Genomic DNA, 115343 nt, shown 5'->3' on the forward strand with positions numbered 1-115343 from the left:
GCCAACGACAGATCGGCGACCTTGAAATCGATGCCGTTTCGAACCTCGGGGGTCAGTACGTTTTCGGTCGTCGTCATCGAATGTTTGCAACTTCCTGTCGGCATTAGGGATCAACCCTTCATCGGACTTACGCTTCTCAAACCGTCCGAATTTGCGGGATTTCGTGTTCTCCGGTTTGCAGGTGCCGCAGGCGCTCGCAGAACCGGTGGCGCTCAGTGAAGGACCTAATGACTCGCGTCAACCTCCCACCAACGCCTCACTCTATGCAAGGCGCGCAGAGGGTTTAGCCCGCCAAACACGATGCGGCAGAGCTAAATCCGATAGACTGCGTACAGTCACGGCTAGCTCTGCGATCTGCTGTCTGACCAAATCGCCGAGGGACGCATCGTTGAGTAGCCCCGGCATTAAACATAGACTGTTGCAACTGTTGTATGCAGCAATAAAACCTGCCAAAGCGCTGTGAGGCCGGTGGGCGGACGAGGCAGCCAGCGGTGCGGCGTTGACGCCGCGCCAGTGGGCTGGTGCGGCGACCCGCTTCGGTTGGCAGCGCTGACGTCGCTGTGGGGGCCAATCTCGCTATGGGGGAAGGGAATTGAAGCCGGATCTTAGCTCGCGCCGGTGGCGGCGCCACCAACGTTATCGTGGCGGCTGGCGGGGACGAGGACGTTGATCCGGTCCCCGGTCGGACGAGGGTCGGCCTCGACGAGCTGGCGGTCGTGGAGGATCGACACGGAAGGTAATCGGCTGGCAGTCGGATTTCAGCGAGGGTGCGGCCGACAGCAGCCGAGTCGGCTCCGAGTGTGAGGGAAGGCGCTTGTCGCTCCACAAATCCGGGACGCTCGCAGCGGTGTTTTACCAGGCCGAACGATGAGCTACATCCGATTCGTGAGAATTCCTGGACAGCGAGTTCAGCCCAGGCTGTAGATGCGCGCGGCGTTCTCGTGGGCGATGAGATCGACCACCCGGATGGCGTCTGCCTCGCTCCAGTCGCCGCGGTCCACGAACTGGCGCAGCACGCGATCCATGCCCCTGCGCCACAGGACCGTGCCGAGGAAGTGCAGCTCTGCCGGGCCGAATCCGTCGGACGAATAGAGGATCTTGGAAAAGGGCGCCATCTCCAGCAATCGAGCAAGGAAGGCCGGTGACCGCGCCCCCAAGTGGTTGACGCTCAAGCCGCCGTCCAGATAGACGTTGTTGAACGCCTGGGCCAGATAGCCGGCCTCGCGCTCGTAGGGATAGCAGTGCAGCAGGACGATCGGGACGTCCGCCGTGTCGCGCAGAAAGTCAACCAGCAGCAGCGGATTGGCCTTGTGTAGGTCGCAATCACGGTCGCCGAACCCGACGTGGAACTGCAGGGGCTTGCCCAGTCGCAGCGCCTGGTGCAACCCGAACCGCAGCAGGACCCTGTCCTGCAATCGGGTAACGCCGCAATCGCGCCAGCGACCGGCGGCTTCGGCGACCTCCGACATCGACGGCGCGCTCAGGTCGCCGTCAAACCCACCGCGGTAGGCCAGAATCGATTTGGTGCCGACCGCGCCCGTGGCGCGCCGGTGCAGGATCTCCTCGAACGCCGCCGCATAGTCACCCAGCGCCTGCGCGGCCTGCTCGGCCACTTCCTCGAGACGGACGACCTCACGCGCACGATCGCCGGACAGCCGGGCCATATCCGCAACCCCTGCGAAACCACTGCTTCCGATCCCGGTGTCCACCAGCCAGTCACTCACGCCGGCAGCCGCCAGGAACAGCCGCGCCAGCTCCTCCTCCTCGAATCGGCCGCGCCGCTCCCAGTAAGCCTGCGGATCAGCGTGTTTGGTCAGCCCCAAGACGGGGGCGCAATGCGCGCGCACCGCGAATCCGAGTTGTGAGTCGAAGCCCGAATAAGTGATGGGTTCGCTGTTCGCCTCGTTGAGTGCGTTCTCGAATCGCTGCCGGTCTCCGGGCGTCAGCCAGCAACCGTGGACATGCTGATCGACCAGCGTCACTTCGCCGATGTACTGGGCGAGGGCGCGGGTTTCGGAGACCATAGGAGCCGTCACAGGCTCCAGGCCATGCGGAATTTGTCCGCCAGCTGCTCGGGTGCGAGGTCGCCGTAGCGCTCCTGTTCCAGGCGGCGAACCGCGACCACCATGTCGACCGCCGGATCGCCCAGGATACGGCGCATTGCCTCTGAACCATCAAGTGCCGCAATCGATTCAGCCTGCGAATCGGTCAGGCGCACGATGCCGTCGCGCGCACGGTCTGAATGGGACAGGACGGCCGGGTCGACCGTGACCTCCGGTGGCAGCGCCGCCTGGCACTTGATGCCGTCCAGGGCGAGCCCGAGGATGGCCGCCGAGGCGAGGTACGGGTTCGCCGACGGGTCGACGATCTTCACCTCGACATTGCCGCCGCGCGGATTTCCCGGGCCGCCGGCGATCAATCGCACTGCGGCCTCGCGGTTTTCGGTGCCCCAGCACGCGTAGGCGCCGGCCCAGTTGCCGGGGCGCATCCGCAAGCCGGAAACGATAGACCCGCACAGTACGCCCTGGGCCTCCGGCAGGCCGCGGACCACGCCCGCTATCGCGCTTTCCCCCGCCTCCGTCATGCCGTGGCTTTCGGGGCCGTCGGAGAACAGCCGGCCTTCCGACGTCGTCAGCGAAAAGTGTTGGTGTGCACCGGATCCGACGCCATCAGCGAACGGCGCGGGCGACAGGCTGATGCGCAGCCCATGGCGGCGAGCCGCGCGGCCGACGATGAGCCGCATCAGGATCAGCTGATCGGCGGCGGCCACGGGGCTCTGCGGTGACAGCGAGATCTCGAACTGGTTGGCGCCGTACTCGGGGTGAAACTGTTCGATCGCGATGCCGGCACCCGTCGCCGAGCCGATCACGTCGCGCACGAACGCTTCGTGCTCCAGCACGCCGGCCAGGCCGTATTGCGCCCATAACGTCGACGGCAGCCGGCCGCCGTCCGCGCCGACCAGGAGGAATTCGATCTCGTGCCCGATCGCGGCCTCGATCCCGGCTTCGGTGAGTGCGGCCTCGAGACGTCGCAACGCTCCCCGACTGCAGGTGGGAACCGGTGCGCCGTCCTGAGAGAAAAACGCGGCGGGCGCCCACGCCAGACCGTCACCGACGATGCGCAATGCGGACAAGTCGATACGAAGACGTTGGTCCCCCACCACGCCCACATCGGCGGTGAAGGCGATGCCGGTCTGATCGATGGCGAACGCGTGCCAGGACGGGCTGGCCCCCAGCCCGGGATCCGCGAAGATGTTGGTTCGCCGGATCGGCACAGTTTTGGCCAGGGTGAGCCCGGCGGGATTCACCACGGTGCCGATGACCGTGTCGACGCCCTCGGCCTCCAGCTGGGTAATGGCCCCGGCGGCAAGCGGTGTGCCGGTCATAGCAGTCATTCTCCCAACCTCGGATCTCGCCGTACGGTAAACGGCGTACCCGCACGCTCAGTTCTGTCGGGCGACCAATTCGGTGATGAACCGATCGAGGAAGTCATCTACCGGCGCCTTGCCCACCGGCCGGATGACGAATTTCGTCAATCCCGCCTCGATGTAGGCGTCGAGTTTTCGGTGCAGCTGATCCCACCCGGCGGCGATCAGCTCGCCGGGGTCGCGGTCCGGGCGGCGCCGGCGTACCGCCGCGGCCAGCTCCGCGGGCAATTCCCCGTCGGCGACGGCCAACGAGATGCCGAAGTGGTCGGGTTCGATGCTGCGGCCGGCGTCCGCGGCGGCCCGCTCGATCGCCGCGCGCCCGGCTCGTGCCTCCGCCGGGGTGAGGAAGCTGCCCAGCCAGCCGTCGCCCAGCGCGCCGATGCGCCGAAACGCCGCCGGCGCCGAACCGCCCACCCAGATGTCCAGCGGCGGTGTCGGTCTCGGGGCGACGGCCATGTCGGTGACGCTGAAATAGCGACCGCTGAACGTCGCCGACTCCTCGACCAGCGCCGCGCGCAGCAGCCGCAGCGACTCGTCGAACACCGCCGCGCGCTCGCCGTCGGGGACCACGAACACCTCGCGTTCGGCCGGTATCGCCGAGCGCAGACCGAAAACGGGTAGCACCCGCTTGGGCGCGACGGCCGCCAGGGACGCCAACTGCTTTGCCACCAGCACCGGATGCCGCCCCGGTAGCACGGCGACCGACGTGCCCACCTTCAGCCGGGTCGTCCGCGCCAGCGCATACGCCATGCCGACCACCGGATCGACCGCCGGCGAATACACCAGTTCGGAAAACCACAGCGAGTCCACCCCGCCGGCCTCGAGCTGATCGACGGTCGCGTCCAGCTGGTCCGGTGCGGTGTCGGCACCCAGTCCGACGCCGAAGCGAATCTTCACCGGCGCCTCCCTCTGAGTTCTCTCACCCACACCGCAACATCAACGCGCCACCATTTGTGCCCGGGGCGTGCGTCATCGCCGGTTGCCCGGGCTCAGAAGGCGGAAACTAGCCGCGGCTGGGGATGGTGAGCTTGCAGGCCTGGCCGATATCGAGGGTCCGCAGCACTCGACCCATGCCGACCCACAGCGCGCAGGACAGCGCCAGGTCGGCCAGCAGCTCGTCGGAGAAGTGGTCCGCGCAACGGCTCCAGAAGTCTTCGTCATCGCGCAGGGCGGTGTGGTCGGTGGCGAATCGGTCCGCGAACTCGGCGGCCAGCCGCTCCTGGTCGCTGTAGCCGGGCCAGGTGCGCCATTCGTGGACGTGGTCATACAACTGCTCGTCGACGCCGGCGGCGGGTCCATCTTCGTCGCGGGTGTTGACGCAGACGACGCATTCGTTGCGGTGGGCGATCACGGCGCGGGCCAGTTCGCGGGTGCGCAAAGGCAACCGGTTCTTGGTGTAGACCGCCTGGCTGAAGCCGCCCAGCGCGCCGCCGATGTCCGGAGACTTCACAAACCAGCCGGCCAGGTCGTCGTCAGCAAATGTTCCGATTCGGCTCATGGCGTGATGGTACGCCCGGCTCGGGACCCCGGTCGGGGATGTCGGCGAATGTCGATGGGTGCCCGCTAGCGAGCGGCCGACGGAATCGCCACGGTTGGCTGCTCGTCGTGCCAATCACGTTGGGCCAGAACGCGATGCGCGACACGTTCCAGTGCGGCCTCCACCGCGCGACGGTCCGGGCGCCCCTCGAAACCCGGTGACCGGGCGAGCTTGTCGACCAGCCACGCCAGCATTAGCGACTGCACGTAGGCGACTTGCTGCCGCCCGGCCGGGGTGAGCCACAACTGCTCGCCGTCGCGCTGCGCGTAGCCGCCGGACACCAGGCGGGCGAAGGTGGGCTCGAGAATCTCGAACGGTACCCGTAGATAGTCGGCCATGTCGGTGAGCCGGGCGGTCCCGTATATCTGCGTGTACCGATTGATCCGCAGGACTCCCCACAGCCCGGCGACGTCGAGCCGGCAATCGGGTCGCATCGCGATGCTACGCAGCCGCATGCCGGTTTCACCGCGCATCATCCGTGCGATCGCGTTCTCCAGCATCTGGTCCGGTGTCTCGCTGGTCGGCATCCCGAACGCGTCGCCGAGATCGACTGTGCTGTCGTGGAATTCCTGCAGCGGGACCTCGCGCAGGAACAACGCCAGCACGAACCCCACCAGCGCGACCGGAACCGCCCAGAGGAAAACCTGGGTGAGCGACTCGGCGTAGGCGGCGACGATCGGGGCGGCCGCCTGGCGGGGCAGCCGGTGCAACGCCTCCGGCGACGCGGCGGCCGCGGCCGGCGCGCGGCTGGCCAGCATCGCCGGGCCGATCCGGCTGTGCAGAAAGTTTGTGAACAGCGAACCGAAGATGGCGGCTCCGAACGAGCTGCCGATCGTGCGGAAAAAGGTGACGCCGGACGTCGCGACGCCGAGGTCGTCGAAGCTCGAAGTGTTCTGCACGATCAGGACCAGGGTCTGCATGCACATCCCGATCCCGGCGCCGAGGATGACGAGGAACAACGATTGGACGACAGCGGATGTCGACGGGTCCATCCGCGACATCAGAAAGAACGCCACCGCCATGACGGCGGTGCCGGCGATGGGGAAGACTTTGTATCTGCCTGTGCGGCCGACGATGACACCACTACCCATCGAGGTGGTCAGCATCCCGATCACCATCGGCAACGTGCGCAGGCCCGACGTGGTGGCTGAGACACCGTCGACGAATTGCATGTACGTCGGCAGGAACGTCAGGGCCCCCAGCATCGCGAACCCGACCACGAAGGACAGCACACAGCAGACGGTGAACACCGAACTCCGAAACAGCCGGATCGGCAGGATCGGCTCGGCGGCACGGCTCTCCACCCAAGCGAAGATGCATAACGCGCTCACCGAGCCGACGAACAGGCCGATGATCATGGGCGATCCCCAGGGGTAGGTGGTCCCGCCCCAACTGGTGGCCAGTGTCAGGCCGGCGGCGCCCAGGCCGACGAACAGGATCCCGGTGTAGTCGATGACCGGTTTGGTGCGTTCGGTCAGCGCCGGGATGGCGGCGGCCGCCACGAAGAAGACCACGACCGAGATCGGCACGTTGATCCAGAAGGCCCACCGCCAGGTGAAGTGGTCGGTGAAGTAGCCGCCGAGCAAGGGACCGATCACGGTGGTGACACCGAACACCGCTCCCATCGCCCCTTGGTAGCGGCCGCGGTCCCGCAGCGGGATCACCTCGCCGATCAGGGCCATGGCGGTCACCATGAGCCCGCCGCCGCCGATGCCCTGCAGTGCGCGCGACGCGACCAGCATGCTCATCGAACTCGAGAGCCCGCACAGCACGGATCCGGCGACGAAGAACACAACGGCCGCCTGGAACAGCCGCTTGCGGCCGAACAGGTCACCGAACTTGCCGACGAGGGCGGTGATGATCGTCGACGCGAGCAGGTAGCTGGTGACGACCCACGATTGATGGCCTGCGCCACCGAGATTGGCGACGATTGTCGGCAACGCGGTCGCCACGATCGTCTGGTCCAGTGCGGCCATCAGCATGCCGAGCAGGATGGCCACGAAGATGAAATTGCGCCGCTGCGAGTCGACCGCGACATTGCCGGGTTGCGAATTCGAAGCGTGGCCGGCCGGAGCCGCTGCCGGTGTCGCCCTCGTCATGCCTGCCTTCCCTCGGCGTTCGATGGTAATGAGTGCCCACGGTCAACCGGTGGCAACCAAAACCTCCCGCTTAAGGCGGCGCCCGAGAGTCAGCTGGGTGGCCGCGACACGCACTGTGCCGAGTACAGCTCCACGCCCAGCTTGTCCATCAACTCGAGCTGGGTCTCGAGGTAGTCGATGTGCTTTTCCTCGTCGGCCACGATCTCCTCGAAGAGGTTCGCGGTGGTGGAGTCCTGCTTGTCCCGGCACAGGATGATCGCCGGCTTGAGCCGATCCATCACCTCGTATTCGATCGCCAGGTCGGCCTCGAACTGCTCGCGCAGCGTCTGGCCGATGCGCAGCGAGAACAGGCGCTGGTAGTTCGGCAACCCGTCGAGCAACAGGATGCGGTCGGTGATCGACTCCGCGTGTCGCATCTCGTCGAAGGACTCGGCCCGGGTGTGCTCAGCTAACTCGGTGAAACCCCAGTTGTCCTGCATCTTGGAGTGCAGGAAGTATTGGTTGATCGCGGTGAGCTCGCTGGTCAACTGCTCGTTGAGCAGACGCAAAACTTCCGGATCCCCTTGCATTGTCACTCCTATGGTGTGAGCGGCTGTCGTGTGGGCCGCGGCGGGCGCGCTGGGCTGGAGCGCACAAACCTGGGCTGTAGCAGCACTTTGCCACGGCCGCTTGGAATGTTCCAGCAAGGTTTGGCTGCACTCAGTGACGTCCAGAGTGAAGTAAGTCGCCCCTTGGTTAGGTTAGACTGAGCTAACGAACTTAGGTTAGACTCTGCTAATAAGCGGCATGCGCATTCGGCCTCATCGCCATGGTGTCCGATGACTCGGAACACCGGGGTCCGGGACGAATCGCAGACGCTGGACCGAGCTCTCGACGAAGGGGATTCCGACGTGCAGGAGGTGCGCTGATGTACGTGTGCCTCTGTGTTGGGGCGACCAACCAGACCGTGTGCGACGTCGTCGCGCAGGGCGCATCGACCTCCAAAGAGATCGCCGCCGCGTGTGGCGCCGGCGGTGACTGCGGCCGCTGCCGGCGCACGTTGCGCGCGATCCTCGCCGCGCAGGCGAAGCTGGAAACGGCTCAGTCGAGCTAGCGCGTCAGCGTTTGTTGAAGTCCGCCAGGGCAGCCGCGTTGGCTTGTGCGCCCATCAGCTCGGCGAAGTGCGCGTTTTCCCGGGCGGTCGCCGCCGCGATCTCCGGGCGGACCGGTTCCGTCATGGTGTGCTTGACGGCCATCAGGCTCGAAATCGGCCGGGAGGCAAGGATTTCGGCGTGCTGACGGGCCTGTAACAACAGCTCGTCCGGTTCGCAGACCCGCCAGACCAGGCCCATCCGTAACGCCTCGTCGGCGCCGACCCATTCCGACGACATCAACAGCCAGGCCGCGTTCTGCCGGCCCACCAGCTGGGGCAGTAGATATGACGACGCCGCTTCCGGCGCCACACCCAGGCTGGTGAACGGGCACTTCAGCCGGGCGGTGGACGACATGAACGCCAGATCGGCATAGCCGAGGATGGTGGCGCCGATTCCGACGCCCACGCCGTTCACCGCGCAGATCAAGGGTTTCGGAAACGCGCTGAGTGCATTGATCAGCCCGATGAAGCCGTGCTTGCCCGGGGTGAAGTCGGGATCGGTGATGCGGGCCTGCATCTCGGCCAGGTCGGTGCCGGCGCTGAAGCCGCGACCCGCGCCGGTCAGCAGCACGACCGCCACCTCGGGATCCTCGGCCGCAGCCAGCAGCGCCTCGGCTGTGGCGTCGTAGAGGGCTTCGTTGAATGCGTTGAGCGCCTCGGGCCGGTTCAGCGTGAGGGTGCGTACCCGGTTCTCGTCATCGATCTGCAGCGTCACGCGAGCAGCCTAACGAGGCTAGCCGTTGCTGTAGACGCGGGTCGGGGCGATGAGCACCACCGCGCGGCCCTCGGCGGCCATCACCCGGTCGTACTCGTCCCAGTTGTCGTGAGTGCCGCCCGCGGCGGTGAACACGTCGCGCAGCAGAAGTCGCAACTGATCGGCGTCCGTCAGCCACGGCCGGGTGTCGTCGGGGCCGGCCAGCTCCGCGCGGCCCTCGACGGTCGCCCACTGCCACCCGTTGCGGAAGGTCACGGCCAGCTGCGGCCGGGCACGCAGGTTGGCCAGCTTGACCCGGCCGTAGGTGGTAAAGCCCAGGACGGGTTGACCATTCGCCGGGTGCGCCAACAGGCCCACGTTGACCAGCGAGGCCTGCACGGTTCCGTCGGCACGAACCGTCGAGATCACCGCCAGACCGCTTTCTGCCTTGGCCAACGCCACAGCCTCGTCGAGTGTTGTCATGGGCGGTCCTCACTCCCGGAACGGTGTCTCGAACACATAGCGGCTCGTCGGCACCGTGTCGATGTTCTCATTGGCGCCGAATGCGGTTGTGCTGGCGACCATCCGGCCCAGCCGGTCCTGTAGGTCCTTGTCATCGGCGGCTCCGAAGAACGCGTGCAGGTCGGTGATGGCCTCGATTGGGAACAACTCCTCGACGATGCCCGCAATTCCCGGCGCATCCGGGGTAAGCGCCCGCACCACCCAATTCTGGGTGTAACCGAACGTCGACTGCGTTTCGATGGCCACCGAGGTGTGGTTACGTTGCCAACGGTTCAGCCAGGTCGCCTGGTCCATGTCGGCGGGCTGGCGTAGCAGTGCGATGTTGGCCAAACCCGGTGTGCGAGAACCGGGTTCGACGGCGGGCGCACTCAACGGGACCGACTCGGTCACCAGGTAAGCGGCCAGCTGGTCACATTCCTGGGCGAGGAATTTGAATGCCGTCGTCATCTGGTCGCCGTAGCACTGCTGGGTCCACATGCTCACCACCGCGGCCACCGGCGGGTCCAAGGTTGTCAATGTCATGAGCGAGTGACGCACGGTGCTGTCACGAACGTTCATCTGCAGCCCCACGACGCCCAGTTGCAGCAGCGCGTCGGCGATGTGACCCCGTTGCCGGGCGCACCAGGCGTCATCCGGCTCGGCACGCCTCAGCACGGCGATGACCTTCTCCATACGCAGAACTTACAGTCGCCGGCCGGTTATTTGACCAGCCGTACCTGGTGCTGGCTGCTGATCAACGTGCCGATGAGTCCGGCCAGACGGCGATAGGACTCGTCGCGCCCGCTCGACGAGCGGAAAACCAAACCGATTCGCCGGCCCGGGCGCGGCGCGGCGAACTGCGCGAGGCCCAGGCGGCTTCGGGACGCCTCGACCGGCACCGCGCTCTGGGGAATGAGCGTGACGCCCAGTCCGCCGGTCACGCATTGCACGGCGGTCGCCAGTGACGCGGCCCGGGTGTTGGCCAGCTCCGCCCGCACGCCCGCCTTGTGGCAGACGTCGAGTGCCTGATCGCGCAGGCAATGCCCCTCGTCGAGCAGCAGCAGGGGCAGGTCGGCCAGTGCGGTTGCCGGAACCCGGCGCTTGCCCGCCAGCGGATGACCCGGAGGGAGGGCGAGCACGAAATCCTCGTCATAGATCGGGATCGCGGTGACGCCGGCGCCCTCGGCGGGCAGGGCGATCAGTGCCGCATCCAACGCGCCCTCCCGCAGCACCGCCAACAGCCGCTCGGTCTGGTCTTCGGTCACCCGCAGCGTGAGCCCCGGCAGCTCCTCGGCGACGCCGGCCAGCACGGTCGGCAGCACATAGGGCGCCACCGTGGGTATCAACCCCAGCCGGATGCCGGCCCGCAGCGGGTCCGACGAGCCCGCAGCCGCGGCGCTGAATGCGTCCGCCGCCTCGACGACCGCCTGGGCGCGCGGCAGCAGCTGGGCGCCCTCCGTTGTCAAGAAGACACGCCGGGTTGAGCGCTCAACCAGCTGGGTGCCCAGGCCGGCTTCGAGCGCCGCCAGCGCTTGCGACAACGTCGATTGGCTCACGCCGAGAGACGTTGCGGCGCTACTGAATTGGCGCTTCTCAGCGACGGCGACAAATGCGCGCAGGCCGGCGATCGTGGGCTGATAACTCTTATCGGGCATACCTATAAGTCTAGTGGGAAATATCACCTTTACTTCAACTAGGGTACGCGGCAACATGGTGGAGGAAAGCTAATCTTGAGTAAATCCAGACAAGGAGCGACATGCCTCTGCTGACCATCGGCGACCAGTTCCCCGCCTACGAGCTCACTGCGTTGATCGCGGGCGATCTGTCCAAGGTCGACGCCAAGCAGCCTGGGGACTACTTCACCACCATCACCAACGAGGACCACGCCGGCAAGTGGCGCGTGGTGTTCTTCTGGCCGAAGGACTTCACCTTCGTGTGCCCGACCGAGATCGCCGCGTTCGGCAAGCTCAACGACGAATTCGAAGACCGCGACGCGCAGGTGCTGGGTGTCTCGATCGACAGCGAGTTCGTGCACTTCAATTGGCGTGCGCAGCACGACGACCTGAAGAAGCTGCCCTTCCCGATGCTCTCGGACATCAAGCGGGAGCTCAGCCTGGGCACCGGTGTGCTCAACGCCGACGGCGTGGCCGACCGGGCGACGTTCCTCGTCGACCCGAACAACGAGATCCAGTTCGTTTCGGTCACCGCGGGTTCCGTGGGCCGCAACGTCGAAGAGGTGCTGCGCGTCCTCGACGCCCTGCAGTCCGACGAGCTGTGCGCGTGCAACTGGCGCAAGGGTGACCCGACGCTGGACGCCACCGAGCTGCTCAAGCAGTCGGCCTGATGCTCACCTGATCGCATAAGGTCGGATTAGGAGGCGAGATGAGCGTAGAAAACCTCAAAGAAGCGCTACCGGAGTACGCCAAGGACCTCAAGCTCAACCTGGGCTCGATCACCCGCACCACCGAGCTCAACGAGGAGCAGCTGTGGGGCACGCTGCTGGCCAGCGCCGCAGCGACGCGGAACACGCAGGTGCTCACCGAGATTGGGGCCGAGGCGGCCGACATCCTGTCCGCCGAGGCATACAACGCGGCGCTGGGAGCCGCCTCGATCATGGGCATGAACAACGTGTTCTACCGTGGCCGCGGCTTCCTGGACGGCAAGTACGACGACCTGCGCGCGGGATTGCGGATGAACATCATCGCCAATCCCGGCGTGGAGAAGGTCAACTTCGAACTGTGGTCGTTCGCAGTGTCGTCGATCAACGGATGCCCGGACTGCGTGGCCGCCCACGAGCACACGCTGCGCGAAGCGGGTGTCAGCCGGGAAACCATCCAGGAGGCGTTGAAGGCCGCGGCGATCGTTTCCGGCGTGGCGCAAGCGATCATCGCCTCCCAGACGCTGGCAACCGTCGGCTGATCGCGCCGCCGTGACCAGTGCCGTGACCGGACCCGCGTGGGTTCAGCACGCGATCTGGTGGCAGGTCTATCCCCTGGGGTTCGTGGGAGCGTTTCCCGCGCCGCAGTCAAACGAGCCGCCGCAACCGGAGGAACACCGGTTGCGGCGGCTCGTCGACTGGTTGGACCACGCCATCGAGCTCGGCGCATCCGGCATCGCGCTCGGGCCCATCTTCGCCTCGCGCACACACGGTTACGACACCACCGACCACTATCGCGTCGATCCCCGGCTGGGTGATGACGCCGACTTCGACCACCTGGTAGCCGAGGCCCATCGCCGCGGCCTGCGCGTGCTTCTCGACGGCGTGTTCAATCACGTCGGTGAGGATTTCGCGCGCTATCGCGCGGCGGCCGACGACGACGCGGCCGCACGCTGGTTTCGCGGGCGCCCCGGCCGCTTCCACACCTTCGAAGGTCACTCCGGGCTGATCACCCTCAACCACGACAACCCCGAAGTCGCCGACTACACCGTCGACGTGATGGCGCACTGGTTGGGGCGCGGCGCCGACGGATGGCGACTCGATGCGGCTTACGCCGTGCCCCAACACTTCTGGGCCTCGACGCTGCCGAGGGTGCGCGAGCGCTACCCGGATGCCTGGTTCGTCGGCGAACTCATCCACGGCGACTACGCCGCGGTCGTGCGGGCCGCCACCTTCGATTCGGCCACGCAATACGAGCTGTGGAAGGCGATCTGGAGCAGCCTCAACGACGGCAACTTCTTCGAACTCGATTGGGCGCTGCAGCGCCACAACGACTTTCTGACCGACTTCTCCCCGCTGACGTTCATCGGCAACCACGACGTCACCCGCATCGTCAGCCAGCTGGACACCCCCGAGCACGTGGCCCACGCGCTGGTGCTGCTGCTGACCATCGGTGGGGTGCCCAGCGTGTACGCCGGCGACGAGCTCGGTTTCCGTGGTGTCAAGGAAGAACGGTATGGCGGCGACGACGCGGTACGACCCGAGTTCGGTTCTCCCCCACTGCAACTGGATGGCTTCGGCGTCGACACCTGGCGGTTGCACCAGTATCTGGTCGGCTTGCGCCGCCGCTACCCCTGGCTGCACGCGGCGTGCACCACCGCACGGCTGCTGGAAAACCGGCACTACGTATACGAAACCCGCAACGGCGACGATGCGCTGCTGGTTGTGCTCAACATCGACGACGAGCCGCTGCGCGTGTCGCTGCCGAAGCTGGGCACGGCCCGCGCACAGGTGATCGGCGGATCGGCGGCACCGCCGCCCGACGTCGTCGACACCGTCGTCGTCGAGGCCAGGGGCTGGCGGATCCTGAGCCCGGCCTAGGGCCCGGTTCAAGGCGCCGTCTATGGCGCGGACAGGCGCTCTAGGGTCAGCCGGTCCTGGCGGCTGTCGTAATACTTGTCCAGCACTGCGAGAAAGTCCTGGTTGTCGTCGGTGGCGCGGGCGAACAGCGTCATGGACGAGCACAGTTTGAGGTCGTCCGGTGAGCCGAAAATCTGGCCGATCGAGCGCCCCTGTACCGCGGTGACCAGCCGGGAGCACTCGCGCAACCGTGGCCCCAACAGCTCATGGCGCAGGTATGCGCCGGCTTCCTCGAGTGAGGCGATGCCGAACCGGGCCGCCATGGCGCTGCCGCCCAGCCCACGCAGTTGTGGGAAGACGAACCACATCCAGTGACTGCGTTTTCGGCCGGCCCGCAGCTCGTCGACGACGTCGCCGTACACCGGCTGCTGCGCGTCCACAAAACGTTTGAGATCGAAGGGGTCGCCTGCCGATTCCATATGACTACGGTTGCACACATGGCAGTCCAACGACGAGTGCCCAAAGTGCGTGACCTGGCGCCCCTGCTGCAATTCAAGCGGCCCCGCTTCAACGCGACCAGGCGCCGCCTCGACGCCGCCTACACCATCGAGGACCTGCGGGCCATCGCCAAACGCCGTACCCCCAGAGCGGCGTTCGACTACGCCGACGGCGCCGCCGAGGACGAGCTGTCCCTCCAGCGTGCGCGACAAGCGTTCCGCGACATCGAATTTCATCCGACAATCCTGCGCGACGTCTCCCGAGTCACCGCCGGCTGGAACGTGCTGGGCGAACCGGTCGTGTCGCCCTTCGCGATCGCGCCCACCGGGTTCACCCGATTGATGCACACCGAGGGCGAGGTCGCCGGCGCGCAAGCGGCGGCCCGGGCGGGGATCCCGTTTTCCCTGTCCACGTTGGGCACCTGCGCGATCGAAGATCTGGTCACCGCCGTCCCCCAGGGCCGAAAGTGGTTCCAGCTCTACATGTGGCGCGATCGCGAGCGCTCGATGGCGCTGGTGAAGCGCGCCGCCGCCGCGGGCTTCGACACGCTGCTGGCCACCGTCGACGTGCCCGTCTCCGGTGCCCGGCTGCGCGATAACCGCAACGGCATGACGATCCCGCCGACGCTGACGCTGCGCACCGTGCTTGACGCCGTGCCGCACCCGAAATGGTGGTTCGATCTGCTGACCACCGAGCCGCTGGCGTTCGCCTCGCTGGATCGCTGGCCGGGCACGGTCGCCGAATACCTCAGCACGATGTTCGATCCCAGCCTCACCTTCGACGACCTGGATTGGATCCAGGCGCAGTGGCCCGGCAAGCTCGTCGTGAAAGGGATTCAGACACTCGAGGATGCGCGCGCCGCCGTCGACCGCGGCGTCGATGGCATCGTGCTGTCGAATCATGGTGGGCGCCAACTGGACCGGGCCCCGGTCCCCTTTCACCTGCTGCCCACCGTCGCGCGCGAACTCGGCAAAGACACCGAGATCCTGATCGACACGGGCATCATGTCCGGCGCCGACATCGTGGCCGCGATCGCGCTGGGGGCCCGCTGCACGCTGGTCGGGCGCGCCTACCTGTACGGCCTGATGGCCGGCGGCGAGGCGGGGGTGAGCCGCGCGATCGACATCCTTGCGAGCGGGATTCTGCGGACCATGGCATTGCTGGGCGTCACGTGCCTGGAAGAGCTGACGCCCCAGCACGTCACACAGCTGCAGCGGCTGGGCCCCCTTCCACCGGTGTGAGGCCGGTCGCACAGTCGTGACGGCCCGATCTGTTCGGGAACAAACCGCCGCGCCGCCGGGTTAAGCGCATCAGGCTCAACTTTTGGAGGATTTGATGGCTGAAGCCAAGTCGGTGCCGGTGCTGTTTGTCACTGACACCATCGTGTTGCCCGGAATGGTGGTGCCGATCGCGCTGGACGACGCCGCCCGCGCGGCGATCGACGCCGCTCAGGCGAGCGAATCGGGACAGCTGCTGATCGCCCCCCGGCTTGAGGACCGCTATCCCTCGCACGGCGTGATCGCCAAGATCCTGCAGGTCGGACGCATCGCCGGCGGCGGCACCGCCGCGGTGGTGCGCGGCGAGCGCAGGGCCCAGATCGGCGCGGGCGCGTCCGGACCCGGTGCGGCGCTGTGGGTCGAGGTGACCGAGGTCCCCGAGGCCGAGACGACCGACGAAATCAAGGCGCTGACGGCGGAGTATAAGAAGCTGTTGCTGGCCATGCTGCAACGCCGCGAGGCCTGGGAGATCATCGATTACGTCAACAGGCTGACCGATCCGTCGGCGCTGGCGGACACCTCCGGGTACGCCTCCTACCTGACCAACGCCCAGAAGCGGCAACTGCTGGAGACCGTCGAGGTCGCCGAGCGGCTGCGCGTGCTGATCGATTGGACCAGCGAGCACCTCGCCGAAGTCGAGGTGAGTGACAAGATCGCCGAGGACGTCCGCGAGGGCATGGAGAAGACGCAGAAGGAGTTCCTGCTGCGCCAACAGCTGGCCGCCATCCGCAAGGAGCTGGGCGAGGGCGAACCCGACGGCTCGGACGACTACCGCGCCCGCGTGGAGGCCGCAGAGCTGCCCGAGAAGGTGCGCGAGGCCGCGCTGCGTGAGGTCGGCAAGCTGGAACGCTCCAGCGACCAGAGCCCGGAAAGCGGCTGGATCCGCACCTGGCTGGACACCGTGCTCGACCTGCCCTGGAACGTCAAGACCGAGGACTCGACGGATCTGAAGGCCGCACGCGCGATCCTGGACGCCGACCACCACGGGCTGGACGACGTCAAGGACCGCATCGTCGAATACCTGGCCGTCCGGGCGCGCCGTGCGCAGCGCGGGCTGCAGGTGGTCGGCGGCCGCGGCTCGGGCGCCGTCATGGCGCTGGCCGGCCCTCCCGGGGTCGGCAAGACGTCGCTGGGCGAGAGCGTGGCCCGCGCGCTGGGCCGCAAGTTCGTCCGCGTCGCCCTGGGCGGTGTGCGCGACGAGGCCGAGATCCGCGGGCACCGGCGCACCTACGTCGGCGCGCTGCCGGGTCGCATCGTGCGTGCGATCGGCGAGGCGGGATCGATGAATCCCGTTGTGCTGCTGGACGAAATCGACAAGGTCGGCTCCGACTACCGCGGCGACCCGAGTGCGGCGCTGCTCGAGGTGCTGGACCCGGCGCAGAACCACACCTTCCGCGACCACTACCTGGATCTGGACCTGGACCTGTCCGACGTGGTGTTCCTGGCCACCGCCAACGTGATCGAGAACATCCCGTCGGCGTTGCTGGACCGCATGGAGCTGGTGGCTATCGACGGCTACACCGAGGACGACAAGGTCGCCATCGCGCGCGACTACCTGCTGCCCCGGCAGCGGGACCGCGCGGCGCTGACCGAGGACGAGGTGGCGGTGACCGATGAGGCGCTGCGCAAGATCGCCGCCGACTACACCCGCGAGCCGGGGGTGCGGCAGTTCGAACGGCTACTGGCCAAGGCGCTGCGCAAGGCGACCACCAAGCTGGCCACCGACCCGGCGCCGCTGTCCATCGACGAGCCGGATCTCGTTGACTACCTGGGCCGTCCGCGGTTCATGCCGGAATCGGCCGAGCGCACGGCGGTGCCGGGCGTGGCCACCGGCCTGGCCGTGACGGGCCTGGGCGGTGACGTGCTCTACATCGAGGCGGGGTCCACCGACGGTGAGCCGGGTCTGCAGCTGACCGGTCAGTTGGGCGACGTGATGAAGGAGTCGGCGCAGATCGCCCTGTCCTATGTGCGCTCACACGCTCACCTGCTGGGCGTCGACCCCAAGGCGCTGGACCGGCGCATCCACGTGCACGTGCCCGCGGGTGCGGTGCCCAAGGATGGCCCGTCGGCCGGTGTCACGATGGTGACCGCGCTGGTGTCGATGGCGACCGGACGTCAGGTTCGCTCCGACGTCGGGATGACCGGTGAGGTCACGCTGAACGGCCGGGTGTTGCCGATCGGCGGCGTCAAGCAGAAGCTGCTGGCGGCCCAACGTGCCGGGCTGTCAACGGTTTTCATCCCGGCGCGCAACGAGCCGGACCTGGACGATGTTCCGGGCGAGGTGCTCGCGGCGCTGGACGTGCGGCCCATGACCGACGTCGCCGAGATCGTGGCGCAGGCACTGGACCCGGCGGCACAGGCCGCCACGGTGGCCGCCTGACAACACCGCTGAACGGATGTTCAGCCGTTACTGACCCGACCCCCGGGGAAGGCCGAGAGGTTTCGGCCTCCCCCGGGGCCGGGTATTTGTTGGCGCAGAGGGAAGACCGGCCGAGGGGGGATGACCTCTAACCCGACGTCAGCAAGGACGCGGGTGACGAACAACAAATCACGCCGTAAATCCGCCGATGGCGGGTAAAGCGGCTGGGTAAGGAGTTCACCATGAGGTTGAATAGAATTGCTGCCAGCGCCGCGATCGCGGCTGCTCTGACGTCCGGTGCGCTCGGAGTCGGCGCGGGATTTGCGCAGGCCGACCCGCACGGGCCGAATCCGCCGGTGCCGGGTTGCGTCGGTGGACCGGGCGCGAACTGCAACGGTCCGGGCACCCCGCTTCCGCCTGGGCAGCGCGGATTCCCGCCGCCGGGCCACTTCAACGACCCCGTGGGTTACGGGTATCCGGCACGCTGGATGCCGCCGGGCCAACCGGGCGATTACCCGGTGGTATTCAATCCGGACGTAAACCAGTGGGGCGTTTTCCTGCCCGGTGGCCAATTCGTCGCCTACGCGACGTAAAAACCGCACAACGAGACGGCCGCCGTTCATGCGGCGGCCGTTCTCGTTGCGGCAGAATCGCAACGTATGAGTGACTTCGCGAATCTGAAACGGCAAGTCGTCCATCGCGTTCAGCGGCTGGTGGTCAACCCGGTTGGTCGTCAGTTGCCCATGACCATGCTGGAAACCACCGGCCGCAAGAGCGGACAGCCGCGGCGCACCGCGGTGGGCGGGCGCGTCGTGGACAACCAGTTCTGGATGGTCTCCGAGCACGGCGAGCACTCGGACTACGTCCGCAACATCAAAGCCGATCCCGCCGTCCGCGTGCGGGTCGGCGGCCGGTGGCGCAACGGCACCGCGCACCTGCTGCCCGACGATGACGCCGTGCAGCGGCTGGGCAAACTGCCGCGACTGAACAGCGCGGTGGTGCGGATGATGGGCAGCGACCTGCTGACAATCCGCGTCGATCTGGACTGACGCGGTTACGCGTGTCGGCCCGCAGGATTAGGGTCGCCACATGGCCTACGACGAAGACCTGGCCAACCGGATCCGCGAACTACTCGGCACCGAATCGGGCGTCGAGGAAAAGCGCATGTTCGGCGGTCTGGCGTTTCTGATCAACGGCAACATGTCGGTGGCCGTCAGCGGGCAGGGCGGGTTGCTGGTGCGGGTGCCACGCGAGGACACCGACAAGCTCGTCGGGCGTGCGCACGTCAGCCCGATGGTGATGGCCGGGCGGGAAGCACGTGGCTGGTTGCACGTCGAGTCCGCCGGTGTGCAAACCAAACGCCAGCTTGACAGTTGGGTCACCCGCGGAGTCGGTTACGCGCGCAGCCTGCCGCCCAAATAGCAGGCCCCGTTTGCTCGCGCAGGCCGCGGGTACGCGGGTGCGTATGGACAAGCGGGTGCGACGACTGCTCGACGTTGCCGGCACGACCTATGCCGCGCAGGCGCGTATCACGATGAGTGACAAGCCGATGCCGCTGTTTCAGCTCCTGGTCCTGTGCATGCTGGCCAGCAAGCCGATAGATGCGGGCATCGCCATGGCCGCCGCACGCGAACTGTTCAAAGCGGGTCTGCGGACACCGAAAGCCGTGCAGCAGGCGGACCGACAGACGATGATCGACGCGTTCGGACGCGCGCACTACGTGCGTTACGACGAAAGCTCGGCGACCCGGCTCGCCGACATGGCCGACCGCGTTCGTGACGACTACTCCGGTGATCTGCGCCGGCTGGCCGAGCGCAGCCACCACGACCCGGCCGCAGCCAAACGAATGCTCAAGCAATTCAAGGGAATCGGTGACACGGGTGCCGACATCTTCCTGCGTGAAGTTCAGGACGTGTGGACGTGGGTGCGGCCGTACTTCGACGACCGCACCACCGGCACCGCCAAGCAACTCGGCTTGCCCGCCGAGCCGAAGAAACTGGGATCGCTTGCACCGCAGGAAAATGCGCGCCTGGCCGCCGCATTGGTCAGGGCGTCGCTGGACGACGATGTGCGTCAGCGGGTGACCGGCTGAGCGACCCGTGACCATACGCATCGGTACCTCGGGGTGGTCGTACAACCACTGGGTGAATGTGCTGTACCCGACCGGAACGCCCTCGGGACGCCGGCTCGCGCGCTACATCGAGGTGTTCGATACCGTCGAGCTGAACGCGAGTTTCTACCGGTGGCCCCAGGATTCGACGTTCACCGGCTGGCGCCAGCAGCTCCCGGAGGGCTTCACCATGTCGGTCAAGGCGCACCGCGGCTTGACGCACTACCGCCGGCTGGCCTCACCCGAGCCGTGGATCGAGCGGTTCGAGCGTTGTTGGGATCTGCTGGGTGATCGGCACGGGGTGCTGCTCGTGCAGTTGCACCCCGAACAGCAGCGCGACGACGCGCGCCTGGATTCGTTCCTGGCCCTTGTGCCCGAATCGATCCGCGTCGCCGTCGAATTGCGTCACCCGTCGTGGAATGACCCCGCCGTGTTCGAGTTACTGGAACGCCGACGCGCCGCCTATGTGGTGATGAGCGGCCTCGGGCTGGACTGCATCCCCCGCGCGACGACCGACCTGGTGTACATCCGGATGCACGGCCCGGATCCGGACGCCAACTATGCCGGCTCCTATTCCGACGACGACCTCCGGCGCTGGGCCGATCGCATCGCCCAGTGGGACGGCGACGGCAGGGACGTGTGGATGTATTTCAACAATGACCTGGGCGGGCATGCGGTCCGCAACGCGCTGGCGTTGCGCGACCTTTTGGGTTGAGAGCTCGCGAGTAGGCTGGAATCCTTCGAAAGAACGGAGCGCCCACCATGGCCAGCTCGACCAGCTTCGTGATCGTCGGCGGTGGACTCGCGGCGGCTAAAGCCGTAGAAGCATTGCGCGACAACAACTTCGATGGTCACATCGTGGTGTTCGCGGACGAGGAGCATTTGCCCTATGAGCGGCCCCCGCTGTCGAAGGAGTATCTGGCCGGCAAGAAGTCGTTGACCGATTTCACCGTGCAGAACTCCGACTGGTACCGGGACAACAACGTCGACTTGCGGCTTAGCACCCGGGTGTCGGAGCTGGACGCCGCCGGCCACACCGTGGGTCTTGCCGACGGCACCACCGTGGGTTACGACAAGCTGCTGCTGGCGACCGGCTCGGCGTCGCGGCGTCCGCCGATACCGGGCTCGGACGCCGACGGCGTGCATTACCTGCGCACCTATGAAGACGCGGTGGCATTGAATTCCGTTCTGACCGACGGGGCGTCGCTGGCCGTCGTGGGCGCCGGTTGGATCGGGCTGGAAGTGGCCGCCGGTGCGCGCCAGCGCGGTGTCGACGTCACCGTGGTCGAGGCGGCCAGGCAACCGCTGCTGGCCGCGCTGGGCGAAACCGTCGGCGAAGTGTTCGCCACCCTGCATCGCGACCACGGTGTGGATCTGCGGCTCGAGACTCAGGTCGACGAGATCACCCTGGCAGACGGAGCGGCGACCGGATTGCGGACCGGCGACGGGGCGACGATCGCGGCCGACGCCGTGCTGGTGGCCGTGGGCGCCAGGCCGAACACCGAACTCGCCGAACACGCCGGGCTGTCCATGGGCGACGGCGGCGTACTCGTCGATGCCTCGCTGCGCACCAGCGACCCCGACATCTATGCCGTCGGCGACATCGCCGCTGCCCAACACCCGCTGTTCGGCACCCGGATCCGCACCGAGCACTGGGCCAACGCGCTCAAGCAGCCCGCGGTCGCTGTGGCCGGAATGCTGGGCACGCCAGGCGAATACGCGGAGCTGCCGTATTTCTTCACCGACCAATACGACCTCGGCATGGAATACGCCGGGCACGCCCCCGACTTCGAGCGGGTGGTGTTCCGCGGCGACGTCGCCGGCGACGAGTTCGTCGCGTTCTGGCTCGACGGCGACGACCGGGTGCTGGCCGGAATGAACGTCAATGTCTGGGATGTGCTCGACGACGTCAAAGCTCTGATCCGGGCCCAGGCCCCGGTCGACGTCGACAAATTGCGCAATCCGCAGTCGTCGCTGGCCGACCTGCTCGGCTGAGCGTCAACCGGCGGTGCGCTCGGGGCGGTCGGCGCCGCGCGGCACCGGGGCCCACGTCCCGTCGATGACGTCGGGTGGGCATTGCACCTGCAACCGTTCCCGCTCGGTGCGGCGGCGCTTGATCCGCAGCCGCGCATCGCTGGGCAGGGTGACCAATTCGTTGCAGGTCAGGTAGTACATGTCGTCGACGTCGTCGATCAGATCGGCGTCGACTCGCAGGGAACCCAAGGCGCGCAGCGTCCTTCGGAGTTCGTGCGTGAACCGCATCGTGGTGTCGTGGGCCAGCTCCCGGGTGCCGCGGGAGCCGGTGGCGCGATGTTCGTCCGGCGTCGGCGACGGTGCGGGCACTGCGGCGGCGGCCGCGGCGGCGATGAGCAACATCGTCGGGTCGTCGGCGAACGTCGTGCTGGCCAGCTCGGCCTCGCCCGGGCCGCGGTGCCCGATCCGTGCGGCGGCGGCATCCACGACGGCCGCGGTCATCGGCGACAACGCGCGAATGCTCGCGAGGTTGCCCTCCTGGGCCAGTGCAGACAACGGCGGGTCGGCCCGCAGCGCGGCCGCCAACCCGGCGATCTCCGCGGCGACCAGGCCGCTGTCGGTGATCATGCCCACCCCGGGCACGCTGCGGTGCGCCTGGCTACGTACCGGCGTCGCGGCGCTGACCCCGGCGTCGATCAGCCAGAGCGCGTTGAGGATCCAGCCTTGGTGGATGCGGTCGCGCAGCAGCCGGAGCCGAACTTCCAGTGCCGCCTCCGGCAGCAGCGCGAGTTGGCCGGCATCGAGGTGCTCCGAGGTCGCCGCGGCCGCGTAGGCGCGGGTGTCGGCCCGCAGGTGGCGCAGCAGGGCCACCGACCGTCCCGCGGCCACCGCCTTGGCGACCGAGCCGAGCGCTCCGCTCGCCAACGCCGGCTCACCGAACGGCAGCGGATCCCCGACGTGGGGCCGGCCGACCAGGGCGTCGCGGGCGACGGCTTCCTGGTCCCAACCGGGCAGCTGGGAGGCGGCGACCATGTTGACGGATACCCCGACGTAGGGACGGTGGCCGAACACCGCGATAGCCCTGCTGCCCCACTCCTCGTCGACCGCGTCGCCGAGCGCGAGCGCCTGACCTACCACGCGGCTCGCGGCGCGCAGCCCGCTGAGCTGGACGTCGAGCGTTATCGGCGTGAGCGGTCCGGGCAGCGCCTGATTGAGGGCGGAGCTGCTGAAGACCGGGAAGCGCGGATCGATCTGGTCGTCGAATTCACCCTCGATGCCTTCCGGCGCCGCGCTGTGCGCATCGTCGGCCGGCCGCCGGGCGTGTGCCAGCACTTCGACCGGGAGCGCGAGCCGCCCACCGTGGTTGATCGCGCCGGCGGTATCGAGTCGGCGGCCGACCAGTCCGCGCGCGGTGTCGGCAACCGCGTCGAGCGCGTGCCAGCCGAACTCGAACGCCCAATCCTCTTGTGCCGCAGAGGTATCCATGGCCGGAATCAGCTGTGACCAGCTGCGCACCCGATGCATCCGGGACCGCGGGTCGGTGGCTCGCAACACCCGCCATGCGGTGATCAGATTGACGGTGTCCGGGCTGGCGAGGTCCACCACACCGGTGCGGTCGGTGTTGAGCGCCAGCACCAGAAAGCGCATCAGGTCGTCGAGATGAAGCACCCGAATGGGCTGGGCCGAGACCTTCGCGCGCACCAGGGTGGCCACGGTACGGCACACCATCCAGTCGAGCTGTCGACCGATCGGTGGCGCGATCCGGACGACCACGGTGGGGCCCCAGCTCGAGGACACCAGGTCCTCGGCCGGCCGGTACAGCTCGGGACGGCCGGCGGCCTGCGAGACGAACAGCAGCCGGGAGCCCGCGCGGGCGGCCGCATCGGTCACCCGCGCGAGACCGTCCATGTCCGCGCTGCCGGGAACGGCCGGGTCGACGGGGGCCAGGTGGATCACCGCATCGGCCTCGCCGGTGAGTTCCCGCAGGACCCGGTCGCGCAGTGACGCGCAAACAAACTCGACATTGCGGTCCAGGCACGGATGGGGAAGCTCAGCAATGCCGGTGACCGTGTGCCCGGCAGCGATGAGCTGCCCAGCGACCAGCCGTCCGAGTGCGCCGGTGGCGTCGGTAACCAGGATGTGCACCTGGGCTCACCTCCCCCAACCCTCAGCATTCAACAATAGGCAAGTAGGCACTGGCTACGCGACCGTTAGTCCGATAACGGTTCGGTGACCTGCCGTGATGCCGTACGCCGGGGCTACCGCAGCGTCGCGCTGCCATCCGCGGCGACGGCAACCTTGGCGCCACCGATATCTTCTCGCACCGTTGCCTGCGCCGCGGCGTTATCGGTGACCACGGCCAGCGCGCGTGACCCGTCGGGCGTACGCACGGCCAGAAAGGCCTTCTCGGGCTGGCCGTCGCGGTCGAACGGCGTCGTCCAGGCCTCGACGGTGCCGACGCCTTCCCACTCCACCACCGCGTCCGTCGTCGGCTCCCGATCGACGGCCGGTTGCGTGTCTTCCCAACGGAATTCGGCAGGCGGCTCGGTGCTGTAGACCCCGAAGCTGTGTTTGGTCAGGTAGCCGCCGTTGGCGGTGATCAGGCCGCGGCGGCCCGGATTGGCAACCAGCAACTCCGCCATGGTGGCAATCGAATGCATCACGTAGTTGCTCCACGGCCCGCCCGCGAACGTCAACCCACCGGTGACCGTCAGCGGTCGGGCGGGATCGTCGGTGCTCAACCCGAGCTCGGCCGCCGCCACCTGAACCGCGGAGGGAAAGCAGGAGTACAGGTCGACGTAATCGATGTCGTCGATGCCGAGGCCGGCCAGCTCCAGCGCCCGCGCACCGGCGATCCGGATCGCCGTCGACCGGTGCAGCTCGTGGCGCTCGGCGATGGACGCGGTGTCGTGGGCGTCGGTGCCCGCGTGCGGGTACACCCAGCGCTCGGCCGGGATGTTGAGCCGGGTCGCCTCCCCGACCGACGTCAGGACCAGCGCCGCGCCCTGGTCGACCATGTTGTTCGAGTTCATCAGCTTGGTGTAAGGCCAACTGATCATCCGGTTCTGCGGGCCCGCCTGGCTGATGTCGTCAGCGCTCGACGGTTTGCGGATCCAGGCGTTCGGGTTGTCCACCGCCACGGCGTTGAACCGTGCCCACAGCGCCCCTATGCGCTTGAGGTGATCGTCGATCGACTCGCCGTTCGCGATCCGAAGCGCCTCCTCGAACATCGGGTAGACGTAGGCCGGCCGGTCGAGGGAGATCCTGATCTCGGCCTCACCGGCCATCGCGACGTCGTCACCGCTGATCTCGGCCATCGGGACCGAGTGGTCCTGCTCGGTCCACACCAGCTTGCCGCCCTTGGCCCGCAGACCCCGCCTGGTGCGCCAGGTTTCGGCGCTCGCAAGCAGCACCACCTTGGCGTGGCCGCGCTGGATATCCAGGCACGCCTGGTTGACCAGCGACTGCGGCACGTTGCCGCCGACGGGGCTGTACAGCGTGCTGAAGTCGGACGCGCCGATCCGCTGGCCGAGCAACAGGCCCGGGTCGCGGTACTGGGCCGACAGGATGTTCACGATGCGGATCGAATCGACGGCCTCGATCACCGCGGCATCGGCGGCCTGCCGGACGGCGGCCACCATCAGGTCCATCGGCTCGACCGAGCGGGTTTCCGGGTCGATCTCGTCGCGATGGTTGACCTGGCCGAAGCCGACCAACACCGGGGTCCTGGGGTCGACGCTCATGGGGACGAATTTAGCGTGGCTATGGATCCGCGTCGTCGGCCGGGACGGACAGGACGCCGTCGCGATCAGCCGCTGGATGTCCGCGGGGTTCATTCCCAGCACACTTCGGCAGATCTCGACGGTGTCCTGGCCGGGCAGCGGCGCCGGGGCCTGCCGGGCCGCCGGGATGTGGCGGTACGGCGCCGGGCCCGTCTCGGCCGGCAACGGACTTTCGATCAGCGGATGCGTCATGGCGCTGTACACGTTTCGCGCGATCAGCTGTGGGTCCTCGAGTACGTCCGGCGGCCGGTTCATCGGCCCGGCCGGCACCCCGGCCGACTGCAGCAGCTCGGCCGCCCGCAGCGGCGTACGCGTGCGGGTCCAGCCGGAAACCAGCTCCACCAGCTCGCCGCGATGGTTCAGCCGCGCCTCGCCCGTGGCGAAGCGGGGATCGTCGGCCCACCCGGCATGGTCGAAAACCCAAGCGGCGCGGCGCCATTCGTCGTCAGAACGGATCGAGATGACGCACCATTCGTCGTCGCCCGCGCAGGGATACACCGCATGCAGGCCGGTGTTCTCACGGATCTGCGCAACGCCAGCGGCCAGCGCGGCCTGGGTGACGTACAGCGTGTCGAGCTGATTGACCACGACTTCGGCCTGCGAGACGTGCACGTGGGCTCCCCGGCCGGAACGGTTGCGGTGAATCAGCGCGGCCAGCGCCCCGATCGCCGTGACCCGCCCCGCCACGTGGTCGGGGAAGACCGTCGTCGCGTCGTAAAACCCGTGCCTGCCCGTGTCGGCTTCGCCCTGTGCGCCGTCGGACGTCCAGAGCCGGGTGACCCCGGTGGTGGCGCGGACCAGCGGGCCGTAGCCCAATCGGGCGCTCCACGGCCCCGTGTCGCCGAACGCGCTGCTTTCGGCCAGCACGATCCGCGGGTTGACGGCGCGCAACTGATCATAGGAAAAGCCCAGTGCCGTAAGGGTTCCCGGCTTGAAGTTGGCGAACACCGCGTCGGCCTCGGCCACCAGGCGGCCGAAGATCTTCTTGCCCTCGGCGCTGCGCAGATCCAGTCCCAATCCCCGGTTGTTGCGGTGCGTCCAGGCGAACGACTCGCTCATCGCATCGCCGACCCGGGCCTGCCGCAGTCCGTCCGGGTAATCGACGCTTTCGACCTTGATGACATCGGCGCCCAGGTCGCCGAACAACCGGCTCAGCTCACCACCGGCGACGATGATGCCCAGATCGAGGATCCGCAGCCCGGCAAAGGGATAGTCGCCGAGCCGGCCCGAGGGCGACGGCACCACCGACGGATTGCCCCGCCAATACGGTTCGTCGTGGCCCGCGGCCGGCACCGGCGTGTGAAAACCCGCGCGCCGGCCGTCGACGACGAAATATCCGGTCGGCACGCTGATGCGCACGCCGGGGACGAGTTCGGCGTCGGTGATGGCGCCCACCGCCTGAAAGTGTTCGGACCCCAGGATCCGTGCCGGCGTCAGCACCGCGGCGATCGGCACCCCGTTCGCCTGGCCGGCGGCCACCAGATCCTTCATGGTCTGCCCGGCGAACAGCTCCCGGATCAGCTCGCTGATCTGCGGCCAGGCCGCGAACCGCGCACCGATCGCGTCGTATTTCGGATCCTGGAACTCGTCGGGCTCCCCCAGCCAGCGCCGCAGGCCGTGCCACTGCCGAGGCGCCATCACGCACAGCCGGACGTACCCGTCCTGGCACGGGTAGATCGGGTAGGCATCCTGGTTCTTCGGCCGGCCCCGCCACCGCCCGCTGCGACGGATGCCGGCGGCGGCCTGCCCGTGCGCGCCGAAGGCGGGATCGAGGGCCATGACGACCGCGTCGAACCAGGAGAAGTCGATGTAATCACCTGTGCCGCAGCGTAATCGGTTGTAGTACGCCGCGAGCGCGGCCCACGCCGCCTGAACCGCGGCGGTCGCCGACGCGATACCGTCCGGCGGCAGCACGGGGGTGCCGGTGGTGGGGCCGGATCGCGACAACGCGCCACACATCGCATACAGCACGGGATCGGTGGCACGCCACGACGACCGCGAACCCGTCGCACCGAAGTCGGTGATCGACAGCACCACCAGGTGCGGATAGCGGGCCGCCAACTCCTCGCCCGAGGTCCCGAACATGGCTCCGCGTTCGTCCGCCCCGGTGTCCACGACGATGTCGGCCTCGGCGGCCAGGTCCAGGAAGCGGTCGCAGTCCTCGTCGTCGAACGGGTCGAGCACCGCGGTGCGCTTGTTCGCGTTGTGCACCGCGAACGGAATGCTGGCTCCGCGCAGCGTGGGCAGCGCATCGCGTCCCAGGGAACCGCCCGGCGGTTCCACCTTGAGGACGTCGGCGCCCAGGTCGGCGAACAGCCGGGTGACCGCGTCCGCGACGCCGCTCGACAAGTCGAGGACGCGCACGGCATCGAGCAATCCGTCGGCCATCTGGACACCGTACCTGCCTGGTCAGGCCGCTGCGCGGCGGGCGTTCGCGCCGCCGAGTGGGCACCGCGGTGGCCAAAGTGCCGGGTGGACAAGCTGATTCGCGGCGCGCCGTCGGCTCCGGCGCAAGGTTCAGTCGAAGGCCGGCGTCGGCTATCGTCACAGGCCGATCCGCCCGACCGTGTCCGTCGTCTCATGGAGGCACCACTATGACCGCGCACCTGAGCTACGTGGAGGCCGTCGTGGTCGGCGCGTTCCAAGGCGTCACCGAGCTGTTCCCGGTCTCCAGCCTGGGGCATGCGGTGCTGGTGCCGGCGCTGGTCGGCGGGCGATGGGCCCAGGACCTCAGCGTGTCCGCCCCCAAATCGCCGTACCTCGCGTTCATCGTGGGCCTGCATGTGGCCACCGCCGCCGCCCTGCTGGTGTTCTTCTGGCGCGACTGGGTGCGCATCCTGTCGGGGTTCTTCACCTCGCTGCGCCATCGGCGCATCCAGACGCCCGACGAACGGCTCGCCTGGCTGATCGTGGCGGGCACCATCCCGGTGGGCCTTGCCGGACTCTTGCTGGAACAGCTGTTCCGCACCACACTCGGCAAGCCCGTCCCCGCGGCGGCCTTCCTGTTGCTCAACGGCATCGCCCTGTATGTGGGCGAGGTGCTGCGCCGGCGCATCGCGCCCGCACCGGACGAGGCCATGACGGCCGGCGGGGAGCCCGAACACGGCGACGAGGCCTCCGACCACAGGCTCGCCCAGCTTCCCCTGCCCCGCGGCGTGGTGATCGGTGCGGCGCAAATCCTCGCGCTGCTGCCCGGCATCAGCCGCTCGGGAATCACCATCGTGGCCGGACTGTGGCGGGGCTTGTCGCACGAAGACGCCGCCCGGTTCTCCTTTTTGCTTGCGACCCCGATCATCCTGGCCGCGGGCGTGTACAAGATCCCGGAACTCTTCGGGCCGCTCGGCGCCGGAATCGGCGGCCAGGTGCTGGCCGGCAGCGTCGCCTCATTCGTCTGTGCCTATCTCGCGGTGCGTTTCCTGACACGGTATTTCGAGACCCGCACGCTGACGCCGTTCGCGATCTACTGCGCCCTGGCCGGCGGCGCCAGCCTGGTCTGGTTCGCCCTGACCTGAACCGTCGGGCTGAGGGTGGGTCGCCCGCTGACCATCGGCAACGACGGCAACCACGTCCCCATGATCGTCATCCCCTCACCGAATTCCGGTATGTGCCAACGCCACTTCGTCGCGTCCGTGCACCACGACCACTACAGCCTGCAGCGCACCATCGAAGACTCCCTGGCGCTGCCCCGGGTCATTGTTGCGCGGCGCGACTTCGAGTGCTGTGCTTAGCCCGTTGTTCAGTTGACACCCGTCAAGAAACTAGAGGGGCCCGGAATGGCAGACACGGCATCGATTGGCCTGAAGGTCCGCGGCAAGGTCGTCGCGATCACCGGAGGCGCCCGGGGCATCGGGCTGGCCACCGCCACCGCGCTGCACAATCTGGGCGCCAAGGTCGCCATCGGCGACGTCGACGAGGTGCGGGTCAAGGAGTCGGGTGCCGACCTGGGCCTCGACGTCTACGGGAAGCTCGACGTCACCGATCCGCACTCGTTCTCCGATTTCCTGGACGAGGTCGAGCGCCAGCTCGGCCCGATCGACGTGCTGATCAACAACGCCGGCATCATGCCCGTCGGCAGGATCGTCGACGAGCCGGACGCGGTCACCCGGCGGATCCTCGACATCAACGTCTACGGCGTGATCGTCGGCAGCAAGCTGGCGGCCCAGCGGATGGCGCCACGCGGCAAGGGGCACGTCATCAACGTCGCCTCGCTGGCCGGTGAACTCAACATCGTCGGGCTGGCCACCTACTGCGCCAGCAAGCACGCGGTGATCGCATTCACCGACTCGGCCCGGCTGGAGTACCACGACGCCGGCGTGAAGTTCTCGCTGGTGTTGCCGACCTTCGTCAACACCGAGCTGGTCGCCGGAACTCCCGGCATGAAGGGGTTCCGCAACGCCGAACCCGCCGAGATCGCCGACGCGATCGTCAACCTGGTGGCCCACCCCAAACCGCGGGTGCGGATCACCAAAGCGGCGGGCGCCATGGTGGTGTCCCAGAAGTTCTGGCCGCGCCGAATCGCCGAAGGGCTGAACCGGATGCTGGGCGGTGATCACGTCTTCACCGACGACGTCGACCTCGCCAAGCGCCGGGCGTACGAGGCCCGCGCCCGCGGCGAAGAGTAATCGCGCATGAGCATTGTTCACCGAAGACGCGGACAATCGGGCGGGTGAGCCTAGAAACCCGAACCTCCGCGCCCACCGAATCTCCGCTCTCCGACGACGAACTCGCTCTACTCGACAAGTACTGGCGCGCCGCCAACTATTTGTCCGTCGGGCAGATCTACCTCCTGGACAACCCGCTGCTCACTGAGCCGCTGGCCACCGAGCACGTCAAACCGCGGCTGCTGGGGCACTGGGGAACCACGCCCGGGCTCAACCTCGTCTATGCCCACCTGAACCGGATCATCCGCAACCGCGACGCCGATGTCATCTATGTGACCGGGCCGGGTCACGGCGGCCCCGGGCTGGTCGCCAACGCCTACCTGGAAGGCACGTACAGCGAGGTGTACACCGGCATCGAGGAGGACGCCGAAGGGCTGCGCAAGCTGTTCCGGCAGTTCTCTTTCCCCGGCGGCATCCCCAGCCACGTCGCGGCGCAGACGCCGGGGTCGATTCACGAGGGCGGTGAGCTCGGCTACGCGCTGGTGCACGCCTACGGCGCCGCCCTGGACAACCCGTACCTGGTGGTGGCCTGCGTCGTCGGTGACGGCGAGGCGGAAACCGGGCCACTGGCCGCCAGCTGGCACTCCAACAAGTTCCTCAACCCGGTGACCGACGGCGCCGTGCTGCCCATCCTGGCGCTCAACGGCTACAAGATCGCCAACCCGACGGTGCTGGCCCGCATCCCGCACGACGAGCTGGAATCGTTGTTGCGCGGTTACGGCTACCGCCCGATCACGGTTGCCGGCGACGACCCGGCCGAGGTGCACCGGCAACTGGCCGCCGCACTCGACGACGCCTTCGACGACATCACGGCCATCCAGAGCGCGGCCCGCGGCGGCGGTCAGGCGCAGCGACCGGTGTGGCCGATGATCGTGCTCCGCACGCCCAAGGGCTGGACCGGACCCAAGGTGGTGGACGGCAAGAGGGTCGAGGGCACCTGGCGCTCGCATCAGGTGCCGCTGTCCGAGACGCACAAAAATCCCGAGCACCGCGCCCAGCTGGAGGACTGGCTGCGCAGCTATGCGCCCGAGCAGCTTTTCGACGGCAACGGCAGCCTGCGTGACGAATTGCGGGCGCTGGCACCCAAAGGCGATCGCCGGATGAGCGCCAACCCGCACGCCAACGGCGGGCTGTTGCTGCACGATCTGGATCTGCCGGACTTTCGCGACTACGCCGTGGCCGTCGAGCGGCCGGCGGCGGCCACGCACGAGGCAACCCGGGTGCTCGGCGCGTTCCTGCGCGACGTGATCGCCCGCAACCGGGACCGGTTCCGGCTGATGGGCCCCGACGAGACGGCCTCCAATCGGCTCGACGCCGTCTTCGGGTCGACCGACAAGGTGTGGCTCTCGGAGGTCGAGCCCGACGACGAGCACCTGGCGCCCGACGGTCGCGTGATGGAGGTGCTCTCCGAGCACCTGTGCCAGGGCTGGCTGGAGGGTTATCTGCTGACCGGGCGGCACGGGCTGTTCAACTGCTACGAAGCGTTCGTGCACATCGTCGACTCGATGCTCAACCAGCACGCGAAATGGCTTGCCACCAGCCGGGAATTGCCGTGGCGCCGGCCGATCGCGTCGCTCAACTATCTGCTCAGCTCGCACGTCTGGCGCCAGGACCACAACGGCGCGTCCCATCAGGACCCGGGCTTCATCGACCTCGTCGCCAACAAGCGACCCGAGCTGACCCGCGTCTACCTGCCGCCGGACGGCAACACGCTGCTCTCGGTGGCCGATCACTGCCTGCGCAGCCGCGACTACATCAACGTCATCGTCGCCGGCAAGCAGCCCGCGCTGGCCTACCTCGGCATGGACGAGGCGATCGCGCACTGCACCCGCGGCCTGGGCATCTGGCCGTGGGCGAGCACGGCCGCCGAGGAACCCGACGTCGTGCTGGCCTGCGCCGGCGACATCCCCACGCTGGAGACGCTGGCTGCCGCCGACATCCTGCGCCGCGAGCTGCCGGAGCTGGGCGTGCGGGTGATCAACGTCGTCGACCTGATGCGGCTGCAGCCGGATTCCGAGCACCCGCACGGCCTGCCGGACCGCGAGTTCGACGCGCTGTTCACCCGCGACAAGCCGGTCATCTTCGCCTACCACGGCTATCCCTGGCTGATCCACCGGCTGACCTACAGCCGCGCCAACCACGTCCACCTGCACGTGCGCGGCTTCAAGGAGCGCGGCACCACCACGACGCCGTTCGACATGGTGATGCTCAACGATCTGGACCGCTTCCACCTGGTCATGGACGTCATCGACCGGGTGGACGGGCTGGCCGGTCGCGCCGCCATGCTGCGGCAGCGGATGGTCGACGCCCGCCTGGCCGCGCGGATTTACACCCGTGAGCACGGCGAGGATGACCCGAAGATCGCCGGCTGGACTTGGGAGTGAGACGACCCATCGGACGGGCGGCCGAGTGACGCGAGCAACCCGGCCGGCCCCGCAGGCGCCGGTAAACTGGTCGGATGCTTGACGCCACCGGGACAGCCGATATGCGACCCGCGGTGTCCCAGCTCTCGGTGCTGCACCGATTCCGGATCCACCTCGACATCGCCGTCGTCGTCGTGGTGCTGGTGCTGACCAACCTGATCGCGCACTTCACCACCCCGTGGGCGAGCATCGCCACCGTCCCGGCCGCGGCCGTCGGGCTGGTCATTCTGATGCGCTGGCGGGGCCTGGGCTGGGCGGATCTCGGTCTGGGCCGCGAGCACTGGAAGCCCGGTATGGGTTACGCGCTGGCCGCCGTGGCCGTCGTCGCGTCGGTGATCGCGCTGGGCGTGCTGCTGCCGGAGACCCGGCCGCTGTTCATGAACAACCGCTACGTCACGATCTCCGGGGCGATGATCGCCTCGATAGTCGTCATCCCGCTGCAGACCGTCATCCCTGAGGAGCTGGCCTTCCGGGGCGTCCTGCACGGCGCGCTCAACCGGGCCTGGGGCTTTCGCGGCGTCGCGCTGGCGGGTTCGCTGTTGTTCGGGCTATGGCATGTCGCCACGTCGCTTGGGTTGACCAGCAGCAACGTCGGCTTCACTCGGCTGTTCGGTGGCGGAATCGTGGGCATGGCGGCCGGGGTGACCGGAGCCGTGCTGGCGACCGGGGCCGCCGGATTCGTCTTCAGCTGGCTGCGCCGGCGCAGCGGCAGCCTGATCGCACCCATCGCGTTGCACTGGTCGTTGAACGGGCTCGGCGCGCTGGCCGCCGCCCTGGTGTGGCACCTGTCCACCTGACGCCGGATCAGACCAGCAGCACCGCCGCCCCCGCGATGCGACCCGCGCTCAGATCCGCCAGCGCCCGATCCGCCTGCCCGAGCGGATATTCCGGCGTCGTCACCTGGATGTGGTGCTTACCCGCGAAGTCCAGGAAGGCCCGCGCGTCGGCCCGCGTGTTGGACGTGACCGATCGGACCTGGCGCTCCTGGAACAGGTGACGCTGGTAGTTCAGGGCCGGGATGTCGGACAGGTGAATCCCGGCGATCGCCAGGGTGCCGGCGCGGTCCAGCGCTTCCAGCGCGGGCAGCACCAGATCACCCACCGGGGCAAACAAAATCGCGGCATCCAGCCGCACCGGGGGCGGGTCGGCCGCGCCCTGCGCCGACGCGGCGCCGAGCTCCACCGCCAGTTCCTGCGCCCGGGTTCCGCGGGTCATCACGTGCACCTCGGCGCCTTGTGCCAGCGCCACCTGCGCGGTGATGTGCGCGCTGCCGCCGAAGCCGTAGAGGCCCAGGCGGCCACCGGGCGGCAGTCCGGCGCGCTGTAACGAGCGGTAGCCGATGATGCCCGCACACAACAAGGGGGCCAGCTCGCTGTCGCTGTAGCCGCTCGGCAGTGGGTGGGCGAAAGCGACCGGGACCGTGGCGAATTCGGCATAGCCGCCGTCGGCGTCCCAGCCGGTGTAACGGGACTCGGGGCAGAGGTTTTCGTCACCGCGACGGCAGTAGACGCACACGCCGCAGGTGTGGCGCAGCCAGGCGATGCCCACCCGGTCCCCCAGCTGGAATTCGTCGCCGGCCTGCTCACCCATCTTGATGACCTCACCGACCACCTCATGACCGGGAGTGACCCGGTCGCGGTGCACGGGCAGGTCGCCTTCGGTGACGTGCAGGTCGGTGCGGCAGACGCCGCAGGCGTGCACCTCCACCAGCAGCTCGGAGGGGCCGGGGTGTGGCACCTCGGTGGTGACCTGCTCCAGCGGGCCGGTGCTCATCGGCCCGGGCCGACGCACGCGCCAGGCGCGCATTGCCATGGTGGTCACGGGTGGAGCCATCAACCCATCATGCCGCTAACCACCACGGCCGCAACGGGTTAAGCCGATTACGTCCTGCGCACCATGCCGACGACCCAGAGCAGGATGAGGGCTCCGAGCAGCGCGGTGAAGAAGGTGAAGATCAGGCCGCCACCCGCGGTGTTGACGAAGAAGCTCAGGATGAAGCCGCCGATCAACGCCCCGACTATTCCGATGACGATGTCCATCAGGATGCCGGCACCGCTGCCCCTGATGATCCTGCTGGCGATCGCACCCGCCAGACCGCCGATGATGATGTAGCCGATCCAGCCGACGCTGGTCAGCGTCGAGGAGCGGGCCAGGTATTCGGTAGCAGCAATGACGTCCATGGAAGTCTCCTTGCAATCGCCGGCAAAGCCCAGCTATTTGCTGGGCCGTCATTTCGGTATACCCAGTTTGGGTCACGAAATGAGCGCCGAATTGGAGACGGTTGCCCAGTCGGTTTCGGGTGTGAGCGGGCCGTCGAGCGGCGCGGTCAGGCCGAGAACGTCTGCTGCGGCACCGGTGTCGGCGTCGGGCTGACCTCGGAGGAGGCCGGCGCGCCACCGGGTACCGGCGCGGGTGCCCCGGGCGCCGCTGGAGCAGCGGGCGCCGGTGCAGGCGCGCCGGGAGCCGTCGCTGTTCCCGGCGCACCGGGCGCCGCGGGGGCTCCTGGAGCCGCCGGCGGGGCCGCGGGCGGTGTCCACGCCTGGATCGACTCGGTGAGCGCCTTGGCCGCGCCCCGGTCCACCGGGTCGTTCGAGGTTCCGAGCCACACCACGAACCAGCGTTGGGCGGTCCCACCGTTGGCGGAACCGATGACACCCGTCCAGATCTGGCCGTTGGGCTTGGACGCGTCGCTGAACTTGACTTCGTAGTACGACGCGCTGCCGGTGCTGCCGTTGCTCCCGTTGAGCGGGGTGGCGTCCTGGTTGATCCGGGTGCCGGGATAGGGCATGAAGAACTCGCCCATGTCCGAGCCCAGCCGCACGGCGGCCTTGGCGTTGTTGGCTTCCGCACTGGCATAGAGCTTTTGGTCCAGGCGACCCATCACGATGCGGGTGTCGTTGGCGACCGCTGGTGGCTGGTCGGGCATCGGCGGTGGGCCGGTGACCTTGCTCAGCAGCGCCGAACCGTAGTCGAGGTGCGACGCGTCCGACTCCACCCAGCCGCCGGGCAGGACATAGCTGAATCCCCCGACCGCGTTGGTGATCCGCCCGGCGTTCGGGTCAGCGGGCGGTGGTGGTGGCGCATTCGGGTCGACGGGCGGCGGCGGTGCCCCGTTGGGGTTCGCCGGCGGCGGGACCGCGTTGGGATCACCCGGCACCGGTTGCCCATTCGGCGCCTGGGCGGCCGGCGGCGGGTTGGTCGCCGGCGCCCCGGGCGGGACCGTGGCCGTGGTCGGCGGGACCGGGGTCGGCACCTCGGGATCGGCGCTGGAAGTCGCCGGCAACGCGATGGCGATTGCGCTGGCACCGGTCACCGTGGTGATCGCCAGCGTCGTCCACAGTCCTTTGCGACGGGTCGAGGTCGGATCCACCTGCTCCATGGCGACGAACCTACCGTGTTACCGCTGTGACGCAAGGATGCATTGCGGACTAATGCTGTGCGGAATTACCGATGTTGCCAATGTGCAATCTTTGCGGGGGCACGACGCCGCGCACCCGGCGGCTCACCGCGCGGCGGGATGCAGCGCCACCTCGTGGGCCTTGACCGAGAACCAGACTCGATCCCCGGGCACCAATTGCAGCTCGGATGCGGCGTCGACGGTGATCTCCGCGGCGAGGCCCGGGGCACCGTCGGGTTGCGGCGCGGCGCGCACCCACACGGCTGCCCCGCGGACGTCCATCTCGGCCACGGTGACCTCGACGGTGTTGCGGGGGCTGCCATGCGGACGATCGCGATAGACGGCCACCGCCGTTGGCGGGAACACCGCGATCGCATGCTGGTCCGGCGAGACCGGTTCGCCGCTCTCCGGTAGCGCCGCATGCCAGCGGTCGCCGGACTCCGCGCGCAGCGAGCCGTCACGGTCGACGGTTCCGTTCACCAGGTTGATGCCCGCGATGCGGGCCGCGAAATGACTGCGGGGTGCGGTGAGAACCTCGGGCACCGGGCCGATTTCGGCGATGGTGCCGGATTCCAGCACCAGGACGCGATCGGCCAGGGTGAACACGTCCAGCAGGTCGTGGGTGACCAGGATCGCCGCGCAGCCGGTACGGGTGATGACCTTGCGCAACACCGCCCGGATCGCCGCGGCCGCGGCGACGTCGAGCCCGGCCAGCGGTTCGTCGAGCAGCAACACGTCGGGTTCGGCCGCCAGGGCCCGGGCGATCGCGACCCGCTGGGCCTGCCCGCCGGACAGCTGTCGCGGTTTCCGGTCGGCGAAGCGTTCGGCGTCCACCTCACGCAGCCAGCGCAGCGCGGTCGCCGCCTGGGCGGCGCGACCCGGGCGCCACCTGGCGCGCCGACTGTGCGGTCCGAAAGCGACATTGGCGGCAACGCTCATGTGCGGGAACAGCAACGCGTCCTGCAGCAGCAGCCCGACCCGGCGGTCGTGCGTCGCCACATTTATCCCGGCCGCGGTGTCGGTCAAGACCCGGTCCCCCAGCCGCACCACCCCGTCGTCCGGACGAAGAAGCCCCGCGATGACATGCAGGGCGGTCGATTTGCCCGCGCCGTTGGGGCCGAGCACCGCGAGCACCTCACCCGCGGACACGGAGAACTCCACGTCCACATGCCGATCCGCAACGGCCGCGCGCAGCTGCAGTTCGCTCATGCTTGCCCGGTTCCGGTCAGCCGGCGGCCGCCCAGGCCCAAGACCACCAGGGCCGCCACCACCACCAACAAGATGGACAGCGCCACAGCGGCATTGGCGTCGGTCACCCGTTGCAGATAGATCTCCAGCGGCAGCGTGCGGGTCACCCCCTGCCGGGATCCGGCGAACGTCAGCGTCGCGCCGAATTCGCCCAGCGAGCGGGCGAAGGCCAGCACCGCGCCCGACACCACGCCCGGCAACAGCAGCGGCAGGGTGACGCGCCACCAGACGACGCTCGGGCGCGCACCCAGCGTCGCGGCCACCAGTTCGAAGTCGGCCCCGGCGGTGCGCGCGGCGCCTTCCAGCGAAATCACCAGAAACGGCAGCGAGACGAAGGTCTGCGCCAGCACCACGGCGGTGGTGCTGAACGCGATGCTGACGCCCGCGGCTTCCAGGTACCGGCCGAGCAAGCCGAGCCGGCCGAACGCGTACAGCAACGCGATTCCGCCCACCACCGGCGGCAGCACCAGCGGCAGCAGGATCAGCGGCCGCAGCAACCGGATCACGCGCGCCGTGCTGCGCGCCAGCACCAGCGCCATCGGCACCCCCAGCACCAGGCACAACACCGTGCTGGCGGCGGCGGTCTTCAGGCTCAGCAGCAACGCCGTCCGCGACGACGGGCTGCTGATCAGCGACCCGAAATGAGGCCAGTCGACCTTGACCGCGATGGCCAGCAACGGCAGCACCACGAAGACGGTGCCCGCCGCCGCGGGGACATACACCCAGCGGGGCAGATCCGTCGGCCGGTGCATGGGCGGCGTCAGGGTTTCGCGAAGCCGGCCCGGGCCAGGATCTGCTGCCCGGTCGGTGAGGTCACCAGGTCGACGAACTTCTGCGCCTGCGCGGCGAGCGGCGCCTTCTTCAGCACGCCGATGGGATAGACGTTCACCGCGCCGGCGGCCTCCGGGAAGTTCACGGTCGCGACGTTGTTGCCTGCGGACTTGGCGTCGGTGACGTAGACGAGCGCGGCGTCGGCCTGGCCGCTGGTGACCTTGTTGAGGGCGTCCGTCACGCTGAGTTCCTCGCTGACCGGGTTGAGCCGTACGCCGGTGTTGTCCTCGACGCGATGGGTCGCCGCCCCGCACGGCACCGGCTGCTGGCAGGTCACCACGTTGAGGCCGGGCTTGGCCAGGTCGGCGAACGAGCCGATCTTTTTCGGGTTGCCCGGCGCGGTGACGATGACCAGGGTGTTGGACGCGAAGTTCGTCGGGTTGCCGTTCAGCAGGCCGGCTTTGCCGACGGTGTCCATTTGCGCGGTGTCGGCCGACGCGAACACGTCGGCCGTCGCGCCCTGCGTCAGCTGAGTCGCCAGGTCGGAGGAGCCGGCGAACTCGAAGTCGACGCCGATGCCCGGATTCTGGTTCTTGAACCGCTGGCTGATCTGGGTGAACGACGGCTTGAGCGACGCCGCGGCGAACACCATGACCTTGCCGCCGGATGTCGACGAGGTCTGCGGAGAGGGCGACTTCGAACCGCACCCGATCAGGCCCGCCATCAGCACCGTCGAAACCAGGGCGGCCAGGATCCCGATCCGACGCATGGATGCACCCTAGCCCGCCGATGATGCGGTCCGCTCGCAGGTTGAATCGCCGCAAGAAAGTGCGCAAGAAAGTGGTGGCCGAATAGTTACGTAACTGATCCGCGCGTCGCGCCGGCGAAAGTTTCGCCGACTAGCTACTGTCCAGTAACATATGTCGGAATTGATGCCATAACGCGCGTGGACACGAGGAGGTCATGGCAGTGGAGGTGCTGGTTACCGGCGGAGACACGGACCTGGGGCGCACGGTAGCCGAGAGCTTCCGCGATGACGGCCACAAAGTGACCCTTGTGGGCGCGCGCGCGAGCGAACTGGAGATCGCCGCCAAGGAGCTCGAGGTCGAGGCGATCGTCTGCGACACCACCGACCCGGCCAGCCTCGAAGAGGCCCGTCCCCTGTTCCCGCATCACCTGGACACCATCGTCAACGTGCCGGCCCCCACCTGGGACGCCGGCGACCCGCGCACCTACTCGATCGCCGACACGGCCAACGCCTGGCGCAATGCCCTTGACGCGACGGTCCTTTCGGCAGTGTTGACCGTGCAGGCCGTGGGAGATCACCTCCGCTCGGGCGGCTCCATCATCAGTCTGGTGCCCGAGAACCCGCCGGCGGGCAGCGCCGACGCCGCCATCAAGGCCACGCTGTCGAACTGGACCGCCGGGCAGGCAGGCATTTTCGGTACCCGCGGAATCACGGTCAACGTGGTGGCGAGTGGGCGCAGCGTCGAGGCCGGCTATGACGGACTGTCCCGCACGCCGGCGCCGGTGGCCACCGAAGCCGCCCGGTTGGCGTTGTTCTTGACCACGTCGGCGGCGCGCCACATCACCGGCCAGACGCTGCACGTGAGTCACGGCGCGCTGGCTCGTTTCGCCTGAGGCGTAGCGCGGCACCCTTCTCCGGGGCGGAGCCGATCGCTACGGTAAATCTCGTGGCTATTCGACTCGGTCTGCAGATTCCCAACTTCTCCTACGGCACCGGGGTTGAGCAACTCTTCCCCACCGTCATTGCCCAGGCGCGCGAAGCCGAATCCGCCGGATTCGACTCGGTTTTCGTGATGGACCACTTCTACCAACTGCCGATGCTGGGATCGCCGGATCAGCCGATGCTGGAGGCCTACACCGCCCTGGCGGCGCTGGCCACCGCCACCGAGAGGGTGCAGCTGGGCACCTTGGTAACCGGCAACACGTACCGCAATCCGTCCCTGCTCGCAAAGACCATCACCACGCTCGACGTGGTGAGCCAGGGCCGGGCGATCCTGGGGATCGGCACCGGATGGTTCCAGCTCGAGCACGATCAGCTGGGCTTCGAATTCGGCACCTTCACCGACAGGTTCAACCGGCTCGACGAGGCCCTGGAGATCATCCTGCCGATGATCAGGGGCGAGCGGGCCACCTTCTCGGGCAAGTGGTACCGAGCCAGCGAGGCATTCGCCAATCCCCGCTTCCGGGAGCACATTCCGCTGATGATCGGCGGCAGCGGCGAGAAGAAGACGATCCCGCTCGCCGCACGGCATTTCGACCACCTCAACGTGATCGCGGGTTTCGACGAGCTGCCACGCAAGCTGGATGCGGTGCGGCGGGCCTGTGACGAGGTGGGCCGCGACCCCGCCACCCTGGAAACCAGCACGCTGACCACGGTGCTGATCGACGAAAACGCCAGCCTCGACCAGGTTCCCGCCGAGATGACGCAGCGCATGGTCGTCGGCACGCCCGATTCGGTTGCCGATCAGATCAAGACCAAGGTGATCGACGCGGGCATCGACGGCGTGATCATCAACCTGCCCTTCTACACGCCCGGCGTCATCGAGGCGGCCGGCGCAGCGCTGCGTCCGCTAGTGGGGCTCTAGCAACTGCACGGTCGCGTGGAGTCGCGAATCGGTCGTGCCGCGGTAATACTTCCGTGTAGCAGCGTTTACCTGTGCCACAACGGCGCAGCGCAGAAGCAAAGGCCGGGGCCGTCATGTACAAACGAGCCTTGGTGGCGATCGCGGTCGGCGTCGCGTTCGCCCCGACCCCCATCGCGCTCGCCGACAACGACTGGATCGCCATGGCGATATCGGACTCCACCGGCCACATCAACATCGCCGACGGAGCATCCAGCCAGGGCGCGGCCGAGAAGGCCGTAATGGAGACATGCCGCAAGAGCATCAGCGACTGTCGTCTGCTGGCCAGCGGGCAGGGTGGGTGCATGGCCCTCGTCTTGAACGCAGCCAAATCCAGATATTTCGGCGGCTGGGGCCCGACACGCGAAGAGGCGGAGGCGGCTGCGCTGGCGCGCGCCCCCGGCGGAACCATCCAGGAAGGCCACGACCACTGCGTCGGAGAAGGCTCCAGTCAGTGACGGCGGCGTCGGCTCGTAGGCTGATATCTACGCCACAGTCGCCGTCGCCCACCAGGTAGTTCACCTCCACACACCGTTAGTGTTGCAAACAACACACGCGTACGAACTAGGTGTCGGGGTATTCGCATTACTAGCGTGGTGGCTAATTGCAGTCGCGCGTCCAGAAGCCCCCGTCAGGAGCAGCGGAAACATGAGCCCCCAGCCAGGTACCACCGCTGGACCGGAGCGCCGTCACCAGGTCGTCATCATCGGCTCCGGGTTCGGCGGACTCAACGCGGCAAAGAAACTCAAGCACGCCAACGTCGACATCAAACTGATTGCCCGGACGACGCACCATCTCTTCCAGCCGCTGCTGTACCAAGTGGCGACGGGCATTGTGTCCGAAGGCGATATCGCGCCGCCCACCCGGGTCGTGCTGCGCAGGCAGCGCAACGTGCAGGTGCTGCTCGGCGACGTCACCCACATCGATCTGGAGGGCAAGTTCGTCGTGTCCGATTTGCTCGGGCACACCTACGACACCCCGTACGACAGCCTGATCATCGCCGCCGGCGCCGGCCAGTCGTATTTCGGCAACGACCATTTCGCCGAGTTCGCGCCCGGCATGAAGTCGATCGACGACGCCCTTGAGGTGCGAGGGCGCATCCTCAGCGCGTTCGAACAGGCCGAGCGGTCTCGCGATCCGGAACGACGGGCCAAGCTGCTGACGTTCACCGTGATCGGGGCCGGCCCCACCGGCGTCGAAATGGCCGGGCAGATCGCGGAATTGGCGAAGGACACGTTGAGGGGCTCGTTCCGGCACATCGACTCGACGAAGGCGCGGGTGATCCTGCTCGATGCCGCGCCCGCCGTGCTGCCGCCGTTCGGCGACAAGCTAGGTCAGCGCGCAGCGGCCCGGCTGGAGAAGATGGGCGTCGAGATCCAGCTGGGTGCGATGGTCACCGACGTCGACCGCAACGGCATCACCGTGAAAGATTCCGACGGCACCGTCCGGCGCATCGAGTCGGCTTGCAAGGTGTGGTCCGCCGGCGTGTCCGCCAGCCCGCTGGGCCGCGACCTCGCCGATCAGTCGTCGGTCGAACTGGACCGGGCCGGGCGCGTCAAGGTGCTGCCCGACCTGTCGGTCCCCGGCCACCCGAACGTATTCGTCATCGGGGACCTGGCCGCCGTGGAGGGCGTGCCGGGAGTGGCGCAGGGCGCGATTCAGGGCGCCAAGTACGTCGCGAGCACCATCAAGGCCGAACTCGGCGGCGCCAACCCGGCCGACCGGGAACCGTTCCAGTACTTCGACAAGGGCTCCATGGCGACCGTGTCGCGGTTCTCCGCGGTGGCCAAGATCGGCCCGGTCGAGTTCAGCGGCCTGTTCGCCTGGTTCGCCTGGCTGGTGCTGCACCTGGTCTACCTGGTCGGGTTCAAGACCAAGATCAGCACGCTGCTGTCCTGGACGGTGACGTTCCTGAGCACCCGCCGCGGCCAGCTGACCATCACCGAACAGCAAGCGTTCGCCCGGACCCGGCTCGAACAGTTGGCGGTCGTCGCCGCGGAGACCAAGCGGCCGGCGGCCAGGCGGGCCAGCTAGCCGATCGTCGCCGGCACCCTCCAATGAAGTTGCCGGACAACGCATTTCATCGCATACTGGTCGAGGCTGAGATCAGCCCTCGCGAAGCTCGAGATTCTGCAGCCGCACCTGACCGCGCGCGACCACCCGGTCGTCGCCGTCGGTGATGGTGACCAACCACAATTGCTGGCTTCGGCCGCGGTGGATCGGTTCAACCGTGCCGTACACCATGCCCGAGCCGATAGAGCGTAAAAAATCGGTGTTGTTGTTGACGCCCACCACGTTTCCGCCGCCGCGGGTGGCCAGCCACGTGTACGCGGCCACGCTGGCCATGCTCTCGATCATCGAGCAGTAAACGCCACCGTGAACCAAACCCATCGGCTGCAGCAGCTTGGGTGTGACCTTGAGCTGGGCGCGGGCACCGTCGGGGCTGAGTTCGGTGAATTGCAGCCCGATCTCGCGGTCGAAGGGCGCGGCGAAGTCCGACGGGAGGATCGTTTTCTGCGGCTCTGGCACGTCCATGTGTCTACACCATGGCCCCAGCACGCCCCCGCGGCGGATTCCGGCCCGGAAAACGGCTGAGCCCCGCGCCTTGAAGGCACGGGGCTCGCCGATCGAGTAGACCGGGGGTCGCTGCAGCCCTCAGGACTCTCACACGGTCCGTTATCGCTCGACTCGATCAGCATAGGCAAGGCTGCCCTAACTTTGCAAGAGGTATTGTTCTTCTTGTTCGCGGCGGGGGCGCCCGGTGGCCGACAACAGTGATTTGTCAGCCTTCCGTACGACCGTCGGTAGTAAGCCGGAGTACGCTTTGATTCGACGCTCAGGAGATGAACGAACTATGGCCAAACTGACACGGCTGGGGGATCTGGAACGGGCCGTCATGGACCATCTGTGGTCCACGCCCGAGCCTCAGACCGTCCGCCAGGTCCATGAGGCGTTGTCGGCACAGCGCGACCTGGCCTACACCACAATCATGACCGTGCTGCAACGGCTGGCCAAGAAGAACCTCGTTTCCCAGATCCGCGACGACCGGGCGCACCGGTACGCGCCGGTGCACGGTCGCGACGAGCTGGTCGCCGGACTCATGGTGGACGCGCTGGCCCAGGCCGAGGATTCCGGCGGCCGTCAGGCCGCGCTGGTGCACTTCGTCGAGCGCGTCGGCGCCGACGAGGCGGAGGCGCTGCGGCGCGCACTCGCCGAACTGGAAGCCAATCAACGCAATAACTCGCCATCTGCTGGCGCTCCACCGGAGGGCTGAGGGACACTAACTGTGTGTCCGCGCTGGCTTTCACCATTCTCGCGGTGCTACTGACCGGTCCGGTGCCGGCGATGTTGGCACGCGCGCGCTGGCCGCTGCGCGCTCCCCGCGCCGCCATGGTGCTCTGGCAGGCCGTCGCGCTGGCCGCGGTGCTGTCGGCGTTCAGCGCCGGCATCGCGATCGCCACCCGGTTGCTGATGCCCGGCCGCGACGGGCGCCCGACGACCAGCATCGTCGGCGCCGGCGACCGCCTCGGCTGGCCGCTGTGGACGGTCTACATCAGCGTTTTCGCCCTGACCGTGCTGGTCGGCGCCCGGTTGATGGTCGCGGTGGTCCGGGTGGCCATCGCCAACCGGAAACGACGGGCCCACCACCGCATGGTGGTCGACCTGGTCGGAGTCGGCCACGGCGCGGCGCTGTCCCAGCCCTGCGCCCGCACCCGTGATCTTCGCGTGTTGGAGGTGCCGCAGCCGCTCGCCTACTGCCTGCCCGGTGTGCGCAGCCGGGTGGTGGTCAGCGAGGGAACGCTGAACACGCTCGCCGACGCGGAGGTCGAGGCGATTCTCACCCACGAGCGCGCCCACCTGCGGGCGCGGCACGACCTGGTGCTGGAGGCCTTCACCGCCGTGCACGCCGCTTTCCCGCGGCTGGTCCGCAGCGCCAACGCGCTCGGCGCCGTCCAGCTCCTGGTCGAGTTGCTCGCCGACGACGCGGCGGTCCGCGCGGCGGGTCGCGCTCCCCTGGCCCGGGCGCTGGTCGCATGCGCATCGGGGCGGGCCCCGTCAGGCGCGCTCGCGGCCAGCGGCCCCAGCACGGTGGTCAGGGTGCGCCGGCTGGGTGGACGCGGCAACAGCCCGCTGCTGTCGGCGGGCGCATATCTGGCCGCGGCCGCGGTGTTCGTGGTGCCCACCGTCGCGCTGGCCGTCCCGTGGCTCACCGAGCTGGAACGCTTGTTCAACCTCTGACGCAGCCGAGGGCCGATCACCCCGGGCGCGCAACTGTTCGCTGTGCCACAGTGTCACCGAAAGCTTTTCGGAAAAGTTCTCCACATTGAGAGGCGAAAACATGAGTTCGTCGGATGCCCACTCCACTTCCAAGACCGGCACCGCACAGATCGGCGTCACGGGCCTGGCCGTGATGGGCTCGAACCTCGCCCGCAACTTCGCCCGGCACGGCTACACCGTGGCGCTGCACAACCGCTCGATCTCGAAAACCGATGCGCTGCTCAACGAGCACGGCGGCGAGGGTAACTTCGTCCGCTCCGAGACGATCGAGGAATTTCTGGACGCGCTGGAGAAGCCGCGCCGGGTGATCATCATGGTCAAGGCGGGCGACCCCACCGACGCCGTCATCAACGAGCTCGCCGACGCCATGGAAGAGGGCGACATCATCATCGACGGCGGCAACGCGCTCTACACCGACACCATCCGCCGGGAGAAGGCGATCCGCGAGCGCGGCCTGCACTTCGTCGGCGCCGGCATCTCCGGCGGCGAGGAGGGCGCGCTCAACGGCCCCTCGATCATGCCGGGCGGCCCGGCCGAGTCGTACAAGTCGCTGGGCCCGCTGCTCGAAGAGATCTCCGCACACGTCGACGGCGTGCCGTGCTGCACCCACATCGGCCCCGACGGAGCCGGTCACTTCGTCAAGATGGTGCACAACGGCATCGAGTACTCCGACATGCAGCTGATCGGCGAGGCCTACCAGTTGTTGCGCGACGGCCTGGGCAAGACCGCTCCCGAGATCGCCGACGTGTTCGCCGAGTGGAACAAGGGCGACCTGGACAGCTTCCTGATCGAGATCACCGCGCAGGTGCTGCGCCAGACCGACGCCAAAACCGGCAAGCCGCTGGTCGACCTCATCCTCGACGAGGCCGAGCAGAAGGGCACGGGACGCTGGACCGTGAAGTCGGCGCTCGATCTCGGTGTACCGGTGACCGGTATCGCCGAGGCGGTGTTCGCCCGCGCGCTGTCCGGCTCGGTCGCCCAGCGCAAGGCCACCACCGGCCTGGCCTCCGGCCAGCTGGGCGAGAAGCCAAGCGACGCAACCCAGTTCATCGACGACGTGAGCAAGGCCCTGTACGCGTCGAAGATCATCGCCTACGCGCAGGGCTTCAACCAGATCCAGGCGGGCAGCGCCGAGTACGACTGGGGCATCACGCCCGGCGACATGGCGACGATCTGGCGCGGCGGCTGCATCATCCGGGCGAAGTTCCTCAACCGGATCAAGGAGGCGTTCGACGAGAATCCCGACCTGCCGACCCTGATCGTCGCGCCCTACTTCCGCAGTGCCATCGAGGAATCCATCGACAGCTGGCGTCGCGTCGTGGTGAAGGCCACCGAACTCGGCATCCCGATCCCCGGCTTCGCCTCCGCGCTGTCCTATTACGACGCGCTGCGCACCGAGCGGCTGCCGGCGGCGCTCACCCAGGGTTTGCGGGACTTCTTCGGCGCACACACCTACGGCCGCATCGATGACGACCCGGACAAGCGATTCCACACACTGTGGAGCGGAGACCGCTCGGAAGTGCCCGCATAGCCGGGCGACACCAGAGGGTGCGAAGGGGGCTTGAATTGGTGGGGCGACTGCGATGAGGTTTCTCGACGGGCGCAGACCCGCATACGACCTGACGTACAACGACGTGTTCCTGATGCCGAACCACTCGGAGATCGCGTCGCGCTTCGACGTCGATCTGTCCACCGGCGACGGCTCGGGCACCACGATCCCGGTCGTCGTCGCCAACATGACCGCGGTGGCGGGCCGGCGGATGGCCGAAACCGTCGCGCGGCGTGGCGGACTCGTCATCTTGCCGCAGGATCTGCCGATCACCGCGGTGCAACAGACGGTCGAGTTCGTCAAGAGTCGCGACCTGGTTCTCGACACGCCGGTGGTGCTCGGGCCCGACGCCTCGGTGTCCGACGCGACGGCCCTGATCCACAAGCGTGCGCACGGTGTCGCGGTGGTCACCTTCGAGGGGCGTCCCCTGGGTCTGGTGAGCGAATCGTCGTGCCTGGGCGTGGATCGCTTCACCCGCGTGCGCGACGTCGCGATGACCGACTTCGTCACCGCCCCGGTGGGCACCGAGCCGCGCAAGGTCTTCGACCTGCTCGAGCAGTCACCCATCGGAGTCGCGGTCGTGACGAACGCCGACGGCACGCTGGCCGGCGTGCTGACCCGCACCGGCGCCATCCGCGCGGGCCTGTACACGCCGGCCGTCGACGCGCGGGGCCGGCTGCGGATAGGCGCGGCCATCGGCATCAACGGCGATGTCGGGGCCAAGGCGCGGTCGCTGGTCGAGGCGGGCATCGACCTGCTGGTCGTCGACACGGCGCACGGACACCAGGTCAAGACGATCGAGGCGGTCCGGACGGTCGCGTCGATGCAGCTGGGTGTGCCGCTGGCGGCGGGCAACGTCGTCTCGGCGGAGGGCACCCGCGACCTGTTGGGCGCCGGAGCGAACATCGTCAAGGTCGGCGTCGGACCGGGCGCGATGTGCACCACCCGGATGATGACCGGCGTCGGCCGCCCGCAATTCTCCGCTGTCGTCGAATGTTCCTCGGCGGCAAGGGAATTGGGTGGACATGTGTGGGCCGACGGCGGCATCCGGCATCCCCGGGACGTTTCGCTGGCGCTGGCCGCCGGGGCGTCCAACGTGATGATCGGGTCGTGGTTCGCCGGCACGTACGAATCGCCCGGCGACCTGATGCGCGACCGCGACGACCAGCCGTACAAGGAGAGCTACGGCATGGCCTCCAAACGGGCGGTAGTGGCGCGCACCGGGGCGGACACCGCGTTCGATCGGGCCCGCAAGGCGCTGTTCGAGGAAGGCATTTCGACGTCCCGCATGGGGCTGGATCCGGCCCGCGGCGGTGTCGAGGATCTGCTCGACCACATCACCTCGGGTGTCCGCAGCACCTGCACGTATGTCGGCGCGGCCAACCTGACCCAGCTGTACGACCGGGTCGTGGTCGGCGTGCAGTCGACCGCGGGCTTCGCCGAGGGACATCCGCTGCCACAAGGCTGGTGACACGCATGGGTAAGGCTAGCCTTGCCTAAATCTGGCTGCTAACGTTCTGCGCCATGGCCTCCTCGTCCCCCGCTTCCTCGTCCACAGTCACCCCCGAGCTGCTGAGCATCCTGCGCGACGACCTCAACGTCGACCCGTCGCGCGTGACGCCAGATGCCCGGCTCGTCGACGACGTCGGACTCGACTCGGTGGCCTTCGCCGTGAGCATGGTGGCGATCGAAGAGCGGCTCGGCGTCTCCCTGTCCGAAGAGGAGCTGTTGAACTGCGACACGGTCGGCGACCTGCAGGCCGCGATCGCCGCGACACCCCGCGATGGCGCCCGACTACGGCGGCTATGAATCCGTGATCGGCGCCTCGAGCGCATAGAGCGCCATGCGCCGGTTCGTCGTGTCGTACTCGCCGAGAAACTTGCAGCCGGCGTACTCGCACAGCCGGCGCGCGGTGGTGTTGCGGTGATCGGGGTCGAACATGATCCGCCGGCACCGCGGCTCCGCCGAGAAGACGCTGGCCACGATCCGGGGCAACAGCATGGGGCCCAGGCCGCGGTTCACCAGGTTCAGGTCGGCGATGGCGGCGTGCAGCCCCAGGTCGTAGGGCTCGGCATCATAGTAGCGGGATATCAGATCCTTTGCGCCCCAATAGAGTTCGAGGTAGGCGCGCTCTATGCCTGCCATGCTGCCGAGCAACGGCAGCGAATACGTCCCGGCCAGCTGGGCGCTGAGGTGCTGGCGCCACCGGGGCGCCGGCCAGTCGTATTCCCAAGCCTGCGCCAAATGCGGGCGGTTCATCCACTCGGTCACCATGTCCACGTCCTCGAGTCGCGCCACGCGCATGCCGAACGGTGGATCGAGGGTGGGAACCGGTGGGCGGGGAATGCGCGCTACCTCGTCGGGAATGTCGAAGCGTTCGCGCTTGAGGACCTGTATGGACGGCGTCTGAGCGTCGGGCATAGTGCGCAGAGCGTACCTGAGTAAGGTTAGCCATACTTTAGTTGGCCTGGGTCGGCCGGCGAGTTCGGCCAGGCGACCGCGTGGCCAGGGTTGGGCAGCGCCGTGCGGCCGCGACCCGGGCTAGCATATGACAGCAAAGACGGACGCAACCGCGACCGCTCAGCCACCAGGCAGCGAAAGGATCGACGTGCCGCAGGCACCCGTGCCAGCCATCGGCTTGCGGGCGCACGGGCCGTCGGCCGAATCGCCCGATGCGGAGCCTCCTTCGGCGCCATCTCCGCTCATCAAGCATTCCCCCTCGGCCGGCCGGCGGCGTCGTTCATGAACGTCACCGTCACCGTGATCAGCGTTGTGGCGATCGCGGTGCTCATCTTCGGCAACGCCGTCTTCGTCGCCGCGGAGTTCTCGCTGACCACCCTGGACCGCAGCGCGGTCGAGGCCAACGCGCGTGGCGGTGGACGCCGCGACCGCTGGATCCGCCACGCGCACCACCGGCTGTCGTTTCAACTGTCGGGCGCCCAGTTGGGTATCTCGATCACCACGCTGGCGGCCGGTTACCTGACCGATCCGATGGTGGAAGACCTGCCGCACCCGTGGCTGGACGCGATCGGCATCCCCGACAAGGTCGGCGACGCGATCATGGCCTTCCTGGTGCTGGTGATCGTGACCTCGGTGTCGATGGTGTTCGGCGAGCTGGTTCCCAAGTACCTGGCGGTGGCGCGGCCGCTGTCGACGGCCCGCGCCGTCGTGAGCGCCCAGCTGTTGTTCTCGCTGCTGCTCACGCCGGCGATCCGGCTGACCAACGGGGCGGCGAACTGGATCGTGCGCCGGCTCGGCGTCGAACCGGCCGAAGAGCTGCGGTCGGCCCGGTCCCCGCAGGAGCTGTTGTCGCTGGTGCGTTCGTCGGCGCGCAGCGGCTCCCTGGATGCCGCGACGGCGGCCCTGGTGCGGCGCTCGTTGCAGTTCGGCGCCCTGAGCGCGGAGGAGCTGATGACGCCCCGGTCCAAGATCGTGGCGCTGCAGACCGACGACACGGTCGCCGACCTGGTGACCGCGGCCGCCGAGTCCGGCTTCTCCCGCTTCCCGATCGTCGACGGCGACCTCGACGAGACGGTCGGCATCGTGCACGTCAAGCGGGTGTTCGCCATCCCGCGCACCGAACGCCGCCGCACGCGGCTGATCACGGTGGCCCAACCCGTTCCGAAGGTGCCGTCAACCCTGGACGGCGACGCGGTGATGGCCGAGATCCGCGCCAACAACCTGCAAACCGCGCTGGTGGTCGACGAATACGGCGGCACCGCCGGCATGGTGACGGTCGAGGACCTGATCGAGGAAATAGTCGGCGATGTCCGCGACGAGCACGACGACGCGACCCCGGACGTGGTGCCCGCCGGCTCCGGCTGGCGGGTCTCGGGCCTGCTACGCATCGACGAGGTGGCCGCCGCCATCGGCTTTCGGGCGCCCGAAGGCCCCTACGAGACCATCGGCGGGCTGGTGCTGCGCGAGATCGGTCACATTCCGGTGGCCGGCGACACGGTCAAGCTGCCGGCGCTGGACTCCGACGGGCTGCTGGACGCGGTGACGTGTTGGCAGGCAACGGTGATCCGGATGGATGGCCGCCGGATCGACCTGCTCGAGCTGATCGAACTGAGCAGTCACGGTGACGTCCCCGCGACCGGGGTGCACCGATGAGCGACACCATGGGCCTGCTGCTGGCCTGCCTGTTGATCGGGGTGAACGCGTTCTTCGTCGGAGCGGAGTTCTCGCTGATCTCGGCGCGCCGCGACCGCCTCGAGGCGCTGGCCGAACAGGGCAAGGCGGCCGCGGTCACGGTGATCCGCGCCGGGGAGCAGCTGCCGGCCATGCTGGCCGGTGCCCAGTTGGGCGTCACGGCCGCGTCCCTGCTGCTCGGGCGGATCGGCGAGTCGGCGGTGTCCAACCTCCTGCGAACGGCGCTGGGGCTCACCGGAATTCACCCGGCGCTGCTGCACACGTTGTCGTTCGCGATCGCGCTGGCCATCGTGGTGACGCTGCACGTGCTGCTGGGTGAGATGGTGCCGAAGAACATCGCGCTGGCGGGACCGGAACGCACCGCGATGCTGCTCGTCCCGCCGTATCTGGCCTACGTGCGGGCCGCCCGGCCGTTCATCGTGTTCTACAACAAGTGCGCCAACCTGGTGGTGCGTGCGTTCGGCGTCGAACCCAAGGACGAGCTGGAGATCACAGTCTCCCCCGTCGAGCTCAGCGAGATGATCGCCGAATCGGAGTCCGAGGGCTTGCTGGACCGGGAGGAACGCACGCGGCTCACCCGGGCGCTGCAAATTCGCCACCGCGTGGTCGGCGACGTGGCGGTCCCCCTCGCCGGCGTGCACGCGGTACCGGTCGCCGCGGCAGGCTCGGGCCCCACGGTCGGGGCGGTCGAGCAGGCCCTGGCCCAGACTGGTTACTCGCGGTTCCCGGTGGCCAGCGTCGGCGGCGTCTTCCTCGGATATTTGCACATCAAGGACGTGCTGACGCTCGGCGACGATCCGCAGACGGTGATCGATCTGGCGAAGGTGCGCCCGCTGCCGCGGCTGTCCCGGTCGCTGGCGCTGGCCGATGCCCTGTCCCGGATGCGCCGCAGCAACAGCCATCTGGCGTTGGTGACCGACGAAACCGGGACGGTGGTGGCCATGGTGGCCATGGAAGACCTGGTTGAAGACCTCGTCGGCACCATGCGCGACGCGTAGCGGCACTGGCCGGCCGGGACGACTATGAGCAGCCCGTATGATCTTTCACGGCTACCAGTTAAGAAAGTGCTGGAGGGCGTAGCACCGTGGGCGCGCGGAACATGCGTTGCTGGAAACAGATCCCGGTGCTCGCCGCAGCGTCGTTCTTGGAGCCGTCAGCGCGGCCTGACCTGCTGTGGCGGGTCGGGCGAATACGCTCACCAGGCTGCGCTCGGTAGGCTTATGACATTGCCAATCTGGCCCGACGATGGTCCGGTGCGGCCCATGATGGAGGAGAATCATGACTGATCGCGTGTCGGCTGGGAACTTGCGCGTCGCCCGAGTGCTCTACGACTTCGTGAACAACGAGGCCTTGCCCGGCACCGACATCGACCCGGACAGCTTCTGGGCGGGTGTCGACAAGGTGGTCACCGACCTCACCCCCAAGAACCAGGACTTGCTGCGCCGGCGCGACGAGCTACAGGCCCAGATCGACAAGTGGCACCGGCAGCGTGTCATCGAGCCGCTCGACATCGAGGCGTACCGCGAGTTCCTCACCGAAATCGGTTATCTGCAACCCGAACCCGCGGACTTCACCATCACCACCTCCGGTGTGGACGACGAGATCACCACGACCGCGGGCCCGCAGCTGGTGGTGCCGGTGCTCAACGCGCGGTTCGCGCTGAACGCCGCCAACGCCCGGTGGGGCTCGCTCTACGACGCCCTGTACGGCACTGATGTCATCCCCGAGAGCGACGGCGCCGACAAGGGCACCAGCTACAACAAGGTGCGCGGCGACAAGGTGATCGCCTACGCGCGCAAGTTCCTCGACGAGGCCGTGCCGCTGGAATCCGGGTCGTGGGCCGACGCGACGGGACTCAGTGTCGACGACGGCCAGCTCAAGATCGTGACCGCCGACGGCTCCGTCGGCCTGGCCGACCCGGAGAAGTTCGCCGGCTACGCCGGCGAGCTCGGCTCCCCCAACTGGTCGGTGTTGCTGGTCAACCACGGTCTGCACATCGAGATCCTGATCGACCCGGAATCGCCGATCGGCAAGACCGACTCCGCGGGCATCAAGGACGTGGTCCTGGAGTCGGCGATCACCACCATCATGGACTTCGAGGACTCGGTGGCGGCCGTCGACGCCGACGACAAGGTGCTCGGCTACCGCAACTGGCTCGGGCTGAACAAGGGCGATCTGTCCGAAGAGGTCTCCAAGGACGGCAAGAGCTTCACCCGGGTGCTCAACGAGGACCGCACCTACAGCACACCCGACGGCGAGGGCGAACTGGTCCTGCCCGGCCGCAGCCTGATGTTCGTCCGCAATGTCGGTCACCTGATGACCAACGACGCGATCGTGTGGAGCGAAGGCGACGAAGAAAAAGAGGTGTTCGAGGGCATCATGGATGCACTGTTCACCGGCCTGACCGCGATCCACGGGCTCAAGACCGGTGACGCGAACGGGCCACTGGCCAACAGCCGCACCGGGTCCATCTACATCGTCAAGCCCAAGATGCACGGACCCGACGAGGTCGCCTACACCTGCGAGCTGTTCAGCCGCGTCGAAGACGTCCTCGGCCTGCCCCAGGGCACCCTCAAGGTCGGCATCATGGACGAGGAGCGGCGCACCACCGTCAACCTCAAGGCCTGCATCAAGGCCGCGGCCGACCGGGTCGTGTTCATCAACACCGGCTTCCTGGACCGCACCGGCGACGAGATCCACACCTCGATGGAGGCCGGGCCGATGATCCGCAAGGGCGCGATGAAGAGCACCGCGTGGATCAAGGCCTACGAGGACGCCAACGTCGACATCGGCCTGGCGGCCGGCTTCAAGGGCAAGGCCCAGATCGGTAAGGGCATGTGGGCGATGACCGAGCTGATGGCCGACATGGTCGAGCAGAAGATCGGCCAGCCGAAGGCGGGCGCGACCACCGCCTGGGTGCCCTCGCCGACGGCGGCCACCCTGCACGCGATGCACTACCACTACGTCGACGTGGGGGCCGTGCAGGAGGAACTCGCCGGCAAGAAGCGCACCAAGATCGAGGAGTTGCTGACCATCCCGCTGGCCAAGGAGCTGGCCTGGGCTTCCGAGGAGATCCGCGAAGAGGTCGACAACAACTGCCAGTCCATCCTGGGCTACGTGGTGCGCTGGGTCGCGCAGGGCGTCGGCTGCTCGAAGGTGCCCGACATCCACGACGTGGCATTGATGGAAGACCGTGCCACGCTGCGGATTTCGAGCCAGCTGCTGGCCAACTGGCTGCGCCATGGCGTGATCACCGAGGAGGACGTGCGGGCCAGCCTGGAGCGGATGGCTCCGCTGGTCGACGAGCAGAATGCCAAGGACGCGGCGTACCTGCCGATGGCGCCCAACTTCGATGACAGCGTGGCTTTCCTGGCCGCACAGGACCTGATCCTGACCGGAACGCAGCAGCCCAACGGTTACACCGAGCCGATCCTGCATCGCCGCCGGCGCGAAGCCAAGGCACGCGCCGCGCAGTCGAATTGAGCCTGCGCTCAAATCGGGTTCGAACGTGTAATAGTGCCGCTGATGACTAAAATCGGCGCCCGAGTTCATTTGATGGATCGACGGAAAGGCCGCGGGCACTGCTATGGGTAGGCACAGTGCGCCCGACCCTGAGGACTCCTTCGACGAGCCATCTCGCGAGGACGTCGTCGACGAGCCGCCCCGAGGTGACGAGGCAGGACGCCGCCACCGGGATGCCGGCGGCGACGAGGAAGCCGACCTCTACTCGGACCAAGATGACTACCCGGACGAGGGTGACTACTCGGACGAGGGCTATTACTCCGACGAACGTCGCCATCCCGACGACGGGGGCTTCGCGGCGGACGACGATCTCTACGCGGCCGAGGATTCGTTCGTAGACAGCGCCGCTGACGACTACCCGGAGTTTCCGTCGCGGCCGACTGCCGCGTCCAGCGCGGAGCCGCCGGACTCGTCACCGTCGCTCTTCCGGGGCGGGCATCGTGGGTTCGCCGATCGGCTGGGTGGTCATCGCAGCGAGGGCGGCCGTCGCGGCGTCAGCATCGGCGTGATCGTGGCGCTGGTCGCGGTCGTCGTGGTGGTGGGATCGGTGATCCTGTGGAGCTTCTTCGGTGACGCGCTGTCCAAGCGATCGCACACGGCGGCGGGCCGCTGCTCGGGCGGCCAGGAGACGGTGGCCGTCGTCGCGGACCCGTCGATCGCCGATTCCGTTCAGCAGTTCGCGGAGAGCTACAACAAGTCTGCCGGCCCGATCGGTGACCACTGCATGGTGGTGAGCGTCAAGCCGGCCAACTCCGACGCCGTGCTGAACGGCTTCATCGGCAAGTGGCCCACGGAACTGGGTGGCCAGCCGGCGCTGTGGATTCCGGGCAGCTCGATCTCGGCCGCGCGGCTCGCCGGGGCGACGGCTCAGAAGACCGTCACCGAGAGCCATTCGCTGGTCACCTCGCCGGTGGTGCTGGCGATCCGCCCCCAACTCGCCCCGGCCTTGTCCAACCAGAACTGGGCGGCGCTGCCCGGGCTGCAAACCAATCCGAATGCGTTGGCCGGGTTGAACTTACCCGCGTGGGGCTCGCTGCGGCTGGCGCTGCCGATGAATGGCAACGGGGACGCATCGTTTCTGGCCGGAGAGGCGGTGGCGGCCGCGTCGGTGCCGCCCGGCGCCCCGGTGACGCAGGGCACCGGCGCGGTGCGCAGCCTGCTGGGTGCACAACCCAAGCTGGCCGACAACTCGCTCACCGAGGCGATGAACACGCTGCTGAAGCCCGGTGACCCCGCGACCGCGCCCGTGCACGCGGTCGTCACCACCGAGCAGCAGCTGTTCCAGCGCGGCAAATCGTTGCCAGACGCCAACGGCGCCTTGGGGTTCTGGTTGCCACCCGGTTCCGCCGCGGTGGCCGACTACCCCACCGTGCTGCTCAGTGGTTCCTGGCTCAGCCGGGAACAGGCATCGGCGGCTAGCGAGTTCTCGCGTTTCATGCATAAGTCCGATCAGCTGGCCAAGCTGGCGAAGGCCGGCTTCCGCGTCAACGGGGTCAAACCGCCCAGCAGCCCGGTCACCAACTTCCCGGCGCTGCCGGCCGCGCTTTCGGTGGGCGATGAGCCGATGCGGGCCACCCTCGCCGAGGCGATGGCGAGCCCGTCGAGCGGGCAGGCCACGACCATCATGCTCGACCAGTCGATGCCCGGCCAGGAAGGCGGAAAGTCCCGGCTGGCCAACGTGATCGGGGCGCTGCAGGACAAGATCAAGGCGCTGCCCGGCACCGCGGTGGTTGGGCTGTGGACATTCGACGGCCACGAGGGCCGCTCCGAGGTGGCGAGCGGGCCGCTGTCCGACGCCGTCAACGGCCAGCCGCGTTCGGCGGCGCTGGCCACCGCGCTGGACAAGCAGTACTCCTCGGGCGGCGGCGCGGTGTCCTTCACCACGCTGCGGATGCTCTACCAGGATATGCAGACCAACTACCATGCGGGACAGACGAATTCGATCCTGTTGATCACCGCGGGACCGCACACCGACCAGACACTGGACGGACCGGGGCTGCAGGACTTCATCCGCAAGAGCGCCGATCCGGCCAAACCCATCGCGGTGAATGTCATCGACTTCGGATCCGACCCGGACCGGGCGACCTGGGAAGCGGTCGCCCAGCTCAGTGGCGGTAGCTACCAGAATCTCGCGACGTCGACGTCCCCCGATCTCGCGTCGGCGGTCAACGCCTTTCTGAGCTGACGGTCCGATCAGGCGCCGCCCGACGTGGAGCATGGTGCCGACGCGGTACGTGATAGATAGATCGCGTTTGCCTACCGGCGGTGTGACGGCTGCGGTGGTGCCGGGCGCTCGCGGAACATGCAGGTCGGATGCGACGAAAGGCATGGCTGCCATGTCGATTTCGACCGAATCTCTCGCCATCTCTGTCAAACGGCGGCGGTCTGTGCCAGACTCGACGATAGAAATCACCTCAGTTTCTATCAGGCGCGGAGACTCAGGAGACGTGGTCGAGATGTCCGCTGGCGGCGCAAGTTGCACGCACCCGAATCCGTTCGAGGTCGATCCAGGAAGGCGGCGACGTGGCCCATCCTCTGCCCGCTGATCCCGAACTTCCGGCCGCCGCGCCGGATCGGCGCGCCCAGCGCGCGGACACCGATTCCGCCAACACGTCGTTTCTGGCCGAGGAGATGTCGCCGTGGCTGACCCCGGCTTACGGTGCGGCGAATGTCGTGATGCAGCTGGCGAATGCCGGCGTGGCCTACGGCGTGATGGAGAGCAAGGTCGACAGCGGCAATCTGCACAAGCACCCGTTCAAGCGGGCTCGCACCACGTTCACCTACATCGCGGTGGCCATCGCCGGAAATGCCAAGGATCGCAGGGTGTATCGGGAAGCGGTCAACGGCGCACACGTCCCGGTGCGGTCCGGTCCGCAAAGCCCGGTGAGCTACAACGCGTTCGACCCCGCGTTACAGCTCTGGGTGGCATCCTGCATGGCCGCGGTCTTTGAGGACACCCGCAGGCTGCGGCGCGGTCGATCCCGTCACGACCCCGAAACGATTCACCGGGCAGCCTCGGTGTTTGCGACCACACTGCAGGTGCCGCCCGAAATGTGGCCCGCCGATCGGACGGCCGCTGACCGCTACTGGCGGCAGCAACTGGACCGGCTCGACTTCGACGAACGGATGCGCGGCTATCTGATCGGTATCGCGCGCCTGAACTTCCTGCCCGCGCCCATCCCGGCACTGTTCGGTAGCTGGAACCTGTTCATGACGCTGGGCTATCTGCCAGCGCAACTGCGCGACAAGCTCGGATTCGGCTGGTCGGCCGCGCAGCAACGCCGATTCGACCGCTGGCAGGGCGTTCTCGGGGTGCTGGACCTGTTCACGCCGCGGTTTCTGATGCGGCTGGGTGTGCAAACGGTCGTGTGGGACATGCGGTTGCGCCGCATCACCGGTGCGACGGTGGTGTGACCCGAACTCTCGCCCATCAAAGGAGGAGCGGCATGACGACGCCGGCGAGCTTCGTACAACATGGCAATGGATCAGGTGCGAGGGTGAGACCAGACGCGGCGCACCGCGAATTGGCGGACGACGTCCGGTGGTTCGCGGGCTCGCCCTTGGCGGCGGCATTCGGTCGGCTGGCCCTCGACCAGGTGGCGCACCGGGAGATCGCCGCGGCGGTGGACCGCAGCGGACGGTTCGCCGACAACTTCACCGACCGCGGCATCCGCAGCGCCGCGTTCACCGCCCTGGCTACCTTCGGCGACAGCTCCGACGTGCGGACGTCGCGGGCCGACCTCAAACGATTGCACCGCGACGTGCGGGGCACCGGCAAGGACTCGTTCGGCGACACCCGTTACAGCGCATTGGATCCCGACGTGTGGATCTGGGTGGCCGTGAGCGGCCTCAACCTGCTGTATCAGGCGTATCTGCGGGTGTGCGGTCGTCGGCTCACCGCCGCCGAGAAGGAGGTGGTCTACCAGACGCTGCGGGCGGAGCTGCAATTCCTGGAATTGCCCAGCAAGCAGGCGAAGCTGCCGGCGACCCTGCACGACATGCTGGACTACTACAACGCCGTCGCGGCAAAAGATCTGGCCGACAACGACTTTCTGCAATTCGCCAACCGCAGCTTCGTCGCGCCACCGATCCCGAAGTTGTTGTTACCCCGGCAGATACGGCCGCTGCTGCGGCTGGCATGGCCGGTGATGACGACGCTGGCGTCCCGGCCGGTGGTCGTCTGCTCGGCCGCGGTCGCCCATCCCACGATGCGCGGGCTGCTCGGCGTCCGGTGGGGCACGCGTGAGCAAATCGAGTTCGCCGTCTACGTAGCCGCCTTACAGCTGGGCTGGCGTTGGTTGCCGCGCCGGCTCACCCTGGAGCCCCTGGCCTACAACCGTTACCGGTACGAGCGGCTACGCGACCGCTATCGCTCGGTGTTGCTCGATTCGTTCGCCGCGCCGAGCCGAGCCTGATTTCGGCACGATAGATCGACTGGGGCGGCGGGCACCCGGAGAAGTTCACCGCCCCTGTGGGTGAATACGCTGATACATCGCAGGATCGACGTGATACCCCGATCGGCTGGAGGCCAGATGGTTGACCCCGCAATGCTGCTGGGCCTGGTGCCCGACGGTCTGGCCACCCTCGATCCGACGGCCCGCACCATCGTCACCGCGGCACGCACCTGCTTCACCGAGCGCGGATTCTCCAACACCACCATGCAGGACATCGCCGACACCGCCGGTGTCGGTGTCGCCACGGTCTACCGCCGCTTCCGGCACAAGCGAAACCTGGTGCGGCTGACCATCATGGACGAATCACTGCGGCTGAGCACGCTCGTCTCTGAGGTCGCGGGCCGGGCGGCGTCGCCGGAAGAGGGGATCGCGGAAGTCTTCGCGGCCTTCGTCCACGAAGCCTCCGCGCCCAAGCTGCTCACCCGGAGCATCCGCGAATCACCCGCCGCCGGTGAACTATCCGCCTACCTGACCGATGAGAACCTGATCGCCATGACCCGCGGCTACATAGCCACCTGGCTACGCCGATGGCAGGAACGCGGCGAACTGTCCGCCGATCTCGATGCCGAGGTGGTCGGCGAGATGATCGGACGGCTGATCATCTCGCTGATCAGGACGCCGAAGTCGGTCATCCCGATCTACAACCAGAACCAGGCCCGCGACTTCGCCCGCCGCTACCTGGTGCCGCTGGTGTTACAAGCCCCGGCGACGGCTCCCGGCTGAGACGCGACCCGCGCCACCGTCAGGCGAACGCCTCCACCGGCGGGCACGAGCAGACCAGATTGCGGTCGCCGTAGGCGCCGTCGATGCGACGCACCGGCGGCCATACCTTGGGCCGGAATTCCTTGCCCAGCGGATAGGCCGCCTCCTCCCGCGTGTACGGGTGGTCCCAGTCGCTGACGACCAGGCATTCGGCCGTGTGGGGTGCGCCGCGCAACGGGTTGTCGTCGACGGTCCACTCCCCCGAACCCACCCGATCGATCTCGCGGCGGATGGCAATCATGGCGTCGCAGAACGCGTCGACTTCGGTCAGGGTCTCGCTCTCGGTGGGTTCCACCATCAGCGTGCCGGCCACCGGGAAGCTCATGGTCGGCGCGTGAAAACCATAGTCCGCCAAGCGCTTCGCTACATCGTCGACGGTGACACCGGTGGACTTGGTGATGCCGCGCAGGTCCAGGATGCACTCGTGGGCGACCATGCCGTTCTCGCCGGTGTAGAGCACCGGGAAGTACTCGTCGAGGCGCCGGGCGATGTAGTTGGCCGACGCGATCGCCGTCAGCGATGCAGCGCGCAGGCCGTCGGCGCCCATCATCCTGATGTAGGCCCAGCTGATCGGCAGGATCGAGGCCGACCCGTAGGGCGCCGCGGACACCGGATGCCCCTGTGGCAGTTCGGGGGCGTGCGGATGCCCCGGCAGGAACGGCGCCAGATGCGAACGCACCGCCACCGGCCCGACGCCGGGTCCGCCGCCGCCGTGCGGGATGCAGAACGTCTTGTGCAGGTTCAGGTGGCTGACGTCGCCGCCGAACTTGCCCGGTCGCGCCAGACCGACCAGGGCGTTGAGATTGGCGCCGTCGACGTATACCTGGCCGCCGGCGTCGTGCACGGCCGCACAGATCTCGGCGATGTCGTGCTCGTACACGCCGTGCGTGGACGGATAGGTGATCATCAGCGTCGACAGCCTGTCGCGGTGCTCGCCGACCTTGGCGCGCAGGTCGTCGAGATTCACGTCGCCGTTCGTGTGGCAGGCCACCACGACCACCCGCATCCCGGCCAGCGCCGCCGACGCCGCGTTGGTGCCGTGCGCACTGGACGGGATGAGGCAGATGTCGCGGTGCGGTTCCCCGCGGCTGGCGTGGTAGTCGTGAATGGCCAGCAGGCCGGCGTACTCACCCTGCGATCCGGCGTTGGGTTGCAGCGAGACGGCGTCGTAGCCGGTGATCTGCACCAGCCAGGTCTCCAGGTCGGCGATCAGACGCCGCAGCCCGGGGGTGTCCGACGCCGGCGCGAACGGATGCTGGCGGGCGAATTCCGGCCAGGTGATCGGTTCCATCTCCGCGGCGGCATTGAGCTTCATGGTGCAGGAACCCAGCGGAATCATGCTGCGGTCCAAGGCGATATCTTTGTCGGCCAGCGCGCGCAGGTAGCGCATCATCGCGGTCTCGGTGCGGTACTGGGTGAACGCGGGATGAGTGAGGAACTCCGAGGTGCGGGTGATGATGCCAGCGCACACCGGCTCAGCGGCTGGTAATCCGAAGGCCTCCAGCACGGCGGCGACATGTTCGTCGGTGGTGACCTCGTCGCAGGCCACCGACACGTGGTCGTCGTCGACCCGCCAGAGGTTGATGCCGCGCGCCTTGGCCGCGGCGATCACCTCGGCCGCACGTCCGGGCACCCGGGCCAGCACGGTGTCGAAGTACTTGTCGTGCACCGCCGCATCGCCGAGGGCGGCGGCGATCGCCTCGGCGTGACCGTGCACCCGGCGCGCGATCGCGGTCAGCCCCTCGGCGCCGTGGTAGCTGGCGTACATCGCGGCCATCACCGCCAGCAGCACCTGCGCGGTACAGATGTTGCTGGTCGCCTTGTCGCGGCGGATGTGCTGCTCGCGCGTCTGCAACGCCAGCCGGTAGGCCGGCGACCCGTCGGCGTCCAGCGACACACCCACCAGCCGGCCCGGCAGCTGACGCGCATGGTTGGCGTGCACCGCCAGGTAGCCGGCGTGCGGCCCACCGAATCCCATTGGCACACCGAATCTTTGGGTGGTGCCGAAGGCGACGTCGGCGCCGATCTCACCGGGCGGCGTGATCAGCGTCATGGCGAGCAGGTCGGCGCCGAGGGCAACCAGCGCGCCCCGGTCGTGCGCCTGCTCCACCAGGCCCGCCCACTCGGAGACCCGGCCACTGGCCCCGGGCAGCTGGGCGATGACGCCGAAGAAGTCGCCGTCCGGCAGCCCCTCGCGCAGGTCGGCGGTGACGATCTCGATGCCCAGCGGCTTGGCCCGGGTGGCCAAGATGGCCGCGGTCTGAGCGAAGACGTCGGCGTCCACCGCCAGGCGGTTGGCCTTCCCGCGCGCCGCGCGGTGCATCAACGTCATGGCCTCGGCCGCCGCGGTTCCCTCGTCGAGCATCGAGGCGTTGGCGACCTCGAGGCCGGTCAGGTCGGCGACCATCGTCTGGAAATTCAGCAGCGCCTCCAGCCGGCCCTGGCTGATCTCGGGCTGGTACGGCGTGTACGCCGTGTACCAGGCCGGGTTCTCCAAGATGTTGCGCAGCAACACCGGCGGCGTGAGCGTGTCGTAGTAGCCCTGCCCGATCATGGACACGGCCACCGTGTTGGCCTCGGCCAGCGCCCGCAGCTCGGATAGCGCCTCGGTCTCAGTGGCGGGCGGCGGCAGCTGGTCGAGACCGGGCGCAGTGCCACCGTCGGTCAGCCGGTCCAGGATGCCGGCCGGAAGCGCCTTGGCGGCCAGCTCGTCGAGCGAGTCGACGCCGATGACGGCGAGCATGGCCGCGACGGCCTGACCGTCCGGGCCGATGTGCCGAGCCGCGAAAGTGAGTTGATCGGACACTGGAAACTCCTGAGTAGGCGGGCGAAGACATATCAAGGCAGAGGACTAACGGCCCTCTCCCTCTGTCTTCACCCGTTCGCCGGGCGCCTGAGAGATTCGGTGCCCGATGCTGCCTGAGCGCCTTTCCCCATCGGCGGGCGCGGACCACGCGGGTCCTCGCCGCTTTCCAGAGGCATCATGATTTCGCGCGGTCCGGGTGCCTGAGAGGTTGACGGAGAGGTGTTGCTCCTTCGGCGTCCGTGGCTGGCAGCCACGGAACTCTCCCGCTCGAATGCGATGCGCAGCCCAGTTTACTCGGACCGCGACGGGTGCGGCGCGGTGTGCGGTGGGCGCGCCGCTCAGCCGATCTTGCGGTCGCGGTGCTTGCGCCGGGACGCCAGCTCGTCCTCGGGCTCGGCGATCGACTCGCCGCCGTCGGCCCGCTCGCCGGGGAAGTCGGCGATGACGCCGGTCAGCTCGCGCATGGCACCCGATACGGCGATGCCGAAGACGCCCTGCCCGCCCTGCAGCAGGTCGACGACCTCTTCGGCCGACGTGCACTCGTAAACCGTGGTGCCGTCGGAGAACAGGGTGATGTTGGCCAGATCCTGGACACCGCGCTGACGCAGGTGATCGACCGCGACGCGGATGTTGTGCAACGAGATGCCGGTGTCCAGCAGCCGCTTGACGATCTTGAGGACGAGGATGTCCTTGAACGAGTAGAGCCGCTGGCTGCCGGAGCCGGCCGCGCTGCGGATCGACGGGACCACCAGCGAGGTGCGTGCCCAGTAGTCGAGCTGCCGGTACGTGATGCCGGCGATCTGGCAGGCGCTCGGACCGCGGTAGCCGACCAGCTCGTCGGGCACGGAGTCGTCCGGGAAAAGCCCGGGCTGCACGGGTGCGCTGGCGACGGTGACGGGGCGGTCACTGGCCGCCGGGCTACCGCTGTCGGCTAGGTTGAGCTGCTCTTGGCGTGGCTGCTCGCTCACGGTGGTTCCTCTCCGCGATCGCGCTCGCGTCGTTAGCTGCGTCTGAGGCTGCATTGCAGCTACGTTTGCTCAGGCCCGAGTGCTAGTAGAGCTTACGCTTTCTGATAGCCGCCGCGCCTGTAGTCGTGATCAAAGTATGGCCGCCGCGAGGCCAAGTGGGCGGGCTATCCGCCAGCGTGTCGACATCACGGTGTGGTTTGAGATGGATCCGTGATGTCGCCATCCAGGCTAAACCAGCCGCCCCACCGTTCCCAAGTGCTGGTGGTAGCGGGTTTGCGCTAGGTGGCCTTGAAATCGTCCGGGGACACGCTGTCGAGAAATTCCTTGAACTTCTCCACCTCGTCCTCCCGGACGGCGGTGCCACCTTCCTCATCGGTCTCGTCGGGAATCAGCAGGCCGGCTTGGGCAAGCACGCCTTCCTCGACGTAGATCGGAACACCGACCCGCAACGCGATCGCCACCGAGTCCGAGGGCCGGGCCGACACGGTGATGTTGCGGTCGAACACCAGGTCAGCGTAGAAAGTGCCCTCTTGCAGATCGACGATCCGCACCTCTTTCAGCGAATGCCCAAGCGCGGCAATGACATCCCTGATCAGATCGTGCGTCAACGGGCGCGGCGGCTCAACGCCTTGCTGCTCGAGGGCGATGGCGGCGGCCTCCGACTGACCGATCCAGATCGGAAGGTAACGGTCACCGTTGGTTTCGCGCAGTAACAGCACCGGCTGGTTCTGCGGCTGCTCTACGCGAATGCCGACAACACGAACTTCACCCATCTGTGTCTGCCCTCCGCATTAGTGGCGCCGGTTGGATTGGTGCTCGCCAGTCGACGGCGAGGTCAAAAATCCGCCCTGCTGCCGAAAACCATGCTGTCGACCGAAGTCTAGTCCTCAGCGATCCAGAACGTCGCGAACGGCTGATTTGATCAACGACGTGTGCAACGTGATCGCGAGCGCCGCGACTTCGCGCGCCAAATCGTCTGCGCGGTCGCGCGCACCGGCCTTGCCGGCTTTGACTACCGGCCCGGCGATTTGGGCGATCAGGTCCGATTGGCGATCGGCGGCCGAGCGGAAAGCGCGCAGATGCCGCGGCTCGACACCGTAATCCGACAGCGCCCGCGCGCACTGCAGGATGACGACAGCGTGCTCGTCGAAAAAGCCGCCGGGGCCGGTGGTGATGACTCCGGCCTTGAGGAGCGCGATCAGCAGGTCGTCCCCCACGCCCGCGCGGTTGAGCAGCTCTTCGCGGCTCAGCCGCACGTGGGTGGGGGCCACCGCCGAGGTGTCAGAGCCCCCGTCCGCCCCGGCCGCTTCCCCGGTGCCCGCCACGGACACCAGGCGCGGGACGGAATACGGACCCTTGACGGGCGGCAGCTCACCGTCGGGCTGGGCGTCCAATTGCGCCCTGATGACCTTCAGCGGCAGGTAGTGATCACGTTGCGCGGTAAGGATGAACCGCAACCGCGCGCAGTCATAGGCGGTGAACCTTCGATACCCCGACGCGGCCCGCTGCGGCGTCACCAGCCCCTCGGCCTCCAAGAAGCGAATCTTGGAGATGGTGACATCGGGGAAGTCCGGCCTCAGCAGTTCCAGGACCGCCCCAATCGACATCCCGGCCAGTGCCGAGCTATCGGGTGCGCTCACTAGCCTGAAGATCCTCCATCCTCACCCTGCTTGGGTCCGGTCAGAAACACCAAGCGGAACTTGCCGATCTGCACTTCGTCACCGTTGGCAAGCACCGCGGAGTCCACGGGCTCACGATTGACGTAAGTGCCGTTGAGACTACCAACGTCGACCACGCTGAATTCGTTGTTTTCCAACCTGAATTCGGCGTGCCGTCGGCTGACGGTCACGTCGTCGAGGAAAATGTCGCTGTCGGGGTGCCGACCGGCGGACGTGGTGGGCTGGTCCAGCAAGAACCGCGAGCCCGCATTCGGTCCACGCTTGACGACCAGCAACGCCGAGCCGGCGGGGAGTCCTTCGACTCCGGATACCGCGCTCTCGGTTCCCGCCTGTGCGGGAGCGTCCAGCTCGTTGAGGAAGTCGGCGCGGAAGACAGAAGTCGTCTCTACCGTGACTTCGTCCGAGTTCTGGTCGTTGTCCATGTCCGTCACGCGCTGCTCCTCACTGGCTGCTGTGGCGTTGTCTGGCCGGGCCGCTCGGCCGGCTTGTGCATCAGGTTTGTTTGCCCGATATGCCGATTACTGCCGTTTCGTACGTTCAAGAGTCTTTCACGTGTCTTTCAGCGATCTTCGAGAGACTTCAAAGGTCGATGTGTCGACGGTACCGCGCACCGGCTTGCAATGCGCCCACCACCTGACGATCCGAAACTTCGATTTCCCCGCACCCTGGCTGCACCGCGCGCTGGCCGCGCGGGACTGCAGGGACATTAGCAATCGTCATTCGGTGAGCGTTCCGCGGTAGGCCTCCGCGTCGAGCAGCGAAGAAATGGCCGACTCCAATTCGCCGACGTCGGATACCTGCACATCCAGCAACCAACCGCCTCCGTACGGGTCGGAGTTCACCAATTGCGGACTGCCGTCCAGATCGCTGTTGACCGCGGACACTTTGCCCGACACCGGGGCGTAGAGGTCCGACACCGATTTGGTCGATTCGACCTCACCGAAGGATTCGCCCGCGGTCAGTTCCGTGCCCACGTCGGGCAGCTGAACGAAAACGACATCGCCCAACGCCGACTGCGCAAAATCGGTGATGCCCACGCGCACGGTGTCATCCCCACTTCGACGAACCCATTCGTGTTCGGCGGTGTAGCGCAGATCGGGCGGGATATCGCTCACGAGTGATCCTGTTCTGTTCGGGTGGTGCTCACTTGACGGGCTGAGCGTATTGGTGCGGTTTTGGTTGCCGCAAGGTGGTGACGTCCACCCGGTCGGCCTGCTGAACGGACATTCGCGCACCGACGCGCTTGACGGCGTCCTGCGCGCCGCCGGGAATGTTCATGGCCGCGGCCAGGGTCGGTGGATCGCCAATCGCCAGAATCGAATACGACGGCGACAGGGTTTTGGAGTCGATGGTCAGCGACCCAGGCATACCCACCACCCAGGTATCGACACCTACCCGCACCGATTGGTGTGCGTCGTTGACTTCGATCGCCTCGGCGCCGGCGGCGCGCAACTCGTTGATCACGTCGAGCATCGCCTCGGGCGAAACCCCGGGTCCGGGGTCCTCGATCGTGATGGTGACGCCGGGGCCGGTGGCGCCGACCGCCCCGACCAGGATGGACAGCGCCGCCAGCCTGGACTGCGCGGATTGGATGGCGGCCTGGTCGTTGTTCCCGGACGCCTGCAATGAATTCAGCGTGTTCTGTAACTCGTTCACTTCGGTGTTGAGCGTGCCTTCGCGCTGACGCAACGAATCCAGCAGCACCAAAAGGTCTGCGGGGCGGGCCGTCTCCAGCGAGTCACCCGATTCCGTCTGGCGGACCTGGGTGACGATCGCCAGGCCCAGCAGCAGGCACAGCATGGCGGCCAGCGTCCCGAACGCCATCCGGGACCGACCGCCGCGCACCATGCCGATTTCCGGACGAGGGCTTTTTGCGGCCAGTTCGTGACGGCCGCGCGGCGCGCCCTGTTCCGGCGCCGCGTCGGCCCGGGTGCGCCCGGGCCCGGTTGGCCCGTCACCACTTTGGCCGCCGGCGTCGCGTCGGCCGGCGTTGCGGTCTTCCGGATCCTGGCTCACGTCGACCTCACGTGGGTCATGGCGCCGCTCCTCCTCATCGCTACGCTCTGCATCGTCGCCGGCGCGGTCATGGCGCCGCTCCTGTTCATCGCTTCGCTCTGCATCGTCGCCCGCGCGCGTCACGCCCCGAACAGCCTGCGGCGCAGGGCGGCGGCATTGCCGAAGATGCGGATGCCCAGCACGACGATGATGGCCGTCGACAACTGCGTACCCACGCCCAGTTGGTCGCCGACGTAGACGATCAGCGCGGCCACGAAGACGTTGAACACGAACGAGATAACGAAGACCTTCGGATCGAAAATCCGTTCCAGGTATGCGCGTAACCCGCCGAAAACCGCGTCCAGCGCCGCGACCACTGCGATCGGCAGATAGGGCTGGACGACTTCGGGCACCGAGGGGTGAAAAACCAGGCCGAGCACGATGCCGATCGCCAGAGCTGCGATACCGATCATGTTTGGTTTCCTGTCCGCGTCTCACACAGGGGAACGTGTCTGGTCAGGACTTTTCTCACTGTGGCCCAATCTGCTTGGCAAACTTGACATCCCGCGTCGATCCGGCAGGAAGCGTTAGTCCGTCGGCGACGTCCACCGTAACCACGACCCCGTAGGAGATCTGCAGCAACCTCAGTCGCTGCATGCCCGGGCTGTTGTCGAAGACATCGCGCATCGCGCGCGGCGGCCCGATCGCCAGCACCGTGTACGGACTGCTGGTCGGGTTGTTGTCGACCAGGATCGCGCCGCCGGCCTGCCGGATGGTGACGTTCGGCCCGATCCGCACACCGCCGACGGAAATCGCCTCGGCACCGCTCGCCCACAACGAGTTGACCAGCAGCTGCAGATCGCGGTCCAGGATGATCTGCCGGCTGCCGCTGACCCGCTGCTTGGACACGTCGGAAAGGTTCGGGCTGGCACCGGGATCGGTCACGGTCACCTTCAGCCCGGGCCCGATGATCGCGGTGCTGGCCGCCGGCAGGCTGAGCGCGTCGAGGCGTTTCAGCAGCCGCTGCCCCTCGGCGTCTTCGGCCAGGGCGTGGCGCTGCACGTCGTCGACTCGCGTGGCCAGATCGCTGCGGCGCTGGTTCAACTTGGCCGCGGAGCCCTCGGTCGACCGCACAGTGCCCAACAGGAGCTCCTGCTCGGACCGCACCCCGGGGGCCACCGAGCGAGCCTGGGCGACCGCGGCGGCGAAGACCGTCGCGATCAGCAGCGCCGCCACCGCCTGCCAGAGCCAACCGAACACGCGCTGGCGTCCGTCGCGCGGCGTGTCGGCGGCGCCGCGCTTGGCCGCCGCCGCGGCATAGCCGGGGTCGAGGTGCTCGGACAGCAGCGCGCGCAACAGCGACGGCACCGGGATGCGTTTGGGACGTGACGCCACATGCGCGCCGTGACCGGCATTGGGGTCGTAGCCGCCGAGCAGGCGGTCGGCGTCAGCCATGGTCAGCCACCTTCGCCGCGGCCGACGGCCGAGAGGCGCGGTCGACCTTGGGCATGCGTCGCAGCACGAGAATCATCTGCACCGCATACTGCACGAACGCCCACAGGTAGGCGTACATGCCCCAGATCAGGAAGGCCCATCCGCAGGCGCCGATCACGCGGCTCCACAGCGCGTCCCAGGTGCCCAGCAGCACCAGCGGAAAGCCGGACATCAGCGCGAACGTCGCGGCCTTGCCGATGTAGGTGACCGGCAGCGCCGACAGCCCGCGGCCCCACAGCAGCGGCAGGGTCGCCGCCAACAGGCCGTCGCGCGCGAGCAGGACGATGACGAACCACCACGGCACGATCCCGCTGAACGCCAGCACGATGGGCACCGCCACCATGTAGAGGCGGTCGACCGCGGGGTCGAGCAGCACACCGAGCCGGGAGGACTGATTCAGTAGCCGGGCGATCTTGCCGTCGGCCCAGTCCGAGGCGCCACTGAACATCAGAATCGCGACGGCCCACCCGTTGGCGTGTGCGACCAGCAGGGCGTAGACGAACACCGGGATCAGCGCCAGGCGCACCGCGCTGAGCACGTTGGGCACCGTCAGCACCCGGTTGGGTGGAAGCACCGGCTCCATGAGCCGTGACATTAGCCCAACGGCGACTGCGCGGCTGGCCACGCACTCGGGGTCAGCGGAAGACCCCGGGCAGACTCAGGGTGGACAGCGTGTCGTCCGACAGCGGGTTGTCGTTGACCATGTACGTCCACGTCGAGGTCGGCCGCGCCAGCTTGGACAGGTCCAGTCCGGGCTCCTCTTCGAGCACGTTCGCGGTCTCGAACGTCTGCTGGGCAGCTTCGATCGCGTCCGCGGCCAGCGACGCGAACGCGTCGACCGCCAACCGGTGAAATTCGTCCAGCGGGTTCTGCCGGCCCAGCGCCCGCAGGTGGATGCTCTCGCGGATGTCGGCCAGATACGCCAGGTGGTCGGCCCAGCCGCGGTCGAGGTGGTACAGCATGATCTGCCGGCAAATCGTCTCCAGGCGCTCTTCGGAGATTCCTTCGGTCTCGGCCAGCTCCTCGTAGCGCTTGGGCGCCAGCTCGGCGAGCTCCTCACGCGCGGTTGGGTTGCGCAGCAACGTATTACGCCGATCGACGATGATGGCCCGCTGCTGGGCGATCAACTGGTTGTAGCGCCAGGTGTTCGCGTGCACGTCCAGCATGCGGCCCTCGGCCACGCGCTGGGCATGGTCGAGCAGGCCCGCCGCCTTCGGGCTGACGATCTTGCCGTCCTCGTCGGTCTGGGTCGGCAGCTTGTTGTTGTCGAGGTTGGCGGCGACGACGTCGTCCTCCCAACTGGAGAAGAAGACGGACGACCCCGGGTCGCCCTGCCGGCCGGCGCGGCCGCGCAGCTGGTTGTCCAGGCGCTGGGTGTGGTGCCGCCCGGTTCCGACGACGTGCAGCCCGCCCAGCTCGGCGACCCGGTCGTGGTCGGCTTCGTCGGACCCACCGAGGCGGATGTCGGTGCCGCGCCCGGCCATCTGCGTCGAGACGGTGACCACGCCGAACTTGCCCGCCTCCGCGATCACCTGGGCTTCCTCGGCGTCGTTTTTGGCGTTCAGCACCACCGCGGGAACGCCGCGGCGAAGCAGCCGCTCGTGCAGGTCCTCGGATTCGGCCACGTCGCGGGTGCCCACCAGCACCGGCTGCCCGGTCTCGTTCACCTCCGCGATGTGCGCGACGATCGCGTCGTTCTTGGCCGCCGCGGTGATGTAGACCCGATCGGATTCGTCTTCCCGAATGTTGGGCTCATTCGGCGGAATTGGTGACACACCGAGCTTGTAGAACTGGCGCAGCTGCTCACCGGCGGCCAGCGCGGTGCCCGTCATGCCGCACACCGTCGCGTAGCGGTTGATCAACGCCTGCACGGTGATGGTGTCCAGCACCTCGCCCGTTTCGGTGGTCTCGATGCCCTCCTTCGCCTCCACGGCAGCCTGCAGGCCGTCGGGCCAGCGCTGCAGTTGCGCGATGCGGCCGCGCGCGGCGTTGATGAGGTGCACCGCGTCGTCGCGGACGATGTAGTGCACGTCGCGCTGCAGCAGCACGTGCGCGTGCAGCGCGACGTTGATCTCGGTCAGGGTGGTGACGACGTGTTCCTCGGAGTACAGGTCGATGCCGCCGAGTGCCTTTTCGACCTTGCGGGCGCCGACCTCGGTCAGGTGGACGTTGCGGCTGTCGGCGTCGGTGTCGTAGTCGGTGCCGGCCTCCAGCTGGCCGGCCAGCTTGATGATCTCCAGCCGCGGCGTCTCGCGGTGCGTGGTTCCGGCCAGCACCAGCGGCACCAGCGCCTCGTCGACCAGCACCGAGTCGGCCTCGTCGATCAGGGCTACGTCGGGGTTGGGCGAGACCAGGTCGGCGACGTCGGTGACCAGCTGATCGCGCAGCACGTCGAAGCCGATCTCGTTGACCGAGGCGTAGGTGACGTCGCAGCCGTAGGCGAATCGGCGTTCCTCGCTGGTGGACTCGGCGGTGATCCAGCCGACCGTCAGGCCCATGGCCTCGATGACGGGACCCATCCATTCCGCGTCGCGACGGGCCAGGTAGTCGTTGATGGTCACGACGTGCACGTGCCGCCCGGCCAGCGCGTATCCGGCCGCGGCGATCGCGCCCGCGAGCGTCTTGCCCTCACCGGTGGCCATCTCGATGACGTCGCCGGCCAGCATGCGCAACGCGCCCAGCAGCTGCACATCGAACGGCCGCAGCCCACTGGCCCGCTCGCCCGCCTCGCGCGCGATGGCGAGGAACTGCGGGATGTCCTCGGAATCCGCGAGGTCCTCGAGGTTGAGCAGCCCGGCCGCCTTGCGTAGCTGCTCGTCGGTCAGCCCGGCCGCCTCGTCGTCGTACTCCGACGAGTCGGTGACCTGGGTGAGGGAGCGGTTGCGGTCCTTTTCGGTGCTGGCGCCGAGCAGCTTCCAAAAGCGGCTGCTCAGCCTGCCGGGTTGAGCGCGGGTCGTCTTAGGCACAGGTCAACGGTACGCGGTGACTCACCGCGCAGATTCATCAAGCGAGGTTCGAGCGGCGTGGGTACGCGACGTCGGGGTCGGTGAGCACATTGACGACGGCGGGCAGCCCGCTGGCGAAGGCGCGTTCCAGCGCGGGCCGCAGTTCGCCGGGCGTCGCGACCAGTTCGCCATGGCCGCCCAGGGCGCGCGCCACCTCGTCGTACCGCGTCCCCGGGCGCAGCTCGGCCACCACCGAATAGCCGTAGAGAGCTTTCATCGGGTGGTGTTCGAGCCCCCAGATGCCGTTGTTGCCGATCACGGACACGACCGGCACGTTGTGCCGGACCAGGGTGTCCCATTCCATACCGCTGAAGCCGAACGCGCCGTCGCCCTGCAGCAGCACCACCTGACGATCCGGGTGGGCCAGCTTGGCGGCCAGGGCGTAGCCGGGGCCCGATCCCAGGCAGCCGAAGGGGCCGCTGTCCAGCCAGCAGCCCGGTTGATAGCTGTCGATCACCCGCCCGGCGTACGACCCGAAATCACCGGCGTCGATGACGACGATCGCGTCGCGATCCAGCATGGGAGCGAGCTCGGAGTACACCCGCATCGGGTGCAGCGGCGTGCGTTCGTCGGCCAGCTCGGCCTTCTCCTTGGCGCGCGACGCGGTCTCGGCGGTTCGCAATTCGGCGATCCAATCCCGGTGGTCGGTCCCCGTGGCGGGGGCCAGCGCCGCGAGGATCGTCAACAGGTCGCCGTAGAGCTCGGCCTGCACCGGCCGCGGATGGCGGCGTTCGGGTTCGACCCGGTCCGCCACGATGAGCTGGGTCTGCGGCCCGAACACCGCGCCGAAGCCGAGCCGGAAATCCATCGGCACGCCGACGATCAGCGCAACGTCGGCCTCCCCCAAAGCTTTTCCGCGGACCCGGGAGAACGCCAACGGATGGTCGGCGGGCACCGCGCCGCGGGCCATCCCGTTCATCAGCACAGGGATCTGCAGTTCCTCGGCAAGGCGCAGCAGGGCCGCTTCCCCGCGCCCCCACCAGACGTTGGTGCCCGCCATGATCACCGGCCGCTTGGCCGCGGACAGCAGCGCGGCGGCGCGGCCCAGCGCACCGCCGTCGGGTGCGGGCCCCGGGGGCAGGTCGGCCAGCGCGCCGGGCCGGCCGTCATCGTCGGACATCGAGAACGCGTGGTCCATCGGGAAGTCGACGAACCCCACGCCCGACGGCGCACCGACCGCCGCCCGCAGCGCGTCGTCGACGAGCCGGCCAGCGTCGTCTGCCGACTGTGCGGTGGCGGCGAAGCGGGCCAGCGGCGCCACGAAGGGCACGTGGTCGATCTCCTGCAGCGAGCCCATGCCCCAGCGCTGCGCCGGCGCCCGTCCGCCCAGCACCACCAGCGGCGACTGGTTCTGCTGCGCCGCCGCCATCGCGCTCATCCCGTTGGTGACGCCCGGCCCCGCCGTCAGCGCGGCCACGCCCGGCGACCGCGTCACCTTCGACCACCCCTCGGCGGCGAAGGTCGCCGTCTGTTCATGACGGGTGTCGATCAGCCGAATGCCCTCGTCGCGGCAGCCGTCGTAGATGGAGAACAGGTGGCCGCCGGATAGCGTGAAGACGGTGTCGACGCCGCTGGCCCGCAGGCGCCGCGCGACAAGCCGGCCGGCGTGCAATGTTTGTGCGGGGACGGCGTCGGTAGTCATGACCGCAGCCTATCCAGATCCGTCGGGTACCTTCGCCGAAGGATTTGAAGTTGAGGAGCGTCCGAGCACCGCCTCGTTAAGGAGGGACCGACCGTGGGCCCGAAGCCGTTCACGCCATCGATCGACTGGTCGACGGCAACCATGGATTCGTTGCGGTGGCTCGCCATGGCGTGGGTGATCGGCGCCGTTTGCCTCCTGGTTGTGCTGGTTGCTTTGCGCTACCTCACCCCCTGGGGCCGGCAGTTCTGGCGGATCACCCGGGGATACTTCGTCGGCTCGGCGAGCATCAAGGTCTGGCTGATGCTCGGCGTGCTGCTGATGTCGGTGGTCCTGTCGGTGCGCCTCAACGTGTTACTCAGCTATCAGTCCAATGACTTGAGCACGGCGGTGCAGATAGCGGTGCAAGGCATGGCCTCGGACGATGACAAAATCAAACAATCTGGGGTTCACGGCTTTTGGGTGTCGATCGCGATCTTCATCCTGCTCGCGACGATATTCGTTATCCGCGTCATGGCGGACATCTACCTGACCCAGCGTTTCATCATCGCCTGGCGGGTCTGGCTGACCGGCAACCTCACCGACGACTGGCTTTCAGGCAGGGCGTATTACCGGGACCTGTTCATCGACAACACCATCGACAACCCCGACCAGCGCATCCAGCAGGACATCGACATCTTCACCGCCAATGCCGGCGGCACTCCGAACGCCCCGACCAACGGTACGACCAACACGTTGCTCTTCGGGGCCGTCAACGCGATGGCGTCGGTGCTCTCGTTCGCGGCGATCCTGTGGAATCTGTCCGGCGACCTGACGATTGCCGGCGTCAACCTGCCGCGCGCCATGTTCTGGGTCGTCTTGGTCTATGTGCTGGTGGCCACCGTGGTCGCGTTCTGGCTGGGACGTCCGTTGATCCGGCTCAGCTTCAACAACGAAAAGCTGAACGCCGCATTCCGCTACGCGCTGGTCCGCTTGCGCGATGCGGCCGAGGCGGTGGGTTTCTACCGCGGTGAACGGGTCGAGCGGGCGCAGCTGTGGCGGCGCTTCGACCCGATCATCGGCAACTACCGCAAATTCGTTCGCCGGACCATCATCTTCAACGGATGGAACTGGTCGATGACCCAGGCGATCGTTCCGCTGCCCTGGGTCATCCAGGCGCCCCGGCTGTTCGCCGGCCGGATCCACTTCGGTGACGTCACCCAGACCGCGGTGGCCTTCGGCCAGATCGAGGAGTCGCTGTCCTTCTTCCGTAACAACTACGACGCGTTCGCTTCCTTTCGCGCGGCGATCATCCGATTGCACGGGCTGGTGGACGCCAACAGCAAGGGCCGCGCGCTGCCGGCAATTCTCGTCAAGCCCAGCGAAGAGTCGGCTGTCGAACTTCGCGGCATCGAGGTGCGCACACCGGAGGGCGACCAGCTGGTCGACTCGCTGGACATCCAGCTCGACCATGGCGACACGCTGGTGATCACCGGCCGATCCGGGGCCGGCAAGACGACGCTGCTGCGCAGCCTGGCCGAACTGTGGCCGTACGCCTCGGGGACCCTGTGCCGACCGGACGGCGACAACGCGACGATGTTCCTGTCGCAGCTGCCGTACGTGCCGCTGGGCAGTCTGCGCACGGTGGTGTGCTACCCGAATTCGCCGGACAACGTCTCCGATGAGGAGCTGCGCGACGTGCTCACCAAAGTGGCGCTGGTGCCGCTGATCAACCGGCTGGACGAAGACCACGATTGGGCCAGGGTGCTGTCGCCGGGCGAGCAGCAGCGCGTCGCCTTCGCGCGCATCCTGCTCACCAAGCCGAAGGCGGTCTTCCTGGACGAGGCCACCTCCGCGCTGGACGAGGGCCTGGAGTTCGCCCTGTATCAGTTGGTTCGGGCCGAGCTGCCGGAGTGCGTCATGGTCAGCGTGAGCCACCGGCCCACCGTCGAGCAGCACCACGAGCAGCAGCTGCACCTGCTCGGCGGCGGCCCCTGGCAACTGGGCCCGGTCGAGAAGGAACCCGCGCAGGTCTAGCGCCTAAATGCGGTGCCGGGTAAGGGCTTCCGCGGTAACGCGCTGCGCCTCGCCCGCTCGTCGCGATGTCTTGAGGAAGACCGCGGCGTGCAGGGCATCGAACACCGCGATGTGAGCAATGCGGCTGGTGACGGCTTCCACGCGGAAGTCGGTCTCTTTGGCCCCCGCCACCAGGACGATGTCGCACAGTGCGCTCAGTGGCGAGCGGTAGAAACTGGTGATCGCAATCGTGGTCGCGCCGGCATCGCGGGCCGCTTCCACCGCCATCAGCGACTCGCTGGTTTGGCCCGTGTGACTGAAGCACAGGCACACCGCGCCGGGCTTGAGCAATCGGGCAGCGACGTGCTGAACGTGCCCGTCTGCTGGCGCTTCGGCGCTCAAACCGATTGTGCGTAACCGATATCCGGCGTCCTGGGCGGGCGGGGCGGACGTCCCCACCCCGACACAGAGCACGTGAGATGCGCCGGCCAGGGCGACGACCGCGGATTCAAACCTCGCACTGTCGATCGTGTCGGCGGCTCCCGCGACCGCGGCCTGCGAATCGGCGAGCACCTTCTTCAGGACCGTGAATGCGTCGTCGGTCGGGCTGAGCCCTTCGGGCAGGGCTTCTTCCGCGGGAATTGTGTCCGCGGCCAGCCGGATCTTCAGGTCGGCGTAACCACGCAGGCCGACGTCCTGACAGAACCGGACCACCGAGGCCACCGAAGTGGCGGTGCGCTCAGCCAGATCGCTGACCGTCATGTGGATGATCGCCCGCGGATCGTCAAGAACCGCTTGTCCGATCGTCCGTGCGCGCGGGGTCAGGTTGGGTAACGCCGCGCGGATATGCGCGACCACCGATCCCGTCGGGGGCCGGGGATCGGTGGTCGTCATGGGTGAATCATGGCACGGCGGGCGCTGCGGGTCGGGGCGGAGCCAGACCCGCGGTGGCCGGTCGGCGCTCGTCACGTCCGGTTGACGCGATCTCGTCGAGGGATCGCCCGCGCGGTTCGGGCACCAGGAAGGACAGGGCGGCGGCCCCCAGGCAGCACGCCGCCGCGACGAGTTCGGTGCCCTGCAATCCCCACGCCGCGAGCATGGGCGGAAAGCTGACAGCCCCCACGAAGGCCCCGAGCTTGGCAGTGCCCGCGGCGAAGCCGTGCGCGGTGGCGCGAATTGACGTGGCGAACAGCTCGGCGGAGAGCAGCATGGTTGCTACGCCTGGGCCAAACCACACGAAGAAGCTGCTCAGGCCGTATGCGGCGATGAAAAGCCCGACGCTGTTCCTGACGGCGGGTACCAGCGCAATGGCTCCGAGGCCTGCCGCCATGCCGACCAAGCCGACGACCTGCAGCCTGATGTGGCCGATCTTGTCGATGGCCCAGATCGTGACCACGAACGCCGGCACCGTGAACGCCGCATACAACACCAGGTTGACGGCGACCGTTTCGATCGCCGAGGCATGTGGCGCAACGCTTTTGACCAGCAGGGGTGCGCTGATGGTGTTGCCGTAATAGGCGATGTCGAACAGGAACCACACGCCGGCCGTCATGAGCACGGCTCGCCAGACGCCGGGCGCTATCAGGCATTGCCACATCGTCTGACGGATCGGCGGCGTGCCGGTGGCCACCGCCCTGGTTCCGCTGAACGTCGTCAAATCCGCGGCCGCACGCTCCTCGTCGATCTCCGCCAGAAACCTTGGCGACTCCGGCGTTTTCGTGCGTGCATAGAGAACCAGCAGCGACGGTACGGCGCCGAGGCCCAGCAACAACCGCCAGGTCAACGAATGATCGAGCCCGGAGGCCAGCAGGACCAGGCCTACGGCGGGCCCGGCGATCGAGCCCAGCACGTAGCTGAAGAACATCATTGCGACCATCCGGCCGCGATTGGCAACGTTGGCGAATTCGGTCATCATCACACCCGACACCGGGTAGTCACCGCCGATGGCGAAGCCGAGGATGAATCGGAAGATCAACAGCCACATGAAGTTTGGCGACAAGCCCGAGGCGATGGCCGCGAGCGTCATCACCAGGGCGGCCAGCCCGTACATGCGCTTGCGCCCCAAGACGTCGGACAGCCTGCCGCACAGGACGGCTCCGATCGCCGAGGCGATCAGGGCGGTGCTGCCCACCAGCGCCACCTGGCCGGTGGTCAACCCCCATTCCGGCTTGATAAGCAGCAGAGCCGTACCGATGACGGTGAGGTCGTAGGCGTCGGTGAAAAACCCTGCGCCCGAGACGAAGATCGCTTTGTAGTGGAAGCGTTGAAATCGAGATCCGTCGAGAACGTCGATCACGCCGCGCGCGTCGGCCGGGTGACTCCGGGTCTGTGTCATGCGGCGACGGTAGCGAGCCTATGAAACGATCCACCGAATTGCGGGTGAACAAAGGATGGAAATTACATTCTGCTGTGTCCTTTGCCTTGAAACTATATTTCATCCCTTGCTACCGTCGCTGACGAAGCTTGAGCTCTGAAGGGAAAGCATGTCGACGTACCGTCAAACCGCCAACGATCTTCTCGCACTTGAGGACGGCCTCTGCCCGAGCGCGCTCGATGTGTTCAACCGGGAGGGCTTCCTGGTGGTGCCCGGATTCTTGTCCGCCGACGGCGTGCATCGCGTGCAGACCTGGGCTCACGACGTCGAACGGTGGCCCGACGAGCCCGAAGCCGGTTGGTTGCAGCATGACGAGCAGATCAATGGCCGGATTCGGCGCGCGCGCACTGAAAACTTTTCGCCTTTTCATGGTGATCTACGGGCGCTGCTGACAACGGCTGCCATTCCGGCGATGGCGGGCCAGCTCCTCGGCGAGCCCGCGGTTCTTTACAAGGAAAAGATCAACTACAAGCATCCGGGTGGGGCCGGCTTTGCGGCCCACCAGGATGCCCCCGCCTATCCCCACATCAGCGTCAGCGTCAGTTGCCTTCTCGCGGTGGATGATTCAACCCTGGAGAACGGATGCCTCGAATTCGTCCGCGGTATGCACCACGAGCTACTGCCCACCGATGAGGACGGCTGCGTCCGCCCCGATATCGCCGAATCGCTCGAATGGCAGCCGTGCCCGGTGGCTTCCGGTTCGCTGGTGTGGTTTCACAGCCATACGCCACACCGCAGCGGACCCAACACATCACACACCTCGCGACGGGCTCTGTACCTGACATACAACGCCGCCTCCGCGGGTGACCTGCATGAAACCTACTACCGCGACAAACGCACCGCTCTGTCCGCTGCGGACGCCACCGGCGGGGCTCAACGCATCAGCCTCATCGGTCACTTTCGCGGCATCGCCCCGGCCGAGAAGAACCGGTAGATGGACACCAGATGGCTGTGGCCGCCGACAAACCCGACAGGCGCCGGTGAGGTCGCTGACAACATCTTCGCTCTTTTCGCCGAGCGCGGCGACAGCCGCTACGACGAGGCGGTGACGCAGACCCAGCATGCGACTCAAACGGCCGCGCTTGCCGAGGCTGAAAATGCCGGCGCCACAATGGTGGTCGCGGCGCTACTGCATGACATCGGCCACCTGGTCGTCGATGAGCACAACGGCAACCGTGACTTCCTTGACGACGACGCGAAACACCAAGTAGTTGCCGCGAGGATCCTCGGCCGCTGGTTCCCCCCGGGCGTGACCGCACCAATCGCACTGCATGTCGCCGCGAAGCGCTACCTGGTCGCGACCGACCCGTCCTATGCTGCCGGCCTCTCCCGCGCCTCGGTGCGAAGTCTGCGAGTGCAGGGCGGACCGATGGACGCCGGCGAAATCGCGCGCTTTCGGCGGCTGCGCTGCGCCGACGAAGCCTGCCGCCTTCGACGCTGGGATGATTCGGCAAAAGTCGCAGACCGGCACGTCCCGCCGCTGGAAACCTATCGCCAAACCCTGGAGGCCCTTGTGGACTTCAATGCCTCGCCGTAGCGCCTACGCTCCCCCGGCCCGCTGGGCCGCGTGCGTTCCGGCGCGGCGGCCGAAGAACGACCCCTCGCCCAGCTGCGTCCCGCTGGCGTAGCCCTTGCCGTCCTGGGCGAGGTTGGACGCGCACGCGCCCGCGGCGTACAAACCGGGCACCACGCTGCCGTCGGCCCGCTGCACCTCGCCGTCGACCGTCACCGCGAGGCCGCCGATGGTGAATCCCGAGTACATCGCCCGTCCCAGCGACAGGTCGAACACCGCCCAGGGGCCGTTGTCTTGGGGCGCAAGGAATTCCGGTTGCTTGTGGAAATCGGGATCCTCACCCGCGGCCGCGTGCTTGTTATAGCGGTCCAGCGTGGCCGCGAGGTTTCCCGCCGGAATGCCAAGCGCAGCTTCCATTTCCGCGATCGTCTCGTAGCCGTCGAGGAAACGGATCAGCGGCATGGCCGGCATCTCGGTGTGCGCCTCGTCCACGATCAGGTACGCCGTCTGGTCGGGCTGCTCCAGCACGAAAGCCGAAGTGCGCGAGTGGTAGGAGTCCTCGGTGACGAACCGCCGGCCCTCCTTGTTGACGATCACGCCGGTCAGCAAAACCTCGGGCGGATAGGCCGCGGCGGTGATGAACAGCTCGTCCATGTTCTTGGTCGCGCCGCCCGCCGACACACCCATCCGGATACCCAGTCCGTCGTCGTTGGGATTGCCCAGGATGTAGGGCGCCACCATGCCATGGTGCTTGGTGCGCCGCTCCTGGCCCAACGCGGGCGTGTGCTCGGCGACCATCTCCGGGTTCATCGCGAATCCGCCGGCCGCGATGATGACGGACTTGGCCTTGATGGCGCCGGTGTCGGTGAAGTGCTTCCACGCCACGCCGACCACCGCGCCGTCGTCGCCGGTGACCAGGTTGGTGACCCCTGTCTCGTAGCGGATCTGCACGCCCAGGGCGTCGGCGCGCTTGAGCAGCAGGTCGACGACCATGCTGGCGCCGCCCAATTCGCCGGGCACCGGCACCGAATGCCCGCGCGGTGCCGGTTTGGCCCGCTCGCAGTAGGGCCAGACCTTCTCATTGCCGGTGTAGCTCAGCCCCTCGGTGCCCGGCGGGACGACGACCTTGCCCGGGTAATAGCTGCGCTCGAACTGGAAACCCAAGTCTTCCAGCCAATTGAAATGCTCGACGCTGCCGTCGCAGTAGGCCCGGATCTTGTCGAGTTCGGGTTCACGCGACACCTCGACCAGATACTTGTACATCTCCTCGACGGAATCGTCTTGACCTGTTGCCTGCTGCACCGCGGTCCCGCCACCGAGGTAAAAGTGGCCTCCGGCAAGCGAAGTGGTGCCACCCGCCGCGGCCGCGCGTTCGAGCACCAGCACCCGCGCGCCGGCCGTCGCCGCGCTCACCGCGGCGCAGCCGCCGGCGATGCCGAACCCGATTACCACGACGTCGACGTCGTCCGACCACGTGGTCACGCCGTCCGCGCTGATTGTTGCCGGTATCTCCGTGCTCATTGGCGCCACTCCTCCTCATCGCTGCGTTCCGCATCGTCGCCGACGCGGCTCACCGCTGCTCCTGTTTGATGTAGTCGTAAAACGCCCTCATTTCGGGCGAAACGTACGCAAGCTCCACATACGGCACGCCCGCTTGCGGCGCTGACAGGTAGACGAATTGGATGCCGCCGGGCATCACGCCTCGCTGCGCAACCGCGGCGCCCCGCTCGGCGGCCTCGGTCACCGCTGCCTCCAGTCGCTCGGGGCTTTCGACCTCCATGCAGATGTGGTGCAAACCCGGCCCGCAGTCCGACAAAAAGTCACTATAGATGTTCTCGCCGCGGACCGGTTGGATCAGTTCCAATTGCATGTCGCCGAGGTAGCTCAACGAGATGCTGGCAAAGAAATCGGCGGGCAGGCCATGGTAGCTGCACGTGTCCGGAGCAAAGTGCACATCGGCTATGCGCACCCACTTCCGCACACCTAACAGGCCGGTGAGGGCCGTTTCGGTGGCATCAAGGTCGGCGGTGACCCAGGCGATCTGCGTCGGCGATTGAACGAGAAGCGTCATCGCCTCGCAGAATAGTCCAGCCGCGGGGCCGCCAGAAAGGGGCCGAATAACTTTGCCATGACGAGCCCTTCCGGCCGGCGAATCGCCGGGTGAACACGTTCTAATTCGGTCGCGCCCGGAGCCGCCGCGAGCGATCAGTGCCGGGTCAGGACATCCACCAGCAGCCGCAGCTGGGCGTCGAAAACGGTTTCCGGGTCGGTCAGCGTATCGGTGCCGTACTGCCCGAACACCTCGAGGCTGATCGCACCCAGTACCCCCGCCCACAGCAAAAAACACTTGGCGAGTACCCGGTCATCGCCGGGGAACCCGAACTCGTGACGTATCCGTTCGAAATCGGATGACATCGGTTGCGGTGCAAGATCATTCGTCAGCCGAATATCGCCCGTGGCGATTCCGGCCGCCACCGCATCGAACAACGCCGCCACCACCCGGGTCCCCACCGCGACCGTGCGCTCGGGCGGCGCGTGATATCCGGGGACGGGACTGCCGTACAGCAGGGCCCAGCACGCCGGGTGCGCGATCGCCCAGCCCCGGGTCGCCCGCGCGATGGCGACGACGTCGTCGCTCCACAGGTCTCCGACCGTCTCGCGGGCGCGATCCACGGAGTCGGCCAGGTCGGAGTAGGCGTCGACCAGCAGCAGCGTCAGCAGTTCGTCGCGACTGGACACGTAGCGGTACACCGCCGAGGACACCATGCCCAGGTCGCGGGCTATCGCCCGCACCGACAGTCCGGCCGCGCCGCGCTGCGCCAGCTGGCGGTGACCGAGTTCGATGATGCGCGCCTCGATCTGCTCGCGCGATTCCTGGCGTTTGCCCACGCGGCCAGTCTGACACAACCGAGAACACCGCTCTTGCTTTCCGTGGCACGGTGTGGCAGCGTGTTCACATCAGAGAGCACCGCTCTCGAAAGTTTGACCAGGATTCGCTGAGAGGCCGCACCATGTCCACCCGCTACGAAGAACCGAACCGGGCCGCCCGCGCCGCCAACGGGGTCATCCGCTGGCTTGCCGAGGCGGGAATCAGCATCGCTGGGACCCGGGCACTGCGCGTCCGCGGCCGCAAAACCGGGAAGCAACGCGCGGTGGTGATCAACCTGCTGACCGTCGACGGTGTGGACTACCTGGTCTCGCCGCGCGGCAATACGCAGTGGGCGCGCAATGTCCGGGCCGCGTCCGTCGTCGAGGTGGGTCCCCGCTGGCACCGGCGACGCGTACGGGCCGACGAGGTCGACGACGCGGCCAAGCCCGAGCTATTGCGCCGCTATCTAGGCAGATGGTATTGGCAGGTCAAGGGCTATGTCGCCGGGTTGACCCCGGACAGCACCGACGAACAGTTCCGCGCCGCCGCACCATCGATTCCGGTGTTCACGCTCACCCCGGCGGGCTGACCGCCCCTAGTGCGCGTTGTCGCGCACTCCGAGGTCCTCGCGGACCTCCTCCGACGTAGCCCCCCATGACACCGCGGCCGGGAAGTCGCCCCACACGCTGTTGAAGATCCCGACGATCTGTCCGGGGCCGCCACTGGGCGCCAGATACACCGGACCGCCCGAATCGCCGTTATGGCTCTGCACGCCGTGCGACATGGTGAACCAACCGTTGTTCACGCTCTCCACCGTCCCGCAGGTTTCCCCGGTGATCACGCCGAAATGACAGACCGGCTGCCCGGGCGCAAGCGTCAGGCCGGGATCCGAGACCAGCGGCCGGCCGCCGGGCAGGATGTTGTTTGCCATGACGCTGTTGTCCAGCACGATCGCCTCGTAGTCGTTGATTACCTGGCTCGTGGACACCGTGGTTCCAGTGGGTGTGTTGTCCCGGAACGCCGCCATCCGGCCGATGACGGCACCGCCCCGGTCCGTCACCACACCGCTGCCCCCGCCCCGGCAGTGCCCTGCGGTGAACGCGATTTTCAGGCCGGGGTCGACGTACCCCAGCGTGCAGACGCGGTTGTCCTGGCGTATTTCCATGCCCGGATACACCACGACGTCGGCTTTGGCCGGCGCGGCCGGCACAAAGGAGGCGAGGGCCACGACCGTAGCCGACGCGGCGAACGAGCGCGTTACCAGACGATGCACCATGAACTCCGTCCATCGGGCCGATACCGACGGGAGGGCGAGGTTACGGCGTAACCGTTCCTCCACGCTCAGCTTTTCGCGCCGGCCTGCGCAAATGTTACAGGGAGGTCACGGCCGGGGTGCCGGCCTCGGCGTGACGGGCCGCCCGCGGCAACCAGCCGGGCGGGCCGAACACATAACCCAACCGATCGCGCAGCCGCGTCGCCGATCGCCAATCGCGGGCGATCGCGACGTATTCGCGGGTCTGCAACGTCCAGATGTTGAAGGTGTCCACGCGCTTCGTGAGGCCGTAATGCGGCCGGAACAGCTCGGCCTGGAAGGTTCCGAAGAGCCGGTCCCAGACGATCAAGATGCCGCCATAGTTCTTGTCGAGGTAGACCTTGTCCATCCCGTGGTGCACCCGGTGATGCGACGGCGTGTTGAACAGGAACTCGAACGGCCGCGGCAGTTTGTCGATCCGCTCGGTGTGGATCCAGAACTGGTAGATCAGGTTCACCGAGAAACTGAAGAAGACCATCCACGGTGGAATTCCCAACAGCGGCAAGGGAATCCACATCAAGATCTCGCCGCTGTTGTTCCACTTCTGACGCAGCGCCGTGGCGAAGTTGTAGTACTCGCTGGAGTGATGGGCCTGGTGGGTCGCCCAGATCAATCGCACCCGGTGCGCGATCCGGTGATAGGCGTAATAGAGCAGGTCCACTCCGAGAATCGCGACGATCCAGGTGTACCAATGCGTCGGCGACAGGTGCCAGGGTGCCACGTAGGCATAGATCGCGGCGTAGCCGAGCAGAGCCAGGGTCTTCCAGCCGGCTGTGGTGGCCACCGATACCAGCCCCATCGAGATGCTCGCCATCGAATCGCGGGTCAGGTGCGCCCCCGACGGCGGCCGCGCCGTGGCGGCGGCCTCGGCCGTGAGGTGTTCCAGCTTCCGGGCCGCGGTCCATTCGAGAGTCAACAGCAGCAGGAAGAACGGGATGGCGACGAGCACCGGATCCCGCATCTGCGGAGGCAGGGCGGACAGGAAGCCTGACAGGGCACTCACACAGCTAAGACTACGACGAGCGACCGCGGCGTCCTTACGCCCTCAGCGACGATCGTCGGACTGCGCTTCGTCTCCTGCATACCACTGCACCGCGCGGACGCCGGGCAGCAGCGACAGTTCGGCCACCAGCCGCTCCAGGCGGGCCGGGGCGCCGCCGTTCATAAGCAGGTGGGCGGTCAGGGTGACCTCGTCGCCGTCCGGGTTGCCGGTATGGATTCCGCGAAGCGTGATGTCGTTGCTGCCGGCGTGCTGGACGATCTGGGCCCGTGCATACTTCTCGTGCTTCGGACGGCAGACCACCTGCACGAGGTAGGGCACCAGGCTCTCGTCTTCTTCGGCACTGTTGTCGCGGTCGATCAGCCGGCCCAGCGGGCGCCCCAGCAGGTGGATGCCGATGACGGTGCCGGTGCCGATCAGCGCGAACACCAGGTGCCCGGAAGCGGCCAGCACGCCGATCGCCGCTGAGCACCACAGGGTGGCGGCGGTGTTGAGGCCCCGGACGTTGACTCCCTCCCGCAGGATCACGCCACCGCCGAGGAATCCGATGCCGGACACGACATAGGAAGCGACCCGGGTGGGGCTGGTGTCGGAGGTGGCTGCCGCGTAGAGGACGAACAGCGTCGCGCCCCCGGCCACGAGTGCGTTGGTGCGTAGGCCGGCGCGGCGCGCCCGCCATTGCCGTTCCAGGCCGATGAGGGCGCCGCAACCCACGCCGACGCCCAGCCGGAGCACGAAATCGAGAGCGCTCAGCGTCTCCAACGAGTCACCCCTTCCCCCGGGCTCGCTGTCGAGTATCCCCGGCCACACCGGGCGATTTTGGTTGCGTCCCTGCGCGGTGCCGGTTGGCGCAGCTAAACACGTGGAAGTGAACGGCAGATGGACCCGAGCCAAATCGGGCGCGGGGCAGCCACATCGGTGAAACCTTCGCGCTGTCAATTGGTTGCGCCGCGGCCACCCGACGTGCGGGGGCGCCGGCGGATCGGGCTATCGTCGGTTAAGTTGCTGCGGGCAATAGTATTTCGCCGCGATCGCCAAGAACGACGTCGCGTGATCGTTGGTGAGGCCTGGGTTTTCGCTCTTCAGCTCGTCGACCATTTGCGGGCCGACCTCGCCGTTGCCCATTGACACGCAGACCGCCTTGGCGAACTTGATCGCGCCCTCTGTGGTCGAGTAGTTGACTCCCGCGCTACGCAGCGAGGCAAGGAAACCGGCCTCGTCGACGCCGGGTGTGCCCGGGTCGCCATGCGCGAGGGGGGCCATTCCGATCGCGGCCGAAACGCCGACGCTCAGCGCCGCCAGCAATCTCATGACCAGTAATTGTCCCATGTCGCGGCGATGTCCGCAGCGGCGGGCGGAGTTGCGCAGATCCATTGAGCGGCAGAGCATTCGAGATCAGCGGTCCGAGCGATCACCATCCGCCCGCCGCGGCTCAGGCCTTGGAGAGCTGCTGGGGGCAGTAAAACTTCGCGGAAAGCAGTGCGAAGTTCGATGCCATCTCCATGTCCATCCCGGGATTGTGGGTTTTCACGTCGTGGACCAACTCCAGGCCCGACTCGCCGTTGTTTAGGCAGGAACATACCGCCCTGCCGGCGGCGGCGGCCGAACCCGGGTCGTTGAAGCTGAAGCCGGCTTGCTGCAGCGCGGCGACGAAGCCGCCGTCGTCACCATCCGGCACAGGCGGAGGACCGGCGTACGCCGGTGCGGCAAGGCCGATCATCGCCGACGCGCCAAGCAGCGCCAGAAGTGTTTTCATCTCTGCCTCCCTTTCGGTTGTTCCGAAGAATGCTGAACCATGCTGAGTTACCCTGGCCGTCAACCCAACTGGGCATCGGCCGGCAGAACCTTCGACTTGTCGCCCTTCTTCAGGTGCACCGCGTGGATGCCCGGCTTCTTGGCCAGCTGTTCGAGGAGCGCGTCGAGGTTCTCCTGATCGACGTTGTGGTGCTGCACGGTTTCGGGCTTCTCCGAGATTTGTGTGACAAGGCGTTTCAGCTGTTCGGGCGATTGCTTGTCTTTGAGGTCCTTGATCGGCGTCATCCGGTTACGCACGCCGGCACGCACCACGGTGGGCCCACCGGAGCCGACTGCACTGCCCAGCATCCCGGCCAGGCCCATCGAACTGAACAGACTCCCCTCGCCCAGCGCGGCCGCCGGCACGGCCTCGGTCCCGGCGGCCGACAGGGCGGCGGCGACGGTTCTGATCGCCGGTGTGGCCGTGGCCCAGCTCGGCGGGACCGACAGCTTCCCGACCAGGGTGCCGGCATTTCCCATGCTGCCTAGCGGGGTGAGCGCGTTGAATAGCGTGCCCCGGCCGAAGCCCAGCGCCCCCAGCCCCGCGCCCAAGGCGTCTTTGGGCAGCGCCCCGTACGCGATGGGTGGGGCGAACTTGAGCCACTGCGACAACGGAAAGTTGATCAGCAACCCGATGTCGTTGAACTGCGTGGTCAGCCCCAGGGGCACCTTCACGGCGTTGTACAAGCCGGTATAGAAGCTGGACCCGCCTGGGAGTCCGTTCAAAAGGCCAGTGACGAACTGGTTGTACATGTAGGCCAGGTTCGCCGGGCCGGAGAATAGTCCGCTGTAGGGCAACGTGGTCGTCGCCGCCGAAGCCGCGGTATTCGCGACATTGGCGGCAGGGGTGCTGGCCGCCGAACTCACAGCGGCCGCTTGCAGCGGCTCGGCTGCCTCGTTGGTGGTCTTGGGCGCCGGGCTGAACTCGGTCAAGTTGTTCGACGCGGTAGCAGACGAGGCGAAGTACGTGTCCATCGCGGTGGCGTCCTGAGCCCAAAACTCGCTGTATTGGGCTTCATTCGCGGCGATCGCCGACGTGTTCTGCCCGAATAAGTTGGTTGCCACCAGTTGTGCGAGCAGGGCCCGGTTCTCCGCGATAACCGCCGGCGGCACGTGCGCGGCGAACGCCGCCTCGTAGGCGGTTGCCGCCTCGGTGGCCTGGGCCGCGGTTTGCGCGGCCTGGGCGGCGGTTTGCTGCATCCAGGCGACGTAGGGGGTGGCCGCGGATGCCATGGCAACCGATGACGGACCCACCCAGGGCCCGGCGGTCAGGCTGGAGAGCACCGACGAGTAAGACGTTGCGGTGGACTGCAATTCGTTGGCCAGGTTCTGCCACGCGGTCGCCGCGGCCACCAACGACCCCGCGCCCGGGCCGCTGTACATCCGGCCCGAGTTGAACTCGGGTGGGAAGGCTCCGTAAAACATTTCTTGTACCCCTTACCTGGCTGCCTGGATCGACAGCGCTTGCCCGCCGTACGGTCTGGTCATCGCGGTCATTCCTCGACGTACGGGATCACGATGATGGTGGCCGCGGCCGGATCGGCTTCGGCGGCAATGCCGCCCAACGAGCCTGCCGCCGAGGCGGTGCCGCCGACCGGTCGGGTGGCCGCGGACGCGACGGCGCGCCCGGCCAGGCTGGACAAGCCCATCTGGCTGAAGACGCCCTCCTCGCCGGCCATCGCGGCCGGCAGCGCCGCCATGTTGGTGGGCAACCCCTGGGCGAGTGTTCGGATCGCCGGGGCGGCTTCCGTCCAGCCCTGCGGCACCGACATGCTGCCGACCAGAGCGGCCTTGCCCATCGACCCCGACACCTGGCCCGATCCAACCGCGGAACTCAGCATGGGCTTGACGGCGCTGGGGCCGCTGGTGAGCGGCGCCAATGCCCCCGAAATGGCTTTCGGCCCGGCCAGATAGGCGGCGGCGCCCTGCCCGTTCTGGCCCCAGGAGTAGGCCTGGCCGAACGACAGGAACGGACCGCCAGGGATGCTGCTCCACGACTGCGGGGAGTACGGCCCGGTGAGGACTGACCAGAACTCGTTCCAGTTGGTCACGGCACTCGGCAGGGTAAGTGACGAGCCCGACGCCGCCGGCGTTGAGCTGGCATTCGTCGCCGCCTGGGCCGCCGGCTGCATCGTGGTGCTCAGTTGGGACAGGTGGCTGACGGTATTCGCGCTGGACTGCCCGGTGCTCTGGGCGACCGCGGCGGCCTGCGTCGGACCGGCCGAGTCGTTGGTGGTCTGGGGTGGCTCCGCGAACGGGGTCAGCTGAGAGGCGCCCGCCGACGCCGCCGTGTACGCGTACATGGCGGCGGCATCCTGCGCCCACATCTCCATGTACTGGGCTTCGGTGGCTGCGATCGCCGGGGTGTTCTGCCCGAGGATGTTGGTGGCGACCAGCGTCGCGAGCAGCGAGCGGTTGGCGGCGATCACCGGCGGCGGAACCGTCGCCGCGAATGCGGCCTCGTAGGCGCCGGCCGCGAGTTTGGCCTGGGCGCCCGCCTGCTCGGCCTGTGCGCCGGTGGCGTGGATCCACGCCACGTACGGTGCTGCCGCGGCCGCCATCGCGATGGATGAGGGGCCCGTCCACGGACCCGTTGCAAGGGTTTCGATCGTCGAGCTGTACGACGCCCCGGTGCTCTGCAGCTCCCCGGCCAATTCGTCCCACGCCGCCGCCGCGGCCAGCAGCGGTCCCGACCCCGCTCCGACGTACATCCGCCCCGAGTTGTATTCCGGCGGATAAGCCCCGAAATCCAACATCTAAAACCTCCGGTCCCTCATCTGGCGGCCATGGTAGGCACCGCTTCGCGACCCCGGCATCGACGAAGTCGCAGCTCTAAGGGAATTCATGCAATCCACTACGAGATACATGTGCAGATTCCATGTGCTGCAGACAACGAAGCCATCTTGCTCCTAGCTCTGAATCGGCGCCTAAATGGCGTACAAACGAGTAGTCAAGCGACGCTGCTTTTGCACTGACGATGCTGCCGATCGCTTATTTCGTCGGGCGTTGCCGTCAGGTAAACATTTGTAAAACAAATCTGTTTACAACGTCTTGACCTGTGTGAGAACGGTATATAGCAAGCGTCGAGTTAGTGGTGTAGATCACGTAGTGAAGCGCGTATGGGCAGCATTCAGCGACGGATTAACACGATTAATCCGTGTACCCACCAGTTCGACGAATTCTGATACGAAAATCGGCACCGTTGCCGACATTATCGACTAGCTCAAAAGCTACCGCTCTTGTTTCCGATTGCGAATCTTGGCAACCCCTTTTATCGGTTTAAGAAACTTACTAAGTCGTATATTTTTCGGTTCGTCGGAAGCGCATCCCAGCTCTTGATAACGCCGTCGTCCGCTATGAATTCACTAGACGCATTTCGACACTGCTGCGGAAGCAACGAAAACGTTCCGCCCGCAGGAGTCGGCCTGCTGGTAGAGCAGCAGCCGGCACATCACGAACGACGGCCTGATGTTCAGCCCCCGACGGCGCGGCCCGGGCGCGGATCGGGGCCCATGGGCGTCTACATCGCCGAACTGGTAATTGATCGTCATACCCTTCTCCTACGGTTCCCTCATACGAGTAGACGCGGTCACTCTGCTCTGGCACTGATTAGCTACTGGCAGTTTCCTGGAAGGACATCTTCTGCTGATCACCGCCGCTTTCCGGTTCCACTCCCACGCCGATAACGGGGTCTGAGCCGTTGCCGAACAGCCCGAATTTGTGGATTTGTGTGGATAGAAATGGGACCGACCACCAGACCGCCGGGTTCTCACAAACCTGGTTGCGTCCTGTGAAGGGGTTCGGCACGCCAACAACGTCAGGTGGCGCGCCGCCCGACGTTGTTTTATCGACGACCCGAAAGGGTGACGACTGCGGTGTGAAACGACGTTCACGCTTGGCTGCGATGTGGATGCTGGCGCGCCCGCGAGCACCGGGCGCGCTGGGGTAATTATCGCGAGCCTTGCGTACGCACACGTCGGGGGCTACGCCACACACAGGCACGGTGGACACGACGTGCGGACTCGGTTCTCCAGCCTCCGATATGGCCTTAGCTACTGCTCTGGGGGTTTGTTCCCCCATCGCTGGTGGATAGACGGTCGGGGCAGTAGACGCTGGCCGCGACCTGGACGAACAGGGCGGCTTTTCCTGTGGCGAATGCCGGGTTGAGCTCGTGGACGTCCCTGATGATGTCGAGTTCTGTGGTACCTGACTTGGCCAAGTCGCACACCTTTTGGCCCGCTTTTATCGCACGGTCGGGACTCTGATAGGTGATACCAGCCTTGTTGAGGGCGGCGAGGAACGCGTCGTCATCGGAGTCGGCGCGGGCTGGTACTGCCATGCCGACTAAGGCAACGACGCTGGCCAGAAACGGTAGGAACCTCATGTCGCGACCTCGCTGTCCCTAGCCGGCGGCCGGTGGGCGACCCATGATGCGGGGACGGAACCCGTACATCGGCTCAGAGAACTCGTCCTCGTGCCCACCGGGGATCCCCGCCAGGGGCACACCCGGCATGCCCACTGCCCCAGCCTCTTCCATCACCATCGGGGTGGCGGCGCCGAAACCGTGGTACGCCCCTAGGCCGACCTGAGTCGTCGCGGCCACCGGCGTGATCGCCGCACCCGTTGCGCCCCAGGCCGGCGGAACCGACAGGGCCCCAACCAGGCTCGCCTGCCCTACGCCCGCCACCGCTGCCGCGCCGGGCGCGGTCACCGACGCAAGGTTCGCGGTACCCCCGAGGCCGGCGGCCAGAACTCCCAGTCCCGACGTGGTTGAGTCGACGGCGTTCAGCGAGTTGATGGAGTTCATGCTGACCGCCGAATCGATGAACGACGTCGGGTTCAGCAGCCCGCTGGTGGTAAAGGCGTTGGAGAAGTTGGCGACCGAGGCGTTGTTGAGGAAGCTTCCCAGCAGTGACCCGTTGCTCCCATCCAGGTAGTTCATCAACCCGGCGAGCCCGGTGGTGGAGGTATTCGTATTGGGAGCAAGGCCAAGCCACTCCAGCAGACTCTGCCCCGAGGAGGTGCCCGAGCTGCTCGAGGCGGCGTTGACAACTGCGGCGGTTTGTTGGGCCGTCCCGTCGCTGGCGGTGTCGGATTGCGGTTGTTGGAATGGCGTCATTTCGGTCGCCGCGCGCGAGGCGGTGCTGTAGCTGGTCATCGCGGAGGCGTCTTGAGCCCACATCTCGCCGTATTGGACCTCGTTGGCCGCAATCAACCCAGTGTTCTGGCCGAAAACGTTGCTTGCCACCAAGTTCGTCAGCTGGGTGCGATTGGCCGCGACGACGGCCGGGGGCACGGTTGCGGCGAACGCGGCCTCGTAGGCGGCTGCGGCCGCGTTGGCTTGTGCGCCGGCCTGCTCGGCCTGCGCGGCGGTGGTGTTGAGCCACTCGACGAAAGGTGCGACCGCAGCCGACATTTTCGTCGAGGACGGGCCGAACCAGCCTTCGCTGGTAAGCGCTGCGATCACCGATTCATAACCGGTTGCTGCGGAACGCATTTCAGCAGAGATGGCATTCCACGCAGCCCCGGCGGCCAACATGGATTCCGAGCCTGGGCCGGAATAGATTCTGGCCGAGTTGATTTCCGGCGGCAATCCCGCATAAAGCGACATGACATCTTCTCCAGAGTTCTTAGCCGGCGGCCGGCGGGCGCGGCATGACGACGGGTCGGAACCCGTATTTGGGGATGGCGCGGCGTAGTCGCCTGCCGGTGCCGCCCATCGGCCCCGCGACGCCTCCGGGTCCGCCTGCCGCTGGCGCTGCCCCCGTGTCAGTGAGACCGGTAACGCCGGTGGCCTGCACGGCCGTTTGACCGGGGGTGATATTGGCCGCCGACGCCCAGCTTTGCGGCACCGACATCGACCCCACCAGATGCGCGTTGCCTACCCCGGCGGATGCGCCGCCGAGGCCGGCCGACCCCACTGTGTTCGATGCCAGGTCGGCAGTCGCGACGCCTTCGGCGTCGGCGGCGAAGTCCCCTAGACCCCCCAGTGTCGTGGCGTGCTGCGCTGCCAGGACGCCCTGCAGCGATGAAATGATGAATTGCGGGTTGAACGGGCCGCCGGCAAGAGCACCGTTCACCACCGCGGTACTGAAGAAGTTGCCATTCGTGAAGGTGCCGAAGGCCGAATTGTCCGAGCCGCTCAGCAGGCCCGCCAGGTACGACGACACCGACCCCGAGGACGAGGAGGTGGAACCGCTAGCTGCCGACGACAGGTTCGACTGCACGGCACCGGCCGGTGTTTGAGCCACCTGAGCCACCGCGTTGGTTTGGCCGGCCACACCGTCGGCGCTGGTGTTCGACTGCGGCGTGGCCAGCGGCGTAAATTGTGCCGCCGCACTCGATGCGGTGGCATACCCGTTCATCGCGCCCGCGTCCTGAGCCCACATTTCGCCGTATTGGGCTTCGGTGGCCGCGATTGCCGGGGTGTTCTGGCCAAACACGTTGGTAGCGACCAGCATCGCCAATTGAGCGCGATTGGCCGCGACGACCGGCGGGGGCACTGTCATCGCAAACGCCGACTCATAAGCGGACGCCGCGGCGAAGGCCTTACTGCCGACCTCCTCGGCCTGGGTGGCGGTGCCGACCAGCCAAGCCAAATAGGGTGTCGCCGCGGCCAACATCGACATCGACGAAGGCCCCAGCCAACCCGAACCCGTCAGTTCGGTCACCACAGATCCGTAAGATGCTGCAGCAGAACGCATCTCCGCGGCCATCGTGTTCCATGCTGCGGCGGCGGCGAGCATCGGCCCCGATCCGGGACCGGAATATATTCTTGCCGAGTTGATTTCCGGCGGCAGCGCCGCAAAGTCCAACATTGTCCATCCCCCGGCGTGCTCAGCGGGCCGAAGCGGCGTTGATGGCTTCGGTGGCCGCATACGATCCGGCACTGGTCTGCAAGGTGGTCACGAAGTTTTCGTGTATCGCCGCAGCTTGGGCGCTGAGCGCCTGAAATGTCTGAGCGTGCCGCGCGAACTGCGCAGCGGTCATCAGTGACACCTCGTCGGCGGCGGCGGGCACCACTCCAGTCATCGGGATGGCGGTGGCCGAGTTCTGGGCGGTCAGGTCGGAACCGATCTCTTGCAGCCGGCTGGCGGCAATGGCCAGCGATTCCGGCTGTGCGGTAACAAAGTTCATGACAAATCTCCCCATGAAGAAGTCGGCATGCCAGGGATTCTGGCCAGCCGCGGGCGCGCGCCTACGCCGCACTCAGCGAGCGCGCGTGCTACGAAAATCGGCTAAATACAAGCCAATTCAGGAAATTACGATGCCGAGGTCGGATCGACGCGAAATGGTCAACGATCTGGCATACGGACTGTCATCGGGACTAATTCGCTCTCACCTCCTCAAGACCAGGGCACGCGGGGATGCCACACATTGCACATGGGGAGGAACAACCAGGCGAAACGACCGGCTGCGGCACCCCTCTCGTCAGAGCTTCGGCACCACACGGCGTATCCGACCAACCAAAGCCGGAAGCCACTTGGGCTCAACCCTTAATCCGGGAGGAGCTGTCCTGACCCTGGGCGTCTTTCGACGTTCGAGGTCAGTGGCCTGTGTCCGTGCAGACGCCTCACCTAGCGAGGTGCTTGCATTGGCAATGGTGGCACTCGGCCCCCGTTGAGTCAAGCTGACCTACAACGCAATCCCAACGGTTCACGCCCCCGTCACCTTGCGGGCACGCGCAACAGCATCCGTTCCGACGGCGCTCGGACCCGACAGCGACGGGTCAGTCCGCCTTTTTCTCGGCGACCGCCGCGCTGAGACCCTCGGCGAGATCCTCCTGGGTCAGCTCCTTGAAACGCAGCAGTTGACGCTCGCTGAACTCGGTCACGTCGCTGGACAGCACCGCATCCAGGTCCTCGTCGTCGAGACGGAAACTGCGGTGATCGCGGGCCTTCTCCACCACGTTGCGCACGAAACCGGCGTTGCCGAGCGTATCGATGCCGCGGATGAGATCGCCGTCCTCCGAATAAGTTTCGTCGAGGTAGAACTTCGTGTACGACGGCAACAGCGCCTGGGCCGATTCGTCGGTGATCACGTCTTCGTTCTCCTGGCCCATCAACCGGGTCAGCGCGACCAGCTCGTCCGGGGTGTAGCTGAAGAACTCGATGACGGTCGAAAAACGCCGTCGCAGACCCTGATTCACCTCGAGCATCTTGTCCATGGCCTTGGCGTAGCCGGCGCCGAAGACCACCAGCTCGTCGCGATGGTTCTCCATGTACAACAGCAACGTGTTGATGATCGCGTTGCCGTAGGGGTCGCCCTGCTGGTAGCCCTTCTCGTGCAGCGTGTGCATCTCATCGAAGAAAACCGCGCCGCCCAAGGCGCCTTCCAGGAGTTCCTCGGTGTTCTTCTCGGCGTCGGCCATGTAACGGCCCAGCAGCTTGGTCCGGCTGGTTTCCACCACCACGGGCTTGCGCAGCACGGTCAGCCCACACAGCTGCTTGCTGAAAGCCCTTGCCACCGAAGTCTTTCCGGTTCCGGGCGGGCCGAGCAACAACGTGTGGCGCGAGGTGACCGGCACCGGCAGGCCCATCTTGGCGCGCGCCAGGTTCACCTTGGTGGTCGACTTGATCAGCTTGATCTCGCGCTTGGCGCGCTCCATGCCGAGCATGGCGTTGAGCTCGGCGTCACCTTCGGCCAGGTACTTCGCCGCCTCTTCGGCGTGGCGGGCGGCCTCCGTCTCGGCCCGGGTCGGCGCGCTGTCCGGATCCCACGGGTCGGTCCGGGCCTCGATCGTCTCCGGATCGGTCAGGACCAGGCGGAAGTTCGGGTTGTCCAGCGCTTCGCGGGCCGGCGTGAACTTCGGATCCCGCGAGTACACCCGGCGCAGCAGCTCGACGGCCTCATCTTCGCGGCCCAGATGCCGCAGGCACATGCCCTGCGTGTACAGGGCGATGTTGGCCGCGCCCGGCACCCGGTCGCCCTCGATGGCCTCCTGGCCCCGGCGCAACGCCTCCTCGAACACACCCAGCGACGCCAGCGCCGTGGTGGCCATCGCGGCGCCGGCGGCCTTCAGTTCGGGCTGCCGCCAGCTCTTCCCCTCGGCGAACTGATGCAGCACATCCGGCCACCGAGCGGTGCGGAAATACAGCACGCCGCGCACGTAGCTGACCAGTTCCTCATCGACCGGCTGACGGGGTTCGACGCCGTCGATCAGTTTCGCGGCTTCCTCGTAGCGTTTCGCTGCGGCGAGGACCGCGGCGTACGCACACGCCAGCGTCTCCACGGTGGTGACGGCCAGCCGCAGGAACAACCCGTCGGAAACCTCGGGCCGGAACTGCAACTCGGTCACCCCGAGGCGGCGGGTCTCCCAACCGAACGTCCGGATCGAGGACCACGCACCGGACAGCACATCGATGCTCTGCTCCCCCGCCAGGATCCGCGCGAGCCAGGCGTCACACATTCCCGGATCCAGGTTGGTCGCTGTGTTGAACATCTGCGCCGCAACCTGCGGATTGTGGCTGGGCTGCAGCCCATTGACCGAGACGCCCGAGGCCAGCAGGCCCGCGACCATCGCGTTACGGGCACCTTCAGCGGTTGATTGCGGCCTCGTCATTGCGCTACAGGTACGCCCGCCGAGCTCCCTCGCAGCTGGTCGACGGATAGTGCAAGGTCGTCATCGTCGGCGCGCAATGGACGGCTCGGCACGACCAGCAGGGGGCGCACCGTCGGGGCGGGCAGGCTGGCCCGCACCGCGGCCAGCTGCCGTCCGGTGAGACGGTTGAGGCCCGACGAGACGTTTCTGCGCAACCGCTTTTCGGTGTGGTACCGCACCCAGGCCGATACCTGCGGCCGGCCGCCGCGCGAGGTGAGCCGGATGGTCAGCACCGTAGCAGCGGTCTCGTCCTCCCACAGCTCGTCCAGCTTGTCGGTAGTGATGTCGGACGGCGACAACCACAGGCTGGTGACGAACCCGTTAAAGTGCTTGAGGCGGCGCCAGCCGGGACGGCTCCAGGTCGGCTCCAGATCGGCCAGGACCGCACGATCGACCTCGGCCAGCTCCTCCGCGGTCAGCGGCCGGGCCGCACAGGTCAGCCCGTCGAGATCCTGGGCGAGCCGTTCGGTGGCGGCAACCAAGGTCGACGCCAGCGAATCGCGGGCCGCCACGGCGGCGACATTGCGCTGCGGGTTCATCCGCAACACCAGCCAGGTGCGGCGAATGTACGAGGTGGGCGCGTCGTTGGCCACCTCCCACTCCTCGGGGCCCCAGTCGTCCAGCTTGGACAACTCGGCGGCCGAAACTCCAGAGCCGCCGCGGCGGACCTTCACCGACACGATGTCGACGTCATCGAGGTGGACGTCGAACTGACGCAGGCCCGAAGCGACGGCCGACACCAGCAGGGTGGGGGGCGAGTTCCGGTGCCGGAGGCGCGAGGCCGAGTCGTCGTCGCCGCCGCTGATGGCGATCACCGTGACCAGCTGGCCTTCGTGCTGACGCACGCCGACCTTGTCACGCCCGTACTTGCGCTGGTAGTCGAGGGCCGGGGTGCAGCCCGTGGCCAGCGCGGAGCCCGGATCGGCGGACCAATCCCACAGCCACGTGGCCAGCCCCGACGTGACGGTGAGGCCGTGGTAGGTGACCAGCGACAGCAGCGTCACCAGCACGGCCAGGCCGACACCGACCCAGAACGCGATGCGATACGTGCCCTGCCAGGACTCGGGGCAGTGGCTGGCCACCAGCATGATCACGACATCGACCAAAAACACGGTGGTCAGCCGCGGCCACGACAAGGACAACCCGAACCTGCGCTGACGCTTCATGAGTGCTGCTGCTCCGCCCCTATTGCTGTTTCCGCGATCGCTTCATCAGCATCGCCGTACCGAACACTCCGCCGCCGATGAGTAGCGCCCCGAGCAAGCCGCCGGCGGCCACCCACACTGGCACCATATCGCGGTGCGGGACGGGTTTCGGAATGTTCAGCGGTGCCGACAGTTGCTGCGGCGGTTTCACCGGACCGTCGGGTACGTCCCAGGTCAGTGCCGCCACCGGGTCGACCACGCCGTGACCGACCTGGTTGTCCACGCCGCGCGCCGGCGCGCGGGCGGTCCGGGTCAACCGGTTGATGACCTGATACGCCGACAGCTGCGGGAACTTGGCCCGCACGAGTGCCGCAACGCCGGACACGATCGCCGCCGAGAAGCTCGTGCCGGACGGAACCAGCAGCGTGTTGTCGGGTCCGTCGATCGCGTTGATCAGGCCGTCGTCCCGGGGCGACAGTCCGATGACGTCGGTTCCGGGTGCGGCGATCCCGACCCATGGCCCGGCCACGCTCGTCGATGCCTGGCCCTGATTGCCCTGGCTCAGCGGGCGGCCTTCGGTGTCGACCGCACCGACCGTCAGGACGTAGTCGCTGAACCAGGACGGCGTCACGACCGTGGTGACCGCGTTCCAGTTGCGAGGATCGTTGGGCTGCAACGGATCATGGGGCGGGTTCTGCTTGCAGTCCTTCTTGCTGGTGTCGCCGGCGGCAGCCACGATGACGGCGTTCTTGTCGACCGCCGCGTAGCGTACCGCCGCGCCCAGCGAACGCTGGTCGATGATGTTGCGCGCGCTCATGCAGGTCACATCCGAGATGTTGATGACCTGAGCACCCATGTTGGCGGCGTGCACGATCGCCCGCGCCATCGTCTGCACGCTGTCGATCTTCGCCGACGTCTGCGGATCCTCGTCGCCGGTGTAGGCGTCCTTGAGGCCGAAGGCCTGGCTGGACTGCCGGATCGCGATGATGTCGACATCCGGGGCCACCCCGCTGAACGCGTCCGGACCGGCCTTCGGCGGTGGGGGCGGGGGCGGTGGTGGCGGCGGGTCAAGCGGGCGCGGGCCGCGCAGGTTGTCGACGTTGGCCACGTGGGCGCCACCGGCATAGCCCGGGATGGTCACCGTGCCGTCGCCGTGGCTGGACGCCGGCGCTTGCCCATTGGGACCCTGGCCGCCCTGAGACGGTCCCGGGGGCGGGCCCGCGGGCTGCGGAGCCGCCGGTTGGGGAGCCGCCGGTTGCGGCGGTGGCGCGCCGAAGGGACCCGGGGCCGGCGCTTGTTCCTGGGACTGCGACGGCGGCGGCGGGACCATCGTCACGGTCTGCGGCAGCGGCGACAACGTCACCGTCTGCGGCGGTGGCGCTTTCGGCGGGGGCTCGGTAGTGGGGATGGTGACCGGCTTGCGCGGTGCCGCCGGTGGCACGCCCGCGCCGTTGGCCGACGCCGCACCGATCATCGACGCCACGATGGTGCCGTGCGCGTCGCAGTCGGACAGTCCGTCCCCCGACATGATGTAGTCACCGCCGGGAATCAGGTGCGGAAACCTGGGGTGCGGCGTCACGCCGGTGTCGATGACGGCCACCTTCACGCCGGCACCCCGACCGAACTGCCACGCCTCCTGCAGATTCAGCATGTCCATGTACTTGGGCTGCAGCCGGAAATCCGTCCCGGGCAGCACACCGACCTCGGTGCAGTACGAGTTCTGCTTCATCGGAGCCCCCGGTCCCGGCGTACCGTCCGGCGGGACCGCGCCGGCGTCGATCGTCGGGGGCGAGATCGCGTACGCGGGCGGCAGGCCGGCTAAGGCGCCCGACGCGAGAAGCGTCGCGGCGATGGTCGCGGCAGCCGCGCGACCACGCCACATCTTGCCGTTAGCGATAGCGGATTGCTGCATAGACATTCATCAACCACAATGCCAGCGGGAAAATTGGCATCAGGCAGAGGTATTCAATCCATTCCACGAATTTGCGGAATAGCGGACTGTAGACGGTGTTCGGCACGACGGCCGCCGATGTCAGTCCCGCCGCGGGCAGCAGAACCAGGATTGCCGCGCTGATCGAGACCGCGAGCGGCGACTGCAGCACCAGTGCGTAGCGCAACACCACCGCACCGACGATCAGCACCGCCGTCCCGGCCAGGGTGATCGCCTGCCAGCGGTCGACGTAGGAGCGGCCGCGCAGCATCAGGAATCCCGCGCTGAAGCCGGCCAGCAGGACCGGCAGCCAGCGCTGTCCGGTGTGCGGATCCGACAGCGCGGTCAGGGAGACGATCATCAGCACGCCGAGCCCGATCAGCAAACCCGACAGGAAGGACCGGGCGCGTTCGGCCTGGGTCAGCACATCGCGGACGGAGGCGGGCCCCTCCAGGACCGGCGGCCCACCGTCGGAGCGCACCACCGTGGTGGGCAGGTCGGGCCGGGCCTCGAACACCCACCGGCTGGTCGCCGACGGGAAGACGGGCAGCCGGATGCCGGCCAGTCGCCGCGAGATCGCCGGCGCACTCTGGTAGATCATGACGGACACCAGCACGACGCAGGTGAACAGCGTGACGGCGCTCGTCATGGCGACCATGCGCGCGAGCGCGGCCACCGACGCGATCAGGCCGACGGTGACGATGGCGGTGTAGATCGCCAGGCGGCGTCCGGTGAATCGCAGGGCGAGGATCGCCGCGATCGTGAGGACCCCGAAACCCAGTACCGCGTGCGGTGATCCGACGCCGCCGGGCGGCGCCGACGCCGCCGAGATCGCCAACGGCGCGAGGCTGCTCAACAGCATGGTGTCGGCGACGCGCCGTTCCTGCTGCGTGTGGGCCCGCATCAACAGCAGAAGCGAAACACCCAGCGCCACGGCGCCGATCACGCCCGCGTACACGGTCGGAAGCCACGAGTTGTGGTGCCAACGCCACCAGCCGAGCAGGCCGGCCGCGGTCGTCACGCCGATGGCCACCATCGACGCACCGACCTGAACCGCGATGACGGGGTCGATGGCGGCGAAGCGCTTGCTGAGGTCCGCCGCGACGGCGGTGGAGATGTGCTCGATGACCTGCGAGCGGTGCTCGGTGTCCGGAATGAACCGGATCCACAACCGGTCGCCGTCGTAGACGTCCTGCTCGCTCAGCGATTGGGTGGCCCGCAGCGGCGAGCCGTCCACCAGGCACAGCGCCCAGCGGCCTCGGCCCGACGCCTCCAGCGGAGTCTCACCGAGCTCGCGCAGCCTGCTGTTGACCACCTTCAGCAACGGTTCGGTCATCACCGAAACGGGAGCGTTGGCGTCCAGCAGGACGCCGATCTGGACACCCGCGCCGGCCATCACGCCGACGACGACTGCCTGAGGCTGCGAGATTCCCTCTACATCAGGCTGTGGTACTTCAACTACCGCAGTCATCGCCCTGTACTCCCTATCGTGATGAATGTGTGAACCCGTGCCGCGAGTCGCGCGCGGGGGTGCGCCGGAGTACCCGTCGAGGTGCTGCGGCCCCCCGCAAAGTGCATTCCGACTAATTGGAATTCCATCTGCCTCGCCTTGCGATTAAGAGTTGTCGTTGACACCGGTTTGAGATTTGCTGATGCCTTGAGAGAAGTATGCCGTGTTCGCAGCTCAACCGCATGTTGAGTGCAGAGACATTGGTGAACTCTGCGTTTCGCGCGAATGTCAGACCCTGCTGTGCGTTTTCCACTCGCCGTAGGGAAGGGTGTCCAGCACCGTTTTGACGCCCACCTGCACGAGCTGCGGGGTGGCCGGGCAGATGGCCAGCCATGCCTCCCCCGAACCCGCGGTGCGGGCCTGCTGGTAGAGCGCGATGCGGCCGCCGGAGCCGTCCTTGAGTGACAGCACTGACGCACTCGGGCCCTTGGCGTCGTCCTGGTACTGGCGGGCGTACACCGCAACCTCGGCGGCCGGGTCGGACAGCGCCTGACCCAGCGCGGCCACCGTCGCGGCGCTGATTCCCATCCTGCGCAGGTCTCCGCCGGAGAACACGTTGAAGCCCGACTCCTGCCAGGACTTCGTCGCTTCCAGCATCTCCTCCAGCGGCACGTTGACGGCGTTGATCGCCGCGGGTTCGGCGTGGTGGATGGACTCCAGCGCATCGATCACCAGGGAAGCGATCGAGGCGCTGTCCGCGACGGCGACGTCGTCGACGGTGATCTCGCCGCCAACCCGGACCGCCGACACCCAGTGCTGGCCGCGCCGGGCCAGGACCACCCGAAACTCGTTGTCGGGGATGTCGCGCGAGCCCGGGGGCTGATTTTCGTCATCGAGGACGCCGTAGGCCAGCTTGCCTCGGGACAACAGGGCGACAACCTCGAGGTCGGGCGCGGCGAGCACTTTCATCCGCGCGGCCACATGCTCGTTCACCTGGTCGTTCTCGACTATGCCCTGCTCGCGCATCACCGCCATTCCGGGATGCTCGTTGAGCCAGTCGCTCGAGTCGGTAGACACGTATGGCCGGCACCGCAGCTCCGGCGCGACATGCCGGATGTCCAGCAACGCCTGCAGCATCCAGAAGCCGTCGACGTTGACAGTGATGTCGGTGCGGGTGCTCTGTTGGTCCATCAAATCCCCAATTGGTCCCTAGTTACCTCAAAGCCAAACTGCTCGGTAACCGCAGGACGCGGCAGCACACCGACGGGTGGTGTGCTGCCGCGCCTGAAGTTGCGGGTTAGGCCCAGGAGGACCCAACGGCGCTGTCGGTGCTGGCCATGTTGCTGCCCGCGGACTGAACCTTCTGTCCGTGGGAGTTGGCCTGCTCGTAGATGACCTGGAAGTTGCGACCCAACTGGGTGATGAACTCCTGGCATGCCACCGAACCCGCACCGCCCCAGAAGTCACCGGCAGCAAGCACATCGCGAACGATGGCCTGGTGCTCAGCCTCCAAGGACGCGGCCTGGGCGCGGATCAAGGCACCGTGGGCGTCTACATCGCCGAACTGGTAGTTAATGCTCATAACGTGTTCTCCTAATGTCTTGAGATGTTACGCAGCTGCGGTTTTTAGCGCTAGCTGCCGAGGATTTGCTGCGAGGCCTGCTCTTGCTGCTCGTAGTTGTTCGCGTCGCGAATCAGTCCGTCGCGCACTCCGTGGAGCATGTTGACGATGTTGCGGAAGGCCTGGTTGACCTGTCCCATGGTGTCGTACGAGGTGGCCTGGGCCTGACCGCTCCAGCCCGAGCCGGCGATGTTCATCGACGACGACCACATCTTGCGAGCCTCGTCCTCAACGGTCTGGGCGTGCACCTCGAAGCGGCCCGCCATCGCCCGCATCTCGTGCGGGTCGGTCATAAAACGTGTTGCCATGTCGGCTGTTCTCCTTGCTATGTGGTTACTGGGTGATGTGGTGAAGACGGTGGCCGGATCGTTTACGCGTTACGCAACCGCCGAGCCGAATGAATAGAAATAACCCCCCCTTTCCGTCAGCCGGCGGCCACCGGGTGCTGTCACGGTGAGACGGACGTCAAACCCGAACCGCGGCGTTTGAGTTGACGGAGTGCGTGTTGCGTTTCGGGACGCTGTAAGAGCCCGATCCCGCGGGTCCGAAATCGTCCCCTGAGGGGCGGTCACGTTGGAACCCATTTCGGTGACGACCTGTTCCAAGCCCCCGAACCGCCTGTCCGAGCTAGAGGGCGGCGGCCGCGTTGGCTGCTTCGGTCGCAGCGTACGAACCGGAGCTGGTGGACAGGGTGTTCACGAACATCTCGTGGATCGCGGCGGCCTGGGCGCTCACTGCTTGGTACATCTGCGCGTGCGCGGCGAACTGAGCCGCGGTCAAAGCCGACACCTCGTCGGCAGCGGCGGGTACCACCCCCGTCGTTGGGGCTGCAGCGGCTGCGTTCTGGGCGCTCAAGGTCGACCCGATAGCCTGCAGGTTCCCGGCCGCCGCGGCCAAAGCCTCCGGCTGTGTGGTCACGAACGACATATTGTTCCCTCCTAGTTCAATCCCCGACTCTGCGAGACTAGATGACTGGGGCTCCCCAGGTCGGTGTGGAAGCCCGGTGTTTGCAATTGTTCACTCAGCGGTACTGCGAATTCATTTTTGGTAACGACACAGTAACAGCGCCTGACCTCGACCGCTGCCCCTTGAAGGGCGGTCACAGCACACGGTACCAGCCCCCGGCCTAAAAAGTTGCTGGTAACCGGCGCCCGGGATGCTGTGGACGCGTCGCCCGGCATAAAAATCTGATCGCGGATTAACTCGTCGCAAAGTATCGATGCGACGACCATTCCCGGCGGCGTGTCGCGGGGACCTCCTTTCGCCCATCTCAGCCGTTTGACTGCGCCGGCGGCTGCCAGACGCAGATCCCGGAAGCGACCGGGACAACTCGAGGCGCATCATGCGGCGAGCACAGATGACTGCGGACCCATTTTCGGCGTCGATACCTGGTGCCGCGCTCAGCCGGCGAAGGGTGGACGGGCCATCACGGTGGGCCGGAAGCCGTACTTGGGACCGGCGACTCCGTGCCCGGCCGCACCCGCACCGGCCAGTGGCATGCCACCGAGCAGGTTTCCGGGTCCGCCGGCCGCCTCGGGGGCGGCGCTGACGCTGCTGACCGGGATCGCATGCCCCAGCGCCGGCGCGGCCCCCGGCGCTCCCGACCAAGCGACCGGCACCGACAACTTGCCACCCACGGAGGCCGCGCTGCCCAGCGCCGCGACCGGGTGAGCGGCGGCCGCGCCGCCACCCAGCATGCCGCCCAACCCACCGAGGCCGGGCAGCGCCTTGGCCGCGGCCGGAGCCGCCGCCCCACCGATCAGTCCTGTTGTCTTGGCGATCTGCGTGAAGGTGTTGGCCATACCGGTACTGAAGTACGGCAAACCCTCAGTGTTGTAGAACAGACCCGCAAACGGGCTGTAGCCATTGACGAGAGTTCCCAGGCTGGTGGGCAGGCTGGTCTGCCCGGTCAACAGGAACCAGGCCTCCGACAGCGGGTCGGTGCTGGTCGTCGCCGCCGTGGTCGCCTGGGTCGCCGCGGCCTTGGTCGTCGAGCTCGACGCGGGCGAAGCCAGCGACTGCAGCGTCTTCGACGTGTTGGTCGCCGTCGAGTTCGCCGACGCGTTGGTGACCGCCGCGGCCTGGTTGGCCTGACCCGACTGATTGGTCACCTCGGGCGCCTTCTGGAACTGCGTCACCTTCGTCGCCGAGGAGGACTGGCCCGCGTAGCTGTACATCGCGCCCGCATCCTGCGCCCAGTACTCGCCGTACTGGGATTCCAGCTGCGCGATCAGCGGGGTGTTCTGCCCCAGCACGTTCGTCGCCTGCAACTGCTGCGACTGCGTGCGGTTCGCTGCGATCAGCGGGGGCGGCACCGACGAGGCCAGCGCGGTCTCATAGGCCGCGGCAGCCGAACGCGCCTGGGCGGCCGCCTCCTCGGCCTGAGCGGCGGTCGTCGTCAGCCACGTCACGTAAGGTTCGGCCGCTTGCGCCATCGTCGCGGACGCCGTGCCGGTCCACTCCTCGCTGCTCAGCGAGGTGATCACATTGTCATAGCTGAGTGCGGCGGAGTTGAGCTCGGCCGCCAGCGCGCTCCACGCCGACGCCGCGGCCACGAACGAACCCGACCCCGGACCCGAGTAGATCCGCGCCGAATTGAACTCCGGTGGGAACGCCCCATAATCCACCACGAATATGCCCCTTAACCTGTGATGTTCGAATCGATGCGTCGAGTAGTGAAAGACGTTAATGCGCTGGTGGCCACCGCCCCGCCGGTCAGTGGAGTAACAGCTGCTCGGCGCGCCCTTGCGCCGGTTGCCAGGGCCGGCCGCTCGATGCAGGCCGACTCCCCCGCGAGGGGCTTCGGTAGTGGGTGTGAGCTGCGGGAATGGTCCAAGCTCAGTGCCCGTCTGCCGCGGGCGCCGCGGCGGGATGCCGGCGCGGCCGGGCGCACGTGTGTCCAGGTCGGGGATAAAATCCGGCCGCGGATAAAGGTGAGGTAATACATGCCTGATTCCGCCGCTTATCCGGCCGATGGTGGGCGGGTGAGCACGCTGTAGCGGAACCCGTACTTGTTGACATAACCGGCGGCTGTGCCGCGCCGCCCGATCGACCCGACCGGCATGCCGCGCAGCAGCCCATTGGCCGGGGAATTGGCGCCACCGGCCACCGCGGCCTCGATCGGAGTGGCCTCCTCGGACAATGCCGCCGGGGTCACCGACGAGGTCAACGTCGCCCAATGCTGGGGCACCGAGAGCAGACCCACCCGGCCGGCCTGCCCAGCCCCCGCGGACACCGCACCCACGTGGCCCACACCGCCAAGATTGCCCAGACCCAGGCTCGCGAACTGCGGGGTGGGATACCAGGCACCACCGGCACCCGCGGTACTACCGCCAGGACCAGAGATCAACTGCTGGGCGATCGACGACCAGAAGCTCGTTAAACCGTTCGAGAAATAACCAAGGCCGGTGGTCTGCTTGAGGAGCACGGTGTACAAGCTGGGGTTCAGCCCCAGGTAGTTGTTGGTCGGGGTCGGCAACCCGGACTGCGTGAAGTTCTGAAGCGCATTCGTGAGCCAGGTGAACGGACCGGGCTGCGACGCGGTCGTCGTGGTCGACGCTTGGGTCACCGCTTGAGTTGTGCTGGCCGACAACGCTTGTGGGCTCGCCAGCTGCGACGTGGTCTGTGCGGTGTTGCCCGCCGGCTCGGCGACGGCCTTGGCCACCGCGGCGGCCTGGGTGGAGTCCGCCTCCGGTGTGGTGGTGTTGGGCGGTGACGTGAACGGCGTCAGCTCCGAGGCGGCGGCCGACGAGCCGGCGTAGCCATACATGGCGGCGGCGTCCTGGGCCCACATCTCCGTGTACTGCGCCTCGGTGGCCGCGATCGCCGGTGTGTTCTGCCCTAAGAAATTCGTCGCCACCAGGTTCGCCAACAAGACGCGATTGGCGGCGATCACCGGCGGCGGCACCGTCATCGCGAACGCCGCCTCAAAGGCCGCCGCCGCCGCCCTGGCTTGGCCCGCGGTTTCCTCGGCCTGCGTGGCCAGGACGCTCAGCCAGCTCACGTACGGCGTGACCGCCGACAGCATCGACGCCGAAGCCGGCCCCACCCAGGGCGCATGGGTCAGCTCCGCGATCACCGACGTGTAGCCGCTGGCGGCCGAGCCCAGCTCGGCGCCGAGCCCGTCCCAGGCCGCGGCGGCGGCCATGATCGGACCGGACCCCGGACCCGCGTACATGCGGCCGGAGTTGATCTCCGGCGGTAATGCCCCGAAGTCCATGGTTACGAAGCACCGGGCTCGAACGACATGTATCCCCTCGCAGATGGTCTCTCGGCGATGACCGTGAAGAATTTGCTTGCTGGGAAGGCTAGGTCCAGACGCTGCTCCATCGCCGCTTCGCGATTCGGCCGCCGCTACGCCGGCGGCAGTTTCGGGAGCGGTGTGCCGTCGCAGCGGCAGCACCGGGCCGACGTCGGTCGCGCCTTCCCGCCACGGTCGCTACCTGCGGGAACGCCCGGGCGCGGCCGTGCGCGACCCGCCTACCGCACCGACATTGCGCCCCGCTCCGGGGCGATGGTGCCGACGCGAAAACCCCAGAGCGGGATAAAAATCCGGCCGCAGATAATGGCCGCGGCGGTGGCCCCGACGGGCCGTGATTCGGAGCGTGAGAGCGTTCGCCGTTGTACGTACCTCAGGGCCGACCGTCGGCCCGCGGTTGATTACCGGCACACGAGTACGCGCCCTGCCGTAGCTGCTTTCGGGCAGGGCGCGTTCGAGATCAGTTGGGGCTGAGGCTATCCCGCGAAGGGGGCTATCCCGCGAAGGGGGCTATCCCGCGAAGGGGGCTATCCCGCGAAGGGCGGCCGCGCCATGACGGTGGGTCGGAAGCCGTACTTGGGACCGGCGGCTCCGTGCCCGGCGGCACCCGTGCCGGCCAGTGGCATGCCACCGAGGAGGTTTCCGGGGCCGCCGGCCGCCTCCGGCGCCGCGCTGATGCTGCTGACCGGGACCGCATGCCCCAGTGCCGGCGCGGCCCCCGACGCTCCGGACCACGTGACCGGCACCGACAACTTGCCACCTACGGAGGCCGCGCTGCCGACCGCCGCGACCGGGTAAGCGGCGGCCGCGCCGCCGCCGAGCATGCCGCCCAGCCCACCGAGACCGGGCAGGGCCTTGGCCGCGGCGGGAGCCGCCCCACCAATCCCCCCGACCGTCTTGGCGATCTGGGTGAAGGAGTTGGCCATACCGGTGCTGAAGTACGGCAGACCCTCGGTGTTATAGAACAGACTTGCGAACGGGCTGTAGCCGTTGACCAGCGATCCCAGGTTCGACGGGAAGGCCGGGTCACAGACGCGACCGACGATCGGGCTGCGGCAAGGTTGGAAGGTTGGTCTGCACACGCGAACGCGCCCCACCCCCGATACCTCCGGGTGCAGGGCGCGTCCGAGATCTGCTGGCGCTGAGGCTATCCCGCGAAGGGCGGTCGAGCCATGACGGTGGGCCGGAAGCCGTACTTGGGACCGACGACTCCGTGCCCGGCCGCACCCGCACCAGCCAGTGGCATGCCACCGAGCAGGTTGCCGGGTCCGCCGGCCGCCTCGGGGGCGGCGCTGATGCTGCTGACCGGGATCGCATGGCCCAGGGCCGGCGCGGCCCCCGACGCTCCCGACCAGGCGACCGGCACCGACAACTTGCCACCGACGGAGGCCGCGCTGCCCAGCGCCGCCACCGGGTGCGCCGCGGCGGCACCGCCACCCAGCATGCCGCCCAGCCCACCGAGCCCGGGCAGCGCCTTGGCCGCGGCCGCAGGCGCGCCGCCGATCAACCCGACGGTCTTGGAGATCTGCGTGAAGGTGTTGGCCATACCGGTACTGAAGTACGGCAGACCCTCGGTGTTGTAGAAGAGGCTGGCGAACGGGCTGTAGCCGTTGACGGCCCCTCCCAGGCTGGTGGGCAGGCTGGTCTGCCCGGTCAGCAGGAACCAGAGCTCCGACAACGGATCCGTGCTGGTCGTGGCCGCGGGTGTCGCAGCGGCCTTGACTGTCGAGCTTGCGGCCGGCGTCGCCAGCGACTGCAGGGTCTTCGACGTGTTGGTCGCCGTCGAGTTCGCCGACGCGTTGGTGACCGCCGCAGCCTGGTTGGCCTGGCCCGACTGATTGGTCACCTCGGGCGCCTTCTGGAACTGAGTCACGTTGGTCGCCGAGGAGGACTGGCCCGCGTAGCTGTACATCGCGCCCGCATCCTGCGCCCACATCTCGCCGTACTGGGCCTCCAGCTGCGCGATCAGCGGAGTGTTCTGCCCCAGCACGTTCGTCGCCTGCAGCTGCTGCGATTGCATCCGGTTGGACGCAATCAGCGGGGGAGGCACCGACGAGGCCAGCGCGGTCTCATACGCCGCGGCAGCCGAACGCGCCTGGGTGGCCGCCTCCTCGGCCTGAGCGGCCGTGGTGGTCATCCATGCGGCGTAGGGAGCCGCCGCCTGGGCCATCGCCGCCGAGGCTGTGCCGGTCCACTCCTCGCTGCTGAGCGCGGTGACCACCTGCTCGTAGCTCAGCGCCGCCGAGTTGAGCTCGGCCGCCAGTGCGCTCCAGGCCGACGCGGCGGCCATCAAGGACCCCGATCCCGGACCAGAATAAATCCGCGCCGAATTGAACTCCGGCGGAAACGCTCCGTAATCCAACATCATTGACTCCTTAACCAGTCGCGGCCGCGTTGGCCGCCTCAGTCACCGCGTACGACCCAGAGCTGGTGCTCAGGGTGTTGACAAACATTTCGTGAATCGCTGCCGCCTGAGCACTGACGGCCTGGTACATCTGCCCGTGCGCGGCGAACTGCGCCGCCGTGAGCGCCGAGACCTCGTCGGCAGCCGCCGGCACCACCCCCGTCGTCGGGGCCGCTGCGGCGGCGTTCTGAGCGCTCAGCGTTGAGCCTATGGTCTGCAGATTGCCCGCTGCGGCGGCAAGCGCCTCGGGCTGCGTGGTCACAAAGGACATCTAGTTTCCTTCCCTTCGGTGGGGCCCGGCGAGCATTGGGTTGTGTTGACCGTTCATGGCGTTCATCTGGACTCTTCTTATCCGGCCGATGGTGGCCGGGTGAGCACGCTGTAGCGGAACCCGTATTTGTTGACGTAACCGGCGGCCGCGCCGCGCCGCCCGATCGATCCGACCGGCATGCCGCGCAGCAGCCCATTGGCCGGGGAATTGGCGCCACCGGCCGCCGCGGCCTCGATCGGAGCGGCCTCTTCGGACAGTGCCGCCGGGGTCACCGACGAGGTCAACGTCCCCCAGTGTTGGGGCACCGAGAGCAGCCCCACCCGGCCGGCCTGGCCGACCCCCGCGGAGACGGCACCCACGTGGCCGACACCGCCCAGGTTGCCCAGACCCAGGGTCGCGAACTGCGGCGTCGGGAACCAGGCACCACCGGCACCGGCCGTGGTACCACCGGGACCGGAGACCAACTGCTGGGCGAGCTGCGACCAGAAGGCCGGTATGCCATTCGAGAAATAGGCAAGACCCGAGGTTTGCTTGAGGATCACGGTGTACAGGGTGGGATTCAGGCCCAGGTAGTTGTTTGTGGGGGTCGGCAGCCCCGAATTCAAGAAGTCCTGAAGTGTGCTCGAGAGCAACCCCGGATTCGAGGTGGCCGCGGTCGTTTGTGTCGCCGCCTGAGTTGTGCCGGCCGACAACGCTTGTGGGCTCGCCACCTGGGACGTGGTCTGTGCGGTGTTGCCCGCCGGCTCGGCGACGGCCTTGGCGACCGCGGCGGCCTGATCGGAGTCCGCCTCCGGGGTGGTGGTGTTGGGCGGCGTGACGAACGGGCTCAACGTCGACGCGGCCGCCGAAGACGCCGTGTACCCGGCCATAGCGCCGGCGTCTTGCGCCCACATCTCCATGTACTGCGCCTCGGTGGCCGCGATCGCGGGCGTGTTCTGCCCGAAGAAGTTCGTCGCCACCAGGGTCGCCAGCAAGACTCGATTGGCGGCGATCACCGGCGGGGGCACCGTCATCGCGAACGCCGCCTCAAAGGCCGCCGCGGCGGCCCGGCCCTGTCCTGCCGTCTCCTCCGCCTGCGCGGCCATGGTATTGAGCCAGGTCACGTACGGGGTGATCGCCGAAAGCATCGACATCGATGCCGGTCCTACCCACGGCCCGCTGGTGAGCTCGGTAACCACCGAGTTGTAGCCGCTGGCCGCAACACCCAATTCCGCCGCTATCTCATCCCAGGCGGCGGCCGCGGCCATCATTGGCCCCGACCCCGGACCCGCATACATGCGACCGGAATTGATTTCGGGCGGTAACGCCGCGAAGTCAAACACCGTGTCCTCCTCAGTCGGCCGCGAACGCATGCGATCTCGGCTGTCACATAGGAATCAGTAGTGGTCGTGGTCACGGCTCTGTAAACGACGCCACCTGTTGGCCGCCGATGCCGGGGGATCGCTGTGCGATGCTTTCCGCTCGCGACCCCGTCAGCCGCGCCGGACGATGCATCCTGACCGATTGGCTGTGTCCGCAAAGGTGGTCTGCCACCACACTTCTCGGACATCCGGTCAAGAACGTCATGCACCTTCTGGCCTCGACTTATCCCCCGCTGTCAGCAACCGAGCGACAGCTCGCGTGTGCCCGAACTGCCGCCCGCGACTGAGATTAGTTCGTTACGAGGCAAACACCGACACCCAGAGCCACCTGTTCATTAATGGCCAGCCACTGTTCATTCCCGGTCGGGGGGAGTTCACTAAAGTCAACGGATTGTTCATCATCCGTTTGCTTTTGGCCCGCCGCGCCAGGACAGATTTGCGCCGTCAGTCCTCTTCGAGAATCAGTGCCATTTCGGGGCAGGAAGCGACGCCGTCGCGAGTCAATTGCTCGTCTTCGGGTGCGACGTCGTGCTCCTCGAGAATCGAATAGCCGGACTCGTCGATGGGAAACAGGTCTGGGTCGACGGCGTAACACTGGGCGTGGCCCACACACTTCGACTGTTCCAGACGAACCCTCACGAGGTTTCCTCCCTAGGCGGCCCGGTTCGGCCGTAACCGGCTCCACGAAATGGCCGGGCTGGCACTTCACGGTTCGATACCCAGGTTAGTCGGTCGGTAAAGTATCGAAGATGTTCGCCAGCCGATTCCGTGCGCCGGAAGTTCCGGTTGCGCCCGGGTAGGCGTGTCCGTGTTCCTTTGCCGCGCATGCAATATTGGTGTGCCGCCACATGTTGATATCGACGAAGTCCGACGAAGGCGCAATCGCGTCGCGGTTTTCGGACAAATAGAGACAACCGGAGATCGAAGCGCATGAGCGAAGGCCAGCAGGGCTCGTTCTACCTACCCCGACTTGATTTCGCCACGCTTCCGATGACCGCGGACCGGGGCCTCGGGTGGAAGACGCTGCGCGACGCCGGACCCGTTGTCTTCATGAACGGCCACTACTACATCACCCGGCGTGAAGACGTGCTGGCCGCACTGCGCAACACCAAGGTCTTCTCATCGACGGTGCTGCAGCCTCCTGGCCACCCATTGCCGGTGCTGCCGCTGGCTTTTGATCCGCCGCAGCACACCCGCTACCGCCAGATTTTGCAGCCGTATTTCAGCCCGCACGCGTTGAGCAAGTCGCGCCCGGTGCTGGTGCGCCACGCCGGCGAGATGATCGGCGCCCTGGCCGGCCGGGGCGAGTGCGAGGTGATGGCGGACTTCGCCAACCTCTACCCGTTTCAGGTGTTCCTGGACCTCTACGGCCTGCCGGTCGAGGATCGTGACCGCCTCATCGATTGGAAAGACGCCATCGTCGGCGAAAAGCCCTTCATCACCCAGAGCGACATCGAGAAGTCCGATCAACTGCTGCAGTACCTGGCCGACGCAATCGCACAGCGCCGGCAGAACCCGGGGTCGGACATGCTGTCGAAGGTGATAACCGGCAAGGGCAACTTCACCGACCTCGAGCTGCTGGGCATGAGCCACCTGCTGATCCTGGCCGGTCTGGACACGGTAACGGCGGCCATCGGGTTCTCGCTGTACGAGTTGGGGCGCAGGCCGCAGCTGCGCAAGGAACTGCGCGACAATCCAAAGCAGATCAGGGTTTTCATCGAGGAGATCGTCCGACTCGAACCGTCGGCCCCGGTGGCGCCGCGGATCACCACCGAATTCGTCGAAGTCGGCGGCATGACACTGCCGCCGGGCACGTCGGTGCGGCTGTGCATGGCCGCGGTCAATCGCGACGACAGCGACGCGATGTCCACCAACGAGCTCAACATGGACGGAAAAGTCCACCGGCACTGGGGGTTTGGCGGTGGACCGCACCGCTGCCTGGGCTCTCACCTGGCGCGCATCGAACTGACGGTGATCGTCGCGGAATGGCTGTCCCGGATTCCGGATTTCGAACTGCCCGAGGACTACTCCCCCGAGATCAATTACCCGTCAAAGAGTTTCGCGCTCAAGGCATTGCCGCTGCGCTGGGGCTGAACCTCACCCGGTCGGCCCCAGCGCAGCGCGCCGTCCTACTTGCGGAACTCGGTCGCTGCGACCTGAACGAACACACCGGTGTCCTCGGCCATCAGCAGGCCTCGGCCACGGGGCAGCGGACCACCCTTCATCTTGCCGCGGATGAAGCCCTCGTCGGGATCGGCGTCCATCACCAGCAGTGGCGCGTTGGCCTGGGCCAGTGCCCGCAACATCGGGTCGCTGCCGGCCGAGGACCAACCACCGAACGTCCGCGTGACGAGCACGTGCAGGCCGACGTCGGCGGCCCGGGTCACCCACGGTGCAGCCTTGTGCAACGGCGAGTCGAAGCCTGCCGGCAGTTGCTGGATGTCGTCGACGATCAGGAAGATCTCCGGCCCGCTCCACCAGTTCCGGGACAGCAGCTCTTCGGCGGACAAGCCGGGCGGCGGCTCGCGGCCGGCCAGGACCGCGGCGAGTTCACCCATCATCGCCTGGACGCCGTCGAGGTTGTAGGCGAACTTCTCCACGTAGTCGGAGCCGAGCGTGGTCAGCAGCTGACGACGCGGGTCCACCAGCCACACCTGGGCCGAGGGCTGCCCCGGCGGCGGCGGCGGCGCGCTGGTCGCTCCAGGCGCGTACAACCGCCCGATCTCGGACATGATCGTGGCCAGCGTCGTGGTACGCCCACATTCGCGACGGCCGGTCACCATCAGGTGCGCGTTCTCGGCGAAGTTGAGATACACCGGGGACAGGTCCAATTCCGAGATGGCCCAAGCGATTCCGCCCGCACCGACGCCCTGGCGGGTGTCCTGCGCGGCGAGTCCGCGGAGCTGTTCCACCCCGAATGTCGCCGGCAGCCGGCGCACCGGCGGAGCCTGAGCGCTCGTGATCCGGCTGACGGCTTCGACGATGCTGTCGGACTCGAATCGGTTGTCGGGCGTACTCGCCAGCGCGGGACGCGCCACCAACGTGTGCAGACCGGACTGCGGGTCGGCGTCGAGGCGGACGTAGTTGACCGCGACCATGCCGCGACCCGGCTTGACCGGAACGTCCTTGGCGAAGCGCGAACGCACCAGCTTCGCGTCTTCCACGGCGGCCAGCCGCAGCTCGACCCGCGAGCCGAAACCGCTGCGCACCGGCGGCCGCAGCTCCGATTCCCGATCGGCGGTGACCACCACGTGCACCCCGAACGAGGGGCCCTGGTTGATGATCACGTTGACCTGCTCGATCAGCACCTCGTTCTCTTCGGCCAGCGCCCGGTAGTTGTCCACCACCAGGTAGACGTCGCCGAAGCCGTCGTTGGGGACCGGACCGGGCTCGTTGCCGAACTTGCGCCGCCGGAACACCTCCATCGAGGCGATCCCGTACTCGAGGAAGCTGCGCTTGCGCTCCCGCACCAGGGCCAGCAGTTCGGCCACCGTGCGGCGAACGCCGTAGGGGTCGGTCGGACCGGCCACCTCACCGACGTGGGGCAGCCGGGCGACGGTGGTCAGCGCGGTGCTGCTGTAGGCCAGGCAGTAGAACTGGATCTGCTCGGGCGTGTGGGTGAGCGCCGCCGAACAGATCAGGGTCTGCAGCGCGGTCGTCTTACCCGAACCACCGGCACCCAGGATCAGCACGTTGGCACCGGGCCCCGACGTGTCGACCGTCCACGGCGGCTGGTCGTGCTTGAACGGACGGTCGATGATCCCGATCGGGAAGACCAGATCCTGCGCGGTGCCGTAGTCCTGCTGCCAGGGGTGGCCGAGGAAGCGGTTCACCAATTCGTCGATGGCGACGGGCTGGCTCAGCGGCGGCTGCCACAGCCGGTATGGCTGGAAGTCGATCTTGCGCAGCTGGTCGATGATGACCGTGCCGACCTTGGGCGTCCGGATCCCTTCGGAGTCGTCGTCCTCGGCCGCCTCGATCGGAAGCGGGTCGCCGTCGGTGGGGATGGCGGGAGCGGTGACGTCCGGTCCACCGACGCTGACTTCCAGCGGGGTGAACGAGTTGGTGAACAGTTGGGGACGGACGTAGTCGATGCTGTGCACCAGCGCCGGCGCTTCGTCTCCGTCGTCGGTGAGGCCGCGCGGGAAGTAGTCCCGCCACAGGAATTCGGCCTGGAACCGGGTGATGTCTTCCAGGCTGCGGCGGAAGTAGCCCAGACCGGCCTGCGCGGGCAGGTTGACCGCGTTCGGCACACCGGCCGCTTGCGCCGCACCGGCGGTGCGCGCCTTCAGCACCAGCCGGTAACCCATGTTCTCCATGAGCTTTTCGGCGCGGCTCTCGATGGTCTGCGACGCCATCATCAGGTGGATCCAGTACGCGCGACCCTGACGACCGATGGAGTCGAGGACGTCGACCGCGGTCGGCATGATCCGGAACCACTCGTAGAACTCGTCGATGACGACCACGAGCATCGGCAGCGGCGCCATGTCCTGGCCGCGTGCCCGCATCCGGAGGCGCACCGAGTTGTATTCCTTGGCGTCGTCGACACCGGCGCTGTCGCAGATCGCCTTGCGGCGGGCGATCTCACCCCAGAGCGCGTCCAGGAAGCGCTCCATCAACGCCTGGTCTTCTTCCAGGTCGGTGATGATCCGGGACACGTGCGGCACGCCGGCGAACGGCTTGACCGCCGATCCACCCTTGAGGTCGGCCAGCACGAACTGCAGCTCGTCGGGCGGGTGGCTGAGCATCAGCGACTCGATCACGGTTCGCACCAGGGTCGATTTACCCGAACCGGTCGTACCGGACATGACGCCGTGCGGGCCGTCGCCGCCTTCGTCGAGCGACTTCATGTCGAGGAACAGCAGCTCGCCGTTGTCCGAGCGGACACCGAACGGCGCGCGCAACCGGGACCTGCCCATCGAGTCGTTGCGATTACCCCACAGCGACTCGAAGTCGATGCGGCCCGGATCGTCAATTCCGTAGTAGGCCATGATGTCTCGGGCGCCGATGTGCGCCACCCGCTGGCCGATCTCCTCGTACGCCTCGGCGAGCCGCCAGCGCGCCAGCTTCTGCGAAAACTCCTCGGCCTCGGCGGCGCTGATGTGGTCGGTGAGGGCGAAGAACCAGGGCTTCTCGTCGATGACCATCCAGGTGTCGCGGTCGCGGGGCAGCGCCTCGATCACACCCTTCTCGTCGAACCGCAGCGTGCGCTCCGGCACCGCGCTCCACATCGCGGAACCCGTCAGGTCGAAGAACGTCACCCCGTCGACGCCCTCGCCGCTGATCACGTACTCCCATTGCGGGTCGACGGCATCGGCGATGATCACGGTGTGCGGGGTCGGCGTCTGTGCCGACGAACTGGCGTGC

At 67.4% G+C, this 115343-nt stretch carries 103 protein-coding genes, 3 pseudogenes and 2 riboswitches (1 of these 108 running past the window's edge); of the genes and pseudogenes, 38 read left to right on the forward strand and 68 right to left on the reverse strand.

The annotated features are described in order from the left end of the window. Positions 1-908: 908 nt before the first annotated feature. The 6 genes from A5760_RS12070 to bfr form a co-directional block, all read right to left on the reverse strand. The gene (locus tag A5760_RS12070) at positions 909-2024 is read right to left on the reverse strand and encodes an amidohydrolase family protein (RefSeq protein ID WP_064880967.1); all 1116 of its coding nucleotides are present in this window, start codon (positions 2022-2024) and stop codon (positions 909-911) included. Positions 2025-2032: 8 nt separating this feature from the next. Then, entirely contained in the window at positions 2033-3385 is a 1353-nt protein-coding gene (locus A5760_RS12075; RefSeq protein ID WP_064880969.1) for a glutamine synthetase family protein, read from the reverse strand. 57 nt (positions 3386-3442) lie between these two features. Next, positions 3443-4324 (reverse strand): TIGR03854 family LLM class F420-dependent oxidoreductase, encoded by an 882-nt coding sequence (locus A5760_RS12080; RefSeq protein ID WP_064880971.1) that lies wholly within the window; start codon positions 4322-4324, stop codon positions 3443-3445. A 106-nt stretch (positions 4325-4430) separates the two neighbouring features. Beyond that, positions 4431-4925 (reverse strand): carboxymuconolactone decarboxylase family protein, encoded by a 495-nt coding sequence (locus A5760_RS12085; protein ID WP_064880973.1) that lies wholly within the window; start codon positions 4923-4925, stop codon positions 4431-4433. 65 nt (positions 4926-4990) lie between these two features. Beyond that, a complete protein-coding gene (locus A5760_RS12090) occupies positions 4991-7063 on the reverse strand; it encodes an MDR family MFS transporter (RefSeq protein WP_064880975.1) in 2073 nt (690 codons plus the stop codon). Positions 7064-7152: 89 nt separating this feature from the next. Beyond that, positions 7153-7632, reverse strand: coding sequence for a bacterioferritin (gene bfr / locus A5760_RS12095; RefSeq protein ID WP_064880977.1), 480 nt, complete (start codon positions 7630-7632; stop codon positions 7153-7155). A gap of 338 nt (positions 7633-7970) precedes the next feature. On the opposite strand from bfr, the gene A5760_RS12100 reads away from it, so the two are divergent. Further along, entirely contained in the window at positions 7971-8156 is a 186-nt protein-coding gene (locus A5760_RS12100) for a (2Fe-2S)-binding protein (RefSeq protein WP_064880978.1), read from the forward strand. A 4-nt stretch (positions 8157-8160) separates the two neighbouring features. Here A5760_RS12100 and A5760_RS12105 read toward each other — a convergent pair whose 3' ends face one another. The 4 genes from A5760_RS12105 to A5760_RS12120 are packed head-to-tail and all read right to left on the reverse strand — an operon-like array spanning position 8161 to position 11045. After that, on the reverse strand, positions 8161-8910 hold the full coding sequence (locus A5760_RS12105; protein ID WP_064880980.1) for an enoyl-CoA hydratase/isomerase family protein: 750 nt from the start codon (positions 8908-8910) through the stop codon (positions 8161-8163). A gap of 18 nt (positions 8911-8928) precedes the next feature. Then, a complete protein-coding gene (locus tag A5760_RS12110; protein ID WP_064880982.1) occupies positions 8929-9372 on the reverse strand; it encodes a PPOX class F420-dependent oxidoreductase in 444 nt (147 codons plus the stop codon). Between the two features lie 9 nt (positions 9373-9381). Then, entirely contained in the window at positions 9382-10083 is a 702-nt protein-coding gene (locus tag A5760_RS12115; RefSeq protein WP_064880984.1) for an EthD domain-containing protein, read from the reverse strand. Positions 10084-10109: 26 nt separating this feature from the next. Next, positions 10110-11045, reverse strand: coding sequence for a hydrogen peroxide-inducible genes activator (locus A5760_RS12120; protein WP_064880986.1), 936 nt, complete (start codon positions 11043-11045; stop codon positions 10110-10112). A gap of 101 nt (positions 11046-11146) precedes the next feature. Between A5760_RS12120 and A5760_RS12125 the strand changes: the two genes are divergently transcribed. From A5760_RS12125 to A5760_RS12135, 3 genes are read left to right on the forward strand one after another with little or no spacing between them, the layout of a single operon-like run. Then, a complete protein-coding gene (locus A5760_RS12125) occupies positions 11147-11734 on the forward strand; it encodes a peroxiredoxin (protein ID WP_064880988.1) in 588 nt (195 codons plus the stop codon). A 38-nt stretch (positions 11735-11772) separates the two neighbouring features. Then, positions 11773-12309: an alkyl hydroperoxide reductase gene (locus tag A5760_RS12130; protein WP_064880990.1), complete on the forward strand. Its 537-nt coding sequence runs from the start codon at positions 11773-11775 to the stop codon at positions 12307-12309. A 10-nt stretch (positions 12310-12319) separates the two neighbouring features. Next, positions 12320-13648, forward strand: a complete 1329-nt coding sequence (locus A5760_RS12135; protein WP_064880992.1) for an alpha-amylase family protein — start codon at positions 12320-12322, stop codon at positions 13646-13648. 20 nt (positions 13649-13668) lie between these two features. On the opposite strand, the gene A5760_RS12140 is transcribed toward A5760_RS12135, so the two are convergent. After that, positions 13669-14106: a DUF1810 domain-containing protein gene (locus A5760_RS12140; protein WP_064880994.1), complete on the reverse strand. Its 438-nt coding sequence runs from the start codon at positions 14104-14106 to the stop codon at positions 13669-13671. A gap of 18 nt (positions 14107-14124) precedes the next feature. Here A5760_RS12140 and A5760_RS12145 point away from each other — a divergent pair, with 18 nt between their 5' ends. From A5760_RS12145 to A5760_RS12180, 8 genes are all read left to right on the forward strand, one after another. Then, positions 14125-15366, forward strand: a complete 1242-nt coding sequence (locus tag A5760_RS12145) for an alpha-hydroxy acid oxidase (protein WP_064880996.1) — start codon at positions 14125-14127, stop codon at positions 15364-15366. Between the two features lie 94 nt (positions 15367-15460). Next, on the forward strand, positions 15461-17782 hold the full coding sequence (gene lon / locus A5760_RS12150) for an endopeptidase La (protein ID WP_196772073.1): 2322 nt from the start codon (positions 15461-15463) through the stop codon (positions 17780-17782). A 221-nt stretch (positions 17783-18003) separates the two neighbouring features. After that, positions 18004-18354, forward strand: a complete 351-nt coding sequence (locus A5760_RS12155) for a hypothetical protein (protein ID WP_064881001.1) — start codon at positions 18004-18006, stop codon at positions 18352-18354. 66 nt (positions 18355-18420) lie between these two features. After that, on the forward strand, positions 18421-18810 hold the full coding sequence (locus A5760_RS12160) for a nitroreductase family deazaflavin-dependent oxidoreductase (RefSeq protein WP_064881003.1): 390 nt from the start codon (positions 18421-18423) through the stop codon (positions 18808-18810). 40 nt (positions 18811-18850) lie between these two features. After that, a complete protein-coding gene (locus A5760_RS12165; RefSeq protein WP_064881005.1) occupies positions 18851-19183 on the forward strand; it encodes a TfoX/Sxy family protein in 333 nt (110 codons plus the stop codon). 43 nt (positions 19184-19226) lie between these two features. After that, on the forward strand, positions 19227-19853 hold the full coding sequence (locus tag A5760_RS12170) for a hypothetical protein (RefSeq protein WP_064881007.1): 627 nt from the start codon (positions 19227-19229) through the stop codon (positions 19851-19853). 7 nt (positions 19854-19860) lie between these two features. Beyond that, positions 19861-20586, forward strand: coding sequence for a DUF72 domain-containing protein (locus A5760_RS12175; RefSeq protein WP_064881009.1), 726 nt, complete (start codon positions 19861-19863; stop codon positions 20584-20586). A 47-nt stretch (positions 20587-20633) separates the two neighbouring features. Continuing rightward, positions 20634-21866, forward strand: coding sequence for an NAD(P)/FAD-dependent oxidoreductase (locus A5760_RS12180; RefSeq protein WP_064881011.1), 1233 nt, complete (start codon positions 20634-20636; stop codon positions 21864-21866). Between the two features lie 3 nt (positions 21867-21869). Here the strand turns inward: A5760_RS12180 and A5760_RS12185 are convergent, their stop codons facing one another. The 3 genes and pseudogenes from A5760_RS12185 to A5760_RS12195 all read right to left on the reverse strand — a co-directional run bounded on the left by A5760_RS12185 (position 21870) and on the right by A5760_RS12195 (position 28015). After that, on the reverse strand, positions 21870-23990 hold the full coding sequence (locus A5760_RS12185; protein ID WP_064881013.1) for an NAD-dependent epimerase/dehydratase family protein: 2121 nt from the start codon (positions 23988-23990) through the stop codon (positions 21870-21872). A 113-nt stretch (positions 23991-24103) separates the two neighbouring features. Beyond that, complete coding sequence (locus A5760_RS12190) at positions 24104-25588, reverse strand: acetyl-CoA acetyltransferase (protein ID WP_064881015.1); 1485 nt, start codon at positions 25586-25588, stop codon at positions 24104-24106. A gap of 19 nt (positions 25589-25607) precedes the next feature. Next, positions 25608-28015, reverse strand: a pseudogene (locus A5760_RS12195) (CoA transferase). A gap of 206 nt (positions 28016-28221) precedes the next feature. Here A5760_RS12195 and A5760_RS12200 point away from each other — a divergent pair. The 5 genes from A5760_RS12200 (at position 28222) to A5760_RS12220 (ending at position 33508) form a co-directional block, all read left to right on the forward strand. Beyond that, positions 28222-29139, forward strand: a complete 918-nt coding sequence (locus A5760_RS12200; RefSeq protein ID WP_064881017.1) for an undecaprenyl-diphosphate phosphatase — start codon at positions 28222-28224, stop codon at positions 29137-29139. 15 nt (positions 29140-29154) lie between these two features. After that, positions 29155-29355 (forward strand): hypothetical protein, encoded by a 201-nt coding sequence (locus A5760_RS12205; protein ID WP_064881019.1) that lies wholly within the window; start codon positions 29155-29157, stop codon positions 29353-29355. Positions 29356-29400: 45 nt separating this feature from the next. After that, entirely contained in the window at positions 29401-30249 is an 849-nt protein-coding gene (locus A5760_RS12210; protein WP_064881021.1) for an SDR family oxidoreductase, read from the forward strand. A 44-nt stretch (positions 30250-30293) separates the two neighbouring features. After that, on the forward strand, positions 30294-32672 hold the full coding sequence (locus A5760_RS12215) for a phosphoketolase (protein ID WP_064881023.1): 2379 nt from the start codon (positions 30294-30296) through the stop codon (positions 32670-32672). Positions 32673-32746: 74 nt separating this feature from the next. Continuing rightward, positions 32747-33508 carry a CPBP family intramembrane glutamic endopeptidase gene (locus A5760_RS12220; RefSeq protein WP_064881025.1) on the forward strand — a complete coding sequence of 254 codons (762 nt, stop codon included), beginning with the start codon at positions 32747-32749 and terminating at the stop codon, positions 33506-33508. 7 nt (positions 33509-33515) lie between these two features. On the opposite strand, the gene A5760_RS12225 is transcribed toward A5760_RS12220, so the two are convergent. The 6 genes from A5760_RS12225 to modA all read right to left on the reverse strand — a co-directional run bounded on the left by A5760_RS12225 (position 33516) and on the right by modA (position 38896). Continuing rightward, positions 33516-34544 carry a zinc-binding alcohol dehydrogenase family protein gene (locus A5760_RS12225; RefSeq protein ID WP_064881027.1) on the reverse strand — a complete coding sequence of 343 codons (1029 nt, stop codon included), beginning with the start codon at positions 34542-34544 and terminating at the stop codon, positions 33516-33518. Between the two features lie 47 nt (positions 34545-34591). Then, entirely contained in the window at positions 34592-34891 is a 300-nt protein-coding gene (locus tag A5760_RS12230) for a GlsB/YeaQ/YmgE family stress response membrane protein (protein ID WP_064881029.1), read from the reverse strand. A 146-nt stretch (positions 34892-35037) separates the two neighbouring features. Beyond that, positions 35038-36090: an alanine and proline-rich secreted protein Apa gene (locus A5760_RS12235; RefSeq protein WP_064881031.1), complete on the reverse strand. Its 1053-nt coding sequence runs from the start codon at positions 36088-36090 to the stop codon at positions 35038-35040. A gap of 123 nt (positions 36091-36213) precedes the next feature. Further along, the gene (locus A5760_RS12240) at positions 36214-37317 is read right to left on the reverse strand and encodes a sulfate/molybdate ABC transporter ATP-binding protein (protein ID WP_064881033.1); all 1104 of its coding nucleotides are present in this window, start codon (positions 37315-37317) and stop codon (positions 36214-36216) included. Further along, complete coding sequence (locus tag A5760_RS12245) at positions 37314-38108, reverse strand: ABC transporter permease (protein ID WP_064881035.1); 795 nt, start codon at positions 38106-38108, stop codon at positions 37314-37316. Before A5760_RS12245 ends, A5760_RS12240 begins: the two co-directional genes overlap by 4 nt. 8 nt (positions 38109-38116) lie before the next feature. Continuing rightward, entirely contained in the window at positions 38117-38896 is a 780-nt protein-coding gene (gene modA, locus A5760_RS12250; protein WP_064881037.1) for a molybdate ABC transporter substrate-binding protein, read from the reverse strand. Between the two features lie 194 nt (positions 38897-39090). Between modA and A5760_RS12255 the strand changes: the two genes are divergently transcribed. The 4 genes from A5760_RS12255 (at position 39091) to A5760_RS12270 (ending at position 42809) form a co-directional block, all read left to right on the forward strand. Next, on the forward strand, positions 39091-39768 hold the full coding sequence (locus A5760_RS12255; RefSeq protein ID WP_064881039.1) for an SDR family oxidoreductase: 678 nt from the start codon (positions 39091-39093) through the stop codon (positions 39766-39768). 53 nt (positions 39769-39821) lie between these two features. After that, a complete protein-coding gene (locus tag A5760_RS12260; protein WP_064881041.1) occupies positions 39822-40739 on the forward strand; it encodes an LLM class F420-dependent oxidoreductase in 918 nt (305 codons plus the stop codon). Between the two features lie 113 nt (positions 40740-40852). Next, positions 40853-41233 (forward strand): DUF4189 domain-containing protein, encoded by a 381-nt coding sequence (locus tag A5760_RS12265; RefSeq protein ID WP_064881043.1) that lies wholly within the window; start codon positions 40853-40855, stop codon positions 41231-41233. Between the two features lie 190 nt (positions 41234-41423). Continuing rightward, on the forward strand, positions 41424-42809 hold the full coding sequence (locus tag A5760_RS12270) for an NAD(P)/FAD-dependent oxidoreductase (protein WP_064881045.1): 1386 nt from the start codon (positions 41424-41426) through the stop codon (positions 42807-42809). A 72-nt stretch (positions 42810-42881) separates the two neighbouring features. Here the strand turns inward: A5760_RS12270 and A5760_RS12275 are convergent, their stop codons facing one another. Beyond that, the gene (locus tag A5760_RS12275) at positions 42882-43310 is read right to left on the reverse strand and encodes a PaaI family thioesterase (protein ID WP_419538240.1); all 429 of its coding nucleotides are present in this window, start codon (positions 43308-43310) and stop codon (positions 42882-42884) included. A 319-nt stretch (positions 43311-43629) separates the two neighbouring features. On the opposite strand from A5760_RS12275, the gene A5760_RS12280 reads away from it, so the two are divergent. From A5760_RS12280 to A5760_RS12300, 5 genes are all read left to right on the forward strand, one after another. Then, positions 43630-44049, forward strand: a complete 420-nt coding sequence (locus tag A5760_RS12280; RefSeq protein ID WP_064881047.1) for a BlaI/MecI/CopY family transcriptional regulator — start codon at positions 43630-43632, stop codon at positions 44047-44049. Between the two features lie 14 nt (positions 44050-44063). Next, entirely contained in the window at positions 44064-45014 is a 951-nt protein-coding gene (locus A5760_RS12285) for a M56 family metallopeptidase (RefSeq protein WP_064881049.1), read from the forward strand. A gap of 100 nt (positions 45015-45114) precedes the next feature. Next, a complete protein-coding gene (gene gndA / locus A5760_RS12290) occupies positions 45115-46584 on the forward strand; it encodes an NADP-dependent phosphogluconate dehydrogenase (protein ID WP_064881051.1) in 1470 nt (489 codons plus the stop codon). A gap of 52 nt (positions 46585-46636) precedes the next feature. Further along, positions 46637-48073 carry a GuaB1 family IMP dehydrogenase-related protein gene (locus tag A5760_RS12295; protein ID WP_064881054.1) on the forward strand — a complete coding sequence of 479 codons (1437 nt, stop codon included), beginning with the start codon at positions 46637-46639 and terminating at the stop codon, positions 48071-48073. A gap of 53 nt (positions 48074-48126) precedes the next feature. Then, positions 48127-48411 carry an acyl carrier protein gene (locus A5760_RS12300; protein ID WP_064881056.1) on the forward strand — a complete coding sequence of 95 codons (285 nt, stop codon included), beginning with the start codon at positions 48127-48129 and terminating at the stop codon, positions 48409-48411. On the opposite strand, the gene A5760_RS12305 is transcribed toward A5760_RS12300, so the two are convergent. After that, on the reverse strand, positions 48406-49023 hold the full coding sequence (locus A5760_RS12305) for a GNAT family N-acetyltransferase (protein ID WP_064881058.1): 618 nt from the start codon (positions 49021-49023) through the stop codon (positions 48406-48408). The two genes, A5760_RS12300 and A5760_RS12305, sit on opposite strands and share 6 nt — an antisense overlap. A gap of 321 nt (positions 49024-49344) precedes the next feature. Between A5760_RS12305 and A5760_RS12310 the strand changes: the two genes are divergently transcribed. The 7 genes from A5760_RS12310 to A5760_RS12340 all read left to right on the forward strand — a co-directional run bounded on the left by A5760_RS12310 (position 49345) and on the right by A5760_RS12340 (position 59453). Then, complete coding sequence (locus A5760_RS12310) at positions 49345-50715, forward strand: hemolysin family protein (RefSeq protein WP_064881060.1); 1371 nt, start codon at positions 49345-49347, stop codon at positions 50713-50715. After that, positions 50712-51752: a hemolysin family protein gene (locus A5760_RS12315; protein WP_064881062.1), complete on the forward strand. Its 1041-nt coding sequence runs from the start codon at positions 50712-50714 to the stop codon at positions 51750-51752. The genes A5760_RS12310 and A5760_RS12315 overlap by 4 nt, the downstream gene beginning before the upstream one ends. A 280-nt stretch (positions 51753-52032) precedes the next feature. After that, entirely contained in the window at positions 52033-54237 is a 2205-nt protein-coding gene (locus A5760_RS12320) for a malate synthase G (RefSeq protein WP_064881064.1), read from the forward strand. Positions 54238-54340: 103 nt separating this feature from the next. After that, on the forward strand, positions 54341-56461 hold the full coding sequence (locus tag A5760_RS12325; RefSeq protein WP_064881066.1) for a substrate-binding domain-containing protein: 2121 nt from the start codon (positions 54341-54343) through the stop codon (positions 56459-56461). A gap of 338 nt (positions 56462-56799) precedes the next feature. Then, positions 56800-57690, forward strand: a complete 891-nt coding sequence (locus A5760_RS12330; protein ID WP_064881068.1) for an oxygenase MpaB family protein — start codon at positions 56800-56802, stop codon at positions 57688-57690. 32 nt (positions 57691-57722) lie between these two features. Further along, complete coding sequence (locus tag A5760_RS12335; protein ID WP_064881070.1) at positions 57723-58691, forward strand: oxygenase MpaB family protein; 969 nt, start codon at positions 57723-57725, stop codon at positions 58689-58691. A 117-nt stretch (positions 58692-58808) separates the two neighbouring features. After that, positions 58809-59453, forward strand: a complete 645-nt coding sequence (locus A5760_RS12340; protein WP_064881072.1) for a TetR/AcrR family transcriptional regulator — start codon at positions 58809-58811, stop codon at positions 59451-59453. A gap of 19 nt (positions 59454-59472) precedes the next feature. Here A5760_RS12340 and gcvP read toward each other — a convergent pair whose 3' ends face one another. From gcvP to A5760_RS12400, 12 genes are all read right to left on the reverse strand, one after another. Beyond that, positions 59473-62298, reverse strand: coding sequence for an aminomethyl-transferring glycine dehydrogenase (gene gcvP / locus A5760_RS12345; RefSeq protein WP_064881074.1), 2826 nt, complete (start codon positions 62296-62298; stop codon positions 59473-59475). A gap of 178 nt (positions 62299-62476) precedes the next feature. After that, positions 62477-62574: riboswitch (glycine riboswitch) on the reverse strand. A 62-nt stretch (positions 62575-62636) separates the two neighbouring features. Then, entirely contained in the window at positions 62637-63266 is a 630-nt protein-coding gene (locus A5760_RS12350) for a MerR family transcriptional regulator (RefSeq protein WP_064881076.1), read from the reverse strand. A gap of 278 nt (positions 63267-63544) precedes the next feature. Next, positions 63545-64039, reverse strand: a complete 495-nt coding sequence (locus tag A5760_RS12355; protein ID WP_064881078.1) for a bifunctional nuclease family protein — start codon at positions 64037-64039, stop codon at positions 63545-63547. A gap of 114 nt (positions 64040-64153) precedes the next feature. Further along, on the reverse strand, positions 64154-64906 hold the full coding sequence (locus tag A5760_RS12360; RefSeq protein ID WP_064881080.1) for a MerR family transcriptional regulator: 753 nt from the start codon (positions 64904-64906) through the stop codon (positions 64154-64156). Continuing rightward, complete coding sequence (garA, locus tag A5760_RS12365) at positions 64906-65367, reverse strand: glycogen accumulation regulator GarA (protein ID WP_007771376.1); 462 nt, start codon at positions 65365-65367, stop codon at positions 64906-64908. Before garA ends, A5760_RS12360 begins: the two co-directional genes overlap by 1 nt. A 294-nt stretch (positions 65368-65661) precedes the next feature. After that, positions 65662-66060 carry a glycine cleavage system protein GcvH gene (gcvH, locus tag A5760_RS12370; RefSeq protein ID WP_064881083.1) on the reverse strand — a complete coding sequence of 133 codons (399 nt, stop codon included), beginning with the start codon at positions 66058-66060 and terminating at the stop codon, positions 65662-65664. A gap of 28 nt (positions 66061-66088) precedes the next feature. Then, positions 66089-66793, reverse strand: coding sequence for a DUF881 domain-containing protein (locus tag A5760_RS12375; RefSeq protein WP_196772078.1), 705 nt, complete (start codon positions 66791-66793; stop codon positions 66089-66091). A 287-nt stretch (positions 66794-67080) separates the two neighbouring features. After that, complete coding sequence (locus tag A5760_RS12380) at positions 67081-67413, reverse strand: small basic family protein (RefSeq protein ID WP_003876504.1); 333 nt, start codon at positions 67411-67413, stop codon at positions 67081-67083. 55 nt (positions 67414-67468) lie between these two features. Beyond that, the gene (locus A5760_RS12385) at positions 67469-68395 is read right to left on the reverse strand and encodes a DUF881 domain-containing protein (protein ID WP_064881087.1); all 927 of its coding nucleotides are present in this window, start codon (positions 68393-68395) and stop codon (positions 67469-67471) included. Continuing rightward, complete coding sequence (locus tag A5760_RS12390; protein ID WP_064881089.1) at positions 68388-69017, reverse strand: CDP-alcohol phosphatidyltransferase family protein; 630 nt, start codon at positions 69015-69017, stop codon at positions 68388-68390. Before A5760_RS12390 ends, A5760_RS12385 begins: the two co-directional genes overlap by 8 nt. A 52-nt stretch (positions 69018-69069) precedes the next feature. Further along, on the reverse strand, positions 69070-71400 hold the full coding sequence (gene secA2 / locus A5760_RS12395; protein ID WP_064881091.1) for an accessory Sec system translocase SecA2: 2331 nt from the start codon (positions 71398-71400) through the stop codon (positions 69070-69072). A gap of 37 nt (positions 71401-71437) precedes the next feature. Next, a complete protein-coding gene (locus A5760_RS12400) occupies positions 71438-73081 on the reverse strand; it encodes an acetolactate synthase (RefSeq protein WP_064881093.1) in 1644 nt (547 codons plus the stop codon). A 93-nt stretch (positions 73082-73174) separates the two neighbouring features. Between A5760_RS12400 and A5760_RS12405 the strand changes: the two genes are divergently transcribed. After that, on the forward strand, positions 73175-75094 hold the full coding sequence (locus tag A5760_RS12405) for an ABC transporter ATP-binding protein/permease (RefSeq protein ID WP_064881095.1): 1920 nt from the start codon (positions 73175-73177) through the stop codon (positions 75092-75094). 3 nt (positions 75095-75097) lie between these two features. Here the strand turns inward: A5760_RS12405 and A5760_RS12410 are convergent, their stop codons facing one another. Then, positions 75098-75967 (reverse strand): MurR/RpiR family transcriptional regulator, encoded by an 870-nt coding sequence (locus tag A5760_RS12410; RefSeq protein WP_064881225.1) that lies wholly within the window; start codon positions 75965-75967, stop codon positions 75098-75100. A gap of 7 nt (positions 75968-75974) precedes the next feature. Next, a complete protein-coding gene (locus A5760_RS12415) occupies positions 75975-77408 on the reverse strand; it encodes an MFS transporter (RefSeq protein ID WP_064881097.1) in 1434 nt (477 codons plus the stop codon). Positions 77409-77556: 148 nt separating this feature from the next. Here A5760_RS12415 and A5760_RS12420 point away from each other — a divergent pair, with 148 nt between their 5' ends. Both A5760_RS12420 and A5760_RS12425 read left to right on the forward strand, forming a co-directional pair. Then, on the forward strand, positions 77557-78381 hold the full coding sequence (locus A5760_RS12420; protein ID WP_082279445.1) for a phytanoyl-CoA dioxygenase family protein: 825 nt from the start codon (positions 77557-77559) through the stop codon (positions 78379-78381). A gap of 111 nt (positions 78382-78492) precedes the next feature. Continuing rightward, entirely contained in the window at positions 78493-78984 is a 492-nt protein-coding gene (locus tag A5760_RS12425; protein WP_231122621.1) for an HD domain-containing protein, read from the forward strand. Between the two features lie 3 nt (positions 78985-78987). On the opposite strand, the gene A5760_RS12430 is transcribed toward A5760_RS12425, so the two are convergent. The 3 genes from A5760_RS12430 to A5760_RS12440 form a co-directional block, all read right to left on the reverse strand. Next, complete coding sequence (locus tag A5760_RS12430) at positions 78988-80481, reverse strand: FAD-binding protein (protein WP_064881100.1); 1494 nt, start codon at positions 80479-80481, stop codon at positions 78988-78990. Positions 80482-80530: 49 nt separating this feature from the next. Further along, positions 80531-81031: a VOC family protein gene (locus A5760_RS12435; RefSeq protein ID WP_064881102.1), complete on the reverse strand. Its 501-nt coding sequence runs from the start codon at positions 81029-81031 to the stop codon at positions 80531-80533. A gap of 134 nt (positions 81032-81165) precedes the next feature. Next, positions 81166-81849, reverse strand: a complete 684-nt coding sequence (locus tag A5760_RS12440) for a TetR/AcrR family transcriptional regulator (RefSeq protein ID WP_196772074.1) — start codon at positions 81847-81849, stop codon at positions 81166-81168. Positions 81850-81971: 122 nt separating this feature from the next. On the opposite strand from A5760_RS12440, the gene A5760_RS12445 reads away from it, so the two are divergent. After that, positions 81972-82418: a nitroreductase/quinone reductase family protein gene (locus A5760_RS12445; protein ID WP_064881106.1), complete on the forward strand. Its 447-nt coding sequence runs from the start codon at positions 81972-81974 to the stop codon at positions 82416-82418. Positions 82419-82424: 6 nt separating this feature from the next. On the opposite strand, the gene A5760_RS12450 is transcribed toward A5760_RS12445, so the two are convergent. From A5760_RS12450 to A5760_RS12575, 28 genes and pseudogenes are all read right to left on the reverse strand, one after another. Continuing rightward, a complete protein-coding gene (locus tag A5760_RS12450; RefSeq protein WP_064881108.1) occupies positions 82425-83105 on the reverse strand; it encodes a hypothetical protein in 681 nt (226 codons plus the stop codon). 94 nt (positions 83106-83199) lie between these two features. Beyond that, complete coding sequence (locus A5760_RS12455; protein WP_064881110.1) at positions 83200-84144, reverse strand: sterol desaturase family protein; 945 nt, start codon at positions 84142-84144, stop codon at positions 83200-83202. Between the two features lie 42 nt (positions 84145-84186). Then, the gene (locus A5760_RS12460; RefSeq protein ID WP_064881112.1) at positions 84187-84903 is read right to left on the reverse strand and encodes an MgtC/SapB family protein; all 717 of its coding nucleotides are present in this window, start codon (positions 84901-84903) and stop codon (positions 84187-84189) included. A 225-nt stretch (positions 84904-85128) separates the two neighbouring features. Then, positions 85129-85452, reverse strand: coding sequence for a DUF732 domain-containing protein (locus A5760_RS12465; RefSeq protein WP_064881229.1), 324 nt, complete (start codon positions 85450-85452; stop codon positions 85129-85131). A 121-nt stretch (positions 85453-85573) separates the two neighbouring features. Next, positions 85574-85897, reverse strand: coding sequence for a DUF732 domain-containing protein (locus tag A5760_RS12470; RefSeq protein WP_064881114.1), 324 nt, complete (start codon positions 85895-85897; stop codon positions 85574-85576). Positions 85898-85956: 59 nt separating this feature from the next. After that, positions 85957-87360 (reverse strand): PPE family protein, encoded by a 1404-nt coding sequence (locus A5760_RS12475; protein ID WP_064881116.1) that lies wholly within the window; start codon positions 87358-87360, stop codon positions 85957-85959. A 68-nt stretch (positions 87361-87428) separates the two neighbouring features. Continuing rightward, entirely contained in the window at positions 87429-88691 is a 1263-nt protein-coding gene (locus A5760_RS12480; protein ID WP_064881118.1) for a PPE family protein, read from the reverse strand. A 682-nt stretch (positions 88692-89373) separates the two neighbouring features. After that, a pseudogene (locus tag A5760_RS26990) lies at positions 89374-89486 on the reverse strand (type VII secretion protein EsxI); the annotation flags it as partial. 58 nt (positions 89487-89544) lie between these two features. Next, positions 89545-89910, reverse strand: coding sequence for a hypothetical protein (locus A5760_RS26670; protein WP_155764311.1), 366 nt, complete (start codon positions 89908-89910; stop codon positions 89545-89547). A gap of 73 nt (positions 89911-89983) precedes the next feature. Then, positions 89984-90319 carry a DUF732 domain-containing protein gene (locus tag A5760_RS12485; RefSeq protein WP_064881120.1) on the reverse strand — a complete coding sequence of 112 codons (336 nt, stop codon included), beginning with the start codon at positions 90317-90319 and terminating at the stop codon, positions 89984-89986. Between the two features lie 18 nt (positions 90320-90337). Next, a complete protein-coding gene (locus A5760_RS12490) occupies positions 90338-91546 on the reverse strand; it encodes a PPE family protein (protein WP_064881122.1) in 1209 nt (402 codons plus the stop codon). Between the two features lie 19 nt (positions 91547-91565). Then, entirely contained in the window at positions 91566-92753 is a 1188-nt protein-coding gene (locus A5760_RS12495; RefSeq protein ID WP_064881124.1) for a PPE family protein, read from the reverse strand. 19 nt (positions 92754-92772) lie between these two features. Continuing rightward, positions 92773-93072 (reverse strand): PE family protein, encoded by a 300-nt coding sequence (locus tag A5760_RS12500; protein WP_064881126.1) that lies wholly within the window; start codon positions 93070-93072, stop codon positions 92773-92775. A gap of 279 nt (positions 93073-93351) precedes the next feature. Then, positions 93352-93527, reverse strand: a riboswitch (M-box (ykoK) riboswitch). 137 nt (positions 93528-93664) lie between these two features. After that, complete coding sequence (gene eccA5 / locus A5760_RS12505) at positions 93665-95497, reverse strand: type VII secretion system ESX-5 AAA family ATPase EccA5 (protein ID WP_064881128.1); 1833 nt, start codon at positions 95495-95497, stop codon at positions 93665-93667. Continuing rightward, the gene (eccE, locus tag A5760_RS12510) at positions 95494-96702 is read right to left on the reverse strand and encodes a type VII secretion protein EccE (protein WP_064881130.1); all 1209 of its coding nucleotides are present in this window, start codon (positions 96700-96702) and stop codon (positions 95494-95496) included. The genes eccA5 and eccE overlap by 4 nt, the downstream gene beginning before the upstream one ends. A 19-nt stretch (positions 96703-96721) precedes the next feature. Beyond that, a complete protein-coding gene (locus A5760_RS12515) occupies positions 96722-98593 on the reverse strand; it encodes a S8 family serine peptidase (protein ID WP_064881132.1) in 1872 nt (623 codons plus the stop codon). After that, entirely contained in the window at positions 98571-100082 is a 1512-nt protein-coding gene (gene eccD, locus A5760_RS12520) for a type VII secretion integral membrane protein EccD (protein ID WP_064881134.1), read from the reverse strand. The genes A5760_RS12515 and eccD overlap by 23 nt, the downstream gene beginning before the upstream one ends. Before the next feature lie 267 nt (positions 100083-100349). Continuing rightward, a complete protein-coding gene (locus A5760_RS12525) occupies positions 100350-101252 on the reverse strand; it encodes an ESX secretion-associated protein EspG (protein ID WP_007771416.1) in 903 nt (300 codons plus the stop codon). A 106-nt stretch (positions 101253-101358) separates the two neighbouring features. Continuing rightward, positions 101359-101643: a WXG100 family type VII secretion target gene (locus A5760_RS12530; protein WP_007771417.1), complete on the reverse strand. Its 285-nt coding sequence runs from the start codon at positions 101641-101643 to the stop codon at positions 101359-101361. A 50-nt stretch (positions 101644-101693) separates the two neighbouring features. Continuing rightward, on the reverse strand, positions 101694-101990 hold the full coding sequence (locus tag A5760_RS12535; RefSeq protein ID WP_064881136.1) for a WXG100 family type VII secretion target: 297 nt from the start codon (positions 101988-101990) through the stop codon (positions 101694-101696). Positions 101991-102309: 319 nt separating this feature from the next. Continuing rightward, positions 102310-102609, reverse strand: coding sequence for a PE family protein (locus tag A5760_RS12540; protein WP_007771419.1), 300 nt, complete (start codon positions 102607-102609; stop codon positions 102310-102312). 473 nt (positions 102610-103082) lie between these two features. Beyond that, positions 103083-104312 carry a PPE family protein gene (locus A5760_RS12545; RefSeq protein WP_064881138.1) on the reverse strand — a complete coding sequence of 410 codons (1230 nt, stop codon included), beginning with the start codon at positions 104310-104312 and terminating at the stop codon, positions 103083-103085. 332 nt (positions 104313-104644) lie between these two features. After that, positions 104645-105901 carry a PPE family protein gene (locus A5760_RS12550; protein ID WP_064881139.1) on the reverse strand — a complete coding sequence of 419 codons (1257 nt, stop codon included), beginning with the start codon at positions 105899-105901 and terminating at the stop codon, positions 104645-104647. Positions 105902-106467: 566 nt separating this feature from the next. After that, positions 106468-106956: pseudogene (locus tag A5760_RS12555) on the reverse strand (PE/PPE C-terminal domain-containing protein); the annotation flags it as partial. A 131-nt stretch (positions 106957-107087) separates the two neighbouring features. Beyond that, a complete protein-coding gene (locus A5760_RS12560) occupies positions 107088-108308 on the reverse strand; it encodes a PPE family protein (protein WP_064881141.1) in 1221 nt (406 codons plus the stop codon). A gap of 7 nt (positions 108309-108315) precedes the next feature. Next, on the reverse strand, positions 108316-108615 hold the full coding sequence (locus A5760_RS12565) for a PE family protein (protein ID WP_007771425.1): 300 nt from the start codon (positions 108613-108615) through the stop codon (positions 108316-108318). Between the two features lie 77 nt (positions 108616-108692). Continuing rightward, positions 108693-109937 carry a PPE family protein gene (locus tag A5760_RS12570; protein WP_064881231.1) on the reverse strand — a complete coding sequence of 415 codons (1245 nt, stop codon included), beginning with the start codon at positions 109935-109937 and terminating at the stop codon, positions 108693-108695. 483 nt (positions 109938-110420) lie between these two features. Further along, a complete protein-coding gene (locus A5760_RS12575; RefSeq protein ID WP_064881146.1) occupies positions 110421-110615 on the reverse strand; it encodes a ferredoxin in 195 nt (64 codons plus the stop codon). Between the two features lie 291 nt (positions 110616-110906). Here A5760_RS12575 and A5760_RS12585 point away from each other — a divergent pair, with 291 nt between their 5' ends. After that, a complete protein-coding gene (locus A5760_RS12585) occupies positions 110907-112070 on the forward strand; it encodes a cytochrome P450 (protein ID WP_064881150.1) in 1164 nt (387 codons plus the stop codon). 35 nt (positions 112071-112105) lie between these two features. Here the strand turns inward: A5760_RS12585 and eccCa are convergent, their stop codons facing one another. Next, a protein-coding gene (gene eccCa / locus A5760_RS12590; RefSeq protein ID WP_064881152.1) for a type VII secretion protein EccCa crosses the window boundary here: on the reverse strand, positions 112106-115343 show its 3' portion. It continues 929 nt past the right edge of the window; 3238 of the gene's 4167 nt are visible here — the last part of the coding sequence; its start codon lies off the right edge, out of view; its stop codon occupies positions 112106-112108.

It is taken from the genome of Mycobacterium colombiense, assembly GCF_001665835.1.
Taxonomy (GTDB): Bacteria; Actinomycetota; Actinomycetes; order Mycobacteriales; family Mycobacteriaceae; genus Mycobacterium; species Mycobacterium colombiense_A.

Coding starts and splice junctions, on each gene's coding strand:
- A5760_RS12180 (WP_064881011.1), top strand. CDS start 20,634: ATGGCCAGCTCGACCAGCTTCGTGATCGTCGGCGGTGGACTCGCGGCG.
- A5760_RS12210 (WP_064881021.1), top strand. CDS start 29,401: ATGGCAGACACGGCATCGATTGGCCTGAAGGTCCGCGGCAAGGTCGTC.
- A5760_RS12255 (WP_064881039.1), top strand. CDS start 39,091: ATGGCAGTGGAGGTGCTGGTTACCGGCGGAGACACGGACCTGGGGCGC.
- A5760_RS12415 (WP_064881097.1), bottom strand. CDS start 77,408: ATGACACAGACCCGGAGTCACCCGGCCGACGCGCGCGGCGTGATCGAC.
- A5760_RS12240 (WP_064881033.1), bottom strand. CDS start 37,317: ATGAGCGAACTGCAGCTGCGCGCGGCCGTTGCGGATCGGCATGTGGAC.
- A5760_RS12295 (WP_064881054.1), top strand. CDS start 46,637: ATGAGGTTTCTCGACGGGCGCAGACCCGCATACGACCTGACGTACAAC.
- A5760_RS12230 (WP_064881029.1), bottom strand. CDS start 34,891: ATGGACGTCATTGCTGCTACCGAATACCTGGCCCGCTCCTCGACGCTG.
- A5760_RS12280 (WP_064881047.1), top strand. CDS start 43,630: ATGGCCAAACTGACACGGCTGGGGGATCTGGAACGGGCCGTCATGGAC.
- A5760_RS12120 (WP_064880986.1), bottom strand. CDS start 11,045: ATGCCCGATAAGAGTTATCAGCCCACGATCGCCGGCCTGCGCGCATTT.
- A5760_RS12160 (WP_064881003.1), top strand. CDS start 18,421: ATGAGTGACTTCGCGAATCTGAAACGGCAAGTCGTCCATCGCGTTCAG.
- A5760_RS12225 (WP_064881027.1), bottom strand. CDS start 34,544: ATGGCTCCACCCGTGACCACCATGGCAATGCGCGCCTGGCGCGTGCGT.
- A5760_RS12560 (WP_064881141.1), bottom strand. CDS start 108,308: ATGATGTTGGATTACGGAGCGTTTCCGCCGGAGTTCAATTCGGCGCGG.
- A5760_RS12300 (WP_064881056.1), top strand. CDS start 48,127: ATGGCCTCCTCGTCCCCCGCTTCCTCGTCCACAGTCACCCCCGAGCTG.
- A5760_RS12110 (WP_064880982.1), bottom strand. CDS start 9,372: ATGACAACACTCGACGAGGCTGTGGCGTTGGCCAAGGCAGAAAGCGGT.
- A5760_RS12125 (WP_064880988.1), top strand. CDS start 11,147: ATGCCTCTGCTGACCATCGGCGACCAGTTCCCCGCCTACGAGCTCACT.
- A5760_RS12140 (WP_064880994.1), bottom strand. CDS start 14,106: ATGGAATCGGCAGGCGACCCCTTCGATCTCAAACGTTTTGTGGACGCG.
- A5760_RS12245 (WP_064881035.1), bottom strand. CDS start 38,108: ATGCACCGGCCGACGGATCTGCCCCGCTGGGTGTATGTCCCCGCGGCG.
- A5760_RS12335 (WP_064881070.1), top strand. CDS start 57,723: ATGACGACGCCGGCGAGCTTCGTACAACATGGCAATGGATCAGGTGCG.
- A5760_RS12115 (WP_064880984.1), bottom strand. CDS start 10,083: ATGGAGAAGGTCATCGCCGTGCTGAGGCGTGCCGAGCCGGATGACGCC.
- A5760_RS12410 (WP_064881225.1), bottom strand. CDS start 75,967: ATGACGACCACCGATCCCCGGCCCCCGACGGGATCGGTGGTCGCGCAT.
- A5760_RS12530 (WP_007771417.1), bottom strand. CDS start 101,643: ATGAGCATTAACTACCAGTTCGGCGATGTAGACGCCCACGGTGCCTTG.
- gndA (WP_064881051.1), top strand. CDS start 45,115: ATGAGTTCGTCGGATGCCCACTCCACTTCCAAGACCGGCACCGCACAG.
- A5760_RS12305 (WP_064881058.1), bottom strand. CDS start 49,023: ATGCCCGACGCTCAGACGCCGTCCATACAGGTCCTCAAGCGCGAACGC.
- A5760_RS12435 (WP_064881102.1), bottom strand. CDS start 81,031: ATGACGCTTCTCGTTCAATCGCCGACGCAGATCGCCTGGGTCACCGCC.
- A5760_RS12525 (WP_007771416.1), bottom strand. CDS start 101,252: ATGGACCAACAGAGCACCCGCACCGACATCACTGTCAACGTCGACGGC.
- A5760_RS12190 (WP_064881015.1), bottom strand. CDS start 25,588: ATGAGCGTCGACCCCAGGACCCCGGTGTTGGTCGGCTTCGGCCAGGTC.
- A5760_RS12585 (WP_064881150.1), top strand. CDS start 110,907: ATGAGCGAAGGCCAGCAGGGCTCGTTCTACCTACCCCGACTTGATTTC.
- eccA5 (WP_064881128.1), bottom strand. CDS start 95,497: ATGACGAGGCCGCAATCAACCGCTGAAGGTGCCCGTAACGCGATGGTC.
- A5760_RS12315 (WP_064881062.1), top strand. CDS start 50,712: ATGAGCGACACCATGGGCCTGCTGCTGGCCTGCCTGTTGATCGGGGTG.
- bfr (WP_064880977.1), bottom strand. CDS start 7,632: ATGCAAGGGGATCCGGAAGTTTTGCGTCTGCTCAACGAGCAGTTGACC.
- A5760_RS12550 (WP_064881139.1), bottom strand. CDS start 105,901: ATGGACTTCGGGGCATTACCGCCGGAGATCAACTCCGGCCGCATGTAC.
- eccE (WP_064881130.1), bottom strand. CDS start 96,702: ATGAAGCGTCAGCGCAGGTTCGGGTTGTCCTTGTCGTGGCCGCGGCTG.
- modA (WP_064881037.1), bottom strand. CDS start 38,896: ATGCGTCGGATCGGGATCCTGGCCGCCCTGGTTTCGACGGTGCTGATG.
- A5760_RS12385 (WP_064881087.1), bottom strand. CDS start 68,395: ATGGCTGACGCCGACCGCCTGCTCGGCGGCTACGACCCCAATGCCGGT.
- A5760_RS12445 (WP_064881106.1), top strand. CDS start 81,972: ATGTCCACCCGCTACGAAGAACCGAACCGGGCCGCCCGCGCCGCCAAC.
- A5760_RS12155 (WP_064881001.1), top strand. CDS start 18,004: ATGAGGTTGAATAGAATTGCTGCCAGCGCCGCGATCGCGGCTGCTCTG.
- A5760_RS12470 (WP_064881114.1), bottom strand. CDS start 85,897: ATGAAAACACTTCTGGCGCTGCTTGGCGCGTCGGCGATGATCGGCCTT.
- A5760_RS12495 (WP_064881124.1), bottom strand. CDS start 92,753: ATGTTGGACTTTGCGGCGCTGCCGCCGGAAATCAACTCGGCAAGAATA.
- A5760_RS12070 (WP_064880967.1), bottom strand. CDS start 2,024: ATGGTCTCCGAAACCCGCGCCCTCGCCCAGTACATCGGCGAAGTGACG.
- A5760_RS12515 (WP_064881132.1), bottom strand. CDS start 98,593: ATGCAGCAATCCGCTATCGCTAACGGCAAGATGTGGCGTGGTCGCGCG.
- lon (WP_196772073.1), top strand. CDS start 15,461: ATGGCTGAAGCCAAGTCGGTGCCGGTGCTGTTTGTCACTGACACCATC.
- A5760_RS12310 (WP_064881060.1), top strand. CDS start 49,345: ATGAACGTCACCGTCACCGTGATCAGCGTTGTGGCGATCGCGGTGCTC.
- A5760_RS12430 (WP_064881100.1), bottom strand. CDS start 80,481: ATGAGCACGGAGATACCGGCAACAATCAGCGCGGACGGCGTGACCACG.
- A5760_RS12400 (WP_064881093.1), bottom strand. CDS start 73,081: ATGACTACCGACGCCGTCCCCGCACAAACATTGCACGCCGGCCGGCTT.
- A5760_RS12320 (WP_064881064.1), top strand. CDS start 52,033: ATGACTGATCGCGTGTCGGCTGGGAACTTGCGCGTCGCCCGAGTGCTC.
- A5760_RS12475 (WP_064881116.1), bottom strand. CDS start 87,360: ATGTTTTACGGAGCCTTCCCACCCGAGTTCAACTCGGGCCGGATGTAC.
- eccD (WP_064881134.1), bottom strand. CDS start 100,082: ATGACTGCGGTAGTTGAAGTACCACAGCCTGATGTAGAGGGAATCTCG.
- A5760_RS12170 (WP_064881007.1), top strand. CDS start 19,227: ATGGACAAGCGGGTGCGACGACTGCTCGACGTTGCCGGCACGACCTAT.
- A5760_RS12270 (WP_064881045.1), top strand. CDS start 41,424: ATGAGCCCCCAGCCAGGTACCACCGCTGGACCGGAGCGCCGTCACCAG.
- A5760_RS12375 (WP_196772078.1), bottom strand. CDS start 66,793: ATGGTGCGCGGCGGTCGGTCCCGGATGGCGTTCGGGACGCTGGCCGCC.
- A5760_RS12390 (WP_064881089.1), bottom strand. CDS start 69,017: ATGGAGCCGGTGCTTCCACCCAACCGGGTGCTGACGGTGCCCAACGTG.
- A5760_RS12220 (WP_064881025.1), top strand. CDS start 32,747: ATGCTTGACGCCACCGGGACAGCCGATATGCGACCCGCGGTGTCCCAG.
- A5760_RS12480 (WP_064881118.1), bottom strand. CDS start 88,691: ATGTTGGATTTCGGGGCTTATCCGCCGGAATACAACTCGGGGCGGATG.
- A5760_RS12500 (WP_064881126.1), bottom strand. CDS start 93,072: ATGAACTTTGTTACCGCACAGCCGGAATCGCTGGCCATTGCCGCCAGC.
- A5760_RS12490 (WP_064881122.1), bottom strand. CDS start 91,546: ATGTCGCTTTATGCGGGATTGCCGCCGGAAATCAACTCGGCCAGAATC.
- A5760_RS12075 (WP_064880969.1), bottom strand. CDS start 3,385: ATGACCGGCACACCGCTTGCCGCCGGGGCCATTACCCAGCTGGAGGCC.
- A5760_RS12340 (WP_064881072.1), top strand. CDS start 58,809: ATGGTTGACCCCGCAATGCTGCTGGGCCTGGTGCCCGACGGTCTGGCC.
- A5760_RS12380 (WP_003876504.1), bottom strand. CDS start 67,413: ATGATCGGTATCGCAGCTCTGGCGATCGGCATCGTGCTCGGCCTGGTT.
- A5760_RS12145 (WP_064880996.1), top strand. CDS start 14,125: ATGGCAGTCCAACGACGAGTGCCCAAAGTGCGTGACCTGGCGCCCCTG.
- A5760_RS12450 (WP_064881108.1), bottom strand. CDS start 83,105: ATGGTGCATCGTCTGGTAACGCGCTCGTTCGCCGCGTCGGCTACGGTC.
- A5760_RS12355 (WP_064881078.1), bottom strand. CDS start 64,039: ATGGGTGAAGTTCGTGTTGTCGGCATTCGCGTAGAGCAGCCGCAGAAC.
- A5760_RS12540 (WP_007771419.1), bottom strand. CDS start 102,609: ATGTCGTTCGTGACCACACAGCCGGAGGCTTTGGCCGCGGCGGCCGGG.
- A5760_RS12465 (WP_064881229.1), bottom strand. CDS start 85,452: ATGAGATTGCTGGCGGCGCTGAGCGTCGGCGTTTCGGCCGCGATCGGA.
- A5760_RS12565 (WP_007771425.1), bottom strand. CDS start 108,615: ATGTCCTTTGTGACCACGCAGCCCGAGGCGCTTGCCGCCGCAGCGGGC.
- A5760_RS12130 (WP_064880990.1), top strand. CDS start 11,773: ATGAGCGTAGAAAACCTCAAAGAAGCGCTACCGGAGTACGCCAAGGAC.
- A5760_RS12420 (WP_082279445.1), top strand. CDS start 77,557: ATGTCGACGTACCGTCAAACCGCCAACGATCTTCTCGCACTTGAGGAC.
- A5760_RS12200 (WP_064881017.1), top strand. CDS start 28,222: ATGACCGCGCACCTGAGCTACGTGGAGGCCGTCGTGGTCGGCGCGTTC.
- A5760_RS12235 (WP_064881031.1), bottom strand. CDS start 36,090: ATGGAGCAGGTGGATCCGACCTCGACCCGTCGCAAAGGACTGTGGACG.
- A5760_RS12100 (WP_064880978.1), top strand. CDS start 7,971: ATGTACGTGTGCCTCTGTGTTGGGGCGACCAACCAGACCGTGTGCGAC.
- A5760_RS12090 (WP_064880975.1), bottom strand. CDS start 7,063: ATGACGAGGGCGACACCGGCAGCGGCTCCGGCCGGCCACGCTTCGAAT.
- A5760_RS12165 (WP_064881005.1), top strand. CDS start 18,851: ATGGCCTACGACGAAGACCTGGCCAACCGGATCCGCGAACTACTCGGC.
- garA (WP_007771376.1), bottom strand. CDS start 65,367: ATGGACAACGACCAGAACTCGGACGAAGTCACGGTAGAGACGACTTCT.
- A5760_RS12085 (WP_064880973.1), bottom strand. CDS start 4,925: ATGAGCCGAATCGGAACATTTGCTGACGACGACCTGGCCGGCTGGTTT.
- A5760_RS12485 (WP_064881120.1), bottom strand. CDS start 90,319: ATGAGGTTCCTACCGTTTCTGGCCAGCGTCGTTGCCTTAGTCGGCATG.
- A5760_RS12325 (WP_064881066.1), top strand. CDS start 54,341: ATGGGTAGGCACAGTGCGCCCGACCCTGAGGACTCCTTCGACGAGCCA.
- A5760_RS12265 (WP_064881043.1), top strand. CDS start 40,853: ATGTACAAACGAGCCTTGGTGGCGATCGCGGTCGGCGTCGCGTTCGCC.
- A5760_RS12535 (WP_064881136.1), bottom strand. CDS start 101,990: ATGGCAACACGTTTTATGACCGACCCGCACGAGATGCGGGCGATGGCG.
- A5760_RS12275 (WP_419538240.1), bottom strand. CDS start 43,310: ATGGACGTGCCAGAGCCGCAGAAAACGATCCTCCCGTCGGACTTCGCC.